The organism is Streptomyces sp. 147326 (assembly GCF_045000215.1).
Taxonomy (GTDB): domain Bacteria; phylum Actinomycetota; class Actinomycetes; order Streptomycetales; family Streptomycetaceae; genus Streptomyces.
In genome coordinates this window covers 787,459-900,533 of the sequence record NZ_CP134201.1, presented here as the reverse complement: position 1 = coordinate 900,533, position 113,075 = coordinate 787,459, and the positions used below count along the sequence as shown (strand labels likewise).

101 protein-coding genes, 1 tRNA gene, 3 pseudogenes and 2 riboswitches (2 of these 107 only partly in view) are annotated in these 113,075 nt (G+C 72.8%); of the genes and pseudogenes, 51 read left to right on the top strand and 54 right to left on the bottom strand.

All coding sequences use genetic code 11. The features are described from left to right. The 4 genes from RIU97_RS04355 to RIU97_RS04340 all read left to right on the top strand — a co-directional run. On the top strand, positions 1–445 hold the 3' portion of the coding sequence (locus tag RIU97_RS04355) for a TetR/AcrR family transcriptional regulator (protein WP_404953430.1). Its footprint begins 260 nt before the window's first position; 445 of the gene's 705 nt are visible here — the last part of the coding sequence; its start codon lies off the left edge, out of view; the stop codon is at positions 443–445. A 44-nt stretch (positions 446–489) separates the two neighbouring features. Next, entirely contained in the window at positions 490–1,008 is a 519-nt protein-coding gene (locus RIU97_RS04350) for a MarR family winged helix-turn-helix transcriptional regulator (RefSeq protein WP_404953429.1), read from the top strand. 105 nt (positions 1,009–1,113) lie between these two features. Beyond that, positions 1,114–1,602, top strand: a complete 489-nt coding sequence (locus RIU97_RS04345; protein ID WP_404953428.1) for a hypothetical protein — start codon at positions 1,114–1,116, stop codon at positions 1,600–1,602. A 20-nt stretch (positions 1,603–1,622) separates the two neighbouring features. Continuing rightward, the gene (locus tag RIU97_RS04340; RefSeq protein WP_404953427.1) at positions 1,623–2,477 is read left to right on the top strand and encodes an NmrA family NAD(P)-binding protein; all 855 of its coding nucleotides are present in this window, start codon (positions 1,623–1,625) and stop codon (positions 2,475–2,477) included. A 132-nt stretch (positions 2,478–2,609) separates the two neighbouring features. Here the strand turns inward: RIU97_RS04340 and RIU97_RS04335 are convergent, their stop codons facing one another. From RIU97_RS04335 to RIU97_RS04325, 3 genes are all read right to left on the bottom strand, one after another. Then, positions 2,610–3,284 (bottom strand): hypothetical protein, encoded by a 675-nt coding sequence (locus RIU97_RS04335; RefSeq protein ID WP_404953426.1) that lies wholly within the window; start codon positions 3,282–3,284, stop codon positions 2,610–2,612. A 326-nt stretch (positions 3,285–3,610) separates the two neighbouring features. Then, positions 3,611–4,960: a hypothetical protein gene (locus RIU97_RS04330; RefSeq protein WP_404953425.1), complete on the bottom strand. Its 1,350-nt coding sequence runs from the start codon at positions 4,958–4,960 to the stop codon at positions 3,611–3,613. 109 nt (positions 4,961–5,069) lie between these two features. Further along, on the bottom strand, positions 5,070–6,365 hold the full coding sequence (locus RIU97_RS04325; protein WP_404953424.1) for a DUF2254 domain-containing protein: 1,296 nt from the start codon (positions 6,363–6,365) through the stop codon (positions 5,070–5,072). A 258-nt stretch (positions 6,366–6,623) separates the two neighbouring features. Between RIU97_RS04325 and RIU97_RS04320 the strand changes: the two genes are divergently transcribed. Next, on the top strand, positions 6,624–8,471 hold the full coding sequence (locus RIU97_RS04320) for a glycoside hydrolase family 15 protein (RefSeq protein WP_404953423.1): 1,848 nt from the start codon (positions 6,624–6,626) through the stop codon (positions 8,469–8,471). On the opposite strand, the gene RIU97_RS04315 is transcribed toward RIU97_RS04320, so the two are convergent. The 8 genes from RIU97_RS04315 to RIU97_RS04280 form a co-directional block, all read right to left on the bottom strand. Beyond that, entirely contained in the window at positions 8,468–10,258 is a 1,791-nt protein-coding gene (locus RIU97_RS04315; RefSeq protein ID WP_404953422.1) for a cation:proton antiporter, read from the bottom strand. The two genes, RIU97_RS04320 and RIU97_RS04315, sit on opposite strands and share 4 nt — an antisense overlap. 39 nt (positions 10,259–10,297) lie before the next feature. Next, complete coding sequence (locus tag RIU97_RS04310) at positions 10,298–11,350, bottom strand: cytochrome d ubiquinol oxidase subunit II (RefSeq protein ID WP_404953421.1); 1,053 nt, start codon at positions 11,348–11,350, stop codon at positions 10,298–10,300. Further along, positions 11,350–12,834: a cytochrome ubiquinol oxidase subunit I gene (locus RIU97_RS04305; protein WP_404953420.1), complete on the bottom strand. Its 1,485-nt coding sequence runs from the start codon at positions 12,832–12,834 to the stop codon at positions 11,350–11,352. Before RIU97_RS04305 ends, RIU97_RS04310 begins: the two co-directional genes overlap by 1 nt. Positions 12,835–12,873: 39 nt before the next feature. After that, entirely contained in the window at positions 12,874–13,713 is an 840-nt protein-coding gene (locus RIU97_RS04300; protein ID WP_404953419.1) for an SDR family oxidoreductase, read from the bottom strand. Between the two features lie 160 nt (positions 13,714–13,873). Then, positions 13,874–15,454 (bottom strand): GMC oxidoreductase, encoded by a 1,581-nt coding sequence (locus RIU97_RS04295; protein WP_404953418.1) that lies wholly within the window; start codon positions 15,452–15,454, stop codon positions 13,874–13,876. Between the two features lie 222 nt (positions 15,455–15,676). After that, positions 15,677–16,600 (bottom strand): cyclase family protein, encoded by a 924-nt coding sequence (locus tag RIU97_RS04290; protein WP_404953417.1) that lies wholly within the window; start codon positions 16,598–16,600, stop codon positions 15,677–15,679. A gap of 32 nt (positions 16,601–16,632) precedes the next feature. After that, on the bottom strand, positions 16,633–18,195 hold the full coding sequence (locus RIU97_RS04285) for a gluconokinase, GntK/IdnK-type (protein ID WP_404953416.1): 1,563 nt from the start codon (positions 18,193–18,195) through the stop codon (positions 16,633–16,635). A 152-nt stretch (positions 18,196–18,347) separates the two neighbouring features. Further along, complete coding sequence (locus tag RIU97_RS04280) at positions 18,348–19,787, bottom strand: chloride channel protein (RefSeq protein ID WP_404953415.1); 1,440 nt, start codon at positions 19,785–19,787, stop codon at positions 18,348–18,350. 109 nt (positions 19,788–19,896) lie between these two features. On the opposite strand from RIU97_RS04280, the gene RIU97_RS04275 reads away from it, so the two are divergent. The 3 genes from RIU97_RS04275 (at position 19,897) to RIU97_RS04265 (ending at position 22,892) form a co-directional block, all read left to right on the top strand. Then, on the top strand, positions 19,897–20,370 hold the full coding sequence (locus RIU97_RS04275; protein ID WP_404953414.1) for a hypothetical protein: 474 nt from the start codon (positions 19,897–19,899) through the stop codon (positions 20,368–20,370). A 34-nt stretch (positions 20,371–20,404) separates the two neighbouring features. Then, on the top strand, positions 20,405–22,159 hold the full coding sequence (locus tag RIU97_RS04270; protein ID WP_404953413.1) for an immunity 49 family protein: 1,755 nt from the start codon (positions 20,405–20,407) through the stop codon (positions 22,157–22,159). A 568-nt stretch (positions 22,160–22,727) separates the two neighbouring features. After that, complete coding sequence (locus RIU97_RS04265) at positions 22,728–22,892, top strand: hypothetical protein (protein ID WP_404953412.1); 165 nt, start codon at positions 22,728–22,730, stop codon at positions 22,890–22,892. Between the two features lie 68 nt (positions 22,893–22,960). Here RIU97_RS04265 and RIU97_RS04260 read toward each other — a convergent pair. Then, positions 22,961–23,150 (bottom strand): annotated as a pseudogene (locus tag RIU97_RS04260) (IS5/IS1182 family transposase); the annotation flags it as partial. A 230-nt stretch (positions 23,151–23,380) separates the two neighbouring features. Between RIU97_RS04260 and RIU97_RS04255 the strand changes: the two are divergent. After that, entirely contained in the window at positions 23,381–26,491 is a 3,111-nt protein-coding gene (locus tag RIU97_RS04255; RefSeq protein WP_404953411.1) for a hypothetical protein, read from the top strand. 213 nt (positions 26,492–26,704) lie between these two features. Here the strand turns inward: RIU97_RS04255 and RIU97_RS04250 are convergent, their stop codons facing one another. Together RIU97_RS04250 and RIU97_RS04245 are read right to left on the bottom strand one after the other, a co-directional pair. Then, a complete protein-coding gene (locus RIU97_RS04250) occupies positions 26,705–27,238 on the bottom strand; it encodes an HAD domain-containing protein (RefSeq protein WP_404953410.1) in 534 nt (177 codons plus the stop codon). Between the two features lie 24 nt (positions 27,239–27,262). Beyond that, on the bottom strand, positions 27,263–28,315 hold the full coding sequence (locus RIU97_RS04245) for a serine hydrolase domain-containing protein (RefSeq protein ID WP_404953409.1): 1,053 nt from the start codon (positions 28,313–28,315) through the stop codon (positions 27,263–27,265). A gap of 554 nt (positions 28,316–28,869) precedes the next feature. On the opposite strand from RIU97_RS04245, the gene RIU97_RS04240 reads away from it, so the two are divergent. Both RIU97_RS04240 and RIU97_RS04235 read left to right on the top strand, forming a co-directional pair. Further along, entirely contained in the window at positions 28,870–29,235 is a 366-nt protein-coding gene (locus RIU97_RS04240) for a hypothetical protein (RefSeq protein ID WP_404953408.1), read from the top strand. A gap of 147 nt (positions 29,236–29,382) precedes the next feature. After that, positions 29,383–29,459 (top strand) — tRNA-Met (locus tag RIU97_RS04235). 93 nt (positions 29,460–29,552) lie between these two features. Here the strand turns inward: RIU97_RS04235 and lysA are convergent. From lysA to RIU97_RS04195, 8 genes are all read right to left on the bottom strand, one after another. Then, positions 29,553–30,887: a diaminopimelate decarboxylase gene (gene lysA, locus RIU97_RS04230; RefSeq protein ID WP_404953407.1), complete on the bottom strand. Its 1,335-nt coding sequence runs from the start codon at positions 30,885–30,887 to the stop codon at positions 29,553–29,555. A 13-nt stretch (positions 30,888–30,900) separates the two neighbouring features. Next, positions 30,901–31,236, bottom strand: a complete 336-nt coding sequence (locus tag RIU97_RS04225) for an SAV_915 family protein (RefSeq protein WP_404953406.1) — start codon at positions 31,234–31,236, stop codon at positions 30,901–30,903. Positions 31,237–31,498: 262 nt separating this feature from the next. Continuing rightward, complete coding sequence (locus RIU97_RS04220; RefSeq protein WP_404953405.1) at positions 31,499–33,985, bottom strand: SpoIIE family protein phosphatase; 2,487 nt, start codon at positions 33,983–33,985, stop codon at positions 31,499–31,501. Positions 33,986–34,123: 138 nt separating this feature from the next. Further along, entirely contained in the window at positions 34,124–34,990 is an 867-nt protein-coding gene (xdhC, locus tag RIU97_RS04215; RefSeq protein WP_404962752.1) for a xanthine dehydrogenase accessory protein XdhC, read from the bottom strand. Position 34,991: 1 nt separating this feature from the next. After that, a complete protein-coding gene (gene xdhB / locus RIU97_RS04210; RefSeq protein ID WP_404953404.1) occupies positions 34,992–37,391 on the bottom strand; it encodes a xanthine dehydrogenase molybdopterin binding subunit in 2,400 nt (799 codons plus the stop codon). Beyond that, on the bottom strand, positions 37,388–38,875 hold the full coding sequence (locus RIU97_RS04205) for a xanthine dehydrogenase small subunit (protein WP_404953403.1): 1,488 nt from the start codon (positions 38,873–38,875) through the stop codon (positions 37,388–37,390). The genes xdhB and RIU97_RS04205 overlap by 4 nt, the downstream gene beginning before the upstream one ends. A 411-nt stretch (positions 38,876–39,286) precedes the next feature. Then, positions 39,287–39,715 carry a cytochrome P450 gene (locus tag RIU97_RS04200; protein ID WP_404962751.1) on the bottom strand — a complete coding sequence of 143 codons (429 nt, stop codon included), beginning with the start codon at positions 39,713–39,715 and terminating at the stop codon, positions 39,287–39,289. Between the two features lie 38 nt (positions 39,716–39,753). Then, positions 39,754–40,326 carry a TetR/AcrR family transcriptional regulator gene (locus tag RIU97_RS04195; RefSeq protein ID WP_404953402.1) on the bottom strand — a complete coding sequence of 191 codons (573 nt, stop codon included), beginning with the start codon at positions 40,324–40,326 and terminating at the stop codon, positions 39,754–39,756. A 140-nt stretch (positions 40,327–40,466) separates the two neighbouring features. Between RIU97_RS04195 and RIU97_RS04190 the strand changes: the two genes are divergently transcribed. The 4 genes from RIU97_RS04190 to RIU97_RS04175 all read left to right on the top strand — a co-directional run bounded on the left by RIU97_RS04190 (position 40,467) and on the right by RIU97_RS04175 (position 43,495). Next, the gene (locus RIU97_RS04190; RefSeq protein ID WP_404953401.1) at positions 40,467–41,258 is read left to right on the top strand and encodes an SDR family NAD(P)-dependent oxidoreductase; all 792 of its coding nucleotides are present in this window, start codon (positions 40,467–40,469) and stop codon (positions 41,256–41,258) included. A 91-nt stretch (positions 41,259–41,349) separates the two neighbouring features. Then, positions 41,350–42,096 carry a hypothetical protein gene (locus RIU97_RS04185; protein ID WP_404953400.1) on the top strand — a complete coding sequence of 249 codons (747 nt, stop codon included), beginning with the start codon at positions 41,350–41,352 and terminating at the stop codon, positions 42,094–42,096. Continuing rightward, positions 42,072–42,581, top strand: coding sequence for a hypothetical protein (locus RIU97_RS04180; RefSeq protein ID WP_404953399.1), 510 nt, complete (start codon positions 42,072–42,074; stop codon positions 42,579–42,581). Before RIU97_RS04185 ends, RIU97_RS04180 begins: the two co-directional genes overlap by 25 nt. Positions 42,582–42,647: 66 nt before the next feature. Then, positions 42,648–43,495, top strand: a protein-coding gene (locus tag RIU97_RS04175) for an IS5 family transposase (protein ID WP_404962750.1) whose coding sequence is annotated in 2 segments (ribosomal slippage) — positions 42,648–43,004 and positions 43,007–43,495 — 846 coding nt in all. Because the reading frame shifts where the segments join, the coding sequence is not laid out codon by codon here. Here the strand turns inward: RIU97_RS04175 and RIU97_RS04170 are convergent. Continuing rightward, complete coding sequence (locus RIU97_RS04170) at positions 43,483–45,165, bottom strand: hypothetical protein (RefSeq protein ID WP_404953398.1); 1,683 nt, start codon at positions 45,163–45,165, stop codon at positions 43,483–43,485. The two genes, RIU97_RS04175 and RIU97_RS04170, sit on opposite strands and share 13 nt — an antisense overlap. A gap of 109 nt (positions 45,166–45,274) precedes the next feature. Beyond that, a riboswitch (cobalamin riboswitch) is annotated at positions 45,275–45,409 on the bottom strand. A gap of 67 nt (positions 45,410–45,476) precedes the next feature. Further along, a riboswitch (cobalamin riboswitch) is annotated at positions 45,477–45,615 on the top strand. Positions 45,616–45,726: 111 nt separating this feature from the next. On the opposite strand from RIU97_RS04170, the gene RIU97_RS04165 reads away from it, so the two are divergent. Next, the gene (locus RIU97_RS04165) at positions 45,727–47,139 is read left to right on the top strand and encodes a hypothetical protein (RefSeq protein ID WP_404953397.1); all 1,413 of its coding nucleotides are present in this window, start codon (positions 45,727–45,729) and stop codon (positions 47,137–47,139) included. Between the two features lie 165 nt (positions 47,140–47,304). Here RIU97_RS04165 and RIU97_RS04160 read toward each other — a convergent pair whose 3' ends face one another. Next, positions 47,305–48,423 (bottom strand): nucleotide disphospho-sugar-binding domain-containing protein, encoded by a 1,119-nt coding sequence (locus RIU97_RS04160; RefSeq protein ID WP_404953396.1) that lies wholly within the window; start codon positions 48,421–48,423, stop codon positions 47,305–47,307. A 142-nt stretch (positions 48,424–48,565) separates the two neighbouring features. Here RIU97_RS04160 and RIU97_RS04155 point away from each other — a divergent pair, with 142 nt between their 5' ends. Beyond that, complete coding sequence (locus tag RIU97_RS04155; RefSeq protein WP_404953395.1) at positions 48,566–48,919, top strand: VOC family protein; 354 nt, start codon at positions 48,566–48,568, stop codon at positions 48,917–48,919. A 16-nt stretch (positions 48,920–48,935) separates the two neighbouring features. Here the strand turns inward: RIU97_RS04155 and RIU97_RS04150 are convergent, their stop codons facing one another. After that, positions 48,936–50,072 (bottom strand): prolyl oligopeptidase family serine peptidase, encoded by a 1,137-nt coding sequence (locus RIU97_RS04150; RefSeq protein WP_404962748.1) that lies wholly within the window; start codon positions 50,070–50,072, stop codon positions 48,936–48,938. A gap of 5 nt (positions 50,073–50,077) precedes the next feature. Here RIU97_RS04150 and RIU97_RS04145 point away from each other — a divergent pair. After that, a pseudogene (locus RIU97_RS04145) lies at positions 50,078–50,542 on the top strand (endonuclease); the annotation flags it as partial. A 51-nt stretch (positions 50,543–50,593) separates the two neighbouring features. Here the strand turns inward: RIU97_RS04145 and RIU97_RS04140 are convergent. Then, complete coding sequence (locus RIU97_RS04140) at positions 50,594–50,815, bottom strand: hypothetical protein (protein ID WP_404953394.1); 222 nt, start codon at positions 50,813–50,815, stop codon at positions 50,594–50,596. Between the two features lie 244 nt (positions 50,816–51,059). Between RIU97_RS04140 and RIU97_RS04135 the strand changes: the two genes are divergently transcribed. Together RIU97_RS04135 and RIU97_RS04130 are read left to right on the top strand one after the other, a co-directional pair. After that, positions 51,060–51,452 carry an ATP-binding protein gene (locus RIU97_RS04135; protein WP_404953393.1) on the top strand — a complete coding sequence of 131 codons (393 nt, stop codon included), beginning with the start codon at positions 51,060–51,062 and terminating at the stop codon, positions 51,450–51,452. A 203-nt stretch (positions 51,453–51,655) separates the two neighbouring features. Then, complete coding sequence (locus RIU97_RS04130) at positions 51,656–52,843, top strand: glycoside hydrolase family 64 protein (RefSeq protein ID WP_404953392.1); 1,188 nt, start codon at positions 51,656–51,658, stop codon at positions 52,841–52,843. 32 nt (positions 52,844–52,875) lie between these two features. On the opposite strand, the gene RIU97_RS04125 is transcribed toward RIU97_RS04130, so the two are convergent. Both RIU97_RS04125 and RIU97_RS04120 read right to left on the bottom strand, forming a co-directional pair. After that, positions 52,876–53,205 (bottom strand): hypothetical protein, encoded by a 330-nt coding sequence (locus tag RIU97_RS04125; RefSeq protein ID WP_404953391.1) that lies wholly within the window; start codon positions 53,203–53,205, stop codon positions 52,876–52,878. Between the two features lie 146 nt (positions 53,206–53,351). Next, positions 53,352–54,140 (bottom strand): SDR family NAD(P)-dependent oxidoreductase, encoded by a 789-nt coding sequence (locus RIU97_RS04120; protein WP_404953390.1) that lies wholly within the window; start codon positions 54,138–54,140, stop codon positions 53,352–53,354. A gap of 110 nt (positions 54,141–54,250) precedes the next feature. Between RIU97_RS04120 and RIU97_RS04115 the strand changes: the two genes are divergently transcribed. The 6 genes from RIU97_RS04115 to RIU97_RS04090 all read left to right on the top strand — a co-directional run bounded on the left by RIU97_RS04115 (position 54,251) and on the right by RIU97_RS04090 (position 59,471). Further along, complete coding sequence (locus tag RIU97_RS04115; protein ID WP_404953389.1) at positions 54,251–54,865, top strand: TetR/AcrR family transcriptional regulator; 615 nt, start codon at positions 54,251–54,253, stop codon at positions 54,863–54,865. A 296-nt stretch (positions 54,866–55,161) separates the two neighbouring features. Further along, entirely contained in the window at positions 55,162–56,709 is a 1,548-nt protein-coding gene (locus tag RIU97_RS04110; protein ID WP_404953388.1) for a sensor histidine kinase, read from the top strand. 6 nt (positions 56,710–56,715) lie between these two features. Continuing rightward, a complete protein-coding gene (locus RIU97_RS04105; RefSeq protein WP_030713382.1) occupies positions 56,716–57,123 on the top strand; it encodes a roadblock/LC7 domain-containing protein in 408 nt (135 codons plus the stop codon). Next, complete coding sequence (locus RIU97_RS04100) at positions 57,120–57,479, top strand: DUF742 domain-containing protein (protein ID WP_404953387.1); 360 nt, start codon at positions 57,120–57,122, stop codon at positions 57,477–57,479. The genes RIU97_RS04105 and RIU97_RS04100 overlap by 4 nt, the downstream gene beginning before the upstream one ends. After that, positions 57,460–58,080: a GTP-binding protein gene (locus RIU97_RS04095; protein ID WP_404953386.1), complete on the top strand. Its 621-nt coding sequence runs from the start codon at positions 57,460–57,462 to the stop codon at positions 58,078–58,080. Before RIU97_RS04100 ends, RIU97_RS04095 begins: the two co-directional genes overlap by 20 nt. Next, positions 58,077–59,471: a cytochrome P450 gene (locus RIU97_RS04090; RefSeq protein ID WP_404953385.1), complete on the top strand. Its 1,395-nt coding sequence runs from the start codon at positions 58,077–58,079 to the stop codon at positions 59,469–59,471. The genes RIU97_RS04095 and RIU97_RS04090 overlap by 4 nt, the downstream gene beginning before the upstream one ends. A 56-nt stretch (positions 59,472–59,527) precedes the next feature. Here RIU97_RS04090 and RIU97_RS04085 read toward each other — a convergent pair whose 3' ends face one another. From RIU97_RS04085 to RIU97_RS04075, 3 genes are all read right to left on the bottom strand, one after another. Further along, complete coding sequence (locus RIU97_RS04085; protein WP_404953384.1) at positions 59,528–60,703, bottom strand: hypothetical protein; 1,176 nt, start codon at positions 60,701–60,703, stop codon at positions 59,528–59,530. Continuing rightward, positions 60,700–61,617: an SAM-dependent methyltransferase gene (locus RIU97_RS04080; RefSeq protein ID WP_404953383.1), complete on the bottom strand. Its 918-nt coding sequence runs from the start codon at positions 61,615–61,617 to the stop codon at positions 60,700–60,702. Before RIU97_RS04080 ends, RIU97_RS04085 begins: the two co-directional genes overlap by 4 nt. 190 nt (positions 61,618–61,807) lie before the next feature. After that, positions 61,808–63,535 carry a serine/threonine-protein kinase gene (locus tag RIU97_RS04075; protein ID WP_404953382.1) on the bottom strand — a complete coding sequence of 576 codons (1,728 nt, stop codon included), beginning with the start codon at positions 63,533–63,535 and terminating at the stop codon, positions 61,808–61,810. Between the two features lie 294 nt (positions 63,536–63,829). On the opposite strand from RIU97_RS04075, the gene RIU97_RS04070 reads away from it, so the two are divergent. Both RIU97_RS04070 and RIU97_RS04065 read left to right on the top strand, forming a co-directional pair. Continuing rightward, on the top strand, positions 63,830–64,012 hold the full coding sequence (locus RIU97_RS04070) for a DUF6368 family protein (protein WP_404953381.1): 183 nt from the start codon (positions 63,830–63,832) through the stop codon (positions 64,010–64,012). 449 nt (positions 64,013–64,461) lie between these two features. Next, entirely contained in the window at positions 64,462–64,824 is a 363-nt protein-coding gene (locus RIU97_RS04065; protein WP_404953380.1) for a transglycosylase family protein, read from the top strand. Between the two features lie 68 nt (positions 64,825–64,892). Here the strand turns inward: RIU97_RS04065 and RIU97_RS04060 are convergent, their stop codons facing one another. The 4 genes from RIU97_RS04060 to RIU97_RS04045 all read right to left on the bottom strand — a co-directional run bounded on the left by RIU97_RS04060 (position 64,893) and on the right by RIU97_RS04045 (position 67,095). Next, positions 64,893–65,237, bottom strand: a complete 345-nt coding sequence (locus RIU97_RS04060; protein WP_404953379.1) for a peptidase inhibitor family I36 protein — start codon at positions 65,235–65,237, stop codon at positions 64,893–64,895. A gap of 86 nt (positions 65,238–65,323) precedes the next feature. After that, positions 65,324–65,848, bottom strand: coding sequence for a VOC family protein (locus tag RIU97_RS04055; RefSeq protein WP_404953378.1), 525 nt, complete (start codon positions 65,846–65,848; stop codon positions 65,324–65,326). Between the two features lie 119 nt (positions 65,849–65,967). Further along, on the bottom strand, positions 65,968–66,201 hold the full coding sequence (locus RIU97_RS04050; RefSeq protein WP_404953377.1) for a DUF6479 family protein: 234 nt from the start codon (positions 66,199–66,201) through the stop codon (positions 65,968–65,970). Between the two features lie 156 nt (positions 66,202–66,357). Then, positions 66,358–67,095 carry a VOC family protein gene (locus RIU97_RS04045; protein WP_404962747.1) on the bottom strand — a complete coding sequence of 246 codons (738 nt, stop codon included), beginning with the start codon at positions 67,093–67,095 and terminating at the stop codon, positions 66,358–66,360. A gap of 376 nt (positions 67,096–67,471) precedes the next feature. Between RIU97_RS04045 and RIU97_RS04040 the strand changes: the two genes are divergently transcribed. From RIU97_RS04040 to RIU97_RS04025, 4 genes are read left to right on the top strand one after another with little or no spacing between them, the layout of a single operon-like run. Next, positions 67,472–68,158 (top strand): HemK2/MTQ2 family protein methyltransferase, encoded by a 687-nt coding sequence (locus tag RIU97_RS04040; protein WP_404953376.1) that lies wholly within the window; start codon positions 67,472–67,474, stop codon positions 68,156–68,158. Further along, positions 68,142–68,444, top strand: a complete 303-nt coding sequence (locus tag RIU97_RS04035; protein ID WP_404953375.1) for a CDGSH iron-sulfur domain-containing protein — start codon at positions 68,142–68,144, stop codon at positions 68,442–68,444. Before RIU97_RS04040 ends, RIU97_RS04035 begins: the two co-directional genes overlap by 17 nt. Then, the gene (locus RIU97_RS04030; RefSeq protein ID WP_404953374.1) at positions 68,441–69,511 is read left to right on the top strand and encodes an iron-containing redox enzyme family protein; all 1,071 of its coding nucleotides are present in this window, start codon (positions 68,441–68,443) and stop codon (positions 69,509–69,511) included. The genes RIU97_RS04035 and RIU97_RS04030 overlap by 4 nt, the downstream gene beginning before the upstream one ends. Beyond that, complete coding sequence (locus tag RIU97_RS04025; RefSeq protein ID WP_404953373.1) at positions 69,508–70,185, top strand: HAD family hydrolase; 678 nt, start codon at positions 69,508–69,510, stop codon at positions 70,183–70,185. Before RIU97_RS04030 ends, RIU97_RS04025 begins: the two co-directional genes overlap by 4 nt. Here the strand turns inward: RIU97_RS04025 and RIU97_RS04020 are convergent. Further along, a complete protein-coding gene (locus tag RIU97_RS04020) occupies positions 70,173–70,679 on the bottom strand; it encodes a flavin reductase family protein (protein WP_404953372.1) in 507 nt (168 codons plus the stop codon). The genes RIU97_RS04025 and RIU97_RS04020 overlap by 13 nt on opposite strands. A gap of 239 nt (positions 70,680–70,918) precedes the next feature. On the opposite strand from RIU97_RS04020, the gene RIU97_RS04015 reads away from it, so the two are divergent. Both RIU97_RS04015 and RIU97_RS04010 read left to right on the top strand, forming a co-directional pair. After that, positions 70,919–71,461: a hypothetical protein gene (locus RIU97_RS04015; RefSeq protein WP_404953371.1), complete on the top strand. Its 543-nt coding sequence runs from the start codon at positions 70,919–70,921 to the stop codon at positions 71,459–71,461. A 1-nt stretch (position 71,462) separates the two neighbouring features. Beyond that, complete coding sequence (locus RIU97_RS04010) at positions 71,463–72,008, top strand: hypothetical protein (RefSeq protein ID WP_404953370.1); 546 nt, start codon at positions 71,463–71,465, stop codon at positions 72,006–72,008. Between the two features lie 100 nt (positions 72,009–72,108). Here RIU97_RS04010 and RIU97_RS04005 read toward each other — a convergent pair whose 3' ends face one another. Next, positions 72,109–72,324, bottom strand: coding sequence for a three-helix bundle dimerization domain-containing protein (locus RIU97_RS04005; protein ID WP_404953369.1), 216 nt, complete (start codon positions 72,322–72,324; stop codon positions 72,109–72,111). Positions 72,325–72,518: 194 nt separating this feature from the next. Between RIU97_RS04005 and RIU97_RS04000 the strand changes: the two genes are divergently transcribed. Then, positions 72,519–72,944 (top strand): hypothetical protein, encoded by a 426-nt coding sequence (locus RIU97_RS04000; RefSeq protein ID WP_404953368.1) that lies wholly within the window; start codon positions 72,519–72,521, stop codon positions 72,942–72,944. A 165-nt stretch (positions 72,945–73,109) separates the two neighbouring features. Continuing rightward, positions 73,110–73,238: pseudogene (locus RIU97_RS03995) on the top strand (AraC family transcriptional regulator); the annotation flags it as partial. A gap of 75 nt (positions 73,239–73,313) precedes the next feature. Here the strand turns inward: RIU97_RS03995 and sigJ are convergent. Beyond that, positions 73,314–74,282 carry an RNA polymerase sigma factor SigJ gene (sigJ, locus tag RIU97_RS03990; RefSeq protein WP_404953367.1) on the bottom strand — a complete coding sequence of 323 codons (969 nt, stop codon included), beginning with the start codon at positions 74,280–74,282 and terminating at the stop codon, positions 73,314–73,316. 171 nt (positions 74,283–74,453) lie between these two features. Here sigJ and RIU97_RS03985 point away from each other — a divergent pair, with 171 nt between their 5' ends. Beyond that, the gene (locus RIU97_RS03985; protein WP_404953366.1) at positions 74,454–74,858 is read left to right on the top strand and encodes a hypothetical protein; all 405 of its coding nucleotides are present in this window, start codon (positions 74,454–74,456) and stop codon (positions 74,856–74,858) included. A 69-nt stretch (positions 74,859–74,927) separates the two neighbouring features. On the opposite strand, the gene RIU97_RS03980 is transcribed toward RIU97_RS03985, so the two are convergent. Then, positions 74,928–75,698, bottom strand: coding sequence for a ricin-type beta-trefoil lectin domain protein (locus RIU97_RS03980; protein ID WP_404953365.1), 771 nt, complete (start codon positions 75,696–75,698; stop codon positions 74,928–74,930). Between the two features lie 171 nt (positions 75,699–75,869). Here RIU97_RS03980 and RIU97_RS03975 point away from each other — a divergent pair, with 171 nt between their 5' ends. The 11 genes from RIU97_RS03975 (at position 75,870) to RIU97_RS03925 (ending at position 94,587) form a co-directional block, all read left to right on the top strand. Continuing rightward, positions 75,870–77,753 carry a hypothetical protein gene (locus RIU97_RS03975; protein ID WP_404953364.1) on the top strand — a complete coding sequence of 628 codons (1,884 nt, stop codon included), beginning with the start codon at positions 75,870–75,872 and terminating at the stop codon, positions 77,751–77,753. Positions 77,754–78,180: 427 nt separating this feature from the next. Next, a complete protein-coding gene (locus tag RIU97_RS03970; RefSeq protein WP_404953363.1) occupies positions 78,181–79,920 on the top strand; it encodes a BTAD domain-containing putative transcriptional regulator in 1,740 nt (579 codons plus the stop codon). 112 nt (positions 79,921–80,032) lie between these two features. Beyond that, complete coding sequence (locus RIU97_RS03965; protein ID WP_404953362.1) at positions 80,033–82,255, top strand: TOMM precursor leader peptide-binding protein; 2,223 nt, start codon at positions 80,033–80,035, stop codon at positions 82,253–82,255. Further along, positions 82,245–84,278, top strand: coding sequence for a TOMM precursor leader peptide-binding protein (locus RIU97_RS03960; protein ID WP_404953361.1), 2,034 nt, complete (start codon positions 82,245–82,247; stop codon positions 84,276–84,278). Before RIU97_RS03965 ends, RIU97_RS03960 begins: the two co-directional genes overlap by 11 nt. Positions 84,279–84,322: 44 nt before the next feature. Next, the gene (locus RIU97_RS03955; RefSeq protein WP_404953360.1) at positions 84,323–85,900 is read left to right on the top strand and encodes a SagB family peptide dehydrogenase; all 1,578 of its coding nucleotides are present in this window, start codon (positions 84,323–84,325) and stop codon (positions 85,898–85,900) included. A gap of 13 nt (positions 85,901–85,913) precedes the next feature. Further along, positions 85,914–88,649, top strand: a complete 2,736-nt coding sequence (locus RIU97_RS03950; protein ID WP_404953359.1) for a lantibiotic dehydratase — start codon at positions 85,914–85,916, stop codon at positions 88,647–88,649. After that, complete coding sequence (locus RIU97_RS03945; RefSeq protein WP_404953358.1) at positions 88,637–89,734, top strand: lantibiotic dehydratase C-terminal domain-containing protein; 1,098 nt, start codon at positions 88,637–88,639, stop codon at positions 89,732–89,734. Before RIU97_RS03950 ends, RIU97_RS03945 begins: the two co-directional genes overlap by 13 nt. After that, complete coding sequence (locus RIU97_RS03940; RefSeq protein ID WP_404953357.1) at positions 89,731–90,861, top strand: M50 family metallopeptidase; 1,131 nt, start codon at positions 89,731–89,733, stop codon at positions 90,859–90,861. The genes RIU97_RS03945 and RIU97_RS03940 overlap by 4 nt, the downstream gene beginning before the upstream one ends. 56 nt (positions 90,862–90,917) lie before the next feature. Next, on the top strand, positions 90,918–91,901 hold the full coding sequence (locus RIU97_RS03935; protein WP_404953356.1) for an ABC transporter ATP-binding protein: 984 nt from the start codon (positions 90,918–90,920) through the stop codon (positions 91,899–91,901). Continuing rightward, entirely contained in the window at positions 91,898–92,653 is a 756-nt protein-coding gene (locus tag RIU97_RS03930) for an ABC transporter permease (protein WP_404953355.1), read from the top strand. The genes RIU97_RS03935 and RIU97_RS03930 overlap by 4 nt, the downstream gene beginning before the upstream one ends. Beyond that, positions 92,650–94,587, top strand: a complete 1,938-nt coding sequence (locus tag RIU97_RS03925; protein ID WP_404953354.1) for a TOMM precursor leader peptide-binding protein — start codon at positions 92,650–92,652, stop codon at positions 94,585–94,587. Before RIU97_RS03930 ends, RIU97_RS03925 begins: the two co-directional genes overlap by 4 nt. Positions 94,588–94,663: 76 nt before the next feature. On the opposite strand, the gene RIU97_RS03920 is transcribed toward RIU97_RS03925, so the two are convergent. Then, positions 94,664–94,837 (bottom strand): thiazolylpeptide-type bacteriocin, encoded by a 174-nt coding sequence (locus tag RIU97_RS03920; protein WP_007268044.1) that lies wholly within the window; start codon positions 94,835–94,837, stop codon positions 94,664–94,666. A gap of 164 nt (positions 94,838–95,001) precedes the next feature. On the opposite strand from RIU97_RS03920, the gene RIU97_RS03915 reads away from it, so the two are divergent. Beyond that, entirely contained in the window at positions 95,002–96,261 is a 1,260-nt protein-coding gene (locus tag RIU97_RS03915; protein WP_404953353.1) for an amidohydrolase, read from the top strand. Positions 96,262–96,303: 42 nt separating this feature from the next. Here RIU97_RS03915 and RIU97_RS03910 read toward each other — a convergent pair whose 3' ends face one another. Next, the gene (locus tag RIU97_RS03910) at positions 96,304–96,798 is read right to left on the bottom strand and encodes a carboxymuconolactone decarboxylase family protein (protein WP_404953352.1); all 495 of its coding nucleotides are present in this window, start codon (positions 96,796–96,798) and stop codon (positions 96,304–96,306) included. On the opposite strand from RIU97_RS03910, the gene RIU97_RS03905 reads away from it, so the two are divergent. Together RIU97_RS03905 and RIU97_RS03900 are read left to right on the top strand one after the other, a co-directional pair. Then, complete coding sequence (locus RIU97_RS03905; RefSeq protein ID WP_404953351.1) at positions 96,797–97,705, top strand: LysR family transcriptional regulator; 909 nt, start codon at positions 96,797–96,799, stop codon at positions 97,703–97,705. The genes RIU97_RS03910 and RIU97_RS03905 overlap by 2 nt on opposite strands. Before the next feature lie 51 nt (positions 97,706–97,756). Then, on the top strand, positions 97,757–99,595 hold the full coding sequence (locus RIU97_RS03900) for an SMI1/KNR4 family protein (RefSeq protein WP_404953350.1): 1,839 nt from the start codon (positions 97,757–97,759) through the stop codon (positions 99,593–99,595). Positions 99,596–99,640: 45 nt separating this feature from the next. On the opposite strand, the gene RIU97_RS03895 is transcribed toward RIU97_RS03900, so the two are convergent. The 13 genes from RIU97_RS03895 to thpR all read right to left on the bottom strand — a co-directional run. Further along, positions 99,641–101,056: an ATP-binding protein gene (locus tag RIU97_RS03895; protein ID WP_404953349.1), complete on the bottom strand. Its 1,416-nt coding sequence runs from the start codon at positions 101,054–101,056 to the stop codon at positions 99,641–99,643. After that, complete coding sequence (locus RIU97_RS03890) at positions 101,053–101,775, bottom strand: response regulator transcription factor (protein WP_404953348.1); 723 nt, start codon at positions 101,773–101,775, stop codon at positions 101,053–101,055. The genes RIU97_RS03895 and RIU97_RS03890 overlap by 4 nt, the downstream gene beginning before the upstream one ends. Positions 101,776–101,800: 25 nt before the next feature. Next, complete coding sequence (locus RIU97_RS03885) at positions 101,801–102,202, bottom strand: hypothetical protein (RefSeq protein ID WP_404953347.1); 402 nt, start codon at positions 102,200–102,202, stop codon at positions 101,801–101,803. Positions 102,203–102,514: 312 nt separating this feature from the next. Further along, entirely contained in the window at positions 102,515–103,303 is a 789-nt protein-coding gene (locus RIU97_RS03880; RefSeq protein WP_404953346.1) for a cytochrome c biogenesis CcdA family protein, read from the bottom strand. Further along, positions 103,300–103,917, bottom strand: coding sequence for a TlpA family protein disulfide reductase (locus tag RIU97_RS03875; RefSeq protein ID WP_404953345.1), 618 nt, complete (start codon positions 103,915–103,917; stop codon positions 103,300–103,302). Before RIU97_RS03875 ends, RIU97_RS03880 begins: the two co-directional genes overlap by 4 nt. After that, positions 103,914–104,678 (bottom strand): thioredoxin family protein, encoded by a 765-nt coding sequence (locus tag RIU97_RS03870; protein WP_404953344.1) that lies wholly within the window; start codon positions 104,676–104,678, stop codon positions 103,914–103,916. The genes RIU97_RS03875 and RIU97_RS03870 overlap by 4 nt, the downstream gene beginning before the upstream one ends. A gap of 266 nt (positions 104,679–104,944) precedes the next feature. Next, complete coding sequence (locus RIU97_RS03865; protein ID WP_404953343.1) at positions 104,945–105,493, bottom strand: hypothetical protein; 549 nt, start codon at positions 105,491–105,493, stop codon at positions 104,945–104,947. A gap of 188 nt (positions 105,494–105,681) precedes the next feature. Then, positions 105,682–106,557, bottom strand: a complete 876-nt coding sequence (locus tag RIU97_RS03860) for a CAP domain-containing protein (protein WP_404953342.1) — start codon at positions 106,555–106,557, stop codon at positions 105,682–105,684. A 224-nt stretch (positions 106,558–106,781) separates the two neighbouring features. Further along, positions 106,782–107,285, bottom strand: coding sequence for a metallophosphoesterase family protein (locus tag RIU97_RS03855; protein WP_404953341.1), 504 nt, complete (start codon positions 107,283–107,285; stop codon positions 106,782–106,784). A 60-nt stretch (positions 107,286–107,345) separates the two neighbouring features. Then, positions 107,346–110,750 (bottom strand): hypothetical protein, encoded by a 3,405-nt coding sequence (locus RIU97_RS03850; RefSeq protein ID WP_404953340.1) that lies wholly within the window; start codon positions 110,748–110,750, stop codon positions 107,346–107,348. Positions 110,751–110,845: 95 nt separating this feature from the next. Further along, positions 110,846–111,505: a maleylpyruvate isomerase N-terminal domain-containing protein gene (locus RIU97_RS03845; protein ID WP_404953339.1), complete on the bottom strand. Its 660-nt coding sequence runs from the start codon at positions 111,503–111,505 to the stop codon at positions 110,846–110,848. 48 nt (positions 111,506–111,553) lie between these two features. After that, complete coding sequence (bla, locus tag RIU97_RS03840) at positions 111,554–112,483, bottom strand: class A beta-lactamase (RefSeq protein ID WP_404953338.1); 930 nt, start codon at positions 112,481–112,483, stop codon at positions 111,554–111,556. An 84-nt stretch (positions 112,484–112,567) separates the two neighbouring features. After that, on the bottom strand, positions 112,568–113,075 hold the 3' portion of the coding sequence (gene thpR / locus RIU97_RS03835; RefSeq protein ID WP_404953336.1) for an RNA 2',3'-cyclic phosphodiesterase. Its footprint extends 77 nt past the window's final position; the window shows 508 of its 585 coding nt (coding positions 78–585); its start codon lies beyond the right edge, outside the window; it ends in the stop codon at positions 112,568–112,570.

Sequence of the window (113,075 nt, the reverse complement as noted above, 5' to 3'; positions counted from 1 at the left end):
TGCGTGCGCGCCGGCGCGGGTCGGTGCCGAAGCGGACTGGAGCGCACGCCTCTCGGACGTCGCAGGGTCCCTGCGGCTGGCGCTCCTCGCCCACCGCGACGGCGCGCGGGTCTTCGCCGGCACCCACTCCACGGGACCGAACACGCTCGGCTTCGCCGATGCCGGGATCGGCGTCCTGCGCGATGCCGGATTCGACGGACCCGCAGCGGCGCGGGCGCTCATGGCCGTCGTGAACTTCACGGTCGGGCACACCCTGGAGGAACAGGCCGCGCTGCATCCTGACGGTCCCGGCCCGGCGGACCCGGACCGCTTGCGTGATGCGGTGACGGCGGGAGGCTACCCGCATCTCGCGGCCACTCTGCCGACACTGACCAGCCCGGACTTCGCCGCCCACTTCGCATTCGGCCTCAAGGCGCTCGTGGCGGGCCTGAAAGTGCTGCGCTAGGCACGGCCCTTGCCAGTCAGATAGTTAGCTGCCATATTATCGGCATGACGAGGAACGAGGCCGACGGCGAGCTGCCCACTCTGGAACAGGCGCGGTGGCAGGTCGAGCACTACGGCCTGGCCGCCGATCCGCAGGCGGTGCTGGTCGCGGTGCGGCTGATCTCCGCCGGCGCGAGGGTGGGGCGGGCGGCCGAGGCGCACTTCGCCAGGTTCGGCCTGTCGACGGGTCGCTACCGCCTGCTCGCCGACCTCGAAGCCCACGGCGGGGAGAAGTCGCCTTCGCGTCTTGCGGCCGACCTCGACGTCTCCAGGGCGACGGTGACCGGTCTGCTGGACGGTCTCGAGCGCGAGGGCCTGATCGCCCGGCGCCCGTCGGCGGAGGACGGCCGGGGCACGGTGGCCATCCTGACGGCGCGTGGTGCGCAGCGTCTGCGCGACCTGGCGCCCGAGCATTTCGGGCGGCTGGAGGCGATGGTGGGCGGGCTCTCCGTCGAGGAGCGCACGGTGTTCCTCGATCTGCTCGCCCGTGTGGTGCGCGGCAGCGCGGCCTTGGCCGCCGACTGATCCGGCTCGCGGCCGGTGTGGCCCCGCCCCCTGGGCAGGGCCTTTTTTGCGAGCCAATAGTTAGCCAGCTAATTACATACCTCATGCGAACGAGAAGAGCCCAGCATGCCTGCAGTGAACGACAGAACCGGCCGGAGCCGGGCGATCCCCCGGCCCTTCATCCTGTGGCGCGAGGTGCTGACCGCCTACGCCGCCCCCGCGCTCACGGCCGGTACCGCTGGAGTCGTCACCGGGCAGCGGGACCTGGCCGTGGCCGCCTGCACCTCCATCGCCGGCACCTCCGCCCTGGTGGCGTTCCTGGTGGGCGCCTGGCTGCGGCACGGCGGGCGGCCCCGACGATGGACCCTCGCCCTCCCGAGCGCCGCCGTGGCCGTCGTACTGGTCGCCGTCGCCACCGGCGCGGCGGCCCTGCTGGGATGGTTCGCCGCCCAGTGGCCGCTCGCCCACACCCTCATTCCCGCGACCGCCTGGCTGGAGCGCCTGCGCATCGACCTGCCCGTCTCCGCGGCCCTCGCCACCACCATCGTCACCCTGCGCTGGCGAAGCACCACCGCGTCACCGCGGTCGTGCGCCAGTCAACCCACCAGGAAGTAGGACACCCGATGATCGTCGTCATGGGAGCGACGGGAGCAACCGGCAACGCCCTGCTCCACAGCCTCCTCGCGCTCGGCGCACCCCTCCGAGCGCTGACCCGCACCCCGCACAAGCCGATCCCCGGCGTCGCCGGGGCGCACCGCCCAACCCCGGAGGTCCGGTACGCCGACGCCACGGATCCCCACTCGCTGCACACCGCCTTCGAGGGCGCGAGTCAGCTCTTCCTCGCCATGGCCAACAGCCCCGCACAAGCCGAACTCGAAACCCGCGTCATCGACATCGCCGCCGACAGCGGCGTCGAACACATCGTCAAGGTCTCCGCACCCGCCGCCGAACCCGACTCCCCGGTCGCCGTCTCCCGCGGACACCATGCGGTGGAGGAACACCTGCGCACGCTCGGGATGAAGCACACCATCCTGCATCCCTACGCGTTCATGCAGAACCTCCTGCGCCTGGCGCCGGCCGTCGCCCAGGGCGCCCTCCTCGGCGCGATGGGGGAGGCGCCCTGCAACTACGTCGACTGCCGCGACATCGGCGATGTCGCCGCCGCCGCGCTCACCAGGCCCGGCATCGCCGGCGGCACCTACACCCTGAGCGGACCGGAAGCCGTTTCCCACCCCGAACTCGCGCGACGGCTCGCCGTATTGACCGGCCATCGGGTCCGGTACGTGAACCTCACCCCGGACGAGCTGCGCGACGACCTCATCCACCGTGCCCACATGCCCGCCTGGCTCGCCGACCATGTGACGGAGATCCAGCAACTCGCCATCGCCCGGCCCGAAACCCCCACCGGCACCGTCTCCCACATCCTCGGCCGCCCGCCCCGTACCCTCGACGCCTTCCTCCACGAACACCGCGACCACTTCCGCCGGTAGGCCAACGGGCCGGCCCGACCCGACAGGCTCCACGATCACGCGCGCCACTGTCGAGGTGAGGCCGCCATGGCGGGGACGGCGTGCCCCGTGCCCCCGCCATGGCTTCAGTGGCCCCGAACCGGCTCTGGTCGCTCAGCGCACGCGCTCGATGCGTGCCCGTCGGATCAGGTTCTTGCCCGGCTCCCGCACTTTGTCGAAGGCTGCGTTGTTGAGCAGGACGCAGCTGCCCGACGGGCCGTTCACCGTGACCGTCGTGGCCTGGCCGTTGTCGAGGTTCGTGACCTTCAGCTTCGTTCCCACCGGGAAGGTCCCGCTGGTTGCGGCCGGGGCACCCGCCTCGCCCGACAACGTCACCGTCGACCCCGAACACACCACCTCACCGGTGGCCGGCGGTGCCTGCCCGCCCGCCGCTCCGGAGGGGCCCGCCGCTCCGGACGGGCCCGTCGCACCGGACGGACCCTTCGCACCGGCGGGTGCCCCGCCGCCACCCACGCGCTCGATGCGTGCCCGTCGGATCAGGTTCTTGCCCGGCTCCCGTACCTGGTCGAAGGCCGCGTTGTTGAGCAGGACGCAGCTGCCCGACGGGCCGTTCACCGTGACCGTCGTGGCCTGGCCGTTGTCGAGGTTCGTGACCTTCAGCTTCGTTCCCACCGGGAACGTTCCGCTGGTTGCGGCCGGGGCACCCGCCTCGCCCGACAACGTGACCGTCGACCCCGGACACACGACGTCGGGGACGGAGGCATTTCCGGTCGCCACCGTGGCGATGACCCCTCCGGTCACCAGGGTTCCCGTGGTGACAGAGAGCACGAGCTTCTTCGTAAAACTCATAGTCCGTTTCCGGGACATTGACACTCCTCAAATCCGATGGACGCTGTCCCCCGCGTCCTGCATACGCCCGCCGTCACGGGCGAGTTCATTCCTTGTCGCGGCATTACAAATCCAGCGGTGAGGAGGTTCCTGGATGCTGCGCGGCCGGGCCGCGGTGGCTTCGGGGCTCACGCGGAACCTTCAAGGCACAGGTGGAAGCCCCGCTGCTGCTGCTGATCGACGCGTGCAGCGCTCGCGTCGATCAGCAGGAGCAGCGGGGAGAGGTGAGGACCAACAGGATGCCTTAAGGCTCAGTTGATCCGCCCTTAATGCTCAACAGTTGTCCCGCCACGGTGTGCCGCGGCGTCGGTCCCGTCCTCCTCGAGGAAGTCCGCCAGAGCCATCGCGAACAGGAACACGAGTGCGATGCCGACGATGACCCAGCCGGTCGGGTAGCTCCACAGGATGAGGGTCAGCACGGCAGCGGCGACCAGGATCCAGGTGATCCAGCCGCGGTGGCGGTGGACGAACGGGCCCACCGGGCCGGTGCGCATGCCCGCGTGGTCCGCCGTGGAGCGGACGGCGCCGATACACGAGTTCCACGCCTGCCGTACGGCCGTGGCCCAGCGGCCGGGGCCGGTCAGCCAGGCGGCCAGCGCGATCACCACGCCGAGCGTCACGGCCATCCGGACGGTCGTACGGAGGTAGTGGGTCAGGGCGTCGAAGACGCTTCCGGCCGCGGGCTGCGAGACGGTGTCCGGAAGCGCGTTCAGGTAGACGACGCGGAAGACGGTCAGACCGACGCCGAGCATGAGCGTGGCGAAGGCGAAGGCGAGTGCAGCCGTCACGAGAACGCGGCGGCGGTGGCGGGAGAGGAGCACGCCGGCGGCGATCAGCAGCACCGAGAGCACCGGAAGCCAGTTGCCGGCGATCTGCAGAAGGCGGAAGTAGGTCTTGACCTTGCCGATGTTGTCCGAGCGCAGGACGGTGAAGTCGGTGTGCACCTCTGGGATCTTCGCGGCCACCGTCATTCCTTCGTCGACGAGGCGCTGTTTCACCTGATCGACGACCGGACCCAGATCGACGGTCACCGAGTCGTTGTTGATCTTCACCGCGCCCCCACCGCTGCCCGTGAGGGCCTTCTCCACCGCGGTGTGGATGCGGCGGTTGGCCTCGGTCCAGATCCGCTCGAAGGTGTCGGAGGCGATGATGTCCTCCGCCTTGTCGTGCACGAAGCTGCGTACCGCGTTCTCCAGTGAGTCGCCGAGCTTGCCGAGGGCCTTCTCCAGGAGCGGCCGGTCGGCGGGCGCCACGCCTTCCAGCAGGGCCGGGAGGTCGAGGTGTTCCATCACCGCGTTGGTGACCCGGTTGGCCGCCGCCGCCTGGATGTCCGGGTCGGACGCGAGCGGGGCGACCGTCTGCACGTAGCGGTCCGTGTCGCCGACCACGCTCGACGCCCACGCCGAGACGGCTGCGAGCGGGGCGAGCACACAGCCGATGACGATGAGCAGGGCGGCGAAGAACGACTTCCACCGGTGATGGGGCGCCCGGGCCGCCTTGGTCGCTTCCAGCACTGCCACCCGTGTACGCAAATGCTCGAGTTCCGAGCGCTCTGCGTCCGTGCCGGGCTTGCGTGTGGGCTCCCCGCCGGGGGCGGTGGCACCTTCGTCCGTCATGACGCGTCCTCTCCTGCCCGTGAGGGTTCACCCTTCAGAGGACGTCACGGAGCGGGCGGACGCGATCCTTGCGCGTCCGCCCGAGTGAACGGGCGGGCGAGTGGACGGCTCATCGGGAGGGGTCGCTCCGGGGAGGCCGTCCACCGCCGATGCCCTGCCGGTCGGACGTCTGCGCGCCGGCGCGGCGGGCGGGGTCGGTGAACTCCCGCCGGACGGATTCCTCGAGGAGGGCGAGCTCCGCGCGTACCGCCGGCAGGCGCTCGGCCGGCAGGGTTTCGAGGAGGTCCTCCAGCAGCGCCCGCAGCCGCCTGCACACCTGGAGGGACGTGGCCCCGTACTCACGGATCTCGGTGACGCCGAGCTGCAGGTAGTTCTCCCAGCCGCGGCCCTGCACCACCAGCCGCGGTCGGCCCTCGCCGTCGGCGAGCACGTACCGGCCGCGGAGCCGGGCCCGGCCGACCACGTGCAGGAACGTGTCGATGTGGTTGAGGACCTGTACGGCGGTCGTGGGGTCGTTCACGGCGGGGGAGAGGGCGCGGACGGCGATGTCGACGAGGATGCGCAGGGCGAAGGCGGGATCCTGCTCGATGGTGCGCTCGGTCCCGAGGGCGACGAACCCGGTCACCCGCCGTGGATCGGGCGCCCCCGCGGAGCCGTGGGCCTCGACGAGGGTGGTGCCGGGCGGTACGAAGTCGCCGACCTGGTGGGCGAGGACGAGGAGGCAGTCGTGGCGGACGGCGGTGGCGATCAGCCCCGCCGCATCGAACGCCTGGATGACCCCGCCCCGTTCGGACCGGATGAGGGTCGGCGGGCCGGCGGGCGGCAGGGGAGCCTCGTCGCGTGCCGAGGAGCGGTGGATGCGTTCCGTCGCGCGGATGAGCACCTTCTCTCCCAAGCGCCCCACCAGGTCGGCGATGGCCACGGGCCGGAGGTTGTGGGTGAACCGGTTGAGATAGATCAGCAGGAGCATGAGGCTGATGGAGACGGCCACACCGGACAGGGTCACACCCAGGTCGGGGACGGCGTTCGACTCGATCTTGCGCAGCAGCGAGAAGGCGTACGCGAACGTTCCGGTGAACGTGGCCAGCACTGCCTTCTGCAGCCGGTCGCGGTACCACAGGCGCATGTAGCGCGGGGACAGCGTTCCCGTGGCCTGCTGGACGACGAGTACGCCGATGGTCACGACGAACCCCAGCAGCGCGACCATGGACCCGACGACGGAACTGAGCACGCTGCTCGCCGTCGTCGCGGAGTACTTCCAGGTGTCCGGCAGCCAGCCGGGTCCGTCCACGCCGGCGGCCCATTCGGCCACCACCGCCCCCAGCACCAGGCCGATCAGAGGGATGATCCACAGGCTCGCCTTGGCGTACTGCCGCAACCGGAAGCGCGCCGCCCACGACATCATCGCCGGCTCACGTGCCGGCTCACGTCCCGGCTCACGTGCCGACCACACCGGAGGCCACTGCGGGGCGTTTCCGGAGGCGGCGCAAGGTTCGACAGCACGGGCAGCCTCCGGATCCGGCGGTGCGACGCGGCCTGAACATCCCGTTCGTGACTTCCATGCTAAGGGCGATTCCCGGCGGATGCAGAGGCGGCCGGCTCGCCGGGCTCGCCGCGAATTCCGCGCTTAACCTGACGGGGTGGCGTCGAAAGGGGTCCTCCCATGGCTGATTACCCGCTGATCGAAAACCACGGCCTGATCGGTGATCTCCAGACCGCGGCACTGGTGACCACGGAAGGAACGATCGACTGGTTCTGCTGCCCGCGGTTCGATTCGCCCAGCGTGTTCGGAGCCCTTCTCGACTGGGACAAGGGCGGGCACTTCACGGTCAGGCCCACGGACGAGACGTACACCACGAAGCAGTTGTACCTGCCGGACACCGCGATCCTCGTGACACGGTTCATGACCGAGACCGGTGCCGGCGAGGTGGTCGACTTCATGCCGGTGACCGGAACGACGGCCACGGACCGCCACTGCCTGGTCCGCATGCTCCGGTGCGTCCGCGGCAGCATGACGTTCCGGATCGACATCGCCCCACGGTTCGACTACGGCCGCAAGCCCCACACCCTGCACGTCACCGAGAACGGGGCGGTGTTCGCCTCGGAGGACCTGGAACTCACCCTCAGCGTGGTGCGGGAGCCGGAGGACGAACGGGTGGTGCACACCGTCACCGGCGACCGCGACCTTCGCGTCACGCTTCCGCTCGAGGCCGGACAACAGCGGGGTCTGGTCATGGAGTCGGCCGCGGAGGGGCCGCCGCGCGAGATCCGTGTCGCCGAGTTCCAGGAACTCTTCGCCGACACCCGGCAGTACTGGCGTTCGTGGCTCCACCAGTCCCGGTACGCGGGCCGATGGCGCGAGATGGTGGAGCGCTCCGCCATCACGCTGAAGCTGATGACGTACGCACCCAGCGGAGCCCTGGTGGCAGCCCCCACGGCAGGTCTGCCCGAGCAGTTGGGCGGCGAGCGCAACTGGGACTACCGGTTCACCTGGATCCGTGACGCGTCCTTCTCCGTTTACGCCCTGCTGGGACTGGGGTTCACCGATGAGGCGAGGGCGTTCATCGGCTGGCTGGGCGACCGGGTGAAGGAGAAGGCCGGCAGCGACACCGACACGGGACCGCTGAACATCATGTACCGGGTGGACGGGTCCTCCGATCTCTACGAAGAGACCCTGGACCACTGGGAGGGATACCAGGGATCCGCCCCGGTGCGCATAGGCAACGGCGCGGCGACCCAGCTGCAGCTGGACATCTACGGCGAGGCACTCGACAGCATCTCCTTCGCCCACCAGCACGGCATCCACCTGGACATCCACGGCTGGACATCGCTGCGCACCCTGCTGGACTGGCTCGTGGACCACTGGGACCAGGCCGGCGAGGGGCTGTGGGAGACCCGCGGCGGGCGCAAGCACTTCACCTACGGCCGGGTGATGTCATGGGTCGCGTTCGACCGCGCGCTGCGGCTGGCGGTCGCCCACGGCCGGCCGGCCGAGAGCGGCCGCTGGGCCGCCGAACGCGACAACATCTACGAGCAGATCCTGGCGAAGGGCTGGGACCCGGGCCGCAGGGCATTCGTCCAGCACTACGGCAGCGATGTGCTCGACTCCTCGCTGCTGCGGATGCCGACGGTCGGGTTCATCACCCCCGACGACCCGATGTGGACGTCCACCCTGGACGCGATGGACCGGGAGCTGGTCACCGACAGCCTGGTCTACCGCTACAACCCCGAGGCCTCGCCCGACGGTCTGCGCGGCTCCGAGGGAACCTTCTCCCTGTGCACCTTCATGTACGTCGACGCCCTGGCGCGGGCCGGCCGGGCCGATCAGGCCAGGCTCGTGCTCGAAAAGATGATGACGTACGCCAACCACCTGGGCCTGTACTCCGAGGAGATCGCCCTGACGGGCCGCCAGCTCGGCAACTTCCCCCAGGCCTTCACCCATCTCGCGCTCATCGACGCGGCCATCACGCTGGACGAGACCCTGAACCGCACGGGGCAGGGCGCCCGCTAGACCGGCGGCTGGGCCGCTGGCTGGGCCGGCGGCACGGGGCCGAGCAGAACGACGAGGCCGCCCTCGCGCGGGGTGACGGCCCCCGTCTCGTCGACCGGGTCCAGCCGGCCGTCGGCGCTGACCACGAACAGCGTTTCGTGTCCCGGCGGGACCGGGTCGGAGGCGGGCCGCACCAGGAACCGGGCGCCCTGTTCGTACCGTGCCGCCAGGACGTGCCGGACGAGTGAGCCGCCGAAGAGGACGGCGCCGCCCGTGTACGGCGCGACCACGCCGTGGCTCTCGTGGGGCGGCCCCACCCGGTAGACGGGGCCCTCGACGTTGTCCTCGACCACCACCGAGGCGAGCGCGTTGAAGTCGTCGTCATCGGTGAGCAGGAAGACGGCGTTGACCCCCTCCAGCCGCGCCCGGGGGTTGGTGGCCGTCGCCAGCAGGTCTCCCCTGGCCAGTTTGATTCCGGCGTCCTTGATCCGTTCGCGTTCCTCGCCCAGTCCCGCCCACATCTGTACGTCGAGCCCCGCCGACCGCAGGGCCCCGGCCAGCGCGATCGCCCACGGAGCTCCGCCCACGAGCAGGGGCCGGGTGAGGTCCGGCCGGGCGACGCCGAGCCGCCGGGCCACCGGCCCCGCGGTCAGGGCGTACAGCACGACCGTCGAGACGATCACGAGGAAGGTGATGGGAAGGACCTTGGAGGCGCCGCGCAGTCCCAGCTGGACGAGGCTCGCGGCGAAGGCCGCCGCGGTGGAGGCCGCGACGATGCCGCGCGGAGCCATCCATCCCGCGAACGCCCGTTCCCCCATGGTCATGTCCTTGCCCATGGTGGCGACGAAGGCCACGAGCGGCCGTACCACGAGGACCAGGAGCGCGACGAGGGCGAGGGTCGGAAGGAGTACGGGGGTCAGGGAGGCCGGGGTGACGCTGGCCGAGATCGAGATGAACAGCAGCCCGATGATCAGCTGGACCAGTGTCTCGAAGAAGGGCCGGCGGGCGGGCATGTCGAAGCCCCGGACGTTGGCCGCGGCCATGCCGGTGACGATCGCGGCGATGAGCCCGGTGTCGTCCCGGACGATGTCGCAGCCTGCCGACACGGCGATCACCGTGGCCAGTTGCGCCAGGGTGCCGAGCGTCTCGCCGAGCCGGAGCACGCGCAGGGTCAGCCACAGCAGCGCGACCCCCACGGCGCCGCCGACGAGGCCGACGGCCATGCTGATGAGGAACTGGCCGATCTGGTAGCCGCGGCCGATGTCGATCTGGTGCGTCGTGTCGATGGCGTGGAAGACGAGTGCTCCGAGGATGGCGCCGATCGGGTCGGTCAGCGTTCCTTCCCAGATCAGCAGGCGCCGCACCTTGTCCGTCGGCCGCACGTACTGGAGCAGGGGCCCCACGACGGTGGGCCCCGACACGACGAGGATCATGCCGACCATCGAGGCCACCCTGAGCGACATGCCGAACAGGGCCGGGCCGACGGCGCAGACGGCCAGGAAGGTGAAGGCCACCCCGAAGAGGAGCAGCCTGCCCACGATCCCGCGGGTGTGTCCGGTGAGGTTGCGCAGGTCGAGGCCGAGACCGGCGTCGTAGAGGATCACGGCCACGGACAGGGAAACCAGGGCGGAGAAGTCCTCCCCGATCAGCTGGTCCGGGTGAACGACGTCGGTCAGGGCGCCCGCGGCGAACCCGACGGGCAGCAGCAGGATCAGGGCGGGGACGCGCAGCTTTCCGGCCAGGATCTGGCAGGCGGCGGCCAGGGCCACGACCAGGGCGATGCCGAGGAGGATGTCGTCCTCGCTCACAGCGGTCTCCTTCCTCGCCGCACGGGCGCGATCGGGGGCTCAGTCGCCGTCGACCACGTCACCCCTCGTGGGGCCGGTCCGTCGCAGGTCGGAGTCGGTGAGGGGCTCCAGCTCGCCATGGGTGTCCAGCCAGTAGAGGAAGAAGACGGCCGGGACGATGAGCAGCAGGGCGACGAGGCTGACCACGGACAGCCAGATCAGCGTCTGGGAATCGCCCGCGGCATCCGCCACCGTGAGGGACGTGGGGATGAGGTAGGGGCGCTGGGCGAGCCCCCAGGCGAAGACGGCCGCGCCGACGGTGCCGACGGTGCTGAAGCGGGCCCAGTGCGTCCGTCCCCGCAGCACGAACAGTGCCGTGGCGGCGAAGAACACCGCGGACACGATCGCGAGGGCGAGCCCCGCACCGTGGGTCAGTCCGTGCCAGACGTGGGGGGCGTCGACGCGGGTGACGAGGAGCACGCCCACCGCCGTCAGGGCGACCGCGACGAGGCTGAGCAGGGCGCGGAGCCGGAAGTAGCCGACGAGGTCGGGTGCGTCGAAGCGTGCGGCGTCGGAGGTCAGGAACACGGCGCCTAGGAGTGCGGTCCCGGCCACCGTGACGAGGCCGAACAGGAGGGACGCGGGGTTCGCCCACGCGTCCGCCGAGGCTTCGGTACCCGGTGCGATCCGGCCGGTGGCGATGGCTCCGACGGCCGCCCCGAGGAAGAACGGGGTGAGCAGGGAGGCGATGGCGAACACGGCGCCGTAGAGGCGCCGCCGGGCCAGCCGGCGGCTGGGTTTGCGCAGGGCGAATCCGGCGCCGCGCAGGACCATGCCGAGGGCGGCCAGCGCCAGCGGGAGCCACATGGCGGTGAACACCGTCTGGAACAGCACGGGGAACCCGGTCCACATGAGGACGAGGACGAAGATCAGCCAGACGTTGTTGACCTCCCACACGGGTGCCATGGCGTGGTCGATCAGCCACCGGGGGCGCTTGCCCCGCTCGGCTCCGCCGGCCGTCAGGTCCCAGAAGCCCGCGCCGTAGTCGGTCCCGCCGCCGCAGGCGTACGCGGCCACGGCCAGCAGCAGAACGAAAGCGACGAGGTCGGCCATCACGTTCCACCTCCTCCGGACGGAGTGGAGCCGCCGTCTCCCGAGGACGGGGCGTCGCCGGCCGGGACAGGAGGGCGCGGACCGTAAGGAGTGATCGCCTCCGGTGCCTCTGCCGTCCGTCCGTCCGCCTGTTCGTCCGCCAGGCGCCATCGGTCGCGCATCTTCAGCAGGATGGTGAGGAACGCCCCGAAGATGAACACGTACACCACGACCACCAGGCCGAACATGATCCAGAGGGTGGTGGAGCGGGTCGAGGTCACGGCCTCCGCGACGCGCATGTTCTGGTAGACGATCCAGGGCTGGCGCCCCACCTCGGTCGTGATCCAGCCGCATTCGACGGCGACGACCGAGGCGACGCCGGCGCAGGCGGCGCTGCGGTAGAACCACTTGGACTCGGGCAGCCGGCGATGGCGCAGCCAGGCCAGGGCGTACCAGGCGACCAGGAGCAGGAGCACGCTGCCGACCCCGACCATGATGTCGAAGGCCCAGTGGGCGATGGTGGCCTGGGTGGCGTTCGGCCGGTCACTCGCCGGTACGGAGGTCAGTCCCGTCACCACGGTGTCCGGGCTGAACCCGGCCAGGATGGAGTCCAGCTGAGGGACCTTGATGCCGCCGGAGACCGATCCGTCCGGGTGGAGCCGGCCGAACAGGTACTCCGGAACGTGGCTGTCGGTCTCCCAGACGATCTCCATCGCGGCGAACTTCACGGGCTGCTTCTGGAACACCTGCCGGGCGATCGAGTCGCCCAGGACGAACTGCACCGGAGTGGCCACCGCGGCGATGGTGAAGGGGATCGTGAAGCCGAGCCGGTGGTAGCGGTCCCGGCGGCCGCGCAGCCATCCGACGGCGTAGACGCCGGCCACGACGTAGCCCGCCGTCAGCAGCATCGCCACCACGAAGTGCCAGTACTGCGGCCCGAACATCGGGGTGAAGATGGCCTTCCAGACGTCCACGTCGACCGGGTTGCCCTGGGAGTCGAGGGTGAACCCCTGCGGGGTGTTCATCCACGAGTTGGCCGCCAGGATGCCGAAGGCCCCGAGCAGCGCGGTGGCCGGCAGCGGCAGCCCGAGCAGGAAGTGGGTACGCGGCTTCAGCCTGCGCCAGCCGTACAGGTAGATGGCGATGAGCACGGCCTCGAGGAAGAACGCCCAGGCCTCGACACCGAAACCGATGCCGAAGACATCGCCCCACTTGCCCATCAGCCCCGGCCAGAGCAGGCCGAACTCGAACGACAGTACGGTGCCGGTGACGACGCCGATCGCGAACTGCACGGCCATCACGGCCGACCAGCGCCGGGCCAGCAGCAAGGCCGTGGCGTCGTTCTTGCGCAGACCGCGGTAGTGCATGACCAGGGTGATGAGCGGCAGTGCCACGCCCATCGGCACCAGGATGATGTGCGAGGCGAGGGTGAAGGCCATGAGCTCCCTGGCCGGGAGCAGTTGGGCGGGGGCGTCTGCCGCCAGCAGGTGGACCGTGGTGTGCATGCGTTCCTTTGCCGCTCGGGATGACGGGCGGGACGAGGGTCAGCCGCCGGTGGCGAAGCCGGGGAAGAGGGTCATCCCGCCGTCCACGTAGAGCGTGGTGCCCACGACGTAGTCCATGAGGTCGGAGGCGAGGGCCACGGCCGCGTAGGCGATGTCCTCGGGGTCGCCGATGCGCACGTACGGGATCAGCCGGAGCAGATCCTCCAGTGCCTCGGGCGTCTCCCACGCGTCCCGGTTGATCGGTGTCTTGATGGCTCCGGGAGCGATCGCGTTCACGCGGATCTTCCTGGGCGCGAGTTCCTGGGCCAGGGTCGTCATCAGCATGTGCACGCCGCCCTTGGAGGAGGCGTAGTTCGCGTGCCCCGCCCAGGGGATGATCTGGTGGACGGAGCTCATGCAGATGATCTTTCCGGCCGAGCGGGACACCTCCGGGACGACGCCGCGCCGCAGGAACTCCTTCGTCGCTTCCCGCGCGCAGAGGAACTGGCCCGTCAGGTTGACGTCCAGGACCTTCTGCCACTGGGCGAGCGTCATCTCCTCGAACGGGGCGTCGCGCTGCAGTCCGGCGTTGGCGACCAGGATGTCGATCGTGCCGAACTCCCGGACCATCCGGTCCATCATGGCCACGACCTGGTCCTCCCGGGACACGTCCGCCTCGTAGGCGGCGGCGCGTACGCCGAACGAGGTGATCTCCTCGACCACCTTCTCGGCCTCTTCCGCGCCGGCCACGTAGTTCACGACGACGTCGGCGCCGGCCCGGCCCAGGCCGATGGCCGTGGCCTTGCCGATTCCGCTGTTGGCGCCGGTGACCAGCGCCTTCTGGCCCTTCAGCAGGTGAGCGGGGATCACTCCCCGCGGTACGCCCTCGGTGGAACTCACGATCGACTGCCTCCTCGACTGCCCGATCCGGTCCGCCGGACCGCGGCCCGACAGGGTCCGAACGCCACCGAATCACCCTGTCCGGAGATCGGCGGCCCGGGCGGGGTGCTCTTGGGCCACGCGGCCGAGCATCACCCCCCGGTCGGAGGAAGCTCCGGGGTCATCCCAGCCGTTCCATGAGGTGGTCGCCCACCCGCAGGGCGTTCGCGATCGCCGTCAGGGACGGATTGACCGCCCCGATGCTCGGGAAGAAGCTCGTGTCGACCACGTACAGGTTGTCGAGATCGTGGGCCTTGCAGTTCACGTCCAGGGCGGACGAGGCCGGGTCGTCGCCGAACCGTACGGTGCCGGCCTGGTGCGCCGTGGCGCCGATCGGCATGCCCTTGTGGAGGTAGATGCTGCGCGACAGGAGCTGGTGCTCGTGCATCCCCAGATGGCCGAGCATGCCCTGCAGCTTGTGCCGCAGGCGTTTCAGCCCCTCGATGTTGTTCTTCTCGTCGAGCACGAGACGGATGGTGCCGTCGCCCTCGAGGGTCACCCGGTTGTCGGGGAGGGGAAGGTCCTCGCCGCACAGCCAGAAGTCGACCGCGTGGTGGGCCATGACTTCGAAGGGCATGTCGGGGGTCACGGCGCCCGCCCAGCGGGGCGCCTCGCCGTGGATCTGGTCGGCGTCCGACTTGCCGAGCATCTGGATGCCGCCCAGCGGGTAGTCCCAGTCGTCGGCGCCGAGGTACCAGTCGTGCAGGGCCAGGGTCTTCTGGAACGTGGTGTCGTTGGGCTCCTTCGAAACGGCCATCAGTGCAAGGTTGTTGTGGCGCATGTAGTGGCGGCCGACCACGTCGGAGCTGTTCGCCAGCCCTCGGGGGTGGCGGTCGTCGGCCGAGGCCAGAAGGAGCGCCGCCGAGTTGACCGCCCCGCAGGCGACGACCACGATGTCCGCGGAGTAGGAGGCTTCGAGCCCGTCCTCGCTCCGCGTCACGACCGTGCTGACGCTCCGTCCGGTCGGGTCGGTCTCCAGCCGGACCACCCGCGCATTGGTGATCATTTCGACGTTCGGGTGCCGCAGGGCCGGCTCCACGCAGATCACCTGCGCGTCCGACTTGCCGCGAACCAGGCAGGGGAAGCCGTCCACGCGGTCGCAGCGGATGCAGACGCTGGATTCGGTCGCCCGCCCGTTCTCGTCCTGCCTCAGGTTGACGCCGATGGGCAGGTGGAACGGGTGCAGGCCCCGCTTCTCCAGGTCGTCGCTCAACTGCTGGATCCGCGGCTCGTGCTCGACCGGCGGATAGGCGTACTGGTCACTGTACGGGCCCTCCCACGGGTCCTCCCCGTGGCGTCCGTGGACCAGGTACAGGTGCTCGGCCTGCGTGTAGTAGGGCTCCAGGTCCTCGTACCGGATCGGCCAGGCCGGCGACAGGCCGTCGTGGTGGCGGAGCTCCCCGAAGTCCTCGGGCCGCAGCCGGAAGAGGGCGGCGCCGTAGAACTTGGTGTTTCCCCCGACGTAGTAGTTGACCTCGGGCGTGAACTCGTCGCCGTGCTTGTCCAGCCAGAACTCCGGGGCACGGTACCTGCCCTTCACGAACACGGCGGTGGAGTCCCAGTTGTCCCGCTCGCGGGGGAGGTAGTCACCGCGTTCGAGGATGAGTACCCGCTTGCCCGACGGGGCGAGCCGGTGGGCGAGGGTACCGCCGCCGGCGCCCGAACCGATGATGACGACGTCGTAGTGCGGGGAGTCGCCCACGGCGACCACCGTCCTTGCGCTCGCGGGCCCGCCTGTCACCGGCCCTCTCTCTGCGCGCTGCCGGGACGCGGCAGCCACCCCACCTCTTCGAACGTATCCCTCCTTCCCGGGCGCGGCGACCGGACGGCGCGACCGGACGGCGGGACCGTACGGTGTGACGTACGGCGTGACCGGACCGCGTGACCGGACCGTGCGACCGTACGGCGCACCCGCCCCCGGCCGTCACAGAACGGCGATCGGGTTCACGGGCGAGCCGGTGGCCGACGGAAGTCTGAGCGGCGCGACCACACACAGGAAGGACCACCGGCCCTCGCGGGCGCACGCCCGGGTCAGCTCCTCGAACTGCAGGTAGTCCATCAGGTGCAGCCCCATGGCGTGCACCGCCAGCACGTGCACGGGAAAGTCGACCCCGGCCACCGCGCTGGGTGCGGTGTCGTTGTTGCCGTCCGAGCCCAGCGCGGCGACCTGCCGATCGGCCAGGAACCGTACGGCCGCGGGATGAAGGCCGGCCCGGGCCCGCGCGGTGTCCCACGCCCCGCGCTCCTGTCGTCGGGGGCGATGCCCCACCCGTACGAACAGCAGGTCGCCCGGCAGGACCCGGACCCCCTGGGCCGCCTCCGCCGTCGTCAGGTCGGCGGCGGTCACGTGGTCCCCGGGCTCCAGCCAGGGCACGCCCCGCAGCCGCGGAACGTCCAGGAGCACGCCACGGCCGACGATGCCGTCCCGGACGACCTCCACGGAGAGCGCCCTAGCGCCCTGGGACGTCACGCTGCTCGCCGGCACACCGTTGTAGAGCTCCCCGTCGAACAGCACGTGGCACAGCGCGTCGAGATGACTGTCCGCGTCCCCGTGCACGTTCATCGCGAAGCGGTCGCGCGCGAAGTGCAGCCCGTCGCCGCCGGTCTCACCGGTCTCCCCGTCCGCGGGCGCGATCATCCGGTGGCGTGCCGGTTCGGGATTGTCCGGGCCGGGCAGGGTCTCGATGGGTGCGGCGAGGGACACCGAACGTCCGGAGCGGACCTCGGCGGCAGCGGCCACGACGCGCTCGGGCGTCAGGTGGGCGAGCGCACCGCGCCGGTCGTCCGGGGCACGCGTGCTCCTGTCGCGCAGCTCCTCGTACAGCGCGCGAAAGGCGTCACCGGTCATGGGCCGCGGCGTCGACGGCCCGGTGTCCGGGGTCACCAGGACCCCCACGGGGCCAGGCCCCACCGGAAGACGTGGCTGTCGCCCGGTTCCAGGACGGTGAGCCCCGTGCCACTGCGGAAGGCGTCGGCCGGGCAGGACATCGGCTCGATGGCGACGCCGCGCCGGCGCCGCCCGGGCTCCGACAGCGTGTCCCCGGTGTAGACCTGCACGTAGCGGACGCCCTCGACGAGCCGTACGTCGATGCCGTGCCGCCCCGAAGGGTGCGCCAGCCGGACCGTGCAGTGGCCGGCGGGGTCCCGGTCGAGTCCCGTGTACGCGGTGTCCAGGTGCTCCTCGCCGATTGGCCGGGCGGTGCGGAAGTCGTACGGCGTGCCCTCGACCGGCTCCTCACCGGTCGGCAGGCCGTGTTCGTCGGTACGGAGCCGGTGGCGGGCCGGTACGGTCAGCAGCGCGGTGTCCACCAGGTCGGTGCCCACGGTCAGATAGGGGTGCTGGCCCACGCCGTAGGGCGCGGCCGTGTCCCCCACGTTGGTGGTGGTGACCGTGGTCTCGAGCCCCTCCGGGCCCAGCCGGTACTCGGCGGTGACCTCCAGCTGGTACGGGTACCCCGGCTGCGGGAAGAGGGTGGTGCCCACCGTGACCGCGTCCTCGCCGCGGGCCAGCGGCTGCCACGGCACCCACCTCAGGAGCCCGTGGATCGCGTTGCCGTTCTCCGCTTCGGTCAGCGGGAGTTGCAGCTCGTCGCCGCCGAAGCGGTAGCTCCCGCCGGCCACCCGGTTCGGCCAGGGCACGAGGAGCTGCCCGCGACCGCCGGTGATCCGCTCGTGGGCGGCGAAGCCGTCGAGGAGCGGACGCCCGCCCACCGCGTAGTGGCGCAGCGCGCCGCCCAGCTCGACCACCACCGCCTCGTGTGCGCCGTGGCGCAGCCGCCACTGTTCTCCTGATGCCGTGGGGGGCATGTGCGGCTCCTCGGTCGGTACGGCGCTGAGCTGGGCGATGATGGCTGCGACAACGGCCTCCGGAGGCCGGCCGATGTCCACCACGCAGGCGTGCTCGTCGGGTTCCGGCTCCTGGAGGTCGGCGAACTGGCTGTCCAGCAGCTGTGGGGGGAAGAAGTGGCCGTGTCTGGACAGCAGCCGGGACCGGATGAGTTGCCGTGAACCGTGCAGGTGGACCAGCCGCACTTCAGGCCGCCCTCCGGCCAGTTGGTCCCGATAGGCGCGCTTGAGCGCGGAGCAGGCGATGACAACGGGTTCCCCCGCTGCGATCCGCCGGCCGATCCAGGCCGCGACGGCAGCCAGCCATGGGCGTCTGTCCTCGTCGGTCAGGGCTTCGCCGGCCGCCATCCGGGCCCGGTTCTCCGGCGTGTGGAAGTCGTCGGCGTCCTGGTAGGCCCAGCCGAGCCGGTCGGCCAGCAGCAGGGCCACCGTGGACTTCCCCGCCCCCGCCACGCCTGTCACGAGCACCACGGTTGCGGGCGCTTCCGTCGCGCGGCCCTGGGGATCGGCCTGACCGGAGGGGGCCGGACGCATCTCGCCGGTCGGTACTCCGGACGGCGGTGCCCGCGTGGGCTCGCGCACGTGGTCCCGCGCCATTCGGCCTCCTTCGCGCGGTACGGCCGGCCCCGTCCGGCCGCCGGAGGGGTACTTCCACTCTCGGCGCACGCAGGCCGCGGTGCACTTCGGCGACCGTGTGGCCGTGCGGCCGTGCGACCGTGCGGCCGTGCGGCGGAAGTACGGGGGAGAGCTCAGACGGAGCCGCCGGACGCACCCGATGCGCCTGCGGCGGGGGGACGGGCGGGCGCCGGTTCCGCGGGTCCGCCTGCGGCGGGACGGGCGGAACCGCGCGGCAGCAACTGGGTCGTCACGAAGGCCACGACGGCCGCCAGGACCACCACCGGAGTCATGGCGACACTGCCGAGCACCAGGACGACGAGCACGATGCTGCTGACCGGCAGCCGCAAGGCACTGGCGGTCGCGGCCGCCATGCCCGCCGCCATGGCCGGTACGACCCCCAGGCCCGGCAGGGGCGCGAGCAGCACACCCGCCGCAGCACCCAGGAACAGCGACGGGAACACGGGGCCGCCCCGCAGGCTGCCCAGGCACAGGGAGTAGGCGACGCTGGTGCACAGCAGCACGGCGATCAGGGCCCCGACCCCCCAGCCGTGCGGATCGGCGGCCAGCTGGCCCAGTGTCCCCTGGCCGGAGGACGCCACGTTCGCGGGCGACCTGCCGGTGGTGAGCGCGTACACGGCGGCGCAGACGCCGGCCGCCAGGGCGCACAGGGTGGTGTGAACGACGGGGCGCTTCGCGACGAACCGTGCGGTCAGCCGCCCCCCTCGCATGATCGTATGTACGAGGGCACCGATGGCCACGGCCATCAGCACCGCCCAGATGACGTCCCCGGCATCGAGCTGCGGCACGGGCACGCCCACCTTCACGGAGAGGCTGGGCGCATCGAAACCGGTCCAGCGGCCGAAACCGGTGAACACGAGTGCACCCACTCCGCTCGACAGCAGTGCGGGCAACATGACCGCGAACAGCTGTGGCCCGCCCACTCCGGCCACTTCGATGAGTATCACCGCCGCGACCAGTGGGCTCCCGAAGATCACCGCGACCGCCGCGGCCGCTCCCGCCGCGCCCAGGAGCGCCGTGCTCTGGGGGGTGGCGGGTGCCCGCGCCAGATCCCTGAAGAGCAGGGCCAGACCGCCGCCCAGGGCGATCAACGGGGCCTCCGGTCCGAGCGTGGCGCCGAGGGGAAGGCTGAGCAGGGCGGCGAGGACCACGCCGGGCAGGGCTCCGGGCGAGACACCGCCCGTGTGGAGTCCCGAGGCGGGGACGTGGCCGCCCCCGCCCGGCAGGCGGGTGACGACGAGCCCGACGGTGGTGCCGGCCACGAGCAGCAGCGGCAGCGGCCACCACCACGGCGGGACGTCCCACCCCAGAGCCTCCGGCAGGCCGTCCCACATCAGGTGCTCCAGCTCGTGGAGTGCGACCAGGAACCAGAACGCGATCAACGACACGGGAACACCGATGAGGGCGCAGAACACGAGCGCCTTGAAATACCCGGGGCTGCGCAGCAGTTCACCCAGCCGGTCCGCCTCTTCGGGCTGTGTCACTTCGGGGGGTGTCCCTGCGGGCGGTGTCACTGCGGAAGGGTCTGCAGGGCGTGGATCCGACGCCGTCATGGGTGTGTCCCGTCTCGGTTCCGGACGTCCGTTTCAAGCGAGGGGTGCGGCCTGCTGCTCGATCTCGGTGGCGACAGGCAGTCCGCCACAGCCATTGCAACATCCAGCCGTGGGCTTCGCACGTTCGAGCGTGCGCAAGGGCACGCTGGAGGGCATCGTCCTCGCGCGGGAGTACCTCGAAAGGTTCTGGGGGACGTGGAGCTTCCTCGCGGAACGACTGGAACGGCTCCGCGAGGGGGCGAGCAACCATGTCCGATGTCGAACTCGCTGCCGCCTGTTCGAACAGGCGGCAGCGAACGGAACGCCGATCCGCGAGATCGTCGGGGAGGACCCGGTGGAGTTCGCCGAGGCGTTCGTCCAGAACTGCTCGGAGGGCGGCTATGTCCCTTGCCCGTGCGCGGAAGCAGCTGACCGACGCCATCGCGCGCGCCGAGGAAGCCGAGGGCGACGTGCGGAGCTGAGCGCGTCAGGGGCGCCGATCGGCCTCTCGGCCGCCCGCCCGACCACGGGGCCGGGCCCGCCCCCGCTGGGCCGTCTCTTTCGGTTCTTGCCGGGCCGACACGATCCGAAAGACACGGCCTAGGCTGGTCGCCGAGATTCGATCAAGGAGCAGGGCAGTGCGAATAGAGCGTCACCAGGTGGGCGGGGCCGTCGTGTCGGCGGCACGCGAGGACTTCACGAACCGGATCGGGGGGCAGGTGCGGTCCATGTCGCGGGCTGGCCGGATGGCCACCTACGAGTGGCAGTCGATCGCCGACAAGTTCCTCGACTACCTGGGCGCCCTGTCCGTCGAGACGCCCGATCTCGACACCGCGGAGGCCAAGACCGTCCTCAAGGACGCCTCCGAGGCCGCGGCCGGCGCCGTCGCGTACGCGGCGTACCACCCGCATTGCAGCTTCAACGTCTTCCTGGAATACGTGAACTTCGGCATGAGCTACGACCCGGGTGACGACGCACCCGAGGAGAGCGTCACGCCCGGGGAGTGGACCGACGCGCTCTGCCTGTCGGTCCTCAGAGACAAGGCCAAGTGGCACGGCGAGGAATTCACCTTCGCCCGGCAGAAGTTCGCCGAGCAGGCGAAGGGAACCCCCGCCGGCGAGCTCGCCACGGGGTTGACGGCCGTGGCCCTGGACGACGCCGGCGACGGCGAGTACCCGCCGAGCACCCAGGCCAAGCTGGCCGCCGTCGACGCGGCCCTGGACCGGATCCGTACCCGTGCGGCGGAGACGGGCGAGCCCCTCCTGGACCAGCCGAACGGCCTGGCGCTGCGGACGCTGCGGGCGCTGGCCGCCGAGGACCGCCCGGGCTTCGACGCCGCACTGGCCGAACTCCTGGTCAGGCACAGCGCCCTGCACGGTCCGGCGGACTCCCCGAGCAGCCTGCTCCCCCTCGTGCCCATCGCCCTGGCCGCGATCGCGTACCGGACGCTGGGCTGGGCGCCGGCCGTTCGCACCGACTACCTCCCGCACGCGCTGGTCACCGGTTTCGAGAGCCGGGGGCCGCGGGTCGGAGGGCTCGGCCGGAACCGGCGTCCGGACGCGGTCGCCGCGCTCGCCGCGGGCCCGCTGGTGGTGGAGCGGCCCGCCTGTGAGCGCGAGGGGATCGCGCGGATCGAGGCCATGTACGAGGAACACCTGCGGGAGGCGTTCGCCCCCGTCGACGGCAAGCCCCTTGCTGTCTGGCATCTGGGCAGCGTGCTGGAGGACCAGGAGCGCCTGTTCCAGTGGCGGGCGGGAAACCCCGGCGACGTTGCGGACGCTCAGCTCGCCACTCTTCGGCTGGCCTCTCAGATGGGGGCGGCCCTGTTCCGCGTCGCGCTGGCGGAGCCGGACACCGAGGTTGAGGTGTCCATCGGCGGGCGCACCCTGCGCTACCCCGCCAAGCGGGGCAGGGAAGCCGGTGCCGGGTACTGGCAGATGGCCGTCGCCTTCGCCCTGATCACCGGCATGCGCGAGGACCTCGCGCCCCTGGTCCTCACCGGCCCCACCTTCGCCCTCCCGGACGGCTCCGCCTTCACCGCGTACCGCGAGGCCCTCCACGCCTATCTGAAGGGCGCCGAGCCCGAAGCGGCCGCGCAGCGGGCGCTTCACGAGGCCGAGAAGGCCAAGGACTGGGGCTTCGCGATGCCGCCGGCCGTGCTGCTCTCTCAGCTGGTGGAGGGCGACGAGGAGAGCTTCAACCTCGCTTTGGCCGACGCGCTGGAAGCCCACCGCGCGTACTACGAGGTCGGCGATCGCTCCGACTACCCGGAGGTCTCCGTCAACCTCGACGTCCTCGCGCTGGCCTGCCACGCCCGCCGTCGCGGCTGGGACATCCGCGTCGAATCCCCCTACCTCCCGCAGGAACTCCTGCGAGCCGCCGAACCCTTCTAGGCCCTTTGCTTTGGATCACCTCGCTGATCAGATCAAGATGGCGGCGAGGTGGAGTCCGGCGAGGTAGGTGGTCCGTCGAGGGCCGTGCAGCCTGCCTGGCCTGCCCCGATCACGCGATGCCCGAGGCGCAAAGTTCTCTGTTTCCCTGGCGGAAGGTGGCTAGGGCGATCTCTTCATCAGCTGTATCGCCTGGGGGACATGGAAACAGACCCGGCACAGGGTGTGCCACCAAGGCCTGCGTACGACCCGGCCGTGCCAGCAGAGGCTCACCGCTCAGGGCCTCCCCGCTGGGCCTGGTGGGTGGCGGGGATCGTCGTTCCCCTTGCTGGCATCGCGGCCAGCGTCTTCGTCGCCACTACCAACAACCCTCGGTTGCGCGCTGCGATGCGGCCGCCAGGGTGTCGTTCATCTGCAGTGCCGCAAGGCTGGACCGGAGCCAGACCTCGTCGTCGATGGCGTGGCGTGCGCGGCGCCCGCCGGGAACTCGTTCCCGTCTGAGAATGCCCTGCTGTTCGAGGAGCTCGGTGAAGGACTCCGTGAAGTCCTGGACCGCTTCGGGGTTCCGCCCATGGCCGGTGTCGGGCCCGGCGGCGGTACCGGCACCTCGACGTACGCCGACCCGGAGAACGGGCTCACCGGAATCCTGCTCACCCGGGTCGGGCTGACCACGCCGGATCCCGCGAGGCTCATCAACGACTTCTGGACCACGCTCTACCAGGCGATCTACGACTGACCCCGATCCGCCGAGGCCGGGTCGGGCGGGGTCGGGGTCGGGGTCGGGGTCGCCCGAGGGTGAGCGATCCCCTCGGGCGACCTCGGCCGCGGGATCACCGCCCGGATCCCGCGGCCGACGCGGGTAAGAACGGATCGCGCGGTACGAGTACGCCTTGTCGGCCAGGACCACGTTCGGCGTCGCCCTCGGTCTGCCGACCGGGTGCGGAACCCGCAAGCGGGCCATGAACTGCGGGAACGCGGGTGCGTCCCCGGACCGGGCCCAGGCCCCCCGTCCGGTCCGGCGACAACGGCTCGACCCGCGCCCCCACTCGTCAGTCAACAGCGCGCCTCCACGCATACCCGGACTCGCCGGTGAAGGTCTGGGATTTGCAGAAAGTTAACCGGCAAACTGTCGCGCGCGGTCGGCGTGCCGGTCTCGTTCCCGTGCGGCGGATCGCTGTCTTTGCGTTCCTGGGGGCGTTGACGCCCGCGACGAGAGGGACTTCTATGCGACGAACCGCAAAACGGCTGCGAGCCATGGCCGCCCTGGCGGGATTTGCGCTCCTGCCGGCATTCGTGCCGGCCCAGGCACAGGCCGCGGGCACCCGCCCGTTCTCGGTCACCATCACCCACGTCGGGTGCGTCGATCCGTGTTCCGCCGAGGGGCTCGAGGCCGCGTTGGAAGGCCACCCCGACTTCTACGCAAAGGTGTTCATCAACAACGTCGAGCACCGGACGCCCACCATCGACAACGTCTCCGGCATCGACCCGTACTGGGTCCTCTCCACCGAGCTGCCCGACACCATCCAGAACGTCCCCGTCAGGATCCAGATCTGGGACGCGGACGACACCTCGGGCGACGACCTGGGCGACGACACCCCGCACGACGACGACGACAACCTCGACTTCACCGTCTCGTACTTCGACGGCAAGTGGCGCGACACCGCCGTCAACAAAACCGACAATGTGAACTGGCCGCAGTCCTGTTCGTCGGGCGACGGAGACGCCGGATCCGACGAGGACGAGCCCGCCGTCAAGGTGTGCTGGGACATCAGCACGACTTCGACGAGCGGTGACGCAGACGGCGACGGTCTGCTCGACGGCTGGGAGCGCAACGGGTACAACGAAGACGGTGACGGCACCATCGATGTGGACCTGCCGGCGATGGGAGCCAAGGCAGCCCACAAGGACATCTTCCTGGAATTGGACTGGGAGGCGGGGCGCGAGCCCACGCGCGCGGGCATCCAGGCCATGAAGGCGGCGTTCGCGGCCGCGCCGCCCGACGTCGGCGCGACCGCGTCGAGCAGGCGGGCGGACAACGGCGGTTTCGGGGTGAACGCGCCACCGAACCCCGACGGCGTGCCCGGCATCAATCTCCATGTCGACACCGGCGGCCTTCGCGACCCGGCGGGCCGTGAGGGCGGTCCGGTGGGCACCTGCTCCGACGGCATCGACAACGGCACGGACGGGCTGGTCGATGGCAACGACCCCACGTGCAACAGGGTGCAGACCGACTACCTCGATGCGAGCGTCGAGAACCCGCAGCCGACCAACTGCGGGGACGGCGTGAACGACGACGGCGACACCTTCCCCGAGGCCCAGGACCCCGACTGCCTCGTCGGCGACAACCTCGGCGGCGGCAGTGTCATCGCCGCGCCCGGTGCGTGCGGCCTCGACCCGGCCTTCTACGCGTCGAGGAACCTGAACTTCAACAGGAACCGACGGCTGATCTACCACTACGGCCAGATCGCCGCCCAGCCGGGTGTGGCCACATGCCCGGATCAGAGCGGTGGCCAGGGCGAGATCGGGGGCAACGACTTCACCGTCTTCAACTTCGACGCCGGCACGGTCATGCACGAGCTCGGGCACAACCTGAACCTGCGCCACGGCGGCCACCAGGACGAACCCAACTGCAAGCCGAACTACGTGAGCATCATGAACTACGACCTGCAGGACGGCATCCCCCGCGTCGGCGGCGGGACCGTCCTCGACTACTCGCCGCCCAGGAGGACGGTTGACGGCACATCGCGCAGGACCGGTCCTCTGCCCGATCTCAGGGAGAACGCCCTGGTCGAACCGACCGTCCTCGACGCGGCCGACCCGGTCAACCGGCTCGTGTTCGTCGACAGTACGGGCCAGAAGGTCCCGAACAACCTGAACACCAGCCCTGACTGGAACCGCGACGGCGATCCGCCGTTCGAGCCGACGGTGCCCGCCACGAACATCGACAACGCGGGCCCCGGCCCCAACCCCATTCCCGCCGGCTGCATCAACACCTCGACCAACGAGACCCTGAACGGCTCCGACGACTGGAACTCCGTGTCCCTGCCGTTCCGTCAGTTCGGCGACTCCGCGAACGCCGCGATCAACCCGGAGAGCGACGACGTCCCCACCACCAGCGAGCTGCTGGCGATGCACGAGGAGCAGAACAGCACCGACGTCGGGGTCGCCGTCACCGACAACCCCGACCCGGTCGCGGCCGGAACGGACGTGGTCTACACCGCCATCGTCACCAACCACGGCTTCAAGCCGGCCGCCGCGGTGACCCTGGTCGACACCCTGCCGTCGCAGGTCTCCTACGTCAGCGACGACGCGGCATGCCACGCGTCCGGTGCGACGGTGACCTGCGGCGTCGGCGACCTCCTCGCCGGAGCGTCGCGCACCGTCACGATCACCGCTCACGTGCCGGCGGACCTCGTGTACGACGCCGGCGGCCCGGTCACCCTCACCAACCGGGCGGTGGTGGACAACCTCGCGGGTCCCGACCCGGTGGCGGACAACGACAGCGCCACCACCGACACCAGGGTGATCGCCGTCGCCGACCTCGCCGTCACGTCCTTCGCCCCCACGGCACCGCCCACGCAGGTACTCATCGGGCAGACCGTTGATGTCACGCTGCACAGCACGGTGGCGAACAACGGCCCGTCCAGCCCGATGGACGCCGTGGTCGTCACCGCTGCCACGGCCGACCCGGGGGCCACGGTGACGCCTTCCTCGTCGACTCGGAACGTCCCCGCACTCGCGGTCGGGGCTCCGCAGTCGTTCGACAGCACCTTCACCCTCGGCTGTGCGCAGCCGGGATCGCACAGCTACCGGTTCACGGCGTCCATCACGCCGGCCCGGCCCGACGACACCGACCCCGTCGCGGCCAACAACCACCGGCCGGCCGAGTTCACCCTCGACTGCGTCGTGCCCGTCGCGATCAACATCAAGCCGGGCGGCAATCCCAACTCCATCAACATCCCCGCCGACACCGTACCGGTCGGCGCCCTGACGACCAGGGCTGGTGAATTCGCACTCCCGCTGGCCTTCAACGCCACCACCATCCAGCCGCTCACCGTCCGCTTCGGACCGCGGGGCGTCGTCTACGGCGGTACGGGCGGGAGCACGGAAGTGCACGACAGGGGCCACGTCGAGGACCTGGTCGAACGCACCACGACTCCGGTCGAGCGCGTCAGGGACGGCGACCCCGACATGATGCTCCACTTCGCCTCGGCGCCCTCCGGTCTCCGGCGGGGAGACACCGAAGCCTGCGCGAAGGGTTCGTTCATCGACGGTGCCACCGGACGGACCTATCGCTTCTTCGGCTGCGACGCGGTGAGGATCGTGCAGCCCTAGGCCGCTTTTTGGATCACCTGATCGTGGTTGCTGTGTGTCGTTGACTGACGCGCAGCGGGTGCGGATCGAGCCGCCGATGCCGAAGGCGACCTCGACTGGGTTGCCGCTGTCGACTCCGCCGCCGTCCGTGCCCACCCGCATGCCGCCGGGGCCCGTCAAAACGGGCCCCGGACTCGGCACGGGCGAGGGTGAGCCGGTTGGCCTTGCTCGCCCCTATGGGGCGAGCACCGCACGTGCCGTGCGAAGCCATGCGCCCAGCGCGGTGTAGTCGACGTCCGTGAGGCCCTGGCGGGCGTCGACGCGGTGCAGCAGGGCTTGTCCTCGGTGGTGTGTGGAGACCCAGGTCCGGTCGATATCGGTGATCTCGTCATCGACCCAGATGAACGGCCGTTGAGCGGCCCACTCGACGAGAGTGCGGGTCTTCCAGTGGAGGCCGCGCCGTTCGTCCTGGTCGTCAGTGGCAGACGGCTCCGGCCAGATCACTACGGGAAGGTGCGGCAGGCTGATTCGTGGAGCGATCAACGCGTTCGCGTCGGCCATCCAGGTCGTGGCCCAGACCAGATCGCACGACAGCGCCGTCAGCCGGAGTCCGTGCTGAGGGTCGATCCTGGTCAGGAGCGGGTGAGCGTCGCCCCCGGCCGACTCGGCGGCAGTCTGATACGTCGGGTAGTGCCCCGTCGCGCCGAACGGGATGAGTGGACCGTCGACGTCGAGGAAGAGTACGGGGCGCTGGGCAGAACCGGCCATGACCGTATCGTACCGAGTCGCCGGTCAGGCTGGCTTGGCCGCACGCTCTGTCTGCAGGGTGCGCAGGAGGTCGAAGGCAGGGCCGTCCACCGGGCGCTGGGTGTTGCCGAGGGCGATGACGGCGAGCCGCTTCTCCGGGTCGAACCCCACGAAGGAGGAGAAGCCCCCCGTCCCTCCGTTGTGCCAGATCTGGAGGTGGCCGCCCTGCCGGGGGTGCAGGCGGTGGGCCATCCAGCCGAGGTGCACCCAGGTGAAGGAATTCCTGCGGTGCTCGAACGCACGGCTCAGGCGGATCGCCTCGGCGAGCTCTGCGGGGCCGCCGTCCAGCTGGGCCCGTACGAAGGCCACCAGGTCGGTCGCGGTCGACCGCAGGCCGCCCGCTCCCGCCAGGTCGGCGAGGTGCCACGGTGCGGCGGGCCGCCCGCGGCGCGCGTGGCCCTGAGCGGAGCGTTCCGAGCGGGTGCCGTCCACCGTCACGACGGTGTCGGTCATGCCCAAGGGAGCGCAGATCTCCCGGGTGATGAGGGTCTCGTACTCCGTGCCCGCCCGACGGGCGAGGGCCAGCCCCAGCAGCCCGGCGCCGAGGTTGGAGTAGCGGAACCGCTTCCCCGGAGCGGCCCCCAGACGGGTGCCGGCCAGCCCGGACAGCAGGGCGTCGGCCGTGCAGGCGGCGTACGGATCCGGCTTCGACGGGCGCAGCAGAGCCTGGAGCAGCATGCCTCTCGGCAGTCGGGGCAGGCCGGAGGTGTGGGTGGCCAGATGCTTCAGGGAGATCTGCCGGCCGGCCCGTGACGGAACGGCCGTCCCCGCGGGCAGCAGATCGGCGAGCGGCTCGTCCAGGCCCACCGTGCCGGCGGATGCCAGGCGCGTCAGGGCCAGGGCGGTGAAGGCCTTGGTCACCGAGCCGATCTCGAACAGGGTGCGGGGGCCGGGGACACGCGTGTGGTGCGCGCCGGTGCTTCCGGCACCCCGTATCTCCACGACGTCGTCCGCCACCGCGGCCACCACCGCGCCGACGTGCTGCTCGGCCAGCCGGTCCGCGGTCTGCTGGGCGAGCGTTGCGAGTTCTTGTGCCATGACGGACATCATGGCGGCATCCCCCCTTGCGACCGGTGCGCCCTGATGATGATTTCCGGCCGTCGGCACTGCGACCTGAGCAGTACGGCGAGGCGGTGACCTTGCTGGCTGCGGCGCGCAAGGGCTGATGTCGCGTTGGGGAGTGAGCACGCCGCTCTCGTGCCCCGGCCGGTACGGGCCCCGCAGTCCCGGTCCCGTACGGTGGACAGCCGTACGCCTCACAGCCAGCGCACCAGCAGCCGTACGCCGCTCAAGGAGCCGCCGTACCCCGGTCAAGGAGCCTGAGGGCAGCGCCCGATGGGCCCGTCGCGCAAGAACCGGGCAGGCAGGCATGCGTCCGATGGGCTGACCGCCGCCTCCAGGTCGTGGAGCGGGCGCGCCGACCACCGTGACGGGCGTTGATCTCGCGTCGGCAGCGGCGCTAAACCACCGCAGGGTTATGCCCAAAAGGTGACTGTCTGCGGCCTGCGCTGGTCGGATAGCAATGACGAGGCGCCTGGCACGGCCTGCCGATGGTCGGCGGCGATCCCAGCGTGCCGAGGAAGGAACGTCTCGTGATCCGCCCCCGTTTCGCCGCCGCCCTGTCCACCATGGCCGTTACCGCCCTCGCGATCACCGCGAGCCCCGCCTCGGCGGCACCCGGCGACACGCTCACCATGTGCTCCAGCACGCTCACCCCGGACGGCTGGGTGGACGCCCAGTGGTGGAACAGCGGGGGGTGCGGCTCCGGCTTCACGCCCAACACCAAGCAGATCAAGGACCTCAGGGGCTACCCGGTCGGTACCCAGGTCAACGCCTGCGCATCCACGTGGCCGCCCGTCGGCTGGACCATCACCAACACCTACTACTCGAGCGGCTGCCGCTATTCCGCCGTCCCCAGCTTCAACCCCAACACCTGGACCCTGAAGCGCACTTCCTGACCTCGCGCGGTCGCCCCGCAGCCGACCTCCACCACCGACCACGGCGTTCAGCGCCGGCGGAGTCGGGGTGTGCCATCGGGGGCAAGCGCTCCCGGCCGCACATGCGTACTGCCCCGCCGGGATCACTGTGTAGAGTGGCACTACCGACGCGGGGTGGAGCAGCTCGGTAGCTCGCTGGGCTCATAACCCAGAGGTCGCAGGTTCAAATCCTGTCCCCGCTACCAGAAGAGAAGGGGCCCGGCTTAGCCGGGCCCCTTCTCGCATCCCGACCCATCGGGGCCGGGCACCGGATCGTAGAATTCCCGCTGCCGGCAGCTCTAGGCGCCGATGTCCCGGCTGCGGAAGTCCTCCAGGGTCTCGCGCCGGACCAGCACCCGGGCCGAGCCCTCGTGGACCGCGATGACCGCGGGCCGGCCGACGAGGTTGTAACCGGAGGCCATCGACAGCTGGTAGGCGCCCGCCACCGGCACGGCGAGCAGGTCGCCGGGGCGGATGTCGCCGGGCAGTTCCACGTCGGCCGCGAGGATGTCGCCGGCCTCGCAGTGCCGGCCGACGACCGTGGCCGTACGGGGGCCGGCCGTGGAGCGGCGGCCGATCAGGCGGGGCGCGTAGCGCACCCCGTACAGGGCGGGCCGCGGATTGTCGCTCATGCCGCCGTCCACGGCGACGAACACCTTCTCGCCGGTGTGCTTGACGGCGAGCACCCGGTAGAGGGCTACTCCGGCCGGCCCGACCACGGCCCGTCCGGGCTCGACGGCGAGCCGCGGGACGGTCAGCCGGGCGGCCGCGCAGCCCTCGATGAGCTCGGCGCGCAACCGCCGGGCCAGCGCGGTGAGGTCGAGGGCGGGCTCGCCCGGCCGGTAGGCGATGCCGTGGCCGCCGCCCATGTCCAGCTCGGGCAGGACGGTGCCGTGCGCGTCGCGGATGCGGGCCATCAGCCCGACCATGCGGCGCAGGGCCACCAGGTAGGGCTTCACGTCGGTGATCTGGGAGCCGATGTGGCAGTGCAGGCCGGTCAGTTCGAGCTGCGGCTGGCTGAGGATGCGCGTGATGGCGTGCTGCGCGCCCCCGTCGGTGAGCGACAGGCCGAACTTCTGGTCGTCCGTACCGGTACGGATCTTGTCGTGGCCGCCGGCCGACACGCCCGGTACCACCCGCACCATGACCTTCTGGTGCCCGTGGGGGCCGACGGCCGCCGCGATGCGGGCGATCTCCGAGGGACCGTCGATGACGATCCGCCCCACGCCGAGCCGCAGCGCCGCCTCCAGGTCACGCGGCGACTTCGCGTTGCCGTGCAGGACGATCCGCTCGGGCGGAAACCCGGCGGTGACGGCGAGCTCCAGCTCCCCGGCCGAGCACACGTCCAGGCCCAGCCCCTCCTCCCGTACCCAGCGCACCATGGCCCGCGACAGGAACGCCTTGGCGGCGTACAGCACGTCGGCTTCGGGGAAGGCGTCAAGATACGTCCGGCAGCGCCCGCGCACCTCCCCTTCGTCCAGGACGTAGGCCGGGGTGTCGAACCGGTCGGCCACCTCCGCCAGCGACACCCCGCCGACGGCCAGGCCGCCGTGCGGGAGCAGTTCCGTGGACGCGGGCCAGATGGACAGGTCCTCCGCGCCGGCGGCGACCTCGGAGAGAACGGCAATGGTCATCGGGACTTCCCTCTCAGAGAGCGCGGACCGCGACCCCGGCCGGCGGCGCCGGCACCGGGGTGACGGACGGGGCGGTGAAGGTCGGGTCGATCGTCAGCAGGCACGCGCCGAGTGGCGAGGTCAGCGCGCGGAGCGCGGACTCGGACAGCCGGATCCAGGGCTGCCGTGCGCCGAGCGTCGTGGCCAGCAGGTCGGGGCGGGTGAATGCGACGGCGGTGCGGTCGCCCAGAGGGGTGCGGAACATTCGGAGCACCACCTCCGCGGTTCCCGGCCGGACGGGCACGTAGCGAGGTCCGGCCGGGATCGGTTCTTCGGGCTCGGGGTCGTCGTCGTACGGGAACAAACACATGGGGCCCTCCCAGAGGAACCACGAGTGGCAGGTGGGGCCCCGGATGCGGGGAGGCGGTCCGGGGCGCGACAACGAAGCTATCCGCGGCTTCCCCCTCCTGAGGCAGCTCCGTAACGGGGCTCTTACGGAGACCGGCCAAGTCCATACGGATCACTGACGGCTGTTCCCGGGCGGCGTCAGGAATCCGTTCATTGTCATGGATCTTGACGTGAGAGGGGTGCTGCGCCGCCCCGACCGCGGCAGCGGCGCCGCCTGCGGACGGTCACGCGAGGGGCAGGTGCTGTTCGGACCAGACGGTCTTGCCTCCCGCGGTGTAGCGGCTGCCCCAGCGGTGCGAGAGCTGGGCCACGATGTAAAGGCCGCGCCCGCCTTCCTCGGAGCTCCTCGCACGCCGCATCCTCGGCTGCGTGTTGCTGGAGTCCGAGACCTCGCACGTCAGGGTGTCCGCCCGGATCAGCCGGAGCCGGACCGGGCCACCGGCGTGGCGAATGGCGTTGGTGACCAGCTCGCTGACGATGAGCTCGGTGCTGAAGGCGAGCTCATCGAGGTCCCAGGCGGTCAGCTGATCCAGGACGAGGTGGCGCGCGTCGCCGACGATCGCCGGGTCGGGGTCGAGCTGCCATGTCGCGATGGAGTCGGCCTCCACCGCCCGGGTACGGGCCAGCAGGAGGGTGACGTCGTCCCTCAGCCTGCCCGGAGGCAACCCTTCCACGATGTCGTGCCGGGCCTGACGCAGCGGCCGGCCGAGTACGTCCGCGCGCAGCAGCCGGTCGGCCAGGCTGCGCATGCCCTCGTCGACGTCCCCCTCTCCGCGTTCGATCAGGCCGTCGGTGTAGAGGGCGAGGACGCTGCCCGGCGGCAGACCGCGCTCGACCGGCTCGAAGGGCCAGCCACCGACCCCCAGGGGCGGGCCGGGGCTCAGGTCTACGTACTCCACGGTTCCGTCCGGGCTGACCACGGCCGGGGGCGGGTGTCCGGCGCTCGCCATGACGCAGCTTCGGGCGACCGGGTCGTAGACGGCGTACAGGCAGGTGGCCCCGGCCGGTCCGCTCGGCACCAGCGTGCCCGCGTCGCCGTCTTCCGGGTCGCCGCTCTCCGCCTCGGCGACGACCTGCAGGACCATGTCGTCCACGTGCGCCAGCAGTTCCTCCGGTTCCAGTTCCAAGTCCGCCATCGCGCGTACGGCGCTGCGCAGGCGGCCCATCATGGCCGTGGCGTACAACCCGTGACCGGCGACGTCCCCGACCACCAGGGCGACACGGGCCGACGACAGGGGGATGACGTCGAACCAGTCGCCGCCCACACCGCTGTCGGAGTCGGCGGGCAGGTAGACGCTGGCGGCTTCCAGCGCGGGCGTCTCCGAGGTGGCCGGCGGCAGAAGGCTGCGCTGCAGGCCCACAGCGGTGCGGCGTTCCTTGGTGTAGCGCCGTGCGTTGTCCACGGCGACGGCCGCACGGGCGGCGATCTCCTCCAGAAGTGCCAGGTCGTCGTCCTCCAGCGGGGGAGCGTCCCCCGTGCGCCAGAGCGTGAGCCTCCCGAACGCGATGCCCCGGGCGCACAGCGGCGCCGTCATCGCCGAATGCGCACCCGGGACGGACGTGGCCCACTCCGGGGCCGTGTCGTTCCCGTGCCCCGCGGGCGGGGCTCCGAGGCCGGTGACCAGCTCTCCCCGGCACTCCCGCGCCCCGGGCGCAGCCGGTTCGGGTACGCCCGCCCCGGTCGAGGCCGGGTGGGGAACGGCCGCGGGGAGAGGAGCCAAGAACTGGGCCGTACCCGTACGCAGCACGTCCGCTTCCGCTCCGGCGACGGCCATCCGGAGCAGTGGCAGCGCGAGAGGCCCGTCAGCGGGTGGTTCACCGCCGGTCAGAACGGTCTCCGCCAGATCCACCGCGGCGCAGTCGCCGAACGCCGGCGCCAGCACCTTGACCAGGTCCTCCACGGTGCGCAGCACGGACAGCGAACCGCCCAGCGCTCCGGTCGCGCGGTACAGCAGGTCCAGGCGCCCGCGCGAGCGCTCGTGGTCGGTGACGTCGGTGAACACCGTCGCCACACCCATCGGATGTCCGTCGGGTTCCTGCAGCCGGAACGCCTGGATGGTCACGACCCGGCCGCCTCTCGGGTCGTCCAAGGTGCGCACGGTCGTGTTGAAACCGATCAGGGGGATCCCGCTGCGCATGACCTCCCGCAGCCGGTCGTCGATGATCCGCGCGTCCTCGGCCCACAGGAAGTCGGCCAGGCGCCGGCCGCTCAGTTCGACCGGCACCCCCGTGTACGGCAACAGGTGCGAGTTCGTCCGCAGCAGGCGCAGTTCCGCATCGAAGACGGCCAGGCCCACTCGGCCCTGCAGGAACAGTTCCTGCGTGAAGGCGTGGTCCTGCCGCCATCGGGCGACCAGCGCCATGGGTGCGCCGAGTACGAGGCAGCGGCCCGCGTCCCCCCGCGCGCCGTCGTCCAGCGGGATGACGCGGAAGCCGATCTCCAGCTCGCCCCCTGAGCCGTGCCGCAGGGTGGCCCGGCCCTCCCAGCCCTCCTGCGCCCCCCGCCTGCCCTGGGACAGGACCGCTTCCCAGCTGCCCGCGTCCGCCAGGAGGTCCCGTGCCGGACGGCCGCACACGTCCGCGGAGCGGCGCTCCAGGAGGGCTTCGGCCGCCGGAGTCCAGGCGACGACCGTCCCGGCGCCGTCCAGCAGTGCCGCGGCCGTGTTCGTGACAGCGAAGGGATACTCCTGGTTGCTCTCAGTGGCGCGCATGCGTGCCCATCTCGTCCGCGGGTCCCGCTGCCCCCATGCTGGTCGCTGTCCGCAGCGAGAGCCAGAGGCATTGCGCCATCCGGACCGCTTCAGGCGCCGGTCACGGGGTGCGGGCCGGGTGCCGCGTCCCGTGCCGGCTCACGCGCTGCCGGCCGGCGGAGGGTACGCCACCGCGGCAACCGTGTCCGGCACGGCCCGGTGGGCTTCCTGCTCGAAGGTCCGGAGCAGGTCCGCCGCCACGCTCACCGCGATCGTGGCGGGCTCCTTTCCGGTGATCCCGGCCACTCCGATCGGAGTCTTGATCCGGTCGATGGCGGCGGCGTCGTGGCCGCCCTCGGTGGCCAGGCGCCGGCGGAACCGCGCCCATTTGGCGGCCGAGCCGATCAGTCCGATCGAGCCGAGACCGGCGGTGCGCAGGGCGGTGTCGCACAGCGCGGCGTCCTCGGCGTGATCGTGGGTCATGATCAGGACGTGGGCGCCGGGCGGCAGCTCCGCCAGCACCTCCTCCGGCAGCAGCGGGGTGTGGTGCACGTGGATGTGCGCCACCGCATCCGCGAGCACGCCGAGCCGTTCGCCGGTGAGCATGTCGGGGCGGGTGTCGATCAGGTGCAGATCGAGGTCGTGGCGGGCCAGGATGCGCGCCAGTTCCAGTCCGACGTGCCCGACGCCGAAGACCGCCACCGCCTGGACCACCGGGAGCGGTTCGAGCAGCACCGTGACGGCTCCGCCGCAGCACTGCACCCCGTGCGGGCCGGTGACCTTGTCGTTGAGGGCGAACTCCATGAGCTCCGGCTCCGGATCGGCCGCGCCGTTCAGCTCGCGCGCCCGGTCGATGGCGACGGCCTCGATGTTGCCGCCGCCGATCGAACCCCACGTCTCGGTCCGTCCCACGACGAGTTTGGCACCGGCCCGGCGGGGCGCGTGGCCGCGCACGGTCGCGACGGTCACGAGCACGCCGGGTTCCCGGCGTGCCCGCAACCGTGCGACCGCGGCCACCCAGCTCATGTCAGACATTGCTCAAAGCGCTTGCGTCGGCGGGGACTTCGCTGCCGCCCGGGGCGTGACCGCCGCGCTGCACCCCGCCCGTGCGGGCTGCTTCGACCGCCCAGTACACCGCCTCGGGTGTCGCCGGGGAGGCGAGTTCCACGCTCACTCCGGCGGGCCCGAACTCCCCGGCCGCCTGCCTCAGTGCTTCCCGCACCGAGAACGCCAGCATCAGCGGAGGCTCACCCACCGCCTTGGACCCGTAGACCGCGCCCTCCTCGGTGGCGTTCTCCAGCAGCCTGACATTGAACTCCTCGGGCATCTCCGAGAAGCTCGGCAGCTTGTAGGTGCTCGCCGCCTGGGTCAGCAGCCGACCGCGGTTCGGCCCGTCGCCGGCGTCCCAGCGCAGGTCCTCGAGCGTCAGCCAGCCCGCGCCCTGCACGAAACCGCCCTCCACCTGACCGATGTCGATCATCGGGGAGAGGCTGTCGCCGACGTCGTGCACGATGTCCACCCGCCGGATCCGGTACGCGCCGGTGAAGCCGTCCACCTCCACCTCGGCCGCGGCGGCGCCGTAGGAGAAGTACTTGAAAGGCGAGCCCTGGAAAGCCTTCGCGTCCCAGTGCAGACCCTCGGTCCGGTAGAAGCCCGCCGCCGACAGCTGCACCCGCTGGAAGTACGCGGTGCGCACCAGGTCGTCCCAGGCCAGTTCCTTGTCGTCGCCGAGGACGCGCGCGACGCCCTCGACGATGCGCACGTCCGAGGCGTTCGCGCCCAGCTGGGTGCCGGCCACCTGCAGCAGCCGCTCACGGATCTGCTCGCAGGCGTTCTTCACCGCCGCGCCGTTGAGGTCCGCGCCGGCGCTGGCGGCGGTGGCGGAGGTGTTGGGCACCTTGTCCGTGCGGGTCGGGGCCAGCCGCACCTTGTGCAGCGGAATGCCGAGCGTGGTCGCGGCCACCTGCAGCATCTTGGTGTGCAGGCCCTGACCCATCTCGGTGCCGCCGTGGTTGATCAGGACCGAGCCGTCCTTGTAGACCAGCACCAGCGCGCCGGCCTGGTTGAAGGCGGTGAGGTTGAACGAGATGCCGAACTTGATGCCGGTGATCGCGAGCGCCCGCTTGGTGTGCGGGTGCGTGGCGTTGAAGGCCGCGATCTCGCGCTTGCGATCGGCGATGGCGGCGTCGTCCCGGACCTGCTGCCAGATGACGGAGATCCGTTCGGGGTGGGCCACCGGCTGTCCGTACGGCGTCGAATGGCCCTGCCGGTAGAAATTGCGCTCGCGCAACTCCATCGGGTCCAGTCCGAGCAGCGGCGCGCACCGGCCCATGATGTCCTCGATCACCAGCATGCCCTGCGGTCCGCCGAAGCCGCGGAAGGCGGTGTTGGACACCTTGTTGGTCTTGGCGATGCGACCGGTGACGCGCGCGTGGGGGATCCAGTAGGTGTTGTCGATGTGGCACAGCGCGCGGGCCACCACCGGCTCGGACAGGTCCAGGCTCCAGCCGCCGTCCGCGGTCAAAGTGGCGTCCAGGGCCTGGATGCGGCCCTCGGCGTCGAAGCCGATCTTCCACGTGGCGTGGAAGCCGTGGCGCTTGCCGGACATGGTCAGGTCCTGGGTCCGGTTGAGCCGCACCCGGACCGGCCGGCCGGTCAGCCTGGCGCCGAGCGCGGCGATGGCCGCGAACCCGTGCGGCTGCATCTCCTTGCCGCCGAAGCCGCCGCCCATCCGCAGGCACTGCACGGTCACCTCGTGGCTGTGCAGGCCGAGCACGTGCGCGACGATCTCCTGCGTCTCCGAGGGGTGCTGGGTGCTGCTCTGGACGAACATCTGCCCGTTCTCGTCGACGTGGGCCAGCGCCGCGTGCGTCTCGAGATAGAAGTGTTCCTGATCGGAGAACTGGAACTCGCCGGTGAACACGTGCGCGGAGTCCTCGAAACCGGCGTCCACGTCGCCGGTCAGCATCACGGGCCGGGCGCCGTGAAAACTCTCCGCCGCGATCGCTTCCTGCAGCGTGATCACGGAGGGCTTCTCGTCGAGTTCCACCTCGACGGCCGCGGCACCGAGCCGGGCCGCCTCCAGGGTCTCGCCGAGCACCCAGGCGACGGCGTGGCCGTGGAACATGACCTCTTCGGGGAAGAGCGGTTCGTCGTGCTTCATTCCGGCGTCGTTGACGCCGGGCACGTCGGCGACGGTCAGCACGCGGACCACACCGGGCACGGCGAGCGCGGGCCCGGTGCGCAGCGCGGTGATCCTGCCGTGGGCCTTCATGACCTGGACCGGGTAGGCGTGCAGGACGTCCTTGGTTCGGTGGACCAGGTCGTCGGTGTAGAGCGCGGCGCCGGTGACGTGCAGGTTGGCGCTCTCGTGCGGCATCGAAACCCCGACGACGGGCTTTTCGGGGCGCTGGGACAAATGGCTCATGACGACACCGCCTCGGTGGTTCGCGCGTACAGCTTCAGCAGGCTCTGGCCGAGCATCGCGGAGCGGTAGCCGGCGCTGGCGCGGTGATCGTCCATCGGCGTGCCCTGGGCCCGCAGCACCCCGGCCGCGGCCGCGACGGTCTCCGCCGCCCACGGCTTGCCCTCCAGGGCCGCCTCGGTGGCGAGGGCGCGGATCGGGGTGGCGGCCACGCCGCCCAGGCCGATGCGTGCCTTGCGTACGATCCCGTCCTCGATGTCGAGCGCGAAGGCGACCGCCACGCTGGAGATGTCGTCGAACCGCCGTTTGGCGATCTTGTGGAAGGCCGTGACGGGCGACAGCGGCAGCGGGATGCGGACCGCGCGGATCAGCTCGCCGGGACGGCGCACGCTCTGCCGGTAGCCGGTGAAGTAGTCGGAGAGGGGGACCTCGCGCTCACCGTCGGCGTCCGCGAGCACCACCGACGCCTCCAGCGCGAGCAGCACAGGCGGGCTGTCACCGATGGGGGACCCGGTACCGAGGTTGCCGCCGAGGGTGGCGCTGTTGCGGATGAGCCGGGATGCGAACTGCGGGAACAGCTCCGCCAGCAGCGGGACGCTGCCGTCGAGGCGGCGTTCGATCTCCGTGAGCGTCTGCGCCGCCCCGATCGTGATGCTGTCCGACTCGACGCGCAGCTCCCGCAGTTCGGGCAGCCGGTCGACCGCGACCACGCAATTCGCCCGGCGGGAGCGGATGTTCACCTCCACGCCCCAGTCGGTGCTTCCGGCGACGACCACCGCATCGGGTCGCTCGCGCAGCGTCCTCAGCGCGTCCGCCAGGCTGCTCGGCCGCAGGAACGCGCTGTCGTCCTGGGCGTATTCGGTGGCGACCGGTTCGGGCGGGGACTGCTCGCGACGCTGCGCCAGGGGGTCGTCCTCGGGGGGCGTGCCGACGGCGAACGCGGCGTCGCGAATGGGGCGGTAGCCGGTGCAGCGGCACAGGTTGCCGCTCAGCGCGTGCAGATCGAAACCGTTCGGACCGTGCTCGGAGCCGGAGCCGGAGCCGGTGTCCGAGTCGGCGCCGTCGGCCGGGTCCGGGTGCGCGCAGCGGTCGGGCCGGTAGTACTCGGAGGCCATGCTGCAGATGAATCCCGGTGTGCAGTAACCGCATTGGGAGCCGCCACGGACGGCCATTTCCTCCTGTACGGGGTGCAGCACGGCCGGCGTGCCGGGTTCGCCGGCGGTGGCGAGACCCTCGGAGGTGATGACCTCCTGACCGTCGAGTGCCGCTACCGGGACCAGGCAGGCGTTGACCGCCACCCAGTCCGTGGGCTTGTTCACCCCGGGGCGGGCCACCAGGACCGAACAGGCGCCGCATTCCCCTTCGGCGCAGCCCTCCTTGGTGCCGGTGAGGCCGCGCTCGCGGAGATAGTCCAGCACCGTGGTGTGGGGTGCGGCCGGGGAAATGGGTGATTCTTTCCCGTTGACCGTGATCCGCGCCGCTACCATGGCACGTCCTCATTTCGGCGTGCGGTGGTTCTGACTGTCCTAGTCGCCATTTCAGGAGCTTTCTATTTCAGTGGCGCAGCCCGAGACCCGGAGCGCGGCACATCGGCACGCGACGGCGTGCCGTAAACGGTGACAGAGATGGAAAGGTGTCGGGGCCGCAAAAGGGGCACGCCGACAAGGGGCTGCTCAGCAGCCGTGTGCTACACGACCCGGAGCCCAGGCGATCTGGTGGGAGAGGCGAAGGAGTTCGGAGATGGTCGACATCCGGCTTCGCCTCCTTCCAGCAGCTCATGGGTGGGTGCGGTCGAAGCTACGTTGCCGCGGGTTCATCGGTCAAGCGGATGTCGGTGGATTCCACGAAAGCCCGCCACTTCCTGCCGCGGGAATTCGTACGCGAAACCAGGCGCGGCGCTATCGGTCGTGGCGCTGCCAGTGGACGTGGAGCAGGGTGGGCCGGCGCAGGACGAGGCCGGCCGGGCGGGGAGCGGGGGATCGGGCGGTGAGAGCGAGGCCGGGCAGTGCCTGGGTGAGGGTGCTGAGGGTCCGGCCGGCGACGAGGCGGGTGTACTGGGCGCCGGGGCAGTAGTGGATGCCCGCGCCGAAGTTGAGCGTGGGGGGTGTGCCGGTGCGCCGGTGGTCGAAGGTGCCGGGCGCGTGGACGCCGTGGGCTTCGTCGCGGGCGGCGGAGTGCATGAGGAGCAGCAGGCGGGCGCCTTCGGGGAGGTCGGTGCCGGCGAGGGTGAGGGGGCGGGTGGTGGTGCGGAGCCAGCCGATCAGGGGCGGGTCCAGACGCAGCGTCTCCTCGACGGCGGCGGGCGCTTCGCCGGGGTGCCGGGCGATCCGGCGGTAGCCGTAGCCGTCGCCGGACAGGAGGTGTCCTACGGGGTCTGCGTCGGGGTGAGCTTGGTGAGGACCAGCAGGGTGTCGACGAGGTCCTCGGCGGGGGCGCCGGTGGCCAGGCGGCGCAGCTGCTGGCCGAAGACCAGGGCGACGGCCGCGCCCGCCAGGCGTTCGGGGTCCGGTACGCCGAGATGGGTGAGGATCCGCGTGGCCAGCAGGTCGTAGGCGGCGAAGCACTCGGCCGCCGCGGCGCGCAGCCGCTCGTCGCGGCCCGCCTGGACGTACAGCTCGAAGGGTGCGATGTGGCGGCTGTCGAAGGCGTTGCCGCCCGCGACCTGCGCCACCACCTCGGCCGCCTGACCGATGTCGAAGCGCTCGTCGGAGCACGCGTCGGCGAGCGCCGTGAAGTGCAGGGTCTCCTCGGCCACGAAGTGCAGCAGGCTCTCGCGCAGCAGCTCGTGCTGGGTGGCGAAGTGGTAGGTGACGGAACCGAGGGAGACTCCGGCCTCCTTGGCGATCCGCCGGTTGGTGACGGCGGCGATGCCGTCCTGCCCGATGATCCGCAGTACGGCGTCGATGATGCTCTGGCGGGTGTCGGAGGCATGGGGCATGTCGACATTCTGCCCCATCGGGCGGCGGGACGGCCCGCTCGGGCAAGGGGAGTTGGGGCGTCCGGGGTGTGGACAGGCCGCGGACCGATCCCTACTGTTCGTTCGAACGAACAGTCGAGGTTCGCCGTACGGGAGTCGTCGTGGACATATCCGGATCGAACGTTCTGCTCACCGGGGCCAACGGAGGCATCGGCTCCGCCCTGGCCGAGCGCCTGACCGCGCAGGGGGCCCGGCTCACGGTCACCGGGCGGCGGGAGGAAGCCCTCAAGGCCACCGCGGACGCCTGCGGCGCCCGCACCGTGGTCGCCGATCTGGCCGTCCGGGCCGACGTGGTCCGGCTCGCCGAGGCCTGCGCCGAGGCGGACATCCTCGTCGCGAACGCCGCACTCCCCGCCAGCGGCGACCTCCTCGACTACACCGAGGACCAGCTCGACCGCGCGCTCGACGTCAACCTGCGCGCGCCCGTCCTGCTGTCCCGGCTGCTCGCGGAGCACATGGTGTCCCGCCGCCGCGGCCACATCGTGCTGATCGGCTCCATTTCCGGCAAGGCCGCGACCAAGTCGACCTCCCTCTACAACGCGACGAAGTTCGGACTGCGCGGATTCGCCCTCGCCCTGCGCCAGGAACTCCGCGGTACGGGGGTGGGGGTCTCCCTCGTCCAGCCGGGCTTCGTCCGCGACGCCGGGATGTTCGCGGACACCGGCGCCACCCCGCCGAACGGCATCAGGACCGTGACGCCCGGCCAGGTCGCCGACGGCGTCGTACGAGCCGTACGCCGCGACCGGTGCGAGGTCAACGTGGCGCCGCTGGAGCTGCGGCTGCTGAGCGCCATCGCCGGGCAGTTCCCCGGATTCGCCGAGCGGGTCCAGGCCCGGGCGGACGTCGACGGCTCCGTACGCCGGATCGTCGACGCCCAGCGCTCTCGCCGCTAGCGACGCCCCCCCGCACCTGCACGCCCCCCGCACCTGTACGCCGCACGCCTGCACGTCTTCCCTGCCACCCACGTGAACGGAGAACACGGCCGTGCCGAGTCAACACCTTCCGAACGGCGCTCCCCACCCCGGCCCGGGTGTCGAGCGCAGGTCCCTGCTCCGATTAGGGGCCCTGCTGGCCGCGGGCGGAGCCGCCGCGCTCGTTCCCGCACCGATCGCGCACGCCGCCACCAGGGGCCAGGGGACCGACACGGTGACCACCACCTACCAGGGCCGCGCCCCGTACGGCAACGACCAGTGGGCGTACGTCCCCTTCGACGTCCCCGCCGGAGTGCAGCGGATCTCCGTCTCCACCTCCCACGACGCCGCCGCCGGCATCCTCGACCTCGGGATCTTCGGCCCCTCCGGCTTCCGCGGCTGGTCGGGCGGTGAACGGGCCGGGTTCACCCTCTCCGCCGCGGACGCCACTCCCGGCTACGTGCCCGGGCCCGTCGAACCCGGCGGCTGGTCCGTCATCCTGGGGCCGATGGTCGGCGCCGCCGGCGGCATGGCCTGGCAGGTCGAGGTCACCCTGCACCACGGCGACCCGCTGCCCCGGACCCCGTACGACATCCTGCCAACCTCGGTGGCGGGGCGGGGGCCCGGCTGGTACCGGGGCGACCTGCACCTGCACAGCGTGCACTCCGACGGGAAGCGCACGGTGGACGAGATCGTCACGGCGGCCCGCCATGAAGGGCTGAACTTCATCGCCACCTCCGACCACAACACCAGCTCCGCCGCCGCTGGGGAGCGACGAAGGTGTCGATCGCCGCCATGCCCGACGGGTCCGCCCAGCTGATCGGATACGGCACGGACGGTGCCATGTACCACTGCGTCCGCGGGCGCGATGGCGCGTGCACGGCCTGGGGGCGCCTGGGCGGCTACAACGGGGCCCCGGCGTTCTCCGGCCCGGCCCTGGCGATCGCCGGCCTGCCCGACGGTTCCTCCCAGGTGCTCGCGATCGGGCTCGACGGGATGGTGTACCACCGGCTGCGGCGGCCCGACGGCTCCTGGACCGCTTTCCTGCCCCCGCGCGGCGTCACCACCGCAACCATGGCGGCCAGCGCCATCGGCATCACCGGGATGCCCGACGGTTCCGCCCAGGTCGTGGCGGTCGGGCTCGACGGACGGATCTGGCACAACACCAGGCAGCCGAACGGCTCCTGGACCCCGTTCGCGCGCATACCCGGCCCGAACGGGAGGGACCCCTTCCCCGCGGGCCAGGTCCGCATCACCTCCCTGCGCGACGGCACCACGCACGTGACGGCCGTCAGCGCCGGCTAGGCGGTGTCTGATGGCTCTTGCCCGGGGTGGTGGATCTGTTGCCGTTCCGGGCATGAGTCGGTCATGGTGCGTCGGCATGAACTGACGAATGCTCAGTGGGATCGCATAGGCTCGCTGCTGCCGGAGACTGGCGGGCCGGGTGGGCGGTGGGCCGACCACCGGACCGTGGTCAACGGAGTGCTCTACCGGACGCGGACCGGGATTCCCTGGCGTGACCTGCCCGAACGCTACGGATCCTGGCAGACCGTCTACGAACGCCACCGCCGCTGGTCGGCCGATGGCACCTGGTCGAAGATCCTGCGAGCGTTGCAGGCCGGCGCCGACTCCACCGCCCCGGACGCGGACGGCTCGTGGGCGGTCAACGTCGACTCCACCACCTGCCGGGCCCACCAGCATGCAGCCGGAGCCCGGCATGCACCCCCGGCCGACCACCCCGAAAAGGGGGCGGCACGCGTGTGGACGCAGAGGGCCGCGAGGCCCTGGGACGCTCCCGGGGCGGGCTGACCAGCAAGGTCCACCTGCTGGCGGATGACCGCTGCCGGCCCCTGGTCTGGCTGACCTCGCCGGGCCAGCGCGGGGACAGCCCGATGTTCATCCCGCTCATGCAGGCCCTGAACGTGGCCCGCCGCGGGCCCGGGCGCCCCCGCACCCGGCCGGACCGGGCCCGTGGCGACAAGGCGTACTCCAGTCGCGCCAACCGCGTCTACCTGCGCAAACGCGGGATCAAGGCAACGATCGCGCAGCCGGACGACCAGCGTGCGAAGCGCCGCAGGCGCGGCCGGGCCGGCGGCCGCCCGCCAGCCTTCGACCGCGAGCAGTACCGCCAGCGCAACACCGTCGAACGCTGCATCGGGAAGCTGAAACAGCACAGGGCCGTCGCGACCCGGTACGACAAACGCGACTACATGCCGTAGTCGGCGAAGCCGGTGCCGGGGGCGCTCTCGTAGAACCGGCCCTGGATCAGGCGCGAGGTGTGGGTGAGGAAGGCGACGCCCTTCTTCAGGTCGGGCCCGTCACCGGCCGGCGGGACGGTCGGCGGTTCGGTCTTCTTGGTGGTCAGAGCGACCAGGTCGCTCTTGGCGCCCGCGACGACGACCGGGGCGGTCGGGAACAGGCGCGGTTCGGTGTCGTCCTCCTCGAAGCCGAAGCCGCCCTTGGAGAGCTGGTGCCTGGAGAGCCAGGACACGCCGGCGTCCGCGAAGGGCCCGTCGCCGAGGGCGCGCAGGGCCTGGGCGGCCCAGGCGGTGGAGGCCGGGCTGCCGGTGGTCATGTAGGCGGCGGAGGGCCAGGCGCCGGTCGGGAGCTGGGACTTCTTGAGGTAGCCCCGGGCCTTCTGCACGGCGGCGTCGTGGCCGCCGGCCCGCTTGAGGGCCAGGGTGATCAGCCCGGTGGAGGCGGCGTCGCTGTCGCACCATCCGCCGGAGCGGATGAGGATGCTCGTGAAGCCGCCGTCCTCGCACTGGAGGCCGGTCAGCCGGTTCACGGCGTCGGCGGGGGGCGTCACGCCGCCGTTCAGCAGGGCGATCACGGCCATGGCCTGGGCGTCGGACTGGCCGGTGGTGCGGAAGTCGCCCTTGGTGAAGCAGCCGTCGATCGTCTCTCCGTCACCGATGTCCCGCGGGCAGACGTACTTGACGAGGTCGCCGAGCAGGTCGTGGCCGCCGAAGGCCCGGGGGTCCTTGCCGGTGGCCTCGGCGACGAGCGCGAGCCGCGCGGCGGCGGTGGCGTCGGGTATCCCGTCCTTGCCGGCCGGGTAGGCGTACGCGTCCGTCTGCGCGGGAGCGGCGAGGAAGTCGGCTGCCTTCTTCGCCACCGGGCTCTTGGGGTCGGCGCCCGCGAGGGCGTACACGGCCTCCGTGGTGAAGAGGTGGTTCGGGACGGTGGCACCGTCGTCGACGACGCGCTCCCCTTCCGTCAGCTTCCCGGTGAGCCAGCCGGTGGCCGCGGGCACGTCGACCGACCCCGCGGGAGCGTTGGGCGGCGCCGTCGGGACGGTCGGATCGGGGACGGAACCGCCGCCGGCCCGAACGTCGTCGGGGGAGAAGGTGGGCTTGCCCGAGGTGCCGCCGATGCCCGTTCCGCCGAACACCCAGGCGTCCACGTCGCCCGGCTTCGGAGTGCGTGCCATGGCGCCGAGCGGGCTGTACGTCCAGTTCTTCTGACCGGGCGAGGCGATCCAGTACGACCAGTACGCGGTGGCCTGCGGGGTGAGGACGCACTCCTCCTTGTCCGGAGTGGGGTACTGCGTACCGGAGTTGAAGGAGCCGTTGCCTATCCGGCAGATGAATCCGTCACCGTCGTGGACGGTGCCGACGGTGGTGAAGCCGCCCGTGCGCAGCAGCTCGAAGCCGGTCGTCGGGGTGGTGTCGCAGCCGCGCTCGACCTTTCCGCCGAAGGGACCGAAGTCCACGGCCACGACGGCGCCGGTGGTGGCCGTGCACTGCTCGATCGGATCGGCATGGGCGGACGGGGGGACCGTGAAGAACGCAATTCCCGCACCGAGCGTCACGAAGGCCGCGGTCACGAGGGAGAAGAACCGCCGTCTCGTCCCCGACTGCCGTTTCGCCTGCTGTTCGGTCCCCACCGCGGCCCCTCGTCTCTGCCGGGGGGCTGCGTGCGTGGTGATGCGCCCCCGCACGGCTGCGAACGCCAGGGGGAGGCTGCGACGACCACACCGCAATCCACGACGGCGCTCTTCGTACTGTGTCCCGGCCCCAGGCATTCCGGCTCACCCGGAACGAACCGGGCCTACGGTTGCGGGTCAGCGCCGGAATTCGACCGGCTTCCCCTGGTGCTGAGCAGCTATCAGCCGGAGTGCAACACGGATTTCGCCGACGCGTCAAGATGGCATAGGCCTCCCGGATGCGCCCCCTGCCCACCCGCACGGATGGCTGGCGGTCCCTTGATCGCTCGGGTAGCGTCCTGGGCTGCCACATGGGGGAATCCGGTGCGATGCCGGAGCTGACGCGCAGCGGTGTGGGACGGCGGGGGCCGTTTCCGAGCCCGAATGCCCATCCGGCGATGCAGAACAGGAAGCCGTACCACGCGTTCCGGACGGCGGCCCCCGGCATGCCCGGCCGTGCGTCCGTACGGCGACCGCGTGGCGCCCGGGAAGGCCGGCGTCCGCCGATTCCAGGAGCAGGCCATGTCCCGTCCCCGTACGTCCCGCCGCCTCGCGCTCGCGGTGCCCGCCGCGCTCGGCGCCTTCGCCCTCACCGCGCTGCCCGCCTTCGCGACCTCGTCGCCGGCGCAGATCGCCACGTCCAAGACGAACGGCGTCGCCTACCTCAAGTCGCTGCAGGCGGCCGACGGTTCGTACGCCGGCTCCGGCCTGTCCAACGAGTGGGCGTTCAGCACCTTCGCCGCCGCCGGCACCGCGGTCGTCGACGTCGCCCCGGGCGGGGACACGACGAAGAACGCCCGCACCGTCTACCGGAACCTGCTGTCCACGGCGGGCTGGCCCTCGGCCTCCCCGGTGGTCACCGACTACGAGCGCGGCACCCTCAACGCGTACGCCGCCGGCATCGACCCGGCCCGCGTGTCGGCCTCCCGCAACCTCGTCGCCCACGTCTACTCCTTCTGGCAGACGGCCGAGGCGGGCTACTTCGGCCCGTCCGGCAACTTCAACGGCACCGTCTTCGCGGCCCTTTCGCTCGGTGGCGCCAAGACCCAGGCCGGCGGCAACCGCGTCCCGCAGGCGCTCACCGACTCGATGGTCACCCGCATCCGCGCCAACCAGCACGTCGACGGCGGCTGGACCTACAACAAGGCCGAGGGCAACCCCACCGTCCTCAACTCCGCGAGCGACGTCGACATGACCGGCGCCGCGATGGCCGCGCTCTGCGTCTCCGGCGTCCCCAACACCGACGCCGACGTCGTCCAGGCCAAGAACTTCCTCAAGGGCAAGCTCGTCGCCAGCACCGGTGCCTTCAACTCCATGTACGGGGTCAACACCAGCTCCAACGGCTGGGGCGTCGCCGGCCTCAACGCCTGCGGCATCAACCCGCAGACCGGTGACTTCCTCACCGCCAACGGCAAGACCCCCGTCGACTTCCTGATCGCCAACCAGTACAACCCGGCGGGCGGCTTCAAGTACAAGCCGTCCGACACCGGCCCGAGCGCCTACGCCTCGATCGACGCGCTGCGCGCCGTGGCCGGCGGCGGATTCACCACGGCCCCGCCCGTCCCGGTCACCCCCGGCGCCCCGCAGTGGGTCGCACAGTCCACCTTCACCGCAGGCACCGCCACCATGCTGGCCCTGACCGTCGACGACGACGCCGGCAACCTCAAGGTCTGCTCGGTGGCCTTCACGCCGACCGCTACGGCCACCACCCTCGGCGACGTCCTGAACGCGGCGGCCGGCGGCGCCACCCCGTCGGGCTGTGTCACCGGCGTGACCCCCTCGTCGGGCACCGGCACCATCACCAACGTCAACGGCAAGGCCAACAGCGGTGGCAACACCTGGAAGGTCAGCGTCGACGGCTCCGCCTTCGCCGGCGCCCTCCGCGAGAAGGGCATCAACGTGGGCGACACGATCGCCCTGCGCTGGGGCGCCTGATGCCCCGCCGGGTGCGGGGACCCGAGTACGGGCCCCGCACCCGGCGGTCCGACCGGGAAGGGGGCCGCACACCCCAAGGCCGGGGGCGGCGTTACCCGAGTACGGGCCCCGCACCCGGCGGTCCGACCGGGAAGGGGGCCGCACACCCCAAGGCCGGGGGCGGCGTTACCCGAGCGCCTCGAAGGAGGCGACGAGGTCGGTCGGGGAGGGGAGTGCGGTGATGTCGGCCTGGGTGGCGGCGGCGCCCTTGCGGAGGTCGTCGTCGGTCAGGAGGCGGCTGAGCAGGGCGGCGTCCACGCTGTCGCCGCTCGCCCGGAGGGCGAAGCCCAGGCCCGTCGCGGCATCGACGTTGATGAAGTGGTCGGCGCCCTGCGGGAGGATCAGCTGGGGAACACCGCGGGCCGCGGCGGTGAGCATGGTGCCGGAGCCGCCGTGGTGCACGACCGCGTCGGCGGTGTCCAGCAACTGGGCCAGGGGCACCCAGGGCAGGGGGCGGACATTGGGGGGAAGGGTGCCGAGCGGGCTCAGGTCGGTGTCGCCGACGGCGAGCAGGAACTCGGCGTCGACGGAGGCGGCCTCGGCGATCACCCGGGCGATCGGGTTGACGCCCGCGAACGCGGTCACCACCGTTCCGAGCGTGACGGCGATACGGGGCCGGGAGCCGCGGGCTATGAGGTCACCGGGGACCGTGCCGCCGCCGTTGTAGGGCACGTAGCGGACCCGCCAGCCGGTGCCGTCCCCGCCGAGGGAGGCGGGTACGACGTCGAGGACGGTACGGGTCGCCGGGCCTTCGACCTCGCGGGCCCGGTACTCGTCCGCCAGGACGTCGGCGAGCACGCCGACCATGCCGGAGCCGGACATCACGCCGAAGTTGTGGACGACGGCGGGTATGCCGAGTGCCGCCGAGACCAGGGGGGCGGCGGCCTGGAAGGCGGCGTGGACGATGAGGTCGGGCCGCCAGGCGGTGGCGACCGCGAGCAGGCCGTCGATGGTGACCCGGCTGTGTTCGGCGAAACCGGCCGCGGCCAGCCGCTGGGTCTCCTCCACGCTCTTGTCGTCCGTGACGAACTGCGGTTCGGTGCCCTCCGAGGCGCGCCGGAAGGCCTCCATCAGCGTCGAGCCGTCGCCGATCTCGACGGTGGGCACGCCGGCTTGCCGCATCTGGTCGAGCGGGGCCGAACCGGCGAACAGCACCTGGTGTCCGGCGGCCTGGAGTGCCTGGGCGGTCGGGACCATCGGGAACAGGTGGCCTGCCGCGGCGGGGCCGGTGAACAGTACGCGCACTGCGTTACTCCTCGGGTGGAGCTCCTTGATTCCTCTGACGGTTTGTTGAACGTATATACCGCTGCGGCAGTTTCCGTCGAAGTGGGCGAATTCCGGCCGTTCCTGACGAGCGATCGAGTCGACGTGCTGGCAGGATGACGGCATGGAACGCGTGCTTGGAATCGGTGGGTACTTCATGCGGGCGGCCGACCCGGCGGCCCTGGGTGCGTGGTACCGCGACTGCCTGGGCCTGGACACCGACAAGCACGGCCTGTGGCGTCAGGAAGCCGGGCCGACGGTCTTCGCGACGTTCGAGTCCGAGACCGACTACTTCGGGTCCCGAGCCCAGCAGACCATGCTCAACTTCCGGGTCCGCGACCTGGACGCGATGCTCGCGCAGCTGCGCGCCAAGGGCGCGGACGTGGCCGGGGAAACGCAGGACATGGCGGGTGTCGGCCGCTTCGGCTGGGTCACCGACCCCGAGGGCAACCGGATCGAGCTGTGGCAGCCGGCCTGACCGCATGTCCGGCCGCTCAGGCGAACAGCTCGCCGAGCAGCTCGGGGCCGATGGCGATGGGGGCGGGGCGGTAGGCGGGCGGCTGCGTGCCCATCAGCTCGCGCACCAGGAAGTCCCAGGAGCGCTTGCGGACGTAGGCCAGGTGGTCGAGCAGCGTGTGCTCGGCCCCGGGCACGATGAGCAGCTCGAAGTCCTTGTCGGCGGCGATGAGCCGGTCGGCGAGCCGCAGGGTGTGGTCCGGGTGGACCTGGTCGTCCATTTCGCCGTGGACGAGCAGCAGTTTGCCCGCCAGCCGGTCCGCGAGGTCCACGTTGGAGGTACGGGCCCAGGCCTCGGGGTTGTCCGCGCCGTCGTAGGTCTCCACGAAGCCCGGGTTGAAGTGGCGGGCGTCGTGCGAGCCGGAGAGGGCGACCCCGGCCTTGTACACCTCGGGGAAGTCCAGCATCGCGCGGGCCGCGGCGAACCCGCCGCCGGAGTGGCCGAACACGCCCACCCGGTCCAGGTCCATCCACGGCCTGGTCCGAGCCAGCTGCCGCAGCGCCGCCGCGTGGTCGGCGAGGCAGCCGGCGTCGGCCAGGCGGCCGTAGGAGGCGTCGTGGAAGGCCTTGCTCCGCCCGGGGGTGCCGCGCCCGTCCAGTGCCACCACCACGAAGCCCAGCGCCGCGAGGGGTTCGGCGTCGAGGCCCATGCCGCCGGGGTCGAAGCACGGGGCGACCCGGTTGACCTGCGGGCCGGGGTAGAGGTTGTCCACCACCGGGTACTGCCGGTAGGGGTCGAAGCCCCGCGGCCGGTACAGCACCCCGTAGATGTCCGTCACCCCGTCGGCCGCCTTGACGCGGAAGCGTTCCGGCGGTGTCCAGCCGGTGGCGGTGAGCTCGGTGATGTCGGCGCGCTCCAGCTCGACCAGCACCCGCCCCGCCCAGTCGCGGACGGAGGTCACCGGCGGGGTGTCGACGGTGGACGCCGAGTCGATGAAGTACTCCCGGCCGTCGGCGGGCAGGGTGACGACGTGGTCCAGCCCGTCGTCGGTGACCATGGCGAAGCCGGAGCCGTCGAGGGCGGCCCGGCACACCGTGCGCCGGTACGGGTCCTCGTCGACCAGCCCGGACGCGGTGAAGTACACGACCCGCTCGGCCTCGTCGACGCGCAGGATCGGCCGCACCGCCCGCAGTGGCCGCGGCGCGTGAACTCTTCGCGGCGGGGATGCGCACGCCCCGGGCGATGGCCGCCGCGTCCTGGCAGGACCGGGTGGACGCCCTCGGCCGTGCCCACTACCGCCGCTACGACGAGAGCACCGCCACCGCGCTGGGGGAGGGGGCGCAACTCCTCGTCGACCGCTACTGCGGAGACCTGCGGCGGCTGCGTGACGCCGCCGACGGGGATCCCGGCCGGATCCGCGAACTCCTCCAGGAGGTCCCGCGGATCGGACCGGTCGGAGCGGACATCTTCTGCCGCGAGGCCCAGGGCGTCTGGCCCGAACTGCGGCCCGCGTTCGACAGGCGCGCCCTCCACGCCGCCGTCGCGCTCGGGCTCCCGAAGACGCCCGCCGGCCTCGCCCGCCTCGTCGCCACCGATGACCTGCCGAGGTTGGCGGCCGCCCTGGTCCGGGCCGAACTCTCCTGAGTCGCCGGACCGGCGACAGCGTCAGGCCTCCGGGCCGCCGTGGTCCGGTGGTCACCACTCGGGGTGCACGTCGTGGCTGTCGTAGCGGACGCCGGAGGAGGTGACCCAGGGGCGGAAGCGGCCGGGGCCGGTGCCGTCGTGGGCGTACGCGACCAGTTCGAGGGTCTCGTCGGTGACGATCACGGCCCCGGCCTTCTGGGCACTGCGCAGGGCGTGCGTCCAGTGCCGGCCGCGGTGGCCGGTGCGGTAGTCGGGGGTCTTGCACTGGGACATCGGGTCTCACCGCCTTGATACGGCCCGGTCCGACCGGTGCCGGGAGGGCCATATACCCAGAAATGCCTCACTCGAACGTTTGATCGTCCGCGTTCCGGTCGCCGGCGGGGGCGTATGAGTGGATCGGGCGGGAGCGGGCAGGAGAACCCTCGTAGGTGTTGAACCTCCACACCGCAGGTTTCCCCGAAACGAGGCTTCCGGAGCAGATTCCATGCCTCTTCCTCTGATCCCCCCGACGTCCCCTATGTCCCCTATTCTGCACCTGGAGCTGAACGGCGGGGCGGCCCCGGCCTACGCGCGGCGCGCGGCGCACGACTTCCTGGAGCGTCCCGTGCGGGGGGCGCCCGCCTTCCCGCCGGTCGCAGTCGACACCGCCCTGCTGGTGATCAGCGAGCTCGTCACCAACGCCGTACGCCACACGTCCGGTGGCTGTGTGCTGGACCTTCACCGGACGGTCGGCGGCGTCGACGTCGCGGTCACCGATACCAGCAGCGCGGAGCCGCGGCCCCGACAGCCCGGTCATCAGGGTGAGGGCGGCTGGGGCTGGCACCTGGTCAACCGGCTCGGAACCGGCGTCGAGATCCGCCACCGCGGTGGGCAGGACGGCAAGACCATCCACGTGCACGTCCCCCGCTGACGCCGGCCGGGGCGCCGGCACCTCCCGTCACTGCCCCCTGTACTGCCTGCGGGACGGAATGCGCGCTTCATTGACAGAAGTTGAACACAATCGGATGCTGAGAGCGCTCTCAAGCTTCAATGCATTCACGCATTCACGCATTCACTCATGCGTGCCAGTGTCCGGTCCCTCCAGCCGTGAGGCTCCCCCCAGGGAGGAAGAACGTGTTCCGCTTATCGAAACTGCTCGTGTCCGGAGCCGCGGCGTTGGTCGTGGCCGCCGGCCTGCTGGTCGCGGGTCCACCGACATCCGCCGAGGCCGTACCGGCGACCATCCCGCTCACGATCAAGAACAGCTCGGGACGCAGCGAGCCGGTCTACGTCTACAACCTGGGCACCCTGCTCGCCACGGGCCAGCAGGGCTGGGCCGACGCCAACGGCGCGTTCCACCCGTGGCCCGTGGGCGGCAATCCCCCCACCCCCGCGCCCGACGCGTCGATCGCGGGTCCGGCCAGCGGGCAGACCAAGACGATCCGGATGCCCAAGTTCTCCGGGCGCGTCTACTTCTCCATCGGTCAGAAGATCGTCTTCAAGCTCAGCACCGGCGGCCTGGTGCAACCGGCCGTGCAGAACCCCTCCGACCCCAACCGCAACATCCTGTTCAACTGGTCCGAGTACACGCTGAACGACGCCGGCCTGTGGATCAACAGCACCCAGGTCGACATGTTCTCGGCTCCGTACGCGGTGGGCGTGAAGGCGGCAGGCGGCACGGTCACCAACACCGGCCGGCTCAAGCCGGGCGGCTACAACGCCGTCTTCGGCCAGCTGCGTGCGGCCGGCTGGGGCGGACTGATCCAGAACCGCCCCGACGGCACCCCGCTCCGAGCGCTCTCGCCCGGGCACGGCATCGAGACGGGCGGAATCCCGGCCGGTCTCATGAACGACTACGTCAACCGGGTCTGGAGCAAGTACAGCTCGTCCACGCTCACCGTGACGCCGTTCGCGAACCAGCCGAACACCAAGTATTACGGCCGGGTCTCGGGCAACGTCATGAACTTCACCAACGGCTCGGGAGCCGTGGTCACCAGCTTCCAGAAGCCGGACTCCGACAGCACCTTCGGCTGCTACAAGCTCCTGGACGCACCCAACGACCTCGTCCGCGGCCCGATCTCCCGCACCTTGTGCGCCGGCTTCAACCGGTCGACGCTCCTGACCAACCCCGGCCAGCCCGACGCGAACGGCGCCGACTTCTACCGTGACGCCGTCACCAACCACTACTCCCGCATCATCCACGGACAGATGGCCGACGGTAAGGCGTACGGCTTCGCCTTCGACGACGTGGGCGCCCATGAGTCGCTGGTGCACGACGGCAACCCGCAAGAGGCCTTCATGACGCTGGAACCGTTCAACTAGGTCCGGCTCAGTGGCTGGGGTGGGCCCCGGGCTCAGTGGCTGTGGCGCGCGCCGTGGTCCAGCCACTGGGGCCGCTCCGCGCCGACACCCCGGCCGATGAGGAGCGGGGGCGCGTGTTCGCCGGGTCCGGTTGCGGTGAGGGGAATGCCGAGGCTCTGGCACATCCGCTGGGCGCGGGCCAAGGCGCTGAAGGTCATGGGGGAGGGGGCGTCGGTCGGCAGCTCGATCGTGACCTGGGAGGGGCGGTGCGCGTGGACGAGTGACTCGATCTGCAGGGCCGCCGCGGACCGGTTGGTGACGTTCAGCTCCTGCAGGATCTTCACGTGCAGGGTGTCTGCGGCGATGTGGTGACTGATGACCATGCTGCGCCTCCCGCACACCGGGATCCGGACGACACCGGCGGTGTGCGGTGCCCGGGTACCAGTGTCGCGCAGGAGCGGCCGCGCGGACGAGTCCAGAGCCCGGTCCAGAGCCCGGTCCACGGTCCAGAGCCCGGCCCAGAGCCCGGTCAGGCTTTGAGGGCGCGCCCTGCCACGGTCAGGGCGAGGCGGCGGGGGGCCAGGGCGGAGGCCGTGGCGGAGAGCCGGTTGCCGAGGCCGACGACGATGCTGGCCGGGGTCTTGCCGCGGTCCAGTGCACGGCGCGTCGCACTGACGACCTGCTCCGGGGTGGCCATCCGGCCCACGGCGGCGTCCCGGCTGCCGACGACGTCGAAGAACTCGGTGCGGACCGGCCCCGGCGAGACGGCGAGCACCCGCAGGGAGGAGGCGCGCGTCTCGTACGCGACGGCCTCGGTGAAGTTCAGGACGAAGGCCTTGGTGGCGCCGTAGACCGCCATCGCAGGGGTCGGCTGATAGGCGGCCGCGCTGGCGACGGTGACGAGCGCGCCCCGGCCGTCGGCCGTCAGGCCGGGCAGGAACTCCCTGGTCAGTTCCGTGACCGCGAGCACGTTGAGCTGGATCATCTCGCTGATCCGGGCGGGGTCCTCATCGGCGAAGGGCCCGTGGCTGCCGAAGCCCGCGTTGTTGATCAGGGTGTGGACCGGTACGCCGAGTGCGTCGAGCTCCGCGTGCAGCGCCGCCGCGGCACCGGGCCGGGCGAGGTCAGCGGCGATCGGGCGGGCTTTGACCCCGTACCGGCGTTCCAGGTCGGCCGCCAGCTCCTCCAGCCGGTCGACGCGCCGGGCGACGAGGACGACGTCGGCTCCGCGCTGCGCCCACTGCCGGGCGAACTCGACGCCGAGGCCGGCGCTGGCCCCGGTGATCAGGGCTGTGGTTCCGCGGTATGTCATAGACATGGGTCGGCGCTCCGTTCCGGGACTCCGGCTGATGACCGAAGATGGTCGATACTTGAATGTAGGCAGAGCAAACATTGTTGTCAATGACAACATAGGAGGAGGAGACCGCCTTGGCCGACGCCGATGCGCCCTATCACCACGGCAATCTCAGAGAGGCCCTGCTGGCGCGCGCGGAAACCGTGCTCGCGGCGACGGGGGCGGACAGCCTCTCCCTCCGCGCCCTCGCCCGGGACCTCGGCGTCAGCCATGCGGCGCCGGGCCGCCACTTCCGCGACCGGCAGGCACTGCTGGACGCGCTCGCCGTCAACGGCTTCACCCGGCTCAACGCACGCCTGCGGGCCGCCGTGGGCGAGCCCGGCCCCGTCGCCGCCCGGCTCGCCTGCATGGGCCGCGCGTACGTGGACTTCGCCGTCGCGCACGCTCCGCTGCTGAGCCTGATGTTCACGGCCAAGCACGCCGACCGCTCCAGCGCCGAACTCCGGGAGCTCGGCCACCAGAGCCTGGAGATCGCCGCCGAACTGATCGCCCTCGCCCAGCGGGAGGGAGTCGTACGAGCGGGCGACCCGGCCCGGCTCGCCCAGGTCGCCTTCTCCGTGGTGCACGGCCTCGCGGCCCTGGCCGTCGGGTCCCTCCTCGAGGACACCCCGCTGGACGAGGCGACCGACCTGGCCCTCGACGTCCTGCTCACCGGCCTCCGCGCAGCCGATCCCGCGCCGAGGCCCTAGCGCATTTCCCTCCGGGACGCCACCGCGAAAGAAAGCGATGCGGCCGGAACCGATCGGAATGCGAGGACGGATTCCCGTGCGGCGAGCGGGGCCGGCATGCCTTCCACCTCCCGCTACGTCGCCGCCCGCCGTGGACGGGCCCTTTCCCGTGCCGAAATTCGGCGTCGTTTGTGGCGCATAACGGATCCTCCGGTCCGATGAACTCCAACGAAAGCCCGCATGCGGGAAGTTGGGCGTAGTTATGCTCCCGCCCACCGGTCAGAAGGTCCCCCCTTTTCGATAGTTCGAGGACGCCGATGGAGCAAAGAGACATTCCACCCGAAAGCGCACACGTGGAGGGTAGAGCAAGCCGGATGCTGCCCGCGATCGCGGTCGTGGCCGCCGCCTGCCTGGCCGGGGCGCTCGCTTCCTCCTCGGCACCGCTCGGCACCGCCGTGATCGCCGTGGGCGCCCTGTGCACCGCAGCGGTCTTCGTCGAAGCGCTACGGCGCGGCCGCGCGCTCGCCGCCGGGCGCGCCCAGGTCGCGGCACTCCAGCACGTCCTGGCCCGGCAGGAAGCCGAGGCGGCCCGGCTGTCCGAGGTGGTGCTGCCCGAAGCCATCGAGCGGCTGCGCAAGGGCGAGCTGGCCGAGGAGGTGCTGACCGCCCTGGGAGGGCGCGGCGGCCACGGCAACCGCTGGGGCAACGACGAGGCCCTGACCCCGCGCTTCAGGGCCGCCCTGCAGGCCGTGCTGTCCCACGTCATCGACGCGGTCGACAACGAGGAGAGCCTGCGCGACTCGGCGCAGCGCGCCTTCGTGAACGTCGCCCGCCGCGTGCAGGCGATCGTCCATCAGCAGGCCCACGAGATGCGCGAGATGGAGGACCGGCACGGCAGCAACCCGGACGTGTTCGGCGACCTCCTGCGGCTCGACCACGGCACCGCCCTGATCGGCCGGCTCGCCGACTCCATCTCGGTTCTCGGCGGTGCGCGCCCCGGCCGCCAGTGGAGCAGGGCCGTCACCCTCTACAGCGTGATGCGCGGCGCGATGTCGAGGATCATCGACTACCAGCGGGTGGAGCTCCACTCGGTCTCCGAGGTCGCCGTCGTCGGCCCGATCGTCGAGCCGCTGATCCACACCCTGGCGGAGCTGCTGGACAACGCCACCCGGTACTCGCCGCCGCACACCCGGGTCCACCTGACAGCCGTCGAGGTGCAGTCGGGCATCGCCGTGGAGATCGAGGACGGCGGCCTGAGCATGAGCGAGGAGGCCCGTGGACGGGCCGAGAAGATGCTCGCGCAGGCGCAGTCCGGCATCGACCTCAACGACCTGGGCGAGACACCGAGGCTGGGCCTCGCGGTGGTCGGCCGGCTGGCGCAGGCCTACGGGTTCCAGGTGTCCCTGCGCTCGTCCGCGTACGGCGGCGTCCGCGCCGTGGTCATCGTTCCGCAGCACCTGATCACCACGGCGTCCTCCGCGACCGGTCTGGCCCACGGCATCGGCTCCTCCTCGGGGCCCAGGGCCGTGGCCGCCACACCGCGCGAGCACCCCTTCGACCGCTCGTCGGCGGGCGGATCCGTGCCCCGGCCGGCACCGGCTCCGGCTCCGGCTCCGGCGCCCAGGCCGGCGCCCGTCAGCGCCGGGCAGCCGGCCACCGAGCGCACCGCGACCGGCCTGCCGCAGCGGCGCCGGAAGGACCGTGCCGCCACCTTCGACGTCCGGCCTGCCGCGGAGCCGCAGCCGGCGGACGACCAGGGCCCCGGAATGTGGCTGGAGGCCTTCCACAGCGGACTGTCCGGCACGCCCGGCCACGACGCGCCGGGCGCCGAAGGCGCGTCGGGTTCAGCGACCAAGGGGGCGTAAGCAGTGATGACTCAGCGAATCAGCAGCATGGACTGGATGCTCAAGGACCTGGCCGCCGGAGTGCCGCAGACGCGGCACGTGATCGTACTGTCCGCGGACGGGCTCTGCGTGGCGCAGTACGGGGCCGAGACCGACACGGCCGACCGCCTGGCAGCGGCCTGTGCGGGCCTGCAGAGCCTTGCCGGGGCGGTGGCCGCGGAACTGCCCCGCTCAGAGGGCAGGATGCGCCTGGTCGTGATCGAGATGGACGGCGGGTTCTTCTACCTGATGGCCGCCGGCGACGGCTCCTACCTCGCGGTCCTCGCCGACGAGGGCGTGGACGCGGGGCTGATGGGCGCGCAGATGCGCAACCTGGTGACCCGAATGGGGGACCACCTGAGCAGCCCGCCCCGGCATGACGGGCAGCCCGCGTGAATGAGCCGCCCACAAGCTGGGAGGACGGCAGCCCCGAACGGCTCTACGTCATCACCGGCGGACGCAGTGGACCCTCCACCGCCGTCCATCTGGACCTCGTGACCTTAGTCGTGGCCAAAGGGTCCGCCCGGCCTGAGATGCAGCCCGAGCAGGCGGCCATCCTGCGGATGTGCCGGTCACCGCTGTCGGTGGCCGAGATCGCCGCGTACGCAGGCCTGCCGGTGAGTGTCGTCACCGTGCTGGTCGGAGACCTGATGGCCGCCCAGCGCGTGTACGTCCGCCCGCCCGTCCCCGCCGCGCAGCTACCCGACCTTGCTCTGATCGAGGCAGTGATCGATGGACTTCAGAAGCTCTGACACGCCGGCCGGGCCGCGCCAGGCGGACGTACTCCCGCAGACGGCCGCGGCCGCCGTGAAAATCGTCATCGTCGGCGGATTCGGCGTGGGCAAGACGACGATGGTCGGTGCGGTCAGCGAGATCAAGCCGCTGACGACCGAGGAGACGATGACCAGGGCCGGCGTCGGCGTCGACGACACCTGGGGCGTGGCCCGCAAGATCACCACCACCGTGGCCATGGACTTCGGCCGGATCAGCATCAACGACGAACTCGTCCTGTACCTCTTCGGCACACCCGGCCAGGAGCGCTTCTGGTTCCTGTGGCGCGGGCTCTTCGAGGGCGCGCTCGGAGCGGTCGTACTCCTCGACACCCGGCGGCTGGAGATCAGCTTCGACGTCATCGGACGGCTGGAGGAGCGGGGCGTCCCCTTCGTCGTGGCCGTCAACTCCTTCCCCGGCGCGCCCGAGCATCCGCTGGAGGAGCTGCGCCAGGCCCTCGATCTGCCCCCCACCGTCCCGATCCTCGTCTGCGACGCCAGACGGCGGGAATCGTCCCGCGATGTCCTGCTGACCCTCATGCGCTACCTCCACTCCCAGGCAGCCACCCAGGAGGCAATGTGAGCACCACCCCCACCCCACCGCCCGAGTGCCCCGCCCACGCGGCGGCGACGGCGGGCGGCCTGTACCGTCTCCACGGAGCGGAGGCCCAGGCCGATCCCCTCGCGCTGTACGAGAAGCTGCGGGCCGAACACGGTGCGGTGGCCCCCGTACTGGTGAGCGGGGACCTCCCGGCCTGGCTCGTCCTCGGCCACCGGGAGAACCTGGACGTGGCGCGCACGTCCTCGCGCTTCGCCCGCGACCCGCGGGGCTGGCGCGACATGAGAGAGGGCCGGGTGCCGGCCGACACCCCGCTCGGCCCCATGGTCTCCTGGGTGCCGGTGTGCAACTTCACCGACGGGCCCGTTCACGAGCGGCTGCGCTCGGCCGTGGTGGAGTCCCTGGAGCGCTTCGACAAGCGCGGCATCCGCCGCTACGTGACCCGCTTCGCCAACCAGCTCGTCGACCAGATCGCGGCCGAGGGGTACGCCGACCTGGTGTCCGCCTTCTCCGACCAGCTCCCCATGCTGGTCATGACACAGCTCCTCGGGGCACCCGACGAACACGGGCCCCTGCTGGTCAACGCGGCGCGCGACATGCTCCAGGGGACCGAGACGGCCCTCCAGAGCGACCGCTACGTCACCGCCACGCTGGAACAGCTGGTCGCGGAGCGCAAGGCCAGGCCCGCGCGCGACCTCGCCTCCTGGCTGATCGAGCACCCCGCGAACCTGAGCGACACCGAAGTGCTGATGCACCTGCGCGTCGTGCTGATCGCGGCCTACGAGACCACCGCCAACCTGATCGCCAACACGCTGCGGACCGTACTGACCGACCCGCGTTTCCGGGCCAGCCTCTCCGGAGGCCACATGACCCTGCCCGACGCCCTGGAGCAGGTCCTGTGGGACGACCCGCCGATCAACACGATCATCGGGCGCTGGGCCACCGGTGACACGTTGCTCGGCGGCCAGCAGGTGAAGGCCGGCGACATGATCCTGCTCGGGCTGGCCGCGGGCAACGCCGACCCGCAGATCCGGCCGGATCCCGATGTCTCCGTCCACGGGAACCGCTCCCACCTGGCCTTCAGCAGCGGCCCGCACGAGTGCCCGGGCCAGGACATCGGGCGTGCCATCGCGGACACCGGCATCGAGGTCCTGCTGGACCGGCTGCCCGACCTCCAGCTGGCGGTCGACGCGAGCGAGCTGCAGTGGCGCGGCACCCTCATGTCACGCCACCTGCTGTCCCTGCCGGTACGGTTCGCCCCGCGCTCCGTGCCGAACGCTGAGCCCCAGGCCGAGCAGCCGGCCGGGCACCCCGTACACGAGCTCATCCCGCCGCAGCCGACGGCGGCGCCCGTGGTCGCCGGCCGCCGCCGGCGCGGCGTCAGCTGGTGGCGGCGCCTGCTCGGCCGCCGCTGATCCGGCTCTCCGTGCCCGAGGGCCCCGGCCGCACCGGCCGGGGCCCTCGGCGTTGCTCAGTCGCGTACCCGCCGCCACCAGGAAGCGAGGGCCGGCACGTCCGGCGGCTCGGTTCCCGTGAAACTGGGGGCATCGGCGAACCGGACCGCGAACCGGGCGTCCGCGAGCGGCAGTTCGTGCCGGTTGCGCGGGCTGGCGTACCGGGGCGCCCGGCTCTGCCAGGCGATGGAGCCGGCCACGTAATGACCCAACGCCGCCAGGTGACGGAGCAGTTCCCCGTTGGGACCGTCCGCGCCGTCCCGGCCGGCCTCCAACTGCGCCCGTAGCCGGGTGAAGAGGACCATCACCCGGTCGCGCAGGGCCACCGCGAGCGGCACCGCCTCGGCCGGGGAACAGTTCTCCTGGTGGGCGAGGACGTTGACGAGATTCACCTCCCGCGGCTCCAGGTGGTCGTCCTTGTCGTAGGAGAACAGGTCGTTGTCCGCACTGACGACAAAACCCGCCGCGTCCGTCAGTGCCGTCAGCGCTGGGGAGCAGAGCACCTCCGCCGGCAGTCGGTCCCCGCGCGCGACGTCGGACCAGGTCAGCGAGAAGCGCGTACCGTTCGCCAACGGCCCCATGGCGACGAAGTCGTTCAGCCCCGGCATGGTCCCGGCCTCGGCCTGGGCGGCCCGCCAGGCCGCCCCGAGCAGCCAGTCGCGCGTCCCCTCGACGAACCTGCGCAGCTCGTAGGGCGTGAGCAGGGCATGGGTGCGGCCGACCAGGTCCAGCAGCGCGCGGGTCATCGGCCCGTCGGGCAGGACCGACGCCCCCGGGTCCTCGATGGTCCGCAGCAGACGTACGCCGTGTTCGACGACGGCGGCCGTCCCCACCTCGTCGGAACCCGAATCCTGCCAGTCGTCGACGGCGTTGGCCCAGTAGTTCCACTCGGTGAACAGCAGGAGGGCCTCGACGTCCCCGTCGGGGATGATGCGGCAGGAGAAGTCGGCGCTGTGGGTGGCCAGACCCCATGCGCGCTCGACCGGGTCGGGGTAGACGCCGAAGGCGTCCAGCCACTCGACCGCCAGGGCCTCCACCTGCTTCGCCTGGGGATGGACGAGGTCGCGCTCCAGGGGGCAGTAGAAGGACGGCAGGCGCGTACCGAGGAGCGAGGGGCGCGGTGACGGCGACGCTGCGGGTGCGGGTGCGGGTGCGGGTGCGGGTGTCGGCGCCGGTGCTGGTGACGCCGTCATGGGCGGCCTCCGAGCCGGAAGTGCAGCAGCCGCGTCTGCACCGCGTGGTCACGCCAGAGCCGGAAGAACCTGCTGTGCGCGAGCGTCGACTGTTCGAGCCGCTCGCCGGTCCACGCGCCGGGCTCGACGTCGGCGCCCGCGCGGAGCCGGTCGAGTTCGGCGGTGTTCCACGCCATGGACTGCACCCAGAACTCCGCCACCGAGTCCGTCACGTCCTCCTCGTGCACGAGTTCGAAGCCGGCCGCCTCGGCCGCGGCCAGATACTCCCCCAGGAGCCCCAGCCGGGTTCTGTAGTAGCCGTCGAGGAACTCGCGCCACTGGGAGCGGCCCACGAAATGCTCCTGGATCCCGAACCATCCACCGGGCTCCAGCGCCTTGGCGACGACGTCGAAGAGCCGGCTCCGGTCGGTGTAGCCGCTGCTCTCGTTGGCGTAGACGGCGTCGTACGCACAGGTCTCGTCCAGGTCGTGCACATCCGCCAGCACGGGCTTTACCCGTTCGTTGACCCCGGCATGACGGGCGAAGTGCCGAACGATCGGGATGTGTTCCTCCGCGACGGTGAGGCTGGTGACCGAAGCTCCGTGCTCCTGCGCCCAGTACAGCGAGGTCCCGCCCAGGCCGCAGCCGATGTCCAGCAACCTCCGGGGAGGGGCCTCGTACGCGCCCCACGACCGGGCCGAGTGCTCGACGATCCGTTCCTGCGCGTCCAGCATGTGCTGCTTCAGCATGTTCTGGGAGACGGTGGTGTCCGGCGGGCCGTCCGGGTACAGCCCCACGTGGAAGTGGACACGCGGGCCCGGGCCGTACTTCTGCAGGATCTCCTGTGTCTTGTGGCTGTAGTAGAGCCGTATGGGATCGTCCGCGGCCGAACCCTGGTCGCTGCCTGAGGACAATAAGAGGGGTGTGACGCGCATGGGGTGTCCGCCCTTTCGTGGGGTAGGGCCGCCTCCGGGACACGCTGTCACCTCGCACCGCGTCCCGTCCGGCACACTGTTGAAGCACGGATCATCGTGGCACCTCAATGGCCCCACGTCAGCCCACTGGAGCAACACGAAGCTGCGTCCGAGTCCCACCGGAAGTGGGCTGATCCGCCGGGCGGGCCGCTCACCCCTTCTTCTGCGGATCCTCCGCGTTGCGCCAGACGGTCAGGTCGAGGGTGATGTACTTGCTCGGATCGCTGCTGCCCGACTTGCCGCGGTACGTCACCACCGCGATGTGTCCGGCATCGCTCAGGACGCAGAGCTGCGAGCCGTCGCCGAGCTGGTCGAGGCGGACCGACTTGGCGTAACGGGTCTCCGAGCGGCAGGTGTCCAGAGAACCCTGCTGCCCGCCGGCCAGCAGCACCAGCTTGCCGTTGCCCGTGGCGATCTCGTCGCGATCCACCACGTTGAGCACCCTCGGCTGGTAGTACAGGTCGCTCTTGCTGCCGACGGTGGCACTCTCCTTGCCGGTCGGACGCGGAGGGTTGTCGGCCAGCATCACGAAGTAGTTCTCGGTCAGGTCGATGCCCTTGTACTCGACGGGCTGGGGGTCCGGCCGCTTCCCGCCCGGGGATGCGGCGGAGTTGCCGGCGGTGGGCTGCCGGGAGCCGTCCTTGTCCGAGCCGTCCGGCAGGAGCGAGTTGACGACGGCCAGTCCGATCAGCGCCGCCACCACCACACCGGCGATGACCGGGCCGCGGCCCCTGCGCCGCTGCGGCGGAGGCGGCGGTCCCCACGCCTGCTGCCCGCTGACGGCGGGCGGCGGGGTGGGCGGGAAGCCCGGGCCGGCCGGCGCCGCGCCCGGCCTGCCCGCAGCGGTCTGCGTGGGCGCGGCCGCCGGCCCGAAGCCGGTCGGCGCGTGAGGGTCGACCCCGCCGGGCGGCGGGACGTGCGGGGAGTACGCGGTGGGAGTCGGCGCGGCGGGGGGCGGCGTACGGGCGGGTTCCGGGAGCTGCTGTCGGACGGTGAGGGACCCGGCCAGCGTCTGCGGCAGCCAGTCCTCGCCCTGCCGCAGCGGGTCGGGGGAGAGGCCGTGACACAGTTCGATGATCTCGGTCAGGGCGGGCCGCCCGGCCGGCTCGCGGCTGAGGCACCGGCTGATGAGCGGCCGCAGCTCGGAGGGCAGCCGGCTGAGGTCGGGGTCCTCGTGGACGATCCGGTACAGCACGGCGTGGGAGGGGCCGTTGCCGTAGGCGGGCGCCCCGATCGCCGCGTAGGCCGCGATCTGACCGAGGGCGAAGATGTCGGTGGCGGGCGTCACGGCGGCGCCCGCCGCCTGTTCGGGCGCCATGAAGGCCGGCGTGCCCACGCTGACGCCGGTGCCGGTGAGGGCCGTGGTGTCGGCGGCGCGGGCGATGCCGAAGTCGATGACGCGCGGGCCGTCCGCGGCGAGCAGGACGTTGGCGGGCTTGAGGTCGCGGTGCACGATGCCCGCGGCATGGATGACGTGCAGGGCTTCGGCGGCCCCAACGGTCAGCAGGAGCACGCTGCGCAGCGGCAGCGCGCCGTACGCCGACACCGCTTCGGCGAGCGAGGGCCCGGCTACGTAGGCGGTGGCGAGCCAGGGCTGCGCACCCTCGGTGTCGAAGTCGATGACCGGTGCCGTGTACAGGCCCTGCACCCGCTGCGCGGACTGAACTTCCCGCTGGAAGCGATGCCGGAACTCGGGGTCCTCACTGAATTCGGGCCGGATCACCTTCAGCGCGACGGGCCGCCCGCCAGGTGTGAACGACAGGTACACCTTGCCCATGCCGCCCGCACCCAGGACCGCCGCCAGCCGGTACCCGCCCACAACCGCGGGGTCGTCGGCCTTCAAGGGCTGGAACGGCCCCACGGGCTGTGCACTGCTCATTCTCGACTCATCCCCTGTTCGCGGCAGTTGCGTCCTGCTCGTACTCCGGACGCCGCAGTGAGCGTACCGAAGCGCTTTCTGGGACCGGCCCCTTGAGGCGCTACCTGAACGAGGCCCTTGTCGCACCGTCGAGACCCGACTTCCACTCCACACCCTTCACCGACAGCTTCGTGGGCCCGTAGGCATCGGTGGAGAGCACGGTCGCAGGGCCGCCGCCCTGCGGAACTTCCATGACCGCCGTCGCACTCCACACCTCTTCGATGCCGGCCCACTTGCGGGTGCCCCCACCCAGCAGTGCCTCGGTTTCGCTCCCCGCGCGCTGACGGACGCCGGCCTGTCATGGTCTCTCTCATGGGACCGGGCATCGGCCTTTCTGGACCCGTCGCGGTGATGACGGACCCGTGGCCCGCGGCGTATGGCTCCGCGGAGTTCCTCAGGGCGTGGACCCGGCGGCCAGGTTTCAGGCTCCTGAAGTAGCCGTGGAACAGCTCGACGTGAGGCAGTGCGGCCGCCGCACTCGCCGGGCCTTCGCCGGATGGATGGTCAGTGGGAGGTACGGCTGCCAGGGGCAGTCGGCCTTGTTCAAGGCGGAAACCACGTCGCCACGGAGCCTGACAGGCGCCTTGACCAGCAGTCCAGCAGCTTCATTCCGCGGCAGGGGCTTGGGGGAGTGTGCGCGGGGAGTCGCGTGGGCGTCGGCCCCGCCGTCGTCGGTGCCGACGCGCGCGGGCGCGGTGCGTGGCGGGGTTCGGGCGGTGGTGGGAGGGGGTGGGGAGCGGCCGTTCGGGTGGCTTCGTCCCTTCGTCGACCGCAAGTGCCGTGGGAACGGCGTCGCTCCGTGCTGTGCTGTGGCCACGGCCCGAAGGTGGCCGTACGTGGGCCCGCCCGCTGTTCGCGGCAGGCCCGCCCAACAGCAAGGAGGACTGATGTCGCTCCACCGGAAGGACCGGCCGAGCCGGCGCGTGATCGGCCAACTGCTGGCCTCCGCAGTCTTGTTGACTGTGGCCTTGTTGGACGTTTCCGGGGCTCATGCCGCCGCGGTCCACTCCAAACCGAACCCTGACTGGAACGCCATCGCCCGGTGTGAATCCGGCGGGAACTGGCGGGCGAACACCGGCAACGGCCACTACGGCGGATTGCAGTTCACCCAGTCCAGCTGGAAGGCTGCGGGAGGCCGCAAGTACGCACCGCGCGCCGACCTCGCCACGAAGTCGGAGCAGATCGCGACGGCGCGGAGACTCGCCAAGATCCAGGGCATGGGAGCCTGGACCTGCGCACGCCGCCGCTGAAGGCCCACGCGCCGACAGGGCGGCGGGGCCGCCCTGTCGGGGGCGGTCCCGGCCGGAGGCGCCGAAGGTCAGCAGGTGTTGCCGACCGCGTCCATCTTCCCGCCGAACCGGCCCTGGTAGTTGGAGGCGTAGTCGCCGACCCGGACCGGACGGCAGTCCTTGCCGGTCGCCCAGTCGATGAAGGCTCCGGTCCTGTTGGCCCGGAAGGAGCCGACGTGATCGACGAACTTGCCGGGCAGGTCCACGTAGCCGCCGCGCCATACGTACACGTCGCCGGTCCCGTCCTGGAAGCGCCACAGGCAGATGGCATTGCTCGGGCAGGCGGGCAGGGCCTGCGCCGTTGCGGGGGAGCCGAAGGTGGCCAGTACGACCGTCCCGGCCATGAGCAGGGTGCGCACGGTACGAGCCCTCATGTGCTTCTCCTTCGCGACGTCGGATCCCCCATCGTCCTCTCCCGCGCGCGGCCCTGGGAAGACGGCCTTCCCGGAGCGGGACTGGATCAGGGGGCCGGGTGGCGTGGCGCGCTGGCCACCCCGGACTTCCGGCCGCCGAGCTCGGCGTCGAGGGTCTCCTGGGCGATGCGCATCGACTCGGCGTACTTCGGCTCGGACAGCCGCTGCCAGGCCCGGTCCGGTGCGACGTCCTCCACTCGGCTCGTCACCCACCAGATGTTGCCGAACGGGTCGCGCACCCTGCCGCCCCGGTCCCCCCACGCGCTGTCGGTGGCCCCGGTGATCACCGTTGCCCCGTGCGCCACGGCGGCGGCCATGGCGGCGTCGGCATCGGGGACGTAGAGGCGCAGCAGCGCGGGCATCACGGGCCAGTCGGGCCTGCGGTCGAAGGCCAGGACGACCGTGTCGCCGACGCGGATCTCGCCGTGGCCGATGGTGCCGTCCTCGAGCGGCACCCGGGCGATCTCTTCGCCGTCGAAGGCCGCGGTGATGAAGTCGAGCAGCGCGCCGGTGTCGTCGGTGACGACCCACGGTGCGACGCTGGTGTAGCCCTCGGGCGCGGTGTGCTTCATCGGGCCGTCCTCACTGCCGGTACTTGCTGACGCGACGACAGTACGAGTGAACTAGGCCAGATTCCGTCCTAGAGGCGCCGTCCGCCGGGCGTGGCGCGATCGGACGGCGTCGGTTGCGATCAGGTGCGGCGGTGCTGCTGGTCGGCGTCGTCCTCGGGCGTCTGCCAGGAGTCCTGCCGGGCCCGTGCCTGAGGGCTTTGGTCGGCCGACCGGGCCCCGGGGTCCCTGCGTCGGGCAGTGCGCCGGGACCCGTACCAGAACGCGGCGATCAGCAGCGCGGCCACGAGCACGCCCGCAACGATCAAGAACAGAGATGAGGAACCGGCAGCCGCGAGCGGCACTGAGGTGAACATGTGCTGCGCTTACCCGGGATTCCGAACCTTGCACAGGACGCAGCCCGCGCTGCGGGCACCGCATCAGGCGCGGTGGGCCCCGGTGAGGTGCGCTTCCGTTCCACGGCTTCAACCCTGACGGACGGCCATGACCGGACGAGGGGGTATCCCCTCCGGTCAGGGCGGTGGGTCCTGGGGTGCCACCACGGTGAAGAGCGCCCCGTCGGGATCGGCGAGGACGATCCACCGGCTCGTACTGGACGTCTGTACGGGGGAGGCGGTCCTGCCGCCCTGCCGGGTGGCGGCCTCGACCGCGTTCTCGAGGTCCGGCACGCGGAAGTGGACGTGCCAACGGGGGCGCACCTCGGGGTCGGGTGCCGCTTCGAGGGCGCCGCCGCTGATGCGGGCGACGGTGTCGTGGCCGTGGCGCAGGACGACGTGGGCGTGCTCGTAGGAGACCGTGCAGCAGGCCGGCCGTTCGCCGCCCCAGTCGAGGACCTCCCCGTAGAAGATGGCCGCGGCGAACGCGTCGCGCGTCCGCAGTTCCAGCCAGGCCGGGGCGCTCCCCCTGCCGACGGACCAGTCGGGGACGACCTCGCCCTGCCAGAATCCGAAGACGGCCCCGGCCGGATCCGCCGCCAGGGCGGCTCGCCCGGTGCCGAAGGCCAGCGGACCGACCGCCATGGTGGCGCCGCGTTCGCGGATCCGTGCGGCGGTCACGTCGGCGTCGTCGACGGCGAAGTACGGCGTCCACACCACCGGCACGCCAATACTCGCGCCCAGGGCGCCGACACCGGCGACCGGAGCCCCGTCGCGGAAGGCGACCATGATGCCGTGCCCGAGGTGCGTGGGACGGAATTCCCAGCCGAGTACGGCACTGTAGAACCGCTGGGCGGAGCCGAGATCCCGGGCCAGCAGGCTGACCCAGCACGGGGCACCGAAGATCTCGTGGCTCGATGTCGACACAGCTGTCAGCCTCATCTGCCGCTCAGGGGGACCGGGACCCTTCCACCGTAGACCCGGGCACGGCGCCGGGCCGTGAGCCGCCGTTCGAACCGAGCCGGTGGGCGCGCCGCACGCGGTCACCGGCTCGGCCCCTACGCGCGACGCGGTGCGACGACGTGGGTGCGACGACGTGGGTACGCCGTACGCCGTACGCCGTACGCCATCCGAGACGGGCGGGCGCGTATCTCCGTCTGATCCTCCGAAGATCGACGTGATTCCGGATGGGGAGCGTGTGACGGGGCAGCCGCCCAGTCTCACCAGTTCACCCGAACCCCGGAGGTATGCGGTGTCCAGTACGACTCTGACCACGGCCACCCTGCCTGCCCGCTTGATCGCGCTGCCGGGTGTCTACCGGCCGCAGGCGGATACCCGCCTCCTCGCGGAGGCGCTCGCCGACGAGGAGATAGGGCCGCGGACGGACGCGCTGGAGATCGGTACCGGCACCGGTGCCCTGGCCCTGCACGCGGCGGCCAGGGGAGCCCGGGTCACCGCGGTCGACGTCTCCTGGCCCGCCGTGGTCACGGCGCGGCTGAACGCGCTGCGCCGGCGGCTGCCCCTGCACGTCCTGCACGGCGACTTCGCCGCGCGGACCGCCGGGCGCCGCTTCGACCTGGTCGTCGCCAATCCGCCGTACGTCCCCGCCCCGGCGGCCCGGCTGCCGTCGCGCGGGCCGGAGCGCGCCTGGGACGCCGGTCCTGACGGGCGCGGGGTCATCGACCGGATCTGCGCGAGCGCCCCGGAGCTGCTGCGTCCCGGCGGCGTGCTGCTCCTGGTGCACTCGGGAATGTGCGGAGCCGGGACGACCGTGGACCGGCTGACCGGGGCGGGGCTGGCGGCAGGGGTCGTGGCGAGGGCCTCCGTGCCGTGGGGCCCGGTCCTGCGTTCGCGAAGGGCCTGGCTGCAGGGCCAGGGCCTGGCAGGCGGAGCCGACGAGTGGGAAGAGCTGGTGGTCGTCCGTGCCCGGTACCTCTGAGCCCAGTACCTCCGACAACGCCCCGGCCCCGCCGCCGGTGCCCGCCCCCGGGCCCCCGGCCCCGGTGCCCGCGCCCGCGCGCCGCGTGTCCGTGGACCCCGAGGGACCGGTCCTGGTGGAGGGGCCGGTCGAGATCCTCCTGGACGACGGCACGGTCGCCCGCTCGGACCGTTTCATGGTCGCGGTGTGCACCTGCCGCCGCAGCCGTACGTACCCCTGGTGCGACACCAGTCACCGCCGTCGCGAGCGGGTCGGCCCGCCGCCCGAGGACAGGACCCCGCGATGACCCTTCCCAGCCCCGGCGCCACGGCGACCGCCCCCGGCCCCCGCCTGGCCGAGGGGCGGGGCCCGCTGTCCGCGGCCGTGGCCGAGGCCCTGAGCTCCGGCGGCGCGCCCGCGTACGCCACCGGGTCCGTACTGAAGGCCGACCCGTGGGGTGAGGACCTCCAGCTGGCGCTCTACCTCCTCTACGAACTGCACTACCGCGGCTTCGAGGGCGTGGACGACGAGCGCGAATGGGACCCGGACCTGCTGCGGCTGCGCCAGGCCCTCGAAACCCGCTTCCTCCACGCCCTGCGCACCGACCTGTCCGACGCTCCCCGATCACGATCGGTCGAGGAGGCCTTCGCCCCGCTGCTCGTCGAGCCCGTCGACCTCTCCGGCAGCCTCAGTCACCGTCTCGAAACCGGTGGAGAGCTCTGGCAGTTGCGTGAGTACGCGGCCCTGCGCTCCCTCTACCACCTCAAGGAGGCGGACCCGCACGCCTGGGTCATCCCCCGGCTCACCGGACGGGCCAAGGCCGCCATGGTCGCCATCGAGTACGACGAGTTCGGCGCCGGCCGCGCCGACCGCATCCACGCGGAGCTCTTCGCGGACCTCATGACCGACCTCGGGCTGGATCCCACGTACGGCCGGTACCTGGACCGGGCACCTGCGCCCCTGCTCGCGACCGTGAACCTCATGTCCCTCTTCGGTCTCCACCGGGCGTTGCGCGGTGCTCTCGTCGGCCACTTCGCATGCGTCGAGGTCACGTCGTCGCCCGGCTCCAGGCGCCTGGCCAAGGCCATGCGGCGCTGCGGAGCGGGACCCGCCGCCGAGCACTTCTACGCCGAGCACGTGGAGGCCGACGCCGTCCACGAACAGGTCGTACGCCACGAGGTCATCGAAGGCCTCCTGGCCGACGAGCCCGGCCTCGAGGAGGACATCGCCTTCGGGTGCACGGCGACCGTCCTGCTGGAGGACCGCCTCGCGACCCACATCGGCGAGGCCTGGGACCAGGGGCGCAGCGCACTGCGTTCGCCCCTGCCGGCACAGGCGAGCCCAGCCACCGAGCCTCACGGGAGGCGGACATGAACCGCGCAGCCCTGTTCGATGTCGACGGCACCCTCGCCGACACCAATCACCTCCACGTGGTCTGCTGGTGGGAGGCCTTGCGGCAGGCGGGCCACGACGTCGCGATGCACGACATCCACCGTGCCATCGGACTGCCGGGGGAGGACCTCCTGGCGCACCTGCTGGGCGAGGGCCGGGACGCGGGCGAGGACGACACGATCAGCGCCGCGCACACCACCCTCTACGGCACGTATTTCGACCGGCTGCCCGCGTTGGACTCGGCGGCCGAGCTGCTGCGGGAGGTGGACCGCCGGGGTTGGCGGGTCGTGCTCGTGACCTCCGCGAAGGACGCCGAGCTCGGCGCGCTCAGGCAGGCTGTCGGCGCGGATGACGCCATCACCGCTACGGCGAGCTCCGACGACGTGAGCGAGGGCAAGCCCGCACCCGATCCGGTGCTCCACGCCCTCGGCCTGGCCGGTGCCGCCGCGCGCGACTCCGTGTTCGTCGGCGACACCGTGTGGGACATGCGGGCGGCCTCCCGGGCCGACGTCGCGTGCGTCGGGCTGCTCTGCGGAGGCATTCCGCGGCGCGACCTCGAAGAGGCCGGGGCGCGCGCCGTCTACCAGCACCCCGCCGACCTGCTCGCACACCTCGACAGCAGCCCGTTCGCCGAGGGCGGGCGTCAGGCGGGGTGACCCGGCGGGATGTCGTCGGCGTCGCTGTAGCGCAGCAGCTCGACGGCGGTCCCGTCGGTCCCGTCGTCCCCCGGCGGGCCCTCCTCGACCGGTGCCAGGAGGAAGCCCACGTGGTCGCCGCCCTCGATCCGCCCCTCGATCTTGCCGACGAACCAGGTGCGCACCTCCGCCAGCACCGGACTGCCGTGACTGCTGGGCCGCCACGAGACCCGCGCGAACTTGTCCACCCGGTCGCCGGTCTCGCCACCGAACAGCTCTGCCAGCCCGTGCTGGTCCCGGCGCAGTACGTGCACCGTGAGGTACGGGGCTCCGCGCGCCACGCGGTAGGTGTGATTGGCCGTGGACAGCCACACGACGAAGCGCGGCGGCCGGATCGAGCACTGGGAGGCGAACCCCACCAGGCACCCCGAGCGCTCCTCACCGGCCGCGACCGTGACCACGTACATCGGCCCGTCCAGTACGCCGGTGAAGGCATCCAGCCCGGTCTTGGGCATGACCACTCCTCTCACCGGTGGGCGACTACCCGGCCCCACGCATCCGAACCGGACCGCACTGCTTGAGCCGTGATCTGCCGGGTAGGCGCAGCGTGTACGAGATCCGTGCACGACAGCCGTGTACGACATCCTCTACGAGATCTTCGCCGGTTGGCCGCCGGGCCGCGCGGGTTTGCCCCGCAGAGACAGGGGCAGCCGCGTGAATGAATCAGACGAGGCCCCGGAATGGAGGCCGAAACATGTCAACCAGCACACTCATCGCCGTCATCGCCGTCGCAGCGGTCGTCGTGATCGCGCTCACGGTCGCACTGTGGGCGATGGCGCGCCGACGGCACCTGCAGAACCAGTTCGGACCCGAGTACGACCGCACGGTCGAGGCGGAGGGCGGCCGGAGGGCCGCCGAGCGCGAGCTACGCGCCCGCGAGCAACGCCACGACAAGCTGGAGATCAAGGAGCTGCCCGCCGAACGGCGAGACCTGTACGCCACCGAATGGAGCACCGTGCAGGAGCATTTCGTCGACCGGCCGGAGGGCTCCGTCGAGGAGGCCGACGATCTGGTGGCGCGGCTGATGCGCGAGCGGGGGTATCCCACGGACGACTACAGCGGCCAGCTGCGCGACCTCTCGGTCGAACACGGCCGGACCCTGGAGCACTACCGGGCCGCCCACGACGTCAAGGTGCGCAGCGCCGACCAGCGGACGACCACCGAGGAACTCCGCGGGGCGATGGTGCACTACCGCGCCCTGTTCGACGACCTGCTGACTGACCAGAGGAGCCGGTGAGATGCGTAACCACGAAAGCAACGAAGAACGGGTCGGCGACGCCGGCCTCACGACGGAGGACATCGCCCATCAGGTGCCGGCTTCGGACTCCGGCACGAACCGCGGGTTCGACGACGAAGGTGGCGCGTCGGCCGACGGCCGGACGCCGCCCCTGTACCCGGGGGAGGCCACCGCGGGCGCCGACGAGCCCGAGACGCTCGAGAACGGCGACGACCGCCCTGCGGACGGCACGGATCGCACGGCGGGGACCGGCACCGCGGACGCGGCCGACGGTGTCGACGAGCCGCTGCTCGGTGCGGAGGACACTGCGGACTACCGCAAGGCGTGGAGCGAGATCCAGGGCCGGTTCGTCGACGACCCGCAGGAGGCGGTCACGTCGGCGGACGCTCTCGTCGCCGAGGTGATGCAAACCCTCGCCCGTACCTTCTCCGACCACAAGCAGGGGCTGGAAGGGCAGTGGGGCCAGGGCGAGCAGGTCGCGACCGAGGAACTGCGGCTGGCGCTGCAGCACTACCGGTCGTTCTTCAACCGACTCCTCAAGACCTGACCCGTGTCCGTGCCCGACCTGACGGCGGAGCCCTCGGGCTCCTCCCGGCCCGCTACCAGGCATTGCGGGACGCGCTGAAGCGGCTACAGCGTGGCGGTGGTCAGGTATCGCATCCGGGACGCTCGTCGGGGGGCAGCAGGTCCTTGGCCCTGCGCTCCATCAGGACCGGAAGGTAGGTGCGTACGCGTGCGTACCTGAGCTCTTCGTACGCCGTCTGTACCGAGCTGCGCACGAGCCCGGCGTCCAGTTGAGGGTGCTCCTTCATCAGCCGCTCGGCGACATGGCGGATGGCAAGGGCATCCTCCGACTCCGTCATCAAGCACCTCACCCTTCCGTCGGGGACCGCCTTCACCAGTCTCGCGGAGCGGCCCCCGGCCGGGAAGTCGATCTTCCGTCGTTCTGCCAGACCGCTGGTGGTCCCCATCGGCTGGAACCCGCCGCGCGGCCCCCGCGCCGGGCCGGAGGGCGATTCCGCGCTCCGGGTCGCCCGGCGGCGTGCCGGAGCGCAGGATGGAACAGGTGATGACGGTGTTGGTGGTCGGCGTGCCCGACGGCGAGCAGCTGGAGCTGTTGCGCTCGGGCATCCAGCGCAACCCGCACTTCCGGGTCGTGTCGCATGCCCACGACCCCGCCGTCGCGCTCGCGCACGCCCGCGTCCTGCTGCCCGACATCACGGTCATGTCCCTGCCCGCCGGGCTCGACCGGCTCGACGCGGACCCGGACGTCCTCCGCGTCTTCCACGGGGTGCGCACCCTGGACCCGCCGAGCGGTGTGGTGCTGCGGACGGCCGCCGCCCGTGTGCCCCGTGCGGTATCCGTTCTCGAGGCCGAGGGAGCCGTCCACGTCGTGCGCGAGGGGGACGCCGACGCCCTGATGCGGGCCCTGCGCACGATCGGGTTCCGCCGGGCCAGCTGCGACCCCGACGAGATGCCCTGACCCCGACGGCACGGCCCGAGCAGGTTCCGCACGCCCGGGACTACGCCGATCACGAACCGCTGGGCGTGGTCGGACACCCCACCTCCGATTCCCTCCAGGTCGTGTACTTCCACGACACGGCCCAGACCAAGACGACTTCACTGGCGGCTCACCGTGCGGGTCACGCCAAAGTGGTTCCCGTCCAATCCCCACCAGAGCAGGCCGGGGCCCGAGATCCTGCGGACCCGAGTGTCGCAGGACGGGACGACGGCGGACGCGGAGCTGTGGATCCCCGTGGAGCGGACACCGGTCTGAGCGAGGGCGTGCGGCGGCCGGGCCGCCGCACGCCGGACGCGCCGCTCGCCTCCGCGGGCGGCTGAGGGCAGCGGGTCAGTCCTCCTGTGCGTGCTCGGTCCAGGTGCGGAGCTTTTCCGGGTTGCGGACTGCCCAGATGCGGGTGATGCGGCCGCCGGTGAGGCTGAACGCCGCCACGGTGACGGTGATGCCGGAGTGCTGGGCGACGAGGCCGGGCCGGCCGTTGACCGTGCGTTCCAGGAGGGTCAGCCCGGGTGCCTTGTCGGCGATGTGGATCAGGTACTCGGCGATGCGCGCGCTGCCTTCGACCGGGCGCAGGACGGTGCCGACCAGGCCGCCGCCGTCGGCGGTCATCGTGGCGCCGGGGTCGAGGAGGTCGACGAGTGCCTTGATGTCCTTGGCCTCCCAGGCCTGTTTGAAGTCCCGTACCAGGCCGGCCTGCCCGGCCGCGGGAGCGGCCGGGGTCTGCGCGGCGTGAATGCGCCGGCGGGCCGAGGATGCGAGTTGCCGGCAGGCCGCGGGTGTCCGGCCGACGATCTCGGCGACTTCGGCGAAGGGGTAGCGGAAGACGTCGTGCAGGATGAACGCCACGCGTTCGGCCGGGGTCATGGATTCCAGTACGACGAGGAAGGCCATGTTCACCGATTCGTCCAGGGTGATCCGGTCGGCGGGGTCGGCCGGTTCGGCGCCGCCGCCGCCCGCCCGTCCGCTGAACCACTCGGTGCGGTCGGGCAGCGGCTCGGGTATCCATGCGCCGACGTAGCGCTCGCGCCGGGCCCGTGCCGAGCCGAGCATGTCCAGGCAGACGCGGCTGGCCACCGTCGTCAGCCAGGCGCCGGGTGCCTCGATGGCCCGCTGCTGTTGCCGCGACATCGCGTACCAGCGGGTATAGGTCTCCTGCACGGCGTCCTCGGCCTCGGCCAGCGAACCGAGCAGCCGGTAGGCGAGGTTGATCAGCTGGCGCCGCTCGCCGACGACCGCGCTCAGGTCCGGCTCGGACCGCTCGTGCCCTGCCTCGGACGGGGTGCCCACGGGGGTGTTCATGGTCGCGACCGCTCCCTGCTTCTTCTGGTCCGCTTCGGCTCTCGACACGTCGACGAAACACCGCACCGGAGTGTGAGGCCGGCGCCCCGCCTCACATTTCGCGGCCCTGTGTCGTCGGACCGACGAGACACTACCGATCCACCGCCGCAAGGCAGATGAGGGGACCGCGTCATGGCCACGCAGACGACGGCAGTACAGGGCAGGATCACGTTCCCGCAGGTCGCGATCGCCCTGCAGGCGGCGGCCATCTTCTTCCAGGCGGCAACCGCCGGACTCCTGCTGTCCTCGTCCCACGGCGAGGTGCTGCACGGCGTCGGAGCGCGCGTGATGTACGGCGCATCGATGCTGTACGTGCTCGCCGCGGTCCTGGCGTGGCGGCCGGGCGGCGGCTCGCCCCGCCCCATCCTGTACGCGTCCGGCTTCCTCGTCCTCGCCTCGGTGCAGGTGGTGCTGGGCATCGCGCGCGTGCCGTCGGTCCATGTCCCCCTGGGCGTGCTGATGTTCGGTCTGAGCCTGCTGGACCTGGGCCGGGTGCTCTCCGCCCGCCTGCCGGAACGTACCGGCAGGCGGGCGTAGCCGCCGCGGACGCGCCGGCGCCCTGCCCGCGGGGAACGGGCAGGGCGCCGGCGCACGGGGCGGGGAGCGTCAGGTGCCCAGGGCGGAGCCGCGCCACTGCTGGTTGGTGTGGCTCGGGGTGCAGTCCCAGATGCCGAGGCGGGCGCCGTTGCCGGTGGCCCAGCCCAGGGCGTCGAGGCACTTGCCGGAGTGGACGCTGCGCAGCAGGCCGCCGGGCAGCTGCTCCCACTTCTGGTTGGTGCCCTGGTGGCAGCTGTTGAGGCCGAGGAGGGAGCCGTTCTCGGTCTTCGCGTACTGCACGTCGAGACACTTGCCGAGCGCGCGGACCGTGCCGTCGGCCTCCGGCTTCCACAGCTGAGCCGAGGTGCCGTTGCAGTCGTAGAGCTGGATCGGGGTGCCGTCGGCGGTCTTGCCGCCCTTCACGTCCATGCACTTGCCGGAGTGCACGCCGACGATCTGCCCGGAGCCCGGGGGCGGCGGCGGGACGCAGTAGATCTCCAGGGTCACCTGGTAGTAGCCGCCGTTGCCGACGGGGGCGGCCACGGGGCCGGCCGAGCGGGAGCAGTTGGCCGCCGGGTAGCCCTCCTGCGTGGCCTGGGCGTACGCGCTGTTCCAGGCGGCGTCGGTGGCGATGTTGAGCGGGCCGTAGCCGGCGCCCAGGAAGTACTTGGGGGCGGTGGGGGCCAGCGCCGCGGCGGCGGGGGCGGCGGTCGCGGCGGGGACTGCCGTCGCGGAGGCCGTCGCGGAGGCCGTCGCGGATGCGGCCGCCGGTCCGGCGACGAGCGTCGAGGCGGCCAGGAAGGTCGCGGCCGTGGTCGACAGCCATCGAGCCAACTTCACGAGGGGTCCTTTCACAAGGGGACGGAACAGGGGAACCGCCGGGCCCGCGGTGGTCACGACCCTAGCCACGGGACGCCGCCGAGAAGTCTCACCGAGGTATCAACTCCGGCCGCCGAACGTCCTGTTCCGGCCGTGACGCGAAGTGATCACCCTGGGTATCGTTCCGGGACCGTGGAGACCATCGACGATCTCGCCCGGCTGAGGGCCGCCGTGCACACGCACGCCCTGGTCAACCTGACCGGCGGGCTGGGCAGCGGGAAGAGCCGGCTGGCCCGGCGGTTGCCGGTCGCGGCGGCCGTCGACCTCGCCGCGGAGGGCGGCCTCGGGGGATTGCGAAGGCTGGTGGCGGAGCCGGGCGGTCTGCTGCTCGTCGACAGCGTGGACGGGCCCGGCACGGCCGAGGCGGTCGCGGCGGCGCTGGACCCGGCCGGCGACGCGGCCGGGCCCGCCCCGTCCGGTCTGCTTCGGCCCGTGCTCCTGGTGAGCAGGCTTCCGCTGCGGGCGGCCGCCGGCTGGGGCGAGCGGGCCCCGGTGACCGTCGGGCTCGGCCCCCGGTCCGCGGCGGCCGTCGAGGCGCAGGCCCGGGCGGCGGGCGTCACCGACCCGGAGGCCGTGGCCCTCGTGGTCCGGCTGGCCGGCGGGGTGCCCCTGCTCGCCGACCTCGCCTGCCGAGCCCTGCACGCGGGGATCGCCCCCGACGCGCCCGGCGCGGCCGCCGACTGGATGGCCGGCGAGGTGCTGGAGCGGCTCGGGCGCGAACGGCCCGGGCAGCGCTGGCGCCACGCGCTGCGCCTCCTCGCGACCGTACGGACCGGGGACGAGCGGCTGCTGGCCGGCGGGCCGCGGCTGTTCGAGACCCTGGCGGGGCTGAGTCTGGTACGCCGGGAGCGGCTCGGGCTGACCGTCCGCGAGCCGTACCGCAGCCTGTTCGAGACGGCGTACCGGTGGCGCCGCCCCCAGGCGTACGAGGAGGTGCGCACCCGCGCGGCGGGCTATCGGCGGGCGCTGCTCTCCGAGCGGACGCCGGGGCCGCGGGAGCGGGCCGGACTGGTGGAGGAGGGATTGTTCCTGACGGGGGATCCGCTGGTGCGGACCACCCTCTTCCCACCGGCCGAGGAGTTCTCGCGGATCGGTCCCGCCCGGCCCGGAGAGGCCGACGACATCGGCCGGCTGATGCACCGGTGGGCGGTGCGGGGCGGCTTCGACGTGCGGCGCTCCGGGCGGATCGTGGAGCGCTGGCTCGACGGCGGTCCCGCCGCGTTCCGGCTGGCCCGGGACCGGGAGGGCCGGCCCGTCGGGCTCGCCGCGCTGCTGCCGGTCGGCGCGGACACGGAGGCGGGGATCGAGCCCCTGCTCCAGCAGCACGCGGCGGACCTGCTGGGCGGCCGCGGCCCCGGCGGGCTGTTCCTCGGGGCCGCGTACGGTGCGGATGCCGTGGTGCACGCGCAGGTCCTGCGGGACATCCTCGTGCAGGCCGTACGGGCCGGGCACCTGGTGGTGTCCACCGCCAGCCCCGACTACCAGGCGCTGCTGCACACCCTGAGCTTCCGGCCGCACGGCGGCATCCGCGACGACGTCTACCGGTGCGGGCGCCGGCCCGAGGTCTACAGCCACGACTTCGGCGCCGCCGGGCTGCCGGGGTGGATGGGCGCACTGACGCCGCCCGGGGCGGGCCGGCCGGCCGGGGGGCCCGAGGGACGGGAGGTACCCGGGCCGGACGTACCGGTGCGCGACGTACCGGTGCTGGTGGCACGGGCGCTGGCCCGGCTCGGCGACCCCGCGGAGCTGGCACGCAGTCCGCTGCTGGCCTGTCCCGGGATCGGGTCGCCCGCCGGGCTGCGGGCCTGGCTGCGGGACGCGGTGGCGGAGCTCGCCGCGGCCGAGGCTCCGGCCGACGCGGAGGCGGGGGCGATCCTCCAGGCGTACTACCTCGGCCGGTCCCGTACGCACCATCAGGTGGCCCGGCGGCTGCACCTGAGCCGGGCCACCTACTTCCGGAGACTGCGGCGCGGGCTCGCGCTCGTGGCGGCCCGGCTGCCGGTCCGTACCGGATGACGAGACGCGTGGCCGGCCCCTGGGACGGGGATGAGGACCGGCCATATCAGTGGCGGAATATGCACCTTAATTGGATCACGACATCGTGCTTGGATGGCGCCGCCACGGTAATTCGTTTACGGATGAACGGCTTTGACGAACCGGCGGTAACTCCTCGAAGCGTTCAGGTTACGCAGAAGGGAGAAAAAGCCGACGGGTGCGAAATGGGCCATCCCGCGGCTCGACTTCCACAAGATCCGTTATGTAGTGTTCCCGTTATTCACCGCCCAACGGGGGCGGACGGCAACTGAGGGCTTGGTCCGGACTATTTCCGGAGTGTGACGGGCCCCGCAGAACCGGCAGACCACCGCCCCCGCCGCGCTCCCTACAGGGGGAATGCGTGTCCCGACACGGGGGATCAGCCATCCGGTTCCAGCTTTTGGGGCCTTTGAGTATTGCGCACGGCCCTGAAACCGTCGTTCTCAAACCGTCCAAGCCGACCAGTCTTCTCGCCGCACTTCTGCTGCATCCGGGCGTCGTCGTATCGACCACCTACCTGCTGCGCGCCGTATGGGACGAAGAACCGCCCGCGACGGCCCGCGCCGCACTGCAGACGTGTGTCCTCCGGCTGCGCCGGCTATTCGCCAAGTACGGCATATCCGCGACCACCATAGAGGCCGTTCCCGGCGGATACCGGATGCACAACGACACCGAGACCCTCGATCTCGTGCTGTTCCGCACGCTCACGGCCCAGGCCGCGTCTGCGGCCGGCCCGGGGGAGGAGCTCTACCGGCTCCGCGAGGCGCTGTCGCTCTGGCACGGGCAGCCGCTCGCCAACGTGGCCTCCCGCATGCTGCAGCAGGACGCGGTGCCCGCGCTCGAACAGGAGCGGCTACGGGTCCTGGAACGGGTCTGCGACCTCGAACTGGCCGCCGGGAACTGCCACCAGGTCCTCGTCGACCTGTACGAGAGCGCACGCCGGCACCCGGTGCGCGAACGCTTCACCGAGCAGCTCGTCGAGGCCCTCTACCGCACCGGGCGGCAGGCCGAGGCGCTCGCCGAGTACCGCACGGTGCGCGACCGGCTGCGCGACGAACTGGGCATCGACCCGGGCCCGGGGCTGCGGCGGCTGGAACTCGCCATCCTGCGCGCCGAGGACCTGGCACCCGCCCCGCCGGAGCCCCCGCGCGCGGTGACCACGGCCGAGGTCCCCGCACTGCCCGCCGGAGCGGCCGCCACCGCCCGGCCGGGCCCGGCGGTGCTCCCCGTACCGGCCTTCGCCGGGCGCGAGAACGACCGTACGGCCATGGCCGCACGGCTCACCGCCGCCGACGGGCCACGTCTGGTCGTCGTCTCGGGGGCGCCGGGCATCGGCAAGTCGGCGCTGGCCCGCCAGACCGCGTACGAGGCGCAAGAGGCCTTCCCCGGCGGGGTGTTCACCGTCCCGCTGGCCCGGCCGGACGGGACCGCGGTCGCCGTCGAGGAGGCGTCCCGCCTGCTGCCCGAGCCCGGCGCCGGGCGGCGGCTGATCGTCCTGGACGGCGCGGCCGGCGCCTGGCAGGTGCTGCCCCTGCTGCCCGCGGCGGGGGACGCGTCCGTCCTCGTGACCAGCAGGCGCGGCCTCGCTGCGGTCGTCGCCACGCACGGCGGCGCGGTGCACCGGCTCGACGTGCTGCGGCCCGCCGAGGCGCACGCGCTCCTCGCCGGCCTCCTGGGAGCCGAGCGGATCGCGGCCGAGCCCGCCGCCGCCCGGCGACTGGCCACCGTGTGCGGGCACTTCCCGCTCGCCCTGCGGATCGCCGCGGGACGGCTGCTGACCCGGCCCGGCCTGTCGGTCGCGGACGGCGCGGCCTGGCTCGCGGAGGATCCCCCCGCGCGGCTGGCCCTCGCGGAGGACGCCCGGCTCTCGGTACCCGAGGTGCTGGGGCAGGCGCTCGACGGGCTGGCTCCGGAGCTGCGGGAGGCGTTCCTCCGGCTGGGCGCGCGCGCCGCGGACGACGACCCGTCGGCCGAGGAGAGCGAGTCCGTACTCGAACAGCTCGTGGAGGCGGGGCTGTTGGAGGACGGGCCGCCCGGCCCGTACCGCCTCCACGACTTCCTTCGCATCTACGCGCGTTGGCACGTCCGCATGCGCAAGACGGCCGCAGCCGCGGCACCCGCGGTCACGGCCGCAGCCGCACCCCGCTGACCCGAACCGACCGGCCACGCCCACCCGCTTCGCCCGCCCCCACCTCCCCTCTCGCCTCCCCCTCCCTTCCTCCCTCGCCGATCCCGCCCAGACCGCACTCAGGGGTGTCCCCATGGCTCACGCCAGCTACCAAGCCGTTGCCGCGACCCGTCCCCGGATCCGCCGGGACGTGCTGTTCACCGAGACGCCGGACGGCGTGCTGTTCCACAACGCGGACGGCGGCTTCCGCCTCACGGCCAAGTCCGCGTACCGCTTCGCGACGCTGATCGTCCCCCACCTCACCGGCGAGCACTCGGTCGCGGACCTGTGCCGGGGCCTCGGCGAGGCGCAGCGGACGATGGTCGGCGACCTCGTCCGGACCTTGTACGAGCGGGACTTCGCACGGCCCGTCACCACCCCCGCCGAACCCGCGGTCGGGCAGGCGGCGCCCGCTCCGGACGTGGCCCGCCGGTACGCCCCGCAGATCGCCTACGCCGACCACTACGCCGACGACGCCGAGGCGCGGTTCCTGCGCTTCCGGGAGACCCGGGTGGCCGTACTCGGCGAGGACGACGTGGCCCGCTGGTGCGCGTCGAGCCTGATACGCAACGGCTGCGCGGCCGTCGGCGTGCTGCCGGGCCTCGACACCTCGGCGCTCGACGCGGAGGCCGCGGAAGCCGTCGCCGACGGCTGCCCGGTCGAGCTCCGCACGCTGCTCCCGGCCGCAGGCCAGGAGCCCACCTGGTCCGAACTGGCCGACTACGAGCTCGTGGTGGTCACCGGCGGCCGGTCCGCCCCCGCCCGGCTGCTGCCGCTGCTGCGCGCCGGGATCCCGGCCGGCCGCACCCTCCTGCCGGCCTGGTCGTACGGCTCCGACGCCGTGATCGGCCCTCTGATGGCCTCGGGCGCCCCCGGCTGCTGGACCTGCGCCGCGCTTCGGCTCGGCGCCGCCGTGGGCCGCGACTCCGCCGCCGCGGCCGAGCTGTGGAGCGCGCTGGCCCTGCCCGGCAGCCCCGCGGCGGCCGGACCGGAGCCGGCGCGGCCGCTGGCCGCGATGATCGGCAACCTCCTGGGGTACGAGGTCTTCCGCACCACCTCGGGAGCCCTGCCCGCCGAGACCGCGGGCCAGGTGATCGTGCAGGACATGGCCTCGCTGGACGTCACGGCGGAGCCGCTCCTCGTACACCCGCGGTGTCCGTTCTGCGTGCCGGGTGAGGAGGCGGCGTGGGAGGCCGTGGCGCCCGTGGACCTCTCCACGGCAGGCACCATTGGGACGCCCGCCCTGCCCACCCTGGAGACCGCGCGCGAAGCGGACGCCCTGGTCGAGGAGTTGAACCGGCGCTCCGCACTTGTCCGTCCGTACACGGGCGTGTTCACGCGCTACGCGGACGAGCCGCTCACCCAGCTCCCCCTCAAGCTCAGCGTGGTGGAACTGGGCATCGGCCACGCGGGCCCCCGGTCGATCGCGGCCTTCGACGTCCACCACGTCGCCGGGGCGCGGATGCGCGCGCTGGACGCCGCGGCCGTGGTCTACGCCGAGCACGTCGTCCCCGCCCGCGGTGTCGTGGCCCGGGCCGAGGGGGCGGTCGCGGAGGGCGCGCTGACCGTCGCCTCCGGTCTGCCGGGCACGGCCGGCGCCTGGCAGCAGGCCGTCTCGCTCGTCACGAAGGAGCCCGCGCTGGTTCCGGCGGGTGCGGTCCGCCCCTTCGGGCCGCACAACGGAGACCGGCTCTTCGAGCGCACCCGGGCCGGCACCGGAGCCGGACCCTCGCCCGCCGACGCGGCCGCCGCGGGCCTGGTGTCCGCCCTGGCCCACGACGCCCTGCTGCGGGCGGTGCGCGGGGCCGCGGCCGCGGCCGTACCGCTGACGGACGAGACGCCCGATGCCGAACTCACCTTCCTCGTACGGTCGGCGGAGCGCCTGGGGCTGGGCATCGAGCTCCTGGACCTCGGCGAGGGCGGACGCTCCGGGGTACAGGTGCTGCTCGCGCGGGCGGGGGAGCGCTGGGCCGTGGGCGCGGACCTGGACCGGCAGGCGGCCGTGGTGGCCGCGCTGCGGGACCTGCTGGGCTCCGTGCAGTACGAGCGGGACGACGCCGCGCCCGGCGGGCCGGCCGACACCGGTGATCCGCTGCTGCGGGACCTCGACGCCCGCACGCTCACGGTGTCCGCCGACGCCCGGCCCGTCGCCGGCGGCGGGGCCGCCGACTGGTCCGAGGTGCTGGACCGGCTGCGGGCGGCGGGCCGTGACGCCTACGCCGTCCCCACCGGGGCCGCGGACCTGGCCTCGGCCGGACTGCACACCGCCAGAGTGCTGCTCACCGCCGCCGCCCAGGAGCCGGGCGATGACCACTGATCCGCTGACCACCGATCCGCTGACCGCGGACCCGCTGACCGCGGACCCGCTGGTCGCCGATCCGCCGCACACGCGTCCGCGGGCCGCCGACCGGCTGACCGTCGGTCCCGAGGTCGCCGCCGCGCTCGGCCCGGACGCGGCGGCCCGCTTCACCGCGCTGCTGGAGCGCTCCCTCGGCCTGCTCGGCGGCCCTCGGGTGACGCTGGCCGCCCTCGGGTTCGGCGACGCCTTCACCCGGCCCGCCCCCGAGGCGGGCGACGGGGCGGCCGTCCCCGTGCACCTGTACGGCCACCAGGCGGTCGTAGGGCCGCCCGGGGGCTGTGCCCGGTGTCTGGAACGCCGCTGGCAGGCGGTACGGTCCGTCGCGCTCCGCGACGCCCTGGAACTCGGCGGCGGCACCCTTGCCGCCGGCGACTCGCCGTACGCGCATCCCTTCGCCGCCCAGGCGCTGGCGGCCCTGATCACGGCGGCCCAAGAGCCCGGGCCGCCCGGCGCCCCGGTCACCGGCGGCGGCTTTCCCGAGGTCCGGCTGCTGGACCTGCGGACCGGCTGCGTCCGCAGGTACCCCCTGGTCCCCGACCCCGAGTGCCCGGTGTGCGCCGCGCCGGAGGAGGACACCGCCGAAGGGGCCGTGCCGGAGCTGCCGCCCGCGCCGAAGTACCGGCCCGGGGTCTTCCGTACCCGCCCCGTCGAGTCGTACGGCATCGACGTGGCGGCCTTCGCGAACCCGCTGTGCGGGGCGCTGGGGCCCTCCCTCGTCCAGGACGTCTCCTCCACCTCCACCTCCGCGACCATCGGCTGCTTCTCGATGCGCTCGGGCGCCTACCTGCGCGAGACGTTCTGGGGCGGCCACACCGACTCCTTCGCGCGCAGCGCGCACGTGGGGGTGCTGGAGGGGCTGGAGCGTTACGCCGGGATGCGGGCGCGGGCGCGGACCACGAGCGTCACCGGCTCGCTGAACCGGTTCGGGGCCGACGCGGTCGACCCGCGGCAGGTCGGCCTCTACAGCGAGGCCTTCCACCGGGAGAACCCGCGCGTGCGCCCCTTCGACCCGGACCGGGAGATCGCCTGGGTGTGGGGCTGGTCGCTGCGCGACCGGGTGCCCCGCCTGGTCCCGGAGATCCTGACGTACTATCACGCGCCCGGCCTGGAGAACCGGTTCGTGCAGGAGAGCTCCAACGGCTGCGCCTCCGGGGGCAGTACGGCCGAGGCCGTGTACTTCGGGCTGATGGAGGTCGTGGAGCGCGACGCCTTCCTGCTCACCTGGTACGGGCAGCAGCCCCTCCCCGAGATCGACCCGGCGAGCAGCTCCCGGCCGTCGACCCGCGCGATGGTCGACCGGCTGGCCATGTACGGCTACCGGGCACGGTTCTTCGACACCCGGATCACCTTCCCGATCCCCGTCGTGACCGCGGTGGCCGAGCGGTTCGACGGCGGCCCCGGCCGGATGTGCTTCGGGGCGGGAGCAGGTCTCGACCCGGAGTCCGCCCTGGACTCGGCGCTCTGCGAGATCGCCACGGACGCCGTCAACCTGCCCGGGCGCACCGAGCGCGACGAGGCCCGACTGCGCGCCATGGCAGCCGACTTCGGCCTGGTCACGGCGCTGCACGACCATCCGCTCGTGTACGGGATCCCGGAGATGGGCCGGCACGCGGACTTCCTGCTGCGCCCGCCCGGCCGGAAGCACGAGCGCCCGCGAACGGTGGCCGATCTGGTGTGGCCCGACGCAGGGGGCTCCGACGCGTCCGAGGACGTGCGCACGGATCTGCAGCGGTGCGTGTCGGCGGTGACGGCGGAGGGCTTCGACGTCGTGGTCGTCGACCAGACGATGCCCGAGCAGCGGGCCCTCGGCCTGCACACCGTGAGCGTGCTCGTCCCCGGGCTGCTTCCCATCGACTTCGGGTGGTCCCGGCAGCGGGCCCTCGGCATGCCGCGGATGCGGACGGCCCTGTTCACCGCCGGGCTGCGCGGGCGCGCGCTGGAGCCCGGGGACCTGAACCCGGCCCCCCACCCCTTCCCCTGACCCGGCCGCCGCCACCGGCGTCCCACCCGAACGTAGGAGGACCCATGGGCTACGCCCATGTCTACGCCCACGCGATCATGCACCGCGGCCGGGTACCGATGGAGCCCGTCGACTTCGTGCCCGACTGGGCCGACCGGCCCCGCAAGGCCAAGTTCCACCCGGACGCGGAAACGTTCCCGCTGCCCGCTGCGCTGCCGGACGCGGTCGCGCGGCGGCCCGCGGCCGGATTCACCCTGCCGCTGCTGTCCGGGCTGCTCAGGGACTCGTACGGGCTGACCGGACGGCGTCTCGCGGTCCAGGCCAACACCGACCTGGCCGCGCTGCCGCACTACACGCACGCGAACTGGTCGCGGGGCACCGCCTCGGGCGGCGGGCTCTACCCGGTGGGCGTCCACTGGGCGGCCGGGCCGGGCGGGCCGCTGACACCGGGGCTCTACCACTACGCGCCGCACCAGCACGGGCTGCGCCGCCTGCTGACGGGCGATGTCACCGGGCAGGTCAGAGAGGCCCTCGGCCCCGGGGCGGGCGCGGCGGCGGAGGGCACCCAGTACCTCGTCCTCAGCGTCAAGTACTGGCAGAACGCGTTCAAGTACAACAGCTTCTCCTTCCACGCCGTGAGCATGGACGTGGGCGCACTGGTGCAGACCTGGCGCCTGTGGGCGGCGCGGTACGGGCTGCGGATCGACCCGGTGCTGTGGTTCGACGAGGAGCGGCTGGCCCGGCTGCTGGGCGTGGCACCCGAGGAGGAGGGCGTCTTCGCGGTCGTGCCGCTGGTGTGGGAAGGCGGGACGGCGCCGGGGGAGAGCGTGCCGGTGCCCGGGGCAGTCGGCGCCGTGGACGCCGCCGTCCGCCACCGGGACGTCGAACGCTCCCGCCAGGTCCTCGTGTTCGAGACGCTGCTGCGCATCCACGAGGCCACCGCCGGGCGGGCCGCCGACCGCCCGGCACCGGGCCTGCTGGACCGGGCCGCCGCGTTCCCGCCGCGGGGCGCCGATCCGCTGCCGCTGCCGCCGCCTCCCGCGCCGCCGGCCGACACCGGGCGGGCCCTGCGCGAACGCCGCAGCAGCTTCGGCCGCTTCGACGCCTCCCGGCCGGTCGCGGCCGACCGGTTCGCCGCCGCGCTGGCCGACTGCGCGGCCACCCGGTACGGCACGGAGGCCGAACGCCCGGACGGCCCCCCGCTCACCACGCTGTACGCGTTCGTCAACCACGTCGAGGGCATCGCCCCGGGCGCGTACGCCTACGACCCCGCCGCGCACACCCTGCGCCTGGTGAAACAGGGCCCGCCGGGCCCCTTCCTCCAGCGCACCTACTTCCTCTCCAACTACAACCTGGAACAGGCCGGCGCGGTGCTCGTCCCGACGGTCCGCACCACGGCGGTCCTGGACACCGTGGGCGACCGCGGCTACCGCCTCGTCGGAGGCACCATCGGCGCCGTCGCGCAGACCTTCTACACCACCGCCGCGGCCTTCGGCCTGGGCGCCGGCGTCGCGCTCGGCTTCGACAACATCGCGTACATCGAGGAGTTGGGGCTGACCGGAACCGACGAGGCACCCCTGCTGATCATGCTGCTGGGCCACGAGCGCCCGCGGCCGGCCGACTTCCGCCACGAAATCGCCTGAAAGGAGCGGGACCATGAACACCATCGAGTGGCACGCGGGAGACCGCTTCATGCTGCGGGTCGCGGGGCTGCCGCTGGCCGCGGTCGACGCCCTGCGCGCCGCGGACACCCGGCGCTGGGCCGAGGACGTCCTGACCGCCGAGGCTGCACTGGGCGAGGGCGCCGCGCGGCTCGGCGACGTGCTCCACGGAGCCGTCGGGGCCACCGACCCGGCTCCGGACGGCCCGGGCGCGGTCCGGCGCCGCGCACTGCTGCTGCTGCGCCGCCAGATCCACAACGGCCGGCTGCCGGCCCGTCCGGACGCCTCGACGGAGACGGCCGTGGAGGCCGTCGCGGCCGTGGACGAGGCCTCCGCCGAGCAGTTGGCAGGCTGGCTGCACCGGCGCCGGCTGTTCGACAAGCTGCTGGCCGAGGGCCCGCCGCTGCTCACCGCGGACCTGGCCCGCAACCGGGCCGCACTGCGGGAGCTGGTGGCCGACGACCGGCTGCGGCTCGGCCTGCTGCTGGCCTCTCCGGTGCTCGAAGGCCAGCTGGACGGCTACGCGCGCACCGAGGGCGTGCCGACCGGGCGGGCCCGCAAGGCCGAGCGGTCGGTCCTGTCGTACGTGTACCGCACGGCCTGCAAGACCAGTCCCTTCAGCACCTTCACCGCGGTGGCGACCGGCCGCTTCACGGACGGTGCCGGAGCGGGCGGTGCCGGAGCGGGCGGCGTGCGGGTGGCCGGCGAATGGACCAGCCACGTCCGCCTCAACGTCGTCGTCCTCGCCCGGCTCGCGGAGCTGATCCTGGCCGATCCCGTCCGCCGCCGGGACCTGCCGCTGCGCCCGGCCTCGGGATGGGGCCACGAGGAGGACCGGATCCGCTACGTGCGGCGCTCGGTCACCGCGGGCGACGACGCGGCCGCCGTCACCTTCGACGCGGTCAAGGACCGGCTGTTCTTCCTGCGCCGCAGCGGCACCCTCGACCGCCTCCTCGGCCTGTTCGCCGAGCGCCCCGAGCTGCGCCACCAGGAGCTGGCCGACTGGCTGGCCGCCGAGCACGCCGCCGACCCCGCCGACTGCGAGGCCTACGTCTCCGCCCTCCTCCAGCTCGGCATGGTGCGCGTGCCCTGCCTCGACACCGAGGTGCACAGCGGCGACCCGCTGCGGTCCTTCCAGCAGTCGCTGACCTCGCTGGAGCGGCCCTGGGCCGACCGCCTCGCCGCCCTGCTCGAAGCGCCCGCGGCAGCCCTGGCCGCCTACCCCACGGCCGGGCACGCGGAACGGGCCGGGCTGCTACGGGCGCTGCGCACCGGGCTGCACCGGATCCAGGAGGAGCTCGGCGCACCGGACGCGGCCCTGCCGCAGACCCTGCTGTACGAGGACGTGAGCGCGGGCCGCGAGCTGCCCTGCCCGCCCCGGGACTGGGCGGCGCTGCGCGCGGTCGAGCGGATCCTGCCCGCCTTCGACCTCACACTGGCCCAGCGGATCACCTTCGAGGGGTTCTTCACCGCGCGGTACGGCGCGGGCGGCCGCTGCGAGGACCTGCTGGGGCTGGTGCACGACTTCCACGAGGACTTCTTCGACCAGTACCTGTCGTTCACCGCGCGCCGCAAGCCCTTCGACGAGCACGGCGCATACGTGCCGGAGGTGAACTGGCTGGGCCTGCTGGGCATCCGGGCCCTGGACGCGGCGCGCCGGGCGTTCATCGGCCGGATGCGGCAGGCCTGGGCGGCGTACGGGGGCACCGGCGTCCTTCGCCTCGACGAGGCGGACCTGACGGCGGTCGCGGGCGAACTCGGGTCGGTGGCACCGGACTTCGCGCCCCGCTGCCACCACCTCCAGCTCGCCCGCGATCCCGTCGACGGCAGCCCGCTGACCGTGCTGAACCGCTCGTACGGCGGACTGTCCTTCCCCTTCAGCCGGTTCACGCACGTGTACGACGGGCCGGGCGGGACGGACGCCGGCTTCTCCGCGGAACTGCGGGCCACGGCAGGCCGGATCACCCCGCCCGGCGCGGTCCTCGCCGAGGTCACCGGCGGCCCGGTCACCACCAATCTCAACCTCCACGGCCGCCTGACCGACCACGAGATCGTCTGCCCCGGCGAGAGCGGCACGCTTCCGCCGGAGCGCCGGCTCCACCTCGACGACCTGTACGCCGAGCACGTGCCGGCGAGCGGGCGGGTGGTGCTGCGTTCGCGGCGGCTGGGCTGCCAGGTGATCCCCGTGTACCTCGGCTATCTGGTACCGCTCGCGCTGCCCGCGATCCCGCGCACGCTCCTGCTGCTGTCCCCGTCGTCGATGTCACCGCTCGACGTGTGGGCCGGGGTACCCGAGGGACCGGCGCACGACAACGTGAGCGTCCGGCCCCGGGTGGTGCACGGCGACGTCGTGCTCAGCCGCCGCAGCTGGACCACCACGGCCGGCGACCTGCCCGTCCAGGGGGCCCGGGAGGCCGGGCACTTCCTCGACTGGCAGCGCTGGCGCCGCGCCCACCGTCTGCCGGAGCAGGTGTTCGCGACCGTCTCGGCGGGCCCCTCGGCCGCTGGGGCCAAGCCGCAGTACGTGGACTTCGCGAGCCTGCTCTCCCTCGCGGCCTTCGAGACGCTGCTGCGCGATCCGGCGCACCGGGTCGTCTTCCGCGAGATGCTCCCCGACCCCGACGGCCTGCACGTGCACTCGGCGCGCGGCGCCCACGTCGCCGAACTGGCCGTCGAGACCTTCACCACGACCATCCGAGACCAGGAAGGCGGCACGCGATGTCCGAGCTGACCCCGTCCACCCCCGGCGCACACGCCGGGACCCGCGGCGCCTGGCAGGCCCTGCACGTCTTCTACGCCGCCAACCCGCAGCCCCTGCTGGTGCAGTGCGTCCGGCCGCTGATCGCCGGGCTCACCGCCGACGGGCTGCTCGCCGGGCACTTCTTCATCAACTACTGGCTGGAGGGGCCGCACGTACGACTGAGACTGCGGCCGGCCACCCCCGAGGCCGGGCCCGAGGTCCGGCGGCGCGCCGAGGAGGCCGTCGCCGCGTTCCTCAAGGCCCGGCCGGCCCTGTACGAAGTCGACTCCGGATTCCTCAACGAGTTCTACAACACGCTGTTCGACATCGAGTTCCCGGAGGGCGACCGGGCCGCGTTCATGGGCCCCGACGGCCGGATGAACCTGCGGCCGAACAATTCGTTCTCCCGGGAACCGTACGAGCCCGAATTCGGAAAGTACGGCGGCCCGGCCGGCATCGAACTCGCCGAATGGCATTTCGCCCGCTCAAGCGATCTGGTCATCGACGCCCTGCACCGCATGAACCTGCACCTGCGGACCGTCCTGCTCGGCACCTCCGCCCAGCTGATGATGGTCATGGCGGGCGTCTTCCTGCCGGACCGCGAGGAACTCACGGGATATCTCGACCGGTACTACGAGTTCTGGCACCAGGCCTTTCCCGGCACCGGGTTCATCGGGTCCGAGGAGTACGACCGGACCTACGCTCAGACCGCGCCCGGGCTCGGCCGCCGCTTCACCGCCGTGCGCGAGGCGCTCGCCTCCGGTGAGACCGGCCGGCTGCCGGCCTTCCTCGCCGGGTGGGCGGAGCACTGCCGGGAGCTGCGCGAGCGCGCCGAGGCGCTCGCCGTCGCCGGGGACCTGGTCTTCCGCTCGTGGGACGGCACCCGCGACGAGCAGGTGACGGATCCCGCCGTGGCCCTGCCGCTGCTGCTGTCCCCGTACATGCACATGACCAACAACCGGCTGCACGTCACCATCCGCGACGAGGCGTACCTGGCCCATCTGCTGGGCCGGGTACTGCGCGAGGGCGACAGTGACGGCGAGGGCCGGACCGAGGGCGCGGCGGTCGCCCCGTGACCGGCCCCGTACCCGCCCCCGCGCCGGGCCCGGCCGGGCTGCTGGCACACCGGCCCGCCCTGCGGCCCGAAGTCCTGCTGTCCGCCCCGCTGCTCGACGGGCCGGCCACCGTCCACCTGGTCAAGGACCCGGTGTCCGGAGCCTCGTTCGAGATCGGGCCCAAGGAGTTCTTCCTCGTCTCGCGGCTGGACGGCTCCCGCACCCTGGCCGAGATCGGCGCCGAGTACGGACACGCCTTCGGGCGGCGGCTCGGCGAGGGCAACTGGCAGCAGTTGCTGGCCCTGCTCGGTACCCGCCGGCTGCTCGTGGGCGGCCCGCCGCCGCCCGCACCCGCGCCGCCCGGCAAACCTCTGCGGGGCACGCTGCTCCGCGGCACGCTGCGCCTGGTCGCGGACGCCGACGCCACCACGGCCCGGCTGCACCGCGCCCTGCGCCCGCTGCTGCACCCCGTGGTGCTCGGCCCCCTGCTCCTCGGCTGCCTCGCCATGGAGGTCGTACTGGCGGCGTCGGCCGGTGAACTCGTCCACGCCTTCGGGTGGTTGCTGCGCCATCCGGCAGCCCTGACGGGGGTGGCCACGCTCATGTGGCTGAGCACGGCCCTGCACGAGTTCGCGCACGGCGTCGCGGCCCGCCATGTCGGCGGTACCGTGGGCGAGATCGGGCTGCGGTGGCGGCTGCCCGCCGCCATCATGTACTGCACCGTGGACAACTACCGCTTCCTGGCACGGCGTCGGCACCAGGTGGCGGTCGCCTCCGCGGGTGCCTTCGCCAACCTGCTGTTCCTGCTGCCGTTCTTCGGCTGGTGGGCGGCGCTGCCCGGGGACGACCCCACCCGGCGGGTGCTCGCCGCGCTCCTGCTCGCCGGCAGCGCGCAGGCACTCGTCAACCTGATCCCGCTTCCACCGCTGGACGGCTACACGATGCTCGGCCACGGCCTGCGCGTGACACGGCTGGCGCCCGCCAGTTCGGGGTACCTGCGTCTGCGGATGCGCGACCGGGCGGCCGCCGCCGCGTACCCGCCGCGAGCCCGCCGGCTCTACCTCGGATACGGCATCGGTTCCGCCGTGCTCGTCCTGCTGCTGGCGGCCGGCCTCACGGGAGCCGTCTGGTACGCCGTCACCACCTGACCCCAAGACCCCGACAGACCCGACAGACCCGACAGACACAGAGGGACGCACGACCCATGACAACTGACAGCACCCAGCCGCCCGACTCCCCGGCCATCGCCGTCCAGGACGTACACAAACGCTACGGCGACCGCCAGGCGGTGGACGGGGTGTCCCTCGAGGTGCGCCGGGGCGAGTTCTTCGGGCTGCTCGGCCCCAACGGGGCGGGCAAGACCACCCTCATAGAGATCATGGAGGGGCTGCGGCAGGCCGACGACGGCACGGTCCGCGTCCTCGGCCAGAGCCCCTGGCCCCGCAACACGGCCCTGCTGCCCCGGATGGGCGTGCAGACCCAGGCCTCGGCCTTCTTCGTACGGCAGAGCGCGCGCGAGCACCTCGTCACGGTCGCCGGTCTCTACCGCTGCGACCCGGCGGCCGCCGACCGCACGCTGGAGAGCGTCGGGCTCACCGAGCAGCGTGACGTCATGGTGGAGAACCTCTCCGGCGGCCAGCGCCAGCGCCTGGCCATCGCCTCGGCCCTCGTCCACAGCCCGGAGCTGATCTTCCTGGACGAGCCGACGGCCGCCCTGGACCCGCAGGCCCGCCGCGATCTGTGGGAGGTGCTGCGCGCCCTCAAGAGCGAGGGCCGCACCATCGTCTACACGACCCATCACCTCGACGAGGCCGAGGCGTTGTGCGACCGCGTCGCGATCCTCGTCGGCGGCCGGATCGCCGCCCTCGACTCGCCGCACCGGCTGGTCGCCGCGGCCGGAGCGCCGTCGCGCCTGCTGCTGCCGGTGGGACGGATCGGCGTCGAGGAGGCCGCGGCGCTGCCCGGCGTGGACCGGGCCGTCCTGCAGGGCGGCTCCCTGGTGCTGGAGACCACGGCGCCGGGCAGGGTGCTGCAGGCCGTGGACGCACTCACCGGGCTGGACGGGGTGATGACCCGTACGGCGACGCTGGAGGACGTCTACCTCGAACTCACCGGCGCCGCAGCACACCCCGGCCCCCGGATCGGGCCCCAGGCAGGCCCCCACACGCAGACGGAGCACCAGGCATGAGCGCATACACCGCCCTGACCGCCGCCGGCTACCGGGCGCAGGTCCGGGACAAGGCCACCCTCTTCTTCACCTTCGCCTTCCCGCTGCTCTTCCTGGTCGTCTTCGGCCTGATCTTCAGCGGGCAGGACGTCGAGGAGACCGGCCGCCCCTACATCTCGTACATCGCGCCCGGGGTGATGTCGTGGGGCGTCGCCAACGCGGCCGTCTTCGGCATCGCGTTCACGCTGATGCAGTGGCGGCGCGACGACCTGCTGCGGCTGATCCGGCTGACGCCGACCCCGCTGACCACCGTCCTCGCCTCGCGGTACGTGCTGGCCCTGGGCGTGGGCGTGGTGCAGGCCGCGGTGTTCGTCGCCGTGGCGATGCTCCCCGGCTTCGGGCTGGTCCTGGACGGGCGCTGGCCGCTGGTGCTGCCCTCCCTGGTCCTCGGGATCACGGCGTTCCTCGCGATCGGCGTGATCGTCGGCACGTACGCGAACACCCCGGAGGCCGTGGCCGCCATCGCCAACTGCCTGATGGTGCCGATGGCCTTCCTGTCCGGCTCGTTCCTGCCCCTCGACATGATGCCGTCGTGGCTCCAGTCCGTCTCGCGCGTGCTGCCGCTGCGCTACCTCAACGACGCGGCGACCGGCGCGCTCACCGGCACCGGCTCCCTCACCGCCGTCTGGACGGGATGGGCCGCCCTGCTCGGCTTCGCCCTCCTCTTCGGTGCGATCGGCCTGAAGACCTTCCGCTGGAGCAACCGGACATGACGACGACCTCCGCACGTCCGCCCGCCCCCGACGGGACGCCCCTGGAGGCGGCGAGACGGGACCTCGCGCGGGCGCTGGAGCCGCTCGGCGCCGTCGTGGTGACCCTGGGCGTCCACGACGCCCTGGGGCCGCGCGCCGCCGATCCGTTCGCGGCCGTCCGGCCCGGCGCGAGCGTGCACCTCACGGCGCGCGAGGTGCTCGTCGGCCCGTGGGGCGGTGACGGCACCGCACCGGCGTGCGGCCGGTGCCTGGCCATGCGCCGCCAGCGGCTGCGCAGCAGGAGCGAGCGCGACGCGCTGGAGACGGGCGTCGGGCCGGGCACGCCCGCCGGTCCCGAGTGGCCGCGGCTGTCCCCGTACGCGCACGACGCGGTGTACGCGCTGCACGAGGCCGTCCACGGCGGCCGGGCCGGCCCACCCGCAGGGGAGGCCGCCGACCGGACCCTGCCCCAGGTGTCCCGGCTGGACCTGGAGACGCTGCGGATCCGCACGTACCCGCTGCTGGCCGACCCGCTGTGCCCGGACTGCGGTCCCCGGGGCACCGACGCACCCCGGCCCTTCGCGCCCGCGTCCCGGCCCAAGTCCGACCCGGGCGCGCAGCGGCTGCGGGCCGCGTCCTCGTACCCGATGCCGTACACGGCGCTGGCCAATCCGGTGACGGGGGTGCTCGGCGGCGGCACCTGGATCAACGTCACCTCGCCGACCACCGCCCCGGTCGCCGGGAGCGTCTTCATGCGCGGGTACGCGGGACTGACGGACGTGACCTGGAGCGGGCAGGCCAACAGCTTCACCGCGAGCCGCGACCTCGCGCACCTGGAGGGACTGGAACGGTACGCCGGAACCCACCGCCGCACCGGGAACACCCTGCTCACCGCCTCGTACGCGGAGCTGGGCGAGCGCGCGCTCGATCCGGCCGAGTGCGGCTTCTACGCCCCGGGGACCTACCGCGACGACCCGCTCGTGTCCCCCTTCGATCCGGAACGGCCGATACCGTGGGTGTACGGGCACTCGCTGCGCGACGACCGCCCCGTCCTGGTCCCGGCCCGGCTGGTGCACTACAGCGCCGGGCTCGCCGCCGACAACTTCGTCTTCGAGTGCTCCAACGGCTGCGCCATCGGCAGCTGCACGGAAGAGGCGCTGCTGGGCGCGCTGCTCGAACTCGTGGAACGGGACGCGTTCCTGATCGCCTGGTACGCCGGACTGCCGCTGACCGAGATCGACCTGGCGACGGTGCCGGGAACGGCGGTGCGCACGATGGCCGACCGGGCGGCGCTCCAGGGGTACGACGTGCACGCATTCGACAACCGCATCGACCTGGCCGTGCCCGTGGTGACCGGGCTGGCGGTGCGGCGCGACGGCGGCCCGGGGCTGTTCTCCTTCGGCGCCGGAGCCGCGCTCGATCCGGCGACGGCGGTGGAGGCGGCCCTGTCGGAGGTGCTCACCTACATTCCGCACCTGCCCCGCCAGGTCGAGGAGCGGCGCGGCGAACTGGAGGCGATGGCCGAGGACTTCAGCCGGGTGCTGCACCTGAAGGACCACGCCCAGCTGTACGGCCTGCCGGCCATGGCGGAGCACGTGCGGCCCTACCGGGAGCCCGCGGCCGTGCGCACGATGGAGGACGCTTACCGGTCCTGGACGGAGCACGGCCGGCCGCGGACCGGCGATCTGCGCGACGATCTGCTGTGCGTCGTGGACGGGTTGGTCCGGGCGGGCCACGACGTGATCGCCGTCGACCAGACCACGCCGGAACAGCGGCGGATCGGGCTGCACACGGTCTGCGCGGTGGTGCCGGGACTGCTGCCGATCGACTTCGGCTGGTCCCGGCAGCGGGCCCCGTACCTGCCGCGCCTGCGGACCGCTCCGCGGCGCGCGGGGCTGCGGGCGGCCGACCTCACCGAGGCCGACATCCGCATGGTCCCGCACCCCTTCCCGTAGCTCCCGCACACGGGCGGATGCCCCGGTCCTCGCGTGGGCGAGGGCCGGGGCATCCGTGTGTCCGCTGCCCGACGGGTCAGGCGGAGCAGGAGGTGGTGCTGGTGGTCGAGGAACACGTCGAGGTGGAGCTGCAGCTCGTGGAACCGGCGAGCACGACCTCGCTGGCGTCCGAGTAGTCGGAGATCTCGAAGGTCTCGGACTCCAGCTCCAGGATCTCGTCCGCGAGCGAGGCGAGCGGCGACTTCTCCATGATGACTCCTTCTGTACGGGGGCCGGCACCGGGCCGTGCTGTGCCTGCCCCCATCAGAACGGGTCCCGCCTGCAACGGACCCGTCGTGCCGCTGACACTCCGCTGTCACGAGGTGTCAGCGCCCTGCCGTACCCGCTCCCGCCCCGTCGGCCGATCATGGCGGGATGACCGGTCACGCACCCGCACCGCTCGCCCGACTCGACGCGCACCTGCGCGACATGACGACGTTCTACCTGGAACTGCACCGGGATCCGGAGCTGTCCGGAGCGGAACGGCGCACGGCGGACCGCTTCGCCGGGCGGCTGGAGGCGGCGGGCTGCGCGACCACGCGCGGCATCGGCGGGCACGGCGTCGCCGGGGTGCTGCGCAACGGCGACGGACCCACGGTCCTGCTCCGGGCCGAACTCGACGCCCTGCCCGTACGGGAGACGAGCGGGCTGCCGTACGCGGCCGACGGCGAGGCGGCCCACGCCTGCGGACACGATCTGCACCTGGCCGCGGCGGCGGGCACCGCCGCGCTGCTGGCCGGGGCGCCGCAGGCCTGGCGCGGCACCCTCCTGGTGGTGGGGCAGCCGGCCGAGGAGACCCTCGAAGGGGCCCGGGCGATGCTGGCCGACGGCCTCTACCGGCGGTGCGGCCGCCCGGACGACGTACTGGCCCAGCACGCCGCGCCGCTGCCGGCCGGGATGATCGCGCACGCGTACGGGCCCATGACGGCCGGCAGCGTCACCTACCGGGTGGTCGTGCACGGCCGGGGCGGGCACGCGGGCGCCCCGCACCTCGCCGTGGACCCGGTGGTGGCGGCGGCCCACGTGGTGACCCGGCTCCAGACGGTGGTGGCACGGGAGGCCGCCCCGGCGGATCAGGTGGCGGTGACCGTCGGCTCGTTCCGGGCCGGCGACCGGGCGAACGTCATCCCGGACCGAGCCGAACTGGCCCTCACCGTCAGGGCGGTGAGCGAGGCCTCGCTGGCCCGGGCCGCCGAGGCCGTCGAGCGGATCGTCCGCGCCGAGTGCGCGGCCGCGGCCTGCCCCCGGGAACCCGAGATCGTCCGGACCTCCTCCTCCCCGGTCACCCACCCCGATCCGGGGGTCACGGCGGCCCTACGGGAGGCGCACGCGGCCGAGTTCGGGCCGGAACGGGTGACGATGTGGCCGCCCTCGCTCGCCACGGAGGACTTCGCCCTGTTCGGCGACGCGGGCCTGGACGTGCACGGCGAGCGGGGCATCCGGCTCGGCTACTGGATGCTCGGCACGATCGGCCCGGCCGCATGGTCCCGCGCCCCCGGCACGACGGCGGCCGAGAAGCTGGCCGCCCTGCCGGCCAACCACGCACCGGACTTCGCCCCCGACGCCCGCACCGCCCTGCCGGCCGGCATCCGCGCCCTGACGAGCGCGGCACTGGCCCGGCTCGGCTCGCCCTGAACGAGGCGGGGGAGCGAAGTTGCGGTGTCCGGGCCCGCATCCTCAGCCGTGGTGGTGGCCCTGTCCCTGGCCGTGCCCCTGCCCGTGTTGCTCGTACAGCCGGTCCGCGAGCAGGGCGTGAGCGAGGGTGCCGCCCGCGCGGACGGAGGCGGTCACGAACGCCGTCTCCGAGAGCTCCTCGGCGGTGACCCCGTGCCGGCGGGCGGCGGCGGTGTGCACGTCCAGGCAGTAGGAGCACTGGGTGACGAGCGCGACCGCCACCGATATCAGCTCGCGGTAGCGGCGCGGCACCGCGCCGTCCTCCCGGTCCACGGCCTGCTGGAAGGCGAGCCAGGCGGCGAACTCCGCCGGGGCGTTGCCGCCCACCGAGCGGGCGCGGTGCAGGTCGTCGGGGTGTGCGTACACGGTGGCTCCAGACACGAGGGAGGCGGCGGGCCCGTCGCCCGGCGCCTGCCACCACCTCACCGCGGAGGTCGGGGCCGCGTCCAGGACCGGTTGCGCGGGTATGGGTTCGGTATCGGTATCGTGGCCGGTCATGGACCTGCGGGCGTTGCGCTGTTTCGTCGCGGTGGCCGAGGAGGGCCACTTCGGGCGGGCCGCCGCGCGCCTTCACCTGGCCCAGCCGCCGCTCAGCCGGCGCATCCGGGAGCTGGAGGCCGACCTCGGATGCCGCCTCTTCGACCGCGTCCCCACCGGGGCGCGGCTCACCCCCGCCGGCGAGGTGCTGCTCGCGGAGGCGCGGGACCTGCTGGAGCGCGCCGAGCGGGCCCGCGAGCGGGTCCGCGCCGCGGAGGCCGGACGGGTCCTCGTACTCGGCGTGGTCGCGGGCGCCGGGCTGGAGGTCGGACCGCCGGCGCTGGCCGCGCTGCGGCGCGAGCGCCCCGGAGTACGGGTCAGGCTGCGCGAGGCGCCCGTCACCGATCCCTCGGCCGGACTGCGCGAGGGCCGGGTGGACCTGGCGCTGACCCGGCTGCCCTTCGACACCGCGGGGCTGACGGTGCGCCCGCTCGGCGAAGAGCAGGTGGTGGCGGCCGTTCCCGCCGAGGATCCGCTGGCGGCCCGGGCCCGCGTGCGGGTCGCGGAGCTGGCCGGCCGGCCGCGTTTCCGCCTCCCGCGGGGCACCGACGCCCGGTGGCGCGGCTACTGGTTCGCGGCCGCGGAGGACGCGCCGGGCCCGGTGGTGGCGACCGTGGAGGAGTGCCTGCACGCCGTCGTCTGGGAGGGCGCCGTCGGGCTCCTGCCCACCGGGGCCGCGCTGCGCCACGCCCGCCCCGGAGTCGCCTTCGTACCGGTCGACGGCCATCCGCCGAGCCGTATCGTCACCGCCTGGCGCACGGCCGTCCCCGACCCGACGGCCGAGGCCCTCGCGGACGCCCTCCGCACCGCCGCGGCGCGGGTGTGGCCGCGGCAGCCCGCCGGGGCGGGCACCTCGTCGGAGTCCTGACGGGCGGGCGGGCCCGGTCCGTTGTCAGCGGGGGCTGTCAACATCGCCCTCATGATGCGATTCGAGTGGCGCCCTTTCCTCGAGCGGTGGAGCGGCGAGTGGGCCGACGCGTACGACCCGGAACACGACGGACTGCCGGGCGCGGAGGACTGGCGTGCGGCCCGCTGGCTGGGCCGTGAGCCGGCGGACGAGGCCGGGATCGCCGCTGCCGAGGCCCGTCTCGGCGCCACCCTTCCCCCGTCGCTGCGGTCCTTCCTCGCGGTCACCGACGGCTGGCACCGAGCGGGCAACTTCGTCTGGCGACTGGCCGGTTGCGAGGACCTCCGCTGGTGCGACGACCCGCACGACATGCGGGGGACATGGCTGGACGGCGCCGGGGACGACGCCGACGAGGACCTGGTCCGCGAAGCGGGCCTGTGGTCCCGCTCGCTCCAACTGGCCACCGAATCCGACATGGTGGACGTCCTGCTGGACCCGGAGGACGTGGACGAACGGGGGGAGTGGGCCGTGTACACCTGGGCGCCCTGGCGCGGGAGCCCACCGGAACGCCTCCCGTCCTTCCGCCACTTCATGGAGGACGCGTACCGGGAGTTCCACTCCATGGCCTCGGACCGGCCGGCCTTCGCGAACGAGACCACCCGGGCCATGGACGACCGGGTCGAGCAGGCCCGGCTGGCCGCCCTGTGCGGCGCGTACGAAGCCGCCCAGGAAGCCCTGTCCGAGGCCCGCGCGTTCGGTCGGCCGGGGGCGGCGCGGCTCCTGGAACAGATCGGCGTCCTGCGCGGCACGGCCACCGGAGCCGAGGCGGGGGCCTCGCTCTCCGATCCGTACGTCGCCCACGAAGCGGTGCCGCTGACCTGCCGGGCGGAGCCGCGGTACGGAACGCATCAGGAGGAGTCGCTGACGCGCCGGTATCCCGAGGAGGACCGGCCCGTGGTGGCCGCGACCCTGCGGGCGATCCATGAGGCGACGTTCCGGTACCAGGCGGACGGAGCCTTCGGAGAGGCCGTGGAGAGCGCACGCGCGCTGGCCCGGCGGGCGGAGCCGGAGGCGGCCTGGCGGACGCTCGCCGCCGCGGTGCCCGCGTGGACCCCCCGGTCCGCCGACCACATCGCCCCCGTGGGCCTGCTCGCGGACCCGTACCTGGGTCCGGTCCTCACCCCGGAGCGCGGCCGCGTCCTGCTGGCCACCCCACGCGGCCCCGGCGCCACCAAGGCCGCCCCGCCCGCCACCGGGTCCGCTCCCGCCGACGGTCTGGGGTGGCTCGCGGAGGAATCCCGCAGTGGCTTCCGGATGGTGCTGATCGCAGGCGTGGAGCCGTCCGAGGTCCCGCACCGGCTCGGCGCCGGCGATGCGAGCGTCCGCCCGGCCCTGACCCCGGGCGACGCAGGGGCGCACCCGGACGGAGAGCCGTGGGAGAACCGGACGGTGGCCCGGTTCGGCGCGGCGGGCGACGGCTGGGCCTTCGCCCACTCCGACCGGGGCATCGACGCCGCCACCCAGGCGCGCTTCGCGTCACCCGCCACGGAGGCCTCCCGCGGGACGCGGGCCCTGACGCTGACGTACGAACCGCAGTGGGGCCCCGATCTCCCCGCGGCCTTCCACTTCTCCTGCGCGGAGAACGGAGAGCAGCGCTACGGCCTGACGGTCCGGGGCGAGTCGCGGACGACGACCGGGGAGATACCGGCAGGGCTCACGCCCGTCGGCCTCTTCGCGGGGCGGACCCTCTCCGAGGGGCTCCGTACGGCGCTCGACTCGATCGCCGCGCACTTCGGGGTCACGGTGTCACGGGAGGCCGTGTGCCACGGCCGCCTGGACGGCTTCGAGACCCGCAGCTGGCTCCGCGAGCCGCACTCCGGTGAGGGCTATGCCTACTGGACCCGTTCCTGACCCGCTAGGTGTCCGCCGTCCCGCCGCCGCGAGCCCGCCCCGGGCTCACGTCCGCGGCCGGCGGGTGGCCCGCCAGGTCGGACGGCGGCGGGAGAGACGCGGCCCCCGCCCCGTCGGCGACGGCGTGGCCAGTGCGAACGTCACGGTGATGTGCGCGCCGCCCAGAGGGCTGCGCGTGATCCGCATTGCGCCGCCCGTCGCGGTCGCGGCCCGCTGCGCGATGTCCAGACCCAGCCCGGTGGATCCGGTGCTGCTCCCGCGGGAGAGGGCCCGGTCCGGGTCCGGGATGCCCGGCCCGCCGTCCTCCACGACCAGCTCCACGGCGTGGGCGGTACGCACGACGCGGACGCCGAACGGGGTCCCTGACGCGGTGTGGCGGAAGATGTTGCCGATGAGCGCGTCCACCACGGCGGCGACGTCGTCCTCGGAGAGGCCCACGGCCGTGGGTTCCTGGGTGAGGTCGAGGGAACAGCACCGCTGCTGCTGCTCCGCCAGGACCGCCCAGAAGGCGGTGCGGCGGCGGACGACGTCGGCCGCCTCGCAGCGGGGGCCGGGCGCCCCCTTGCCGACGGCGCGGTCGCCCGTGGGAGGTTCGGCGGCGAGCATGCCCTGGCCCATGGGTCCCACGGCGAGCGGAGTGCGCGCCGTGGCGATGATGGCCTGGAGTTCCGTCTCCAGTTCGCCGACCGCGGCTTCGACCCTGGCCGATTCCGGTGTGCCGGCCATCCGCTCCGATGCCAGGTGCAGGGCGGTCAGCGGGGTGCGCAGCCGGTGGGACAGGTCGGCGACGAGTTCGCGTTCGACGGCGAGCAGTTCGGTCATCCGGTGGGCCATCGCGTTGAAGGCCACGCCCGCCTCGCGCAGTTCCTTGGGCCCCATCGGGTCCACACGGGTGTCCAGGTCGCCCTGGCCGAGTGCGCGCGATGCCTGGGCGAGCCGCTTGGAGGACCTGACGACCTTCGCACCGAGGCGGTCGGCGACCAGCACGGATCCGCCGATCAGTCCCACGGCGAGGAAGAGCATGACCGCCCAGGACTCCTTGACGCCGCGGGTCAGTTCCTCCTCGGGCACGAAGTTCTCGATGACGGCGACCTGCTCCCCGGGAAGCACCACCGGCTGCAGGCATATCCAGCCGTGCGGAACCTCCTGCGAGATGGACTCGCGCCCCCGCTGTGCCCGTTCGAGCAGTTCCGCGGGGGCCTTGGAGCTGCCGAGGGGCCCGGTGTCGGGCAGGTGGACGACCAGGTGCTCGGCGGCGTCCAGGCTCGCGGCGGACTCGCGCAGGGCCGCCGCGTCCGTGGTCAGTGCGAGGACGGGCGCCAGGGCGGCGGCACGCTGCTCGGCCGCGGTGACCCCCTGTTCCTTGACGAGCGACATCACCAGTGCGGCCAGCGGTATGAGGAAGGAGAGGGCGACCATGGAGGTCACGGCGAGCGCCACTCCGGCCAGTGAGCGTCTCAACGCGGCGCCACCAGTTTGATGCCGACGCCGCGGACGGTCAGCAGGTACCGCGGGGCCGCCGCGCGTTCGCCCAGCTTGCGGCGCAGGGACGACAGGTGCACGTCGACGGTCTGGTCGTCCACGTACGGCTCGCGCCAGACCTCGGTCAGCAGGCGGCGCTTGGAGACGACCTGGCCGGTGTGATGGGCGAGGAACGCCAGCAGGTCGAACTCCCGGCGGGTGAGGCGGAGCTCCCGGCCCGCCAGGTACGCGGTGCGCGCGCCCGGGTCCACGGCCAGTTCACCCACGGTGGTGGGGCGCAGCGGTTCGGCGGCCGGTGCCACCGGTGCGCCCGCCGGGGCACCGGTCGGCGGCACGTGGCTCGTGCGCCGCAGCACGGCGGAGAGGCGCGCGATGAGCTGCCCCCCGGAGAAGGGCTTGACCAGGTAGTCGTCGGCGCCCGCGTTGAGGAGCTTGATGATTTCGGTCTCGTCGTCGCGGGCGGTGGCCACCAGTACGGGAACGGAGGATATGCCGCGGATCATGCGCAGTGCGTCTCCTCCGTCCAGATCGGGCAGTCCCAGGTCGAGGACCACAGCGTCGACGGGGGCCTGGGTGACCTCGCGCAGGGCGCCGAACCCGTCGCCGGCGCTGCGCACGGCATACCCGTGCTCCGCCAGGACCTCGATCAGTGACTGGCGGATGCTGGGGTCGTCTTCGACGACCAGGACGCTCGGCATGCGCACACCTTAGGGGCTCCCGCGCCTAGTGGGCGTCGAAGGCCGGGCCGTCACCGGTGACGCGCAGCCGCACGGGACGGTCGGAGACCGGGATGGTGCAGCCGTCCTGGGTGCTGCAGGTCGCGTAGCCGAGCAGCAGGGTCGCGTTCCCGTCCCCGTCGGCGCGGACCGGGAGGGTGGTGGTGACGGGGCCGTCGGGGTAGACGGGGACCGGGGCGTCGACACCGGGCACGCTGATGGACCGTACGTCCTGGGCGGCCGTCAGCTTGCCCTCGGCCCTGAGGACCCCCGAGACGGACATCGCGGTCGGGCGGCCCACGTCCTCGATGCCGGTCGCCGGCAGGTCGATGCTGTAGAGGTGGAACCCCTTGCGTTCGGGCGTGAAGACCGCGGTGACGGTGCCCTTCGAGGCGTGCCAGTCGGACACCGAGAGGGTGACGGTGACTCCGTTCTCGGTGAAGCGCGTGGTGGGCGCGGTGGGCGCGGTGGGCGCGGTGGTGCCGGCGCCGGCACCGGGGCCCTTGGCAGCGGGCTGCTGGCCGCATGCCGCGAGCCCGCGGCCAGGCAGACGAGGGCGGCCGCGATGCGGGGCTTCCGGGAATGCCTGACATGCATGGAAAGGTTCATGGGTGTCTCTGCACTTCTGTGTCACGGATCACGGATCACGGATCACGGATCACGCGGCCGGCTCGAATCACGGGATCGAATCGGTTCTTCGCCTTCGAGGCGTACGGCGGCTCTAGAGGGCCGTGCTGAAGTTCGCGCTCCACAACTGCATGCGGTACACGAGGTCGTTCCACACCCCGGTGGCCAGCAGCACGCCCACCAGCACGAGCATGCCGCCGCCGATCCGCAGCACCCACGAGTAGTGGCGTTTGACCAGGCCGAACGCGCCCAGGGCGCGCCGGAACGCCAGCGCCGCCAGGAGGAACGGCAGGCCCAGCCCGAGGCAGTACGCCGCCATCAGCAGGGCGCCGCGGGCCGCGCTCGCCTCGGTCCACGCGAGCGCCTGGACGGCGGCCAGCGTCGGGCCGATGCACGGGGTCCAGCCAACCGCGAACGCCGCTCCCAGTACGGGCGCCCCGGCGAGCCCGAGAGCGGGGCGCCGGTGGCTGCGGAACTCCCGCCGGGTGAACCCCGGCAGGACCCCCATGAAGGACAGCCCCATGAGCACGGTGAAGACGCCGAGCACCTGCGTGACCATCTCCTGGTGGGCGAGGAGGGTACGGCCGAAGTAGCCGAACAGGGCGCCTCCGGAGACGAGTACCGCGGTGAAGCCCAGGACGAACAGCAGCGCCCCGGTCGCCATGCGGCTGCGGCGCCCGCCGCGCGCCTCCGCCAGGTCGGCGACCGACAGACTGGTCACGTAGCTGAGGTAGCCGGGTACGAGCGGCAGTACGCACGGCGACAGGAAGGAGACGAGCCCCGCGACGAACGCCACGGGGGCCGCGATGGCCAGCGTGCCGTTCACCAGGGAGGGGGCGTCCGCGAGGGCGAGCGTCCGGTACGCGACGGCCGCCCCCGTCACGACTCCTCCTCCACGACGCGCGCGAGCAGGGGCCGCAGCTGCTCGTCGGTGACGGCGCCGCCGATGGCGACGGCGATGCGTCCGCGGCGGTCGATCACGAGGGTCGAGGGGATCGCCTGCGGGTTGAGCAGCTCGGGAGGGAAGCGGAGCAGGAGTTCGCCGGAAGGGTCGTGGAGGCTGGGGAAGCCCAGGCCGTGCTCGCGCACGAACGACCGGGCCGCCGTCAGGTCCGGGTCCCGCGTGTTGATGCCGAGGAACCGGACCTCCTCGGCCGGGGTCTCCCGGCTGAGCCGCGCCAGGTCCTGGGCCTCCGCCCGGCAGGGGCCGCACCAGGAGCCCCAGACGTTGAGGACGACGACCTGGCCCCGGAACCGGGCGAGACCGACAGGCTCCCCGTCCAGGTCGTCGCCGGCCAGCGCGGGCGCGTCCTGCCGGGCGCCGGGGTCCAGGACCTTCGCCTCGGAGGCCCTGGCCACGCCGGCCCGGCCGTCCGGTGCCCCGGAACCGCCGTCGTCCGTCGCGAGGCCGGCGAGGAGCAGACCGGCCGCCACCGCGAGGCCCGCTCCGGCGGGAACCACCAGGGCCCTGCGGGCCGATCTCCGCATTCGTCTCATGACGCCCACTTGCGCAGGAAGGAGTTGATGCCGTCCGCGGTCAGGGACGGGTTGCCCGTGACGTGGGTGTCGGTGCGCACCGTGCCGGAGGAGGAGACGACGACCAGTACGGGCATCGTGTACGTCCCGCCGGACGGGCTGTACTTGCGCAGGAGCGCCGAGTTGGCGGAACTGTTGCCGCCGATGTCGATCTTGACGAGGTGGTACGAGGCCCCGAGGATCCCCGCGGTCTGCGGCTGGGCGAACACCTTGTCGGCGGCCTTGCAGTTGCCGCACCAGTTCGCGCCGAAGTCGAGCAGTACCGCCCGCCCGTCGGCCTTGGCCGCCCGCAGGGCCGCCTCGATCTGCTTCTGCGCGTCGGCCGAACTGTCGTAACCGGGTCCGGGTATCCGGGCCGGCTCGGGCGCGGCGGACGTACGGGTCGGCTTGGCCGACGTCCGGGCGGGGGAGGCCGGCGCGGACGCGGCACGCGAGGGGGTGGCGGACGCGGACGGCGAGGCCGAGGCGCTCGGGGAGGCCTCGGCGGACGCGGACGCGGACGCGGACTCCGACGCGGAGGGGAGGGCCGCCTCCACGGACTGTCCGGCCGTGGACGGCGCCGCGGAACCGGCGGGCTGGGAGGCCGGCCCGCAGGCGGCGGTCAGCCCCGCCGCGACCACGGCGGCGGCGACCAGCGGCAGTCGTGTCCCCAGGGGCGCGGCGGCGCGGGGCGCCGTCGTACGGCGGTCGGTGCGAACGGGTCGGAGCGGGCGAGAAGTCATGGCGAAGACACCCCAAGGCACGATGCGGACTGCGGGAAGGGCCGAATGCCTCCCGGCTCGGCGGAACCGGCGGCCCGGGGGTTCGCCGGGTGCGGTTCCCCGGCGCCGAGGGCCGCTCGGCTGACGCGAGCATAGGCCCCGTCAGGGCCTGTGGAACCGCCTCGGCGCGATCTTGAGGTTGCCCTAAGGAAACGCTCACCTTCCGCTTCGCCGGAGCACGGCGCACGAGGGCGTACAAGACCCTGAAGCGCCCCCATCGGACCGCGTCAGAAAGAGGATTCGCGGACGCTCGCCTTCGCCGTGGGGACGATCGTCGCCGTGACCACCGACCGGTGGTCGGCGCCGGAGAACGTGACGGTGAGGGTGTCGTCCGAGGTCTGCGCGGTGGTGGCCTTGAAGCCGCGGCTGGGGATCGCGGAGATCAGGCACACGCCCCGGCTGCCGTACCGCACCGTCACCTTGCCGCCGGTGGAGGGGACGGTGTGCAGGCCCGCTCCGCCCTCCTCGCAGTCCACGGCGGTCTTCGGAGCGGTGGTCCGGGGGGTTCCCGGCGAGGCCTTGGCGGGGGTCGCGGCCGAGGGGGTCGGGCGCTGCGTCACGGTGGGCGAGGGGCTCGCGGACGGGGACGGCGTGACCGGTGCCGGGCTGCCCGCCTCCCAGGCCGGAGGCGTGTCGATGACCACCGGGGCGGACCGTGCGACCGGGGGCGTATGCCTGGTCGAGCCGACCACGAACTGGACCGTGGCGAGCACGGCGGTCACGCTGGTGGCCGTGCACGACAGCCATATGAACAGGTAACGCGGAATCCGGGGCACGGCCCCATAGTGACCGACCCGCCGCCCGGCCCGTCACCGCCTCCCCCTCGAAGAGCCCGAGCCCCCGCGTGCGGGCCCGCCGCCGGCCGGTGAACGCCGACGTCCTCCGACCCGTGGGACGGGTCGGAGGACGTGGTGGGGGGCGGCTGGTTCGTTCGGTACGCGGGGTTTGGCCGGTCCGGGTCTCGCTACTTCGGAGTGCCGAAGTTCTGCGTCCACCACGGGCCGCCGTCGCCCTTGTGGGCGCCGATGCCGATTTCCTTGAAGGAGCAGTTGAGGATGTTCGCCCGGTGGCCGGAGCTGTTCATCCACGCCTTCATGACCGAGTCGGGGTCGGCCTGACCCCGGGCTATGTTCTCGCCCAGGCGGGACCACCCGTATCCGGCGGCCTCCACCCGGCTGGTCATCGTGGACCCGTCGGGGCCGGTGTGCGACATGACGCCGCTACGGGCCATGGTGTCGCTGTACGTCCGTGCGGCGGCGCTCAGCTTGGCGTTCATGGTCAGCGCGCCGCACCCGGCTGCGGCCCGCTCCTTGTTGACCAGGGCGAGGACCGCGGACTCGGCATCGCCGTTGACGGTGCCGGAACCTGAGCCACCCGAACCGCCCGAGCCACCCGAACCGCCCGAGCCCCCGGAACCGCCGCCCGTGGTGGTGGAGGGCTTGCGCGTCGGGTCGGCGGCCCGGGTCGACGCCGGCTTGGCCGGAGTGCTGCTCTCCGCCGTGTCGGGCTCCGGCGGAGCGGCGGACTCGGAGGCCCCGGCGTCCGGTGTGCCGGACGGGCTCGGGCTCGCCGTGGCCGTGGCGTCGGTGGCGGGCGTGGGGACGGCAGGGGAGGGTGCCGACCCCACGCCGTCACCGGTCCCCGCGGTCCCGGCCGAGGCACCGGCGGCGCCGTCGGCCCGCCGGTCTCTGCCGGCATCACCGTCGGAGTCGGCCACGGCGACCCCGACCGCCACCGCCGCGGCCGCCGCGGTGACGGACAGGACGATGCGGGTGCGCACCGTCCTCTTCCGTCGCGCCTCGGCGCGGGACGGCGTTTCGGGAGTGTGGCTGCGGCTCATGACGGTTACACCTCACAGGAGAAGGGGAGGAGGGGGAGTCCGGCTGAGCCTAGGTCGCCGACCAGCGAAACGAGCGCGCTGGAGGGGTTCTTCAGGTTCCCCTAAGGAAACCCGCAGGGCCAACACAGGGACGAGCCGGACAATCGCCCCAACTCGGCTGGCCCGGCATGCGCGTTGCCGAGCGGCGGAGTTCAGTCTCGGCCTGGATGCGGCGGCCCGCGGGCTCAGGAGCGGCCGGGCAGCCGGTGCAGAACGATGTCGTGCAGGGCGCCGTCCGCGACCGTGAGGGTCAGGAAGGTGTGGTGGGGCTGTCTCCGGCGGTCCGTCGGAGAGCCGGGGTTGAGCAGCCGGAGCCCGCTCGGGGCCGTGGAGTCCCACGGGATGTGGCTGTGGCCGAACACCAGGACGTCCGCGTCGGGGAAGCGTGCGGCGCAGCGCTTCTCGCGCCCGTCGGCCGGCCCGGTCTCGTGGACGACGGCGAAGCGCAGGCCGCCGAGTTCGGCGCGGGCGACCTCGGGCAGTCTGCCGCGCAGGGCGGGCCCGTCGTTGTTGCCGTACACCGCGATCAGGCGCCGCGACCTCGACTCCAGCAGGTCGAGCGTGGCCTCGTCGGTCCAGTCCCCGGCGTGGACCACCGCGTCGGCCTCGCCGACGGCCGTCAGCAGGTCCTCGGGCAGGTGCCGGGCCCGCGCGGGTACGTGGGTGTCGGAGGTCAGCAGCAGCCTCATGGGTTCACCGTAGACGAGGGGGCCGTCGCCTCGTGGAGGAACGGGAACGCGCTCCCGGTGTCAGCCGGCGGTCAGGTCGATGGCGTCGGCCGCCTCCCGGACCTCCGCGTTCTGGTGGCCGCGCAGGGCGCGGACGGCGGCTCTCCAGGGACCCGGCCAGTTCAGGCCGGGGCCGAGGGCGGCGGCGAGGGCCGCGGCGAACAGCCCGTCGGGCGGTGTGCCGGCGGACAGGGTGCGTACGGTCCCCAGCGCCCCCTCCGCCTGCTGCATCGTGCAGGAGGCGTGGCGGTGCCGCTGGTGCAGCCGTTCGGCGCTGCGCCCGGCCAGCGCGGGGCGGTCCGCGACGGCGGCGCTCAGCTCGCGGCAGGCCGCGGTCAGTCCGGCTTCCGGCGCGGCCCGGTCGACGGCCCGGACGAGCAGCGAGACGCGCAGGTCGGTCAGCCGCGGTTCGGCGGCCAACTGCCGGGCGAGCGGGGCGCACAACCGGTCGGGCACCGTGACCATGATCGAGCCGAGGAGGTAGTGCATCCGATGGCGGGCGGGCCGCTCGGGACCGTCGGCGTCGCCGCCCTCCGACGCGCCGTCCTCCGAGGCCATGGCCGTCAGCAGCCGGGCGACCGTCTCGTGGAGGGCACTGCCGGGGGCCGCTCCGCCCGCCGGATGGGGCTGCTCCGATCCGGCGATGCGCAGCAGGGTCCTGCCGGCCTCCCAGGTGAGGGGGGAGGTCAGGTCGGTGATCATGTCCGTGAGCGTCCCGGTGACGGCGGGCGTGTAAGCGGCCCATTCCTCCAGGGTCCAGAACACGCTCTGGGTCGTGAAATCGTCGGCGGTGGCGAGCAGACGGGTGATCAGCCGGCCGTAACGGGACCGGTGCTCGGGAGCCACTTCGGCCGGGTTGCGCAGCACGGCGCGGCGGGCGTTTTCCGGGCCGTCGGCGACGGCGGACTCCAGCAGTGACCACGCCGCTTCGGCGGGGAGCAGGGCAGGAGCCAGGGCGACGGCGGCGGTCCGCAGGTCCGGATGGGCGCGGGCGTCGAGCGCAGCCCCGGCGAGGAGCCGAGCGGCGTCGTCCGGCGGGAGGTGGCGGGCGGCGAGCCGCGCCGCCGACTTGCGGACGGTGACCTTCACCCCGCTTTCACGGGTGAGCAGTTCGCGCAGCACGGCGGCGAGGGCGTCCGGGCGGGCCCGGAGCGCCACCTGGTCGGCGACCGCCCAGAGCGCGGCCGCGTCGTCCGCGCCGGCGCTGTCGAGCAGCAGGCGCAGGGCGGCGTCCGGTGCGTCGCCGACTGCGGCGGCCGCCAGCGCGGCGGGATCCGCTCCCGGTGCGTCGGCGCCGCCGTACCGCCGGACGAGCTCGTACCCGTGTCCCGGGACCCCGGCCGCCTCGCGGAGCAGCGCGGCCCGGTCGTCCAGGGACCGGCCCGGGTCGGCGAGTGCAGTCTCCGCCAGGCGCACGGCGGCCCGCTGCTGGCGGGGCAGCCACCGGTCCGCACGGCGGAAGCGGGGCAGCGCACGGGCCGTGCCGGGCGCCGGGAACCGGCCGGTGGGCGGCGGGTCGGACAGCGCGCGGTCCAGCAGGTCGGTGCGGTCGGCGGCGAGCACGTCGAGCACGGGGCCGAGTGCTACCGCGGAGGGCTCCCGCTCCAGGAGTACGGCGACCCGCCCGGCCCGCGTCGCCGGGTCGGCCAGCCAGGCCGCGGCCAGGTCGGGGTAGGCGCCGTCGGGGCAGTCGCGCAGGCTCTCGGCGAGGCGGTCCTGCAGCTCGGGGACCCGGCGCGCCCGGTTGCCGAACGCCTCGACCAGGGCGAGCAGCGGTGTGTGGTCGCCCCGCCCGGCCGCGGTGTCCAGCCAGGGCCGTACGGCGTCGAGCACGACGCTTTCGCGGCCGTCGCGCAGCGCCCGGTCCAGCCGGACGGCGGGTGCGAGCGAGCCGGTGTGGGCGGTGAGGGCCCCCAGCAGGTGGACGGCGAGCCCGAGGAGTTCCTCGTCGGCCGAGGAGTTGAGGAGGGCGAGGGCGAGGGTGTGGACGGCGGTCCGGGTGGCCGGCGAGCAGTCGCGTGCGCGCAGGGCGTCCAGGCAGAGCTGCTGCAGGTCGTCGCGGCCGGCCCGGCCCACGGGCCCGGCGAGGGCCGCCGCGAGCAGCGGCGCGCGCAGGGCGGCGAAGGCCTCCAGGGCGGACCGGCGTACGGGGTCGCGCTCGTTGCGCAGCCGGCGCGCGGCCAGGTCCAGTACGGCTGCCACCTCCGCGGGATCCGCCGCGTACCCGGCGTTGGACATCACCTGCTGCCAGGCGAACGCCCGGTCATCGGCGTCTCCGGAGCCGGTCGCGTCGAGGAGTTCCGGCCGGGCCTCGGCCGGCGGGAGCATGGCGAGGGCGGGCCACACCTCGAACGCGGCCCATCGTTCGGCGCGTCCCCGCGCGACTTCCTCCCGTGCCACGGCGTGCCGTTCGGCCTCCGGCAGCAGGGCCAGTACGCCGTCGGGGACGCCGCGCGGGGCGTGGCCCGGGCGTGCGGCGGCGACTGCGCCGTCGAAGGCCGCCCGGTCCGCGGGCGGCACCGCGCGCAGCATGGTGACGTAGGCGCCCCGGTGGGACCAGCGGGCGGCGAGCCGGTGCAGGGACGGCGGTGCGGCCGCGACCAGCCGGCGGAGCACGGCCGGGTTCGGGGTGCGCTCCCAGCGGATGCTCTGCCGGCCGGGGTCGGCGAGCCAGCGGGCGGTCCGCTCGGCGTCCGCGTCGACGAGGTCGGCGAGCCGGTCGTGCAGCGGGTCGGGCAGGTCCCCGGGGCCGTGGCGTTCGAGGAGGTCCAGTACGCGGGCGGGGGCGGCGGGCAGGGCCGCCGCGATCCCGTTGGCGTGATGCGGCCACCAGCTGCCCCGCAGACGGGGGGAGAGCGAGTCGAGATCGCGTTCGGCCTGGTCGAGCACGGCCGCCGGATGGCGGCGGGCCAGCAGGCTCCAGCCCTCGAACGCGACGGCGTCGGCGAGCTCGGGCAGCATCCGGGCGGTGAACTCCGTGGAGCAGCCCGGCAGCAGCAGGGCCGCGTCCCGGTCGCCGCGTTCGGCCCGCAGTCGCAGCAGCAGGCGCTCGGCGAGGGCGGGGCGGCTGCCGTCGCGCAGCAGCCGGGCGAGGTCGGCGCGGACCACGGCCGGAGCGTCGTCGTACGCGGCTTCGACGGCCCCGTCGGGGACGGCCGAAGCGCGGGCGCCGCGCAGGGCGTAGCGCCGCACGACCGGGTCGGGGTCGGCCAGGCGCGCGGCGAGGTGGTCGGTGTCCGCCCCGGCCAGGGCGGCGAGCGCGCCGAGCCGCCGTTCGTACGGGCCGAGCCGGTCGAGTGCGGTGAGCAGCGGCCTGAGCTCACCGCGGGCGGCCAGCGCGTGCGCGGTGACGGCGGTGTGCCGCAGGCGGGCCTTGTGCGGCAGGGAGTCGAGTGAGGAGAGCAGCTGTTCGACGGTGGTGATCATCGGGACGGATTGTCACCGACACCCGCCCCCGAGTCCTACCGAATATCGGCGCGGCCCTCGGTGCTGCTACCGGACCGGCGTGTGGCGGACCCGGGTCAGCCGAGGACGAGGGGGAGCGGGAGCGGGGTGGCCGACCTGCCCAGTTCGGCCTTCTCCGCGTCGGTCGGGGCCCGCCGTCCGGTGCCGATCAGCAGCGCGTCCTTGTCGGAGAACGACGGGGGGAAGGCCGCGCCGGCGATCCTCTCCAGCAGCTCGCGTGACCGGGCGAGGCCCTCGGCGGGCGGGTCCGCCGCGTCCGGGAGGTGCGCGATCAGGTCGAGGTGGTGCAGGGTCCATTCCAGGACGTACGCGGCGAGGTAGTCGCCCGTGGTGAGCACCTCGTCGCGGGTGCCGACCCGGACCGGGGGATCCGCGAGTGCGGCGGCGCGGCCGGCGGCGGAACCGACGTCGTCCAGGTGGAACTTGAGCAGCCACGGCTCCTCGTACGCGGCGGCGAGGCGGACGGTCAGCGCGTCGAGCGGGTCCTCGCCCGTCGGGGCCCCGACGAGGTTCCAGTAGGTCACCGCGTCGCGGGTCGGCTCAGTACCGGCGGGGGTCACGAGGGTGATCAGGACGTCCTGGGCATCGATGACCAGATGGCACACCAGGTCCCGAACGAGCCACCCGGTGCAGCCGGACGGCCGCGCGAAGTCCTCGTCACGGAGTTCGGCGACCGCCGTGCGCAACGCTGCCCAGGAGGATGAGAAGAGGTCCACGGCCGCAAGCCTAGTGCGGTGCTGTCAGCGGCCAGGTTCGACGGACCGTCAGCCGAGGCCCGCCGCCAGCGCCTTGGCGGCCCTCGCGACCAGCGCGTCCGTACGTGGCGCGGAAGCCTCCGGCTTGGTGGTCAGCACGGCCAGCACCACCGGCGGCCGCCCCGGAGGCCAGGCGATGCCCACGTTGTTGTTGGTCCCGTACGATCCGGTGCCCGTCTTGTCCCCGATCACCCAGTCGGCGGGCAGGCCGGCCCGGAAGCGGCCGGCACTCGTCGTGTTGGCCAGCAGCCAGCGCGTCAGGTGCTCCCGGTGCCGCGGGACCAGCGCGTCGCCGAGCACGAGCCGTCCGTACGTCCGCCCGATGGCCCTCGGGCTGGTCGTGTCGGTCACCCGAGAGGGCTCGGCCGAGTTCAGCTCCGGCTCCCACCGGTTGAGCCGCGTCGTACGGTCCCCGACGGAACGGCAGAAGGAGGTGACCGCGGTGGGGCCGCCCAGCTCGCGCAGCAGCAGGTTGGCGGCGGCGTTGTCGCTCTGGGCGATGGCCGCGGAGCACAGCTCGGCCACCGTCAGCCCGCCGGCGATGTTCTCGGGCCGCTCCGTCACCGAGCCGCCGCCCGCGGCCGTGACGTCCTCCTGCGTGTAGTGGATGCGCCGGGCGAGGAACTCGCCGTCGCGGTCCAGGTCCCGCATCACGGCCGCCACGGCGGGTGTCTTGAACAGCGAGCACATGGGGAACAGCTCGTCGGCGCGGTACAGCACCGTCCTGCCGGTGGCCGTGTCCCGCGCGTACGCCCCCAGCCGCGCGCCGTACTCGCGCTCCAGCCCGCGCAGCTGCCGGACGGCCTCGCCGTCCCTGCTGTCCCCGCCGCGTCCGCCGTCGCCGCCGGGTGACGCCGCCCGCGCCGCGCCCGCCGGCAGGGCCGCGGTCAGCGCCGCCCCCGCTCCCAGAGTCAGTACTGCTCGACGGGTCTGCTCCACGTCGGCTCTCCTCTTCCCTTTGACGATCACGTGGCGGCAAAGACGCCAAAGATGATCAATCCGGTTCCCTCCGGCCGCCCGTTCTCAGTCCAGGCCGTCGAAGCCCCAGGCCTGGATGTCGCGGTAATGGATGGGGCCGGGGCCGCGGCCCGTGTTGCTGCCGACGAGGTGGAGCCGCCGGGTCTGCCACGGGCGGCCGGTGAACGCGGCGAGCCCGGCCGCCGCCTCCACCGCGCTGGTGCGGTCGTTGCGGCGGGAGCGGGCCAGTGTCAGATGGGGGCGCAGCGGTCGCTCCTGGAAGTCGATGCCGCACGCGCGGACGGTGGCGCGCACGTCGGTGGCGAGGAGGTGCAGTGCTTCGAGCTCTCCGTCGATCCCGGTCCACAGGACCCGTTCGTCGAAGTGCCCGCCTCCGCGCAGTGTGAGCTTCAGGGGCCGCCGGGCCGCGGCGAGGTCCGCGAGCGGCTCCTTGAGGAGCGGAACGGCGGTGACGGGGAGCTCGCCGAGGAAGGCCAGGGTGATGTGCCAGTCCTCGATGCGGTTCCAGCGCATGTCCGGGTACGCGGCGTAGGCGGGCCGCAGCTGCTCGGCC

Bases quoted from the DNA above. Each gene is read 5' to 3' on its own strand.
- RIU97_RS04020 (WP_404953372.1), bottom strand. From the start codon at position 70,679: ATGCCCAAGACCGGGCTGGATGCCTTCACCGGCGTACTGGACGGGCCG.
- RIU97_RS03925 (WP_404953354.1), top strand. From the start codon at position 92,650: ATGACGACGACCTCCGCACGTCCGCCCGCCCCCGACGGGACGCCCCTG.
- RIU97_RS03905 (WP_404953351.1), top strand. From the start codon at position 96,797: ATGGACCTGCGGGCGTTGCGCTGTTTCGTCGCGGTGGCCGAGGAGGGC.
- RIU97_RS04075 (WP_404953382.1), bottom strand. From the start codon at position 63,535: ATGAGCAGTGCACAGCCCGTGGGGCCGTTCCAGCCCTTGAAGGCCGAC.
- RIU97_RS03950 (WP_404953359.1), top strand. From the start codon at position 85,914: ATGAACACCATCGAGTGGCACGCGGGAGACCGCTTCATGCTGCGGGTC.
- RIU97_RS04015 (WP_404953371.1), top strand. From the start codon at position 70,919: ATGTCAACCAGCACACTCATCGCCGTCATCGCCGTCGCAGCGGTCGTC.
- RIU97_RS03900 (WP_404953350.1), top strand. From the start codon at position 97,757: ATGATGCGATTCGAGTGGCGCCCTTTCCTCGAGCGGTGGAGCGGCGAG.
- RIU97_RS03965 (WP_404953362.1), top strand. From the start codon at position 80,033: ATGGCTCACGCCAGCTACCAAGCCGTTGCCGCGACCCGTCCCCGGATC.
- RIU97_RS03860 (WP_404953342.1), bottom strand. From the start codon at position 106,557: ATGAGCCGCAGCCACACTCCCGAAACGCCGTCCCGCGCCGAGGCGCGA.
- RIU97_RS04320 (WP_404953423.1), top strand. From the start codon at position 6,624: ATGGCTGATTACCCGCTGATCGAAAACCACGGCCTGATCGGTGATCTC.
- RIU97_RS03875 (WP_404953345.1), bottom strand. From the start codon at position 103,917: ATGAGACGAATGCGGAGATCGGCCCGCAGGGCCCTGGTGGTTCCCGCC.
- RIU97_RS04180 (WP_404953399.1), top strand. From the start codon at position 42,072: ATGCCCGACGGGTCCGCCCAGCTGATCGGATACGGCACGGACGGTGCC.
- RIU97_RS04010 (WP_404953370.1), top strand. From the start codon at position 71,463: ATGCGTAACCACGAAAGCAACGAAGAACGGGTCGGCGACGCCGGCCTC.
- RIU97_RS03890 (WP_404953348.1), bottom strand. From the start codon at position 101,775: ATGCCGAGCGTCCTGGTCGTCGAAGACGACCCCAGCATCCGCCAGTCA.
- RIU97_RS04225 (WP_404953406.1), bottom strand. From the start codon at position 31,236: ATGTGTTTGTTCCCGTACGACGACGACCCCGAGCCCGAAGAACCGATC.
- RIU97_RS03955 (WP_404953360.1), top strand. From the start codon at position 84,323: ATGGGCTACGCCCATGTCTACGCCCACGCGATCATGCACCGCGGCCGG.
- RIU97_RS03930 (WP_404953355.1), top strand. From the start codon at position 91,898: ATGAGCGCATACACCGCCCTGACCGCCGCCGGCTACCGGGCGCAGGTC.
- RIU97_RS04125 (WP_404953391.1), bottom strand. From the start codon at position 53,205: ATGGTCATCAGTCACCACATCGCCGCAGACACCCTGCACGTGAAGATC.
- RIU97_RS04205 (WP_404953403.1), bottom strand. From the start codon at position 38,875: ATGGTAGCGGCGCGGATCACGGTCAACGGGAAAGAATCACCCATTTCC.
- RIU97_RS04245 (WP_404953409.1), bottom strand. From the start codon at position 28,315: ATGGCACAAGAACTCGCAACGCTCGCCCAGCAGACCGCGGACCGGCTG.
- RIU97_RS04325 (WP_404953424.1), bottom strand. From the start codon at position 6,365: ATGATGTCGTGGGCGGCGCGCTTCCGGTTGCGGCAGTACGCCAAGGCG.
- RIU97_RS03945 (WP_404953358.1), top strand. From the start codon at position 88,637: ATGTCCGAGCTGACCCCGTCCACCCCCGGCGCACACGCCGGGACCCGC.
- RIU97_RS04055 (WP_404953378.1), bottom strand. From the start codon at position 65,848: ATGAAGCACACCGCGCCCGAGGGCTACACCAGCGTCGCACCGTGGGTC.
- RIU97_RS04265 (WP_404953412.1), top strand. From the start codon at position 22,728: ATGGCCGGTGTCGGGCCCGGCGGCGGTACCGGCACCTCGACGTACGCC.
- RIU97_RS04065 (WP_404953380.1), top strand. From the start codon at position 64,462: ATGTCGCTCCACCGGAAGGACCGGCCGAGCCGGCGCGTGATCGGCCAA.
- RIU97_RS04030 (WP_404953374.1), top strand. From the start codon at position 68,441: ATGACCCTTCCCAGCCCCGGCGCCACGGCGACCGCCCCCGGCCCCCGC.
- RIU97_RS04095 (WP_404953386.1), top strand. From the start codon at position 57,460: ATGGACTTCAGAAGCTCTGACACGCCGGCCGGGCCGCGCCAGGCGGAC.
- RIU97_RS03985 (WP_404953366.1), top strand. From the start codon at position 74,454: ATGGCCACGCAGACGACGGCAGTACAGGGCAGGATCACGTTCCCGCAG.
- RIU97_RS04005 (WP_404953369.1), bottom strand. From the start codon at position 72,324: ATGACGGAGTCGGAGGATGCCCTTGCCATCCGCCATGTCGCCGAGCGG.
- RIU97_RS04165 (WP_404953397.1), top strand. From the start codon at position 45,727: ATGTCCCGTCCCCGTACGTCCCGCCGCCTCGCGCTCGCGGTGCCCGCC.
- RIU97_RS04330 (WP_404953425.1), bottom strand. From the start codon at position 4,960: ATGACGGACGAAGGTGCCACCGCCCCCGGCGGGGAGCCCACACGCAAG.
- RIU97_RS04220 (WP_404953405.1), bottom strand. From the start codon at position 33,985: ATGCGCGCCACTGAGAGCAACCAGGAGTATCCCTTCGCTGTCACGAAC.
- RIU97_RS03920 (WP_007268044.1), bottom strand. From the start codon at position 94,837: ATGGAGAAGTCGCCGCTCGCCTCGCTCGCGGACGAGATCCTGGAGCTG.
- RIU97_RS03915 (WP_404953353.1), top strand. From the start codon at position 95,002: ATGACCGGTCACGCACCCGCACCGCTCGCCCGACTCGACGCGCACCTG.
- RIU97_RS03910 (WP_404953352.1), bottom strand. From the start codon at position 96,798: ATGACCGGCCACGATACCGATACCGAACCCATACCCGCGCAACCGGTC.
- RIU97_RS04085 (WP_404953384.1), bottom strand. From the start codon at position 60,703: ATGACGGCGTCACCAGCACCGGCGCCGACACCCGCACCCGCACCCGCA.
- RIU97_RS04120 (WP_404953390.1), bottom strand. From the start codon at position 54,140: ATGTCTATGACATACCGCGGAACCACAGCCCTGATCACCGGGGCCAGC.
- RIU97_RS04025 (WP_404953373.1), top strand. From the start codon at position 69,508: ATGAACCGCGCAGCCCTGTTCGATGTCGACGGCACCCTCGCCGACACC.
- RIU97_RS04310 (WP_404953421.1), bottom strand. From the start codon at position 11,350: ATGGCCGACCTCGTCGCTTTCGTTCTGCTGCTGGCCGTGGCCGCGTAC.
- lysA (WP_404953407.1), bottom strand. From the start codon at position 30,887: ATGACCATTGCCGTTCTCTCCGAGGTCGCCGCCGGCGCGGAGGACCTG.
- RIU97_RS04105 (WP_030713382.1), top strand. From the start codon at position 56,716: ATGACTCAGCGAATCAGCAGCATGGACTGGATGCTCAAGGACCTGGCC.
- RIU97_RS04350 (WP_404953429.1), top strand. From the start codon at position 490: ATGACGAGGAACGAGGCCGACGGCGAGCTGCCCACTCTGGAACAGGCG.
- RIU97_RS04305 (WP_404953420.1), bottom strand. From the start codon at position 12,834: ATGCACACCACGGTCCACCTGCTGGCGGCAGACGCCCCCGCCCAACTG.
- RIU97_RS03855 (WP_404953341.1), bottom strand. From the start codon at position 107,285: ATGAGGCTGCTGCTGACCTCCGACACCCACGTACCCGCGCGGGCCCGG.
- RIU97_RS04195 (WP_404953402.1), bottom strand. From the start codon at position 40,326: ATGCCCCATGCCTCCGACACCCGCCAGAGCATCATCGACGCCGTACTG.
- RIU97_RS04285 (WP_404953416.1), bottom strand. From the start codon at position 18,195: ATGGCGCGGGACCACGTGCGCGAGCCCACGCGGGCACCGCCGTCCGGA.
- RIU97_RS03960 (WP_404953361.1), top strand. From the start codon at position 82,245: ATGACCACTGATCCGCTGACCACCGATCCGCTGACCGCGGACCCGCTG.
- RIU97_RS04155 (WP_404953395.1), top strand. From the start codon at position 48,566: ATGGAACGCGTGCTTGGAATCGGTGGGTACTTCATGCGGGCGGCCGAC.
- RIU97_RS04080 (WP_404953383.1), bottom strand. From the start codon at position 61,617: ATGCGCGTCACACCCCTCTTATTGTCCTCAGGCAGCGACCAGGGTTCG.
- RIU97_RS04250 (WP_404953410.1), bottom strand. From the start codon at position 27,238: ATGGCCGGTTCTGCCCAGCGCCCCGTACTCTTCCTCGACGTCGACGGT.
- RIU97_RS04345 (WP_404953428.1), top strand. From the start codon at position 1,114: ATGCCTGCAGTGAACGACAGAACCGGCCGGAGCCGGGCGATCCCCCGG.
- RIU97_RS04255 (WP_404953411.1), top strand. From the start codon at position 23,381: ATGCGACGAACCGCAAAACGGCTGCGAGCCATGGCCGCCCTGGCGGGA.
- RIU97_RS04290 (WP_404953417.1), bottom strand. From the start codon at position 16,600: ATGACCGGTGACGCCTTTCGCGCGCTGTACGAGGAGCTGCGCGACAGG.
- RIU97_RS04135 (WP_404953393.1), top strand. From the start codon at position 51,060: ATGTCCCCTATTCTGCACCTGGAGCTGAACGGCGGGGCGGCCCCGGCC.
- RIU97_RS04280 (WP_404953415.1), bottom strand. From the start codon at position 19,787: ATGACGGCGTCGGATCCACGCCCTGCAGACCCTTCCGCAGTGACACCG.
- RIU97_RS04050 (WP_404953377.1), bottom strand. From the start codon at position 66,201: ATGTTCACCTCAGTGCCGCTCGCGGCTGCCGGTTCCTCATCTCTGTTC.
- RIU97_RS03870 (WP_404953344.1), bottom strand. From the start codon at position 104,678: ATGACTTCTCGCCCGCTCCGACCCGTTCGCACCGACCGCCGTACGACG.
- RIU97_RS04000 (WP_404953368.1), top strand. From the start codon at position 72,519: ATGGAACAGGTGATGACGGTGTTGGTGGTCGGCGTGCCCGACGGCGAG.
- RIU97_RS03850 (WP_404953340.1), bottom strand. From the start codon at position 110,750: ATGATCACCACCGTCGAACAGCTGCTCTCCTCACTCGACTCCCTGCCG.
- RIU97_RS04060 (WP_404953379.1), bottom strand. From the start codon at position 65,237: ATGAGGGCTCGTACCGTGCGCACCCTGCTCATGGCCGGGACGGTCGTA.
- sigJ (WP_404953367.1), bottom strand. From the start codon at position 74,282: ATGAACACCCCCGTGGGCACCCCGTCCGAGGCAGGGCACGAGCGGTCC.
- xdhC (WP_404962752.1), bottom strand. From the start codon at position 34,990: ATGAGCTGGGTGGCCGCGGTCGCACGGTTGCGGGCACGCCGGGAACCC.
- RIU97_RS03935 (WP_404953356.1), top strand. From the start codon at position 90,918: ATGACAACTGACAGCACCCAGCCGCCCGACTCCCCGGCCATCGCCGTC.
- RIU97_RS04110 (WP_404953388.1), top strand. From the start codon at position 55,162: ATGGAGCAAAGAGACATTCCACCCGAAAGCGCACACGTGGAGGGTAGA.
- RIU97_RS04140 (WP_404953394.1), bottom strand. From the start codon at position 50,815: ATGTCCCAGTGCAAGACCCCCGACTACCGCACCGGCCACCGCGGCCGG.
- xdhB (WP_404953404.1), bottom strand. From the start codon at position 37,391: ATGAGCCATTTGTCCCAGCGCCCCGAAAAGCCCGTCGTCGGGGTTTCG.
- RIU97_RS04340 (WP_404953427.1), top strand. From the start codon at position 1,623: ATGGGAGCGACGGGAGCAACCGGCAACGCCCTGCTCCACAGCCTCCTC.